The 115,343-nt window shown below is 36.6% G+C and carries 105 protein-coding genes (2 of these 105 cut by a window edge); 27 read left to right on the top strand and 78 right to left on the bottom strand.

Annotated features, from left to right (window positions below; all coding sequences use genetic code 11):
* The 4 genes from CDZ92_RS04645 to CDZ92_RS04630 form a co-directional block, all read right to left on the bottom strand.
* Positions 1 to 888, bottom strand: the 5' end (the start) of a protein-coding gene (locus tag CDZ92_RS04645) for an LTA synthase family protein (RefSeq protein ID WP_096153955.1). It extends 1,086 nt beyond the left edge of the window; the window shows 888 of its 1,974 coding nt (coding positions 1-888); its start codon is at positions 886 to 888; its stop codon lies beyond the left edge, outside the window.
* Between the two features lie 185 nt (positions 889 to 1,073).
* Positions 1,074 to 1,937, bottom strand: a complete 864-nt coding sequence (locus CDZ92_RS04640; protein WP_096153953.1) for a glycine betaine ABC transporter substrate-binding protein — start codon at positions 1,935 to 1,937, stop codon at positions 1,074 to 1,076.
* A gap of 7 nt (positions 1,938 to 1,944) precedes the next feature.
* The gene (locus CDZ92_RS04635; protein WP_096153951.1) at positions 1,945 to 2,787 is read right to left on the bottom strand and encodes an ABC transporter permease; all 843 of its coding nucleotides are present in this window, start codon (positions 2,785 to 2,787) and stop codon (positions 1,945 to 1,947) included.
* Positions 2,784 to 3,980 carry a quaternary amine ABC transporter ATP-binding protein gene (locus CDZ92_RS04630; protein WP_096153949.1) on the bottom strand — a complete coding sequence of 399 codons (1,197 nt, stop codon included), beginning with the start codon at positions 3,978 to 3,980 and terminating at the stop codon, positions 2,784 to 2,786. Before CDZ92_RS04630 ends, CDZ92_RS04635 begins: the two co-directional genes overlap by 4 nt.
* A gap of 347 nt (positions 3,981 to 4,327) precedes the next feature.
* Between CDZ92_RS04630 and CDZ92_RS04625 the strand changes: the two genes are divergently transcribed.
* A complete protein-coding gene (locus tag CDZ92_RS04625) occupies positions 4,328 to 4,903 on the top strand; it encodes a GbsR/MarR family transcriptional regulator (RefSeq protein ID WP_096153948.1) in 576 nt (191 codons plus the stop codon).
* 74 nt (positions 4,904 to 4,977) lie between these two features.
* Here CDZ92_RS04625 and CDZ92_RS04620 read toward each other — a convergent pair whose 3' ends face one another.
* Positions 4,978 to 5,478 (bottom strand): small multi-drug export protein, encoded by a 501-nt coding sequence (locus CDZ92_RS04620; RefSeq protein ID WP_096153946.1) that lies wholly within the window; start codon positions 5,476 to 5,478, stop codon positions 4,978 to 4,980.
* A gap of 378 nt (positions 5,479 to 5,856) precedes the next feature.
* Between CDZ92_RS04620 and CDZ92_RS04615 the strand changes: the two genes are divergently transcribed.
* Complete coding sequence (locus CDZ92_RS04615) at positions 5,857 to 6,477, top strand: serine/threonine protein kinase (RefSeq protein ID WP_096153945.1); 621 nt, start codon at positions 5,857 to 5,859, stop codon at positions 6,475 to 6,477.
* 90 nt (positions 6,478 to 6,567) lie between these two features.
* On the opposite strand, the gene CDZ92_RS04610 is transcribed toward CDZ92_RS04615, so the two are convergent.
* A complete protein-coding gene (locus CDZ92_RS04610) occupies positions 6,568 to 6,756 on the bottom strand; it encodes a hypothetical protein (protein ID WP_096153943.1) in 189 nt (62 codons plus the stop codon).
* Positions 6,757 to 7,059: 303 nt separating this feature from the next.
* Between CDZ92_RS04610 and CDZ92_RS04605 the strand changes: the two genes are divergently transcribed.
* Positions 7,060 to 9,054 (top strand): alpha/beta hydrolase family protein, encoded by a 1,995-nt coding sequence (locus CDZ92_RS04605; RefSeq protein WP_096153941.1) that lies wholly within the window; start codon positions 7,060 to 7,062, stop codon positions 9,052 to 9,054.
* Positions 9,055 to 9,646: 592 nt separating this feature from the next.
* Here CDZ92_RS04605 and CDZ92_RS04595 read toward each other — a convergent pair.
* The 6 genes from CDZ92_RS04595 to CDZ92_RS04570 all read right to left on the bottom strand — a co-directional run bounded on the left by CDZ92_RS04595 (position 9,647) and on the right by CDZ92_RS04570 (position 16,845).
* A complete protein-coding gene (locus CDZ92_RS04595) occupies positions 9,647 to 9,805 on the bottom strand; it encodes a DUF3934 domain-containing protein (RefSeq protein WP_096153937.1) in 159 nt (52 codons plus the stop codon).
* An 89-nt stretch (positions 9,806 to 9,894) separates the two neighbouring features.
* Positions 9,895 to 11,589, bottom strand: coding sequence for a ribonuclease J (locus tag CDZ92_RS04590; RefSeq protein ID WP_096153935.1), 1,695 nt, complete (start codon positions 11,587 to 11,589; stop codon positions 9,895 to 9,897).
* 81 nt (positions 11,590 to 11,670) lie between these two features.
* Positions 11,671 to 12,423, bottom strand: a complete 753-nt coding sequence (locus tag CDZ92_RS04585) for a YibE/F family protein (RefSeq protein ID WP_096153933.1) — start codon at positions 12,421 to 12,423, stop codon at positions 11,671 to 11,673.
* Positions 12,420 to 13,559: a YibE/F family protein gene (locus CDZ92_RS04580; protein ID WP_441296491.1), complete on the bottom strand. Its 1,140-nt coding sequence runs from the start codon at positions 13,557 to 13,559 to the stop codon at positions 12,420 to 12,422. The genes CDZ92_RS04585 and CDZ92_RS04580 overlap by 4 nt, the downstream gene beginning before the upstream one ends.
* A gap of 167 nt (positions 13,560 to 13,726) precedes the next feature.
* A complete protein-coding gene (locus tag CDZ92_RS04575; RefSeq protein ID WP_096153931.1) occupies positions 13,727 to 15,169 on the bottom strand; it encodes a DEAD/DEAH box helicase in 1,443 nt (480 codons plus the stop codon).
* Between the two features lie 143 nt (positions 15,170 to 15,312).
* The gene (locus CDZ92_RS04570) at positions 15,313 to 16,845 is read right to left on the bottom strand and encodes a malate:quinone oxidoreductase (RefSeq protein ID WP_096153929.1); all 1,533 of its coding nucleotides are present in this window, start codon (positions 16,843 to 16,845) and stop codon (positions 15,313 to 15,315) included.
* 300 nt (positions 16,846 to 17,145) lie between these two features.
* On the opposite strand from CDZ92_RS04570, the gene CDZ92_RS04565 reads away from it, so the two are divergent.
* Positions 17,146 to 17,451 (top strand): hypothetical protein, encoded by a 306-nt coding sequence (locus CDZ92_RS04565; RefSeq protein WP_096153927.1) that lies wholly within the window; start codon positions 17,146 to 17,148, stop codon positions 17,449 to 17,451.
* 147 nt (positions 17,452 to 17,598) lie between these two features.
* Entirely contained in the window at positions 17,599 to 19,326 is a 1,728-nt protein-coding gene (locus CDZ92_RS04560) for an ABC transporter ATP-binding protein (protein ID WP_096153925.1), read from the top strand.
* 162 nt (positions 19,327 to 19,488) lie between these two features.
* Here the strand turns inward: CDZ92_RS04560 and CDZ92_RS04555 are convergent, their stop codons facing one another.
* Complete coding sequence (locus CDZ92_RS04555; RefSeq protein ID WP_096153924.1) at positions 19,489 to 20,499, bottom strand: DUF3231 family protein; 1,011 nt, start codon at positions 20,497 to 20,499, stop codon at positions 19,489 to 19,491.
* 356 nt (positions 20,500 to 20,855) lie between these two features.
* On the opposite strand from CDZ92_RS04555, the gene CDZ92_RS19845 reads away from it, so the two are divergent.
* The 4 genes from CDZ92_RS19845 to CDZ92_RS04540 all read left to right on the top strand — a co-directional run bounded on the left by CDZ92_RS19845 (position 20,856) and on the right by CDZ92_RS04540 (position 24,980).
* Positions 20,856 to 21,005, top strand: coding sequence for a hypothetical protein (locus CDZ92_RS19845; RefSeq protein ID WP_176483712.1), 150 nt, complete (start codon positions 20,856 to 20,858; stop codon positions 21,003 to 21,005).
* Between the two features lie 308 nt (positions 21,006 to 21,313).
* On the top strand, positions 21,314 to 22,783 hold the full coding sequence (locus CDZ92_RS04550) for a spore germination protein (protein WP_176483711.1): 1,470 nt from the start codon (positions 21,314 to 21,316) through the stop codon (positions 22,781 to 22,783).
* A 5-nt stretch (positions 22,784 to 22,788) separates the two neighbouring features.
* Positions 22,789 to 23,889 carry a GerAB/ArcD/ProY family transporter gene (locus tag CDZ92_RS04545; protein WP_096153922.1) on the top strand — a complete coding sequence of 367 codons (1,101 nt, stop codon included), beginning with the start codon at positions 22,789 to 22,791 and terminating at the stop codon, positions 23,887 to 23,889.
* Positions 23,886 to 24,980, top strand: coding sequence for a Ger(x)C family spore germination protein (locus tag CDZ92_RS04540; RefSeq protein WP_176483710.1), 1,095 nt, complete (start codon positions 23,886 to 23,888; stop codon positions 24,978 to 24,980). Before CDZ92_RS04545 ends, CDZ92_RS04540 begins: the two co-directional genes overlap by 4 nt.
* A gap of 238 nt (positions 24,981 to 25,218) precedes the next feature.
* On the opposite strand, the gene CDZ92_RS04535 is transcribed toward CDZ92_RS04540, so the two are convergent.
* From CDZ92_RS04535 to CDZ92_RS04505, 7 genes are all read right to left on the bottom strand, one after another.
* On the bottom strand, positions 25,219 to 25,821 hold the full coding sequence (locus CDZ92_RS04535) for an SCO family protein (protein ID WP_096153919.1): 603 nt from the start codon (positions 25,819 to 25,821) through the stop codon (positions 25,219 to 25,221).
* Between the two features lie 18 nt (positions 25,822 to 25,839).
* Entirely contained in the window at positions 25,840 to 29,493 is a 3,654-nt protein-coding gene (locus CDZ92_RS04530; RefSeq protein ID WP_096153918.1) for a copper oxidase, read from the bottom strand.
* Between the two features lie 18 nt (positions 29,494 to 29,511).
* A complete protein-coding gene (locus CDZ92_RS04525) occupies positions 29,512 to 29,820 on the bottom strand; it encodes a hypothetical protein (protein WP_227521473.1) in 309 nt (102 codons plus the stop codon).
* A gap of 76 nt (positions 29,821 to 29,896) precedes the next feature.
* Positions 29,897 to 30,217, bottom strand: coding sequence for a hypothetical protein (locus CDZ92_RS04520; RefSeq protein ID WP_096153916.1), 321 nt, complete (start codon positions 30,215 to 30,217; stop codon positions 29,897 to 29,899).
* Positions 30,207 to 31,007, bottom strand: coding sequence for a hypothetical protein (locus tag CDZ92_RS04515; protein ID WP_096153914.1), 801 nt, complete (start codon positions 31,005 to 31,007; stop codon positions 30,207 to 30,209). The genes CDZ92_RS04520 and CDZ92_RS04515 overlap by 11 nt, the downstream gene beginning before the upstream one ends.
* Positions 31,008 to 31,208: 201 nt before the next feature.
* Positions 31,209 to 31,667, bottom strand: coding sequence for a hypothetical protein (locus CDZ92_RS04510; RefSeq protein WP_096153912.1), 459 nt, complete (start codon positions 31,665 to 31,667; stop codon positions 31,209 to 31,211).
* A 17-nt stretch (positions 31,668 to 31,684) separates the two neighbouring features.
* Positions 31,685 to 32,098, bottom strand: coding sequence for a hypothetical protein (locus CDZ92_RS04505; RefSeq protein WP_096153910.1), 414 nt, complete (start codon positions 32,096 to 32,098; stop codon positions 31,685 to 31,687).
* A 154-nt stretch (positions 32,099 to 32,252) separates the two neighbouring features.
* Between CDZ92_RS04505 and CDZ92_RS04500 the strand changes: the two genes are divergently transcribed.
* A complete protein-coding gene (locus tag CDZ92_RS04500; protein WP_096153909.1) occupies positions 32,253 to 33,062 on the top strand; it encodes a hypothetical protein in 810 nt (269 codons plus the stop codon).
* 53 nt (positions 33,063 to 33,115) lie between these two features.
* On the opposite strand, the gene CDZ92_RS04495 is transcribed toward CDZ92_RS04500, so the two are convergent.
* Positions 33,116 to 33,604 (bottom strand): hypothetical protein, encoded by a 489-nt coding sequence (locus CDZ92_RS04495; RefSeq protein WP_096153907.1) that lies wholly within the window; start codon positions 33,602 to 33,604, stop codon positions 33,116 to 33,118.
* A 149-nt stretch (positions 33,605 to 33,753) separates the two neighbouring features.
* Between CDZ92_RS04495 and CDZ92_RS04490 the strand changes: the two genes are divergently transcribed.
* Complete coding sequence (locus CDZ92_RS04490; RefSeq protein ID WP_096153905.1) at positions 33,754 to 34,383, top strand: ferric reductase-like transmembrane domain-containing protein; 630 nt, start codon at positions 33,754 to 33,756, stop codon at positions 34,381 to 34,383.
* A gap of 101 nt (positions 34,384 to 34,484) precedes the next feature.
* Here CDZ92_RS04490 and CDZ92_RS04485 read toward each other — a convergent pair whose 3' ends face one another.
* From CDZ92_RS04485 to CDZ92_RS04455, 8 genes are all read right to left on the bottom strand, one after another.
* Positions 34,485 to 35,903, bottom strand: a complete 1,419-nt coding sequence (locus CDZ92_RS04485; protein ID WP_096153903.1) for a tetratricopeptide repeat protein — start codon at positions 35,901 to 35,903, stop codon at positions 34,485 to 34,487.
* Positions 35,904 to 36,122: 219 nt separating this feature from the next.
* Positions 36,123 to 36,638: a hypothetical protein gene (locus CDZ92_RS04480; RefSeq protein ID WP_096153902.1), complete on the bottom strand. Its 516-nt coding sequence runs from the start codon at positions 36,636 to 36,638 to the stop codon at positions 36,123 to 36,125.
* Positions 36,639 to 36,913: 275 nt separating this feature from the next.
* Complete coding sequence (locus CDZ92_RS20220) at positions 36,914 to 36,997, bottom strand: putative holin-like toxin (protein ID WP_227521578.1); 84 nt, start codon at positions 36,995 to 36,997, stop codon at positions 36,914 to 36,916.
* Positions 36,998 to 37,222: 225 nt separating this feature from the next.
* Entirely contained in the window at positions 37,223 to 38,440 is a 1,218-nt protein-coding gene (locus CDZ92_RS04475; protein WP_096153900.1) for an MFS transporter, read from the bottom strand.
* 151 nt (positions 38,441 to 38,591) lie between these two features.
* Complete coding sequence (locus tag CDZ92_RS04470) at positions 38,592 to 39,431, bottom strand: SAM hydrolase/SAM-dependent halogenase family protein (RefSeq protein WP_096153899.1); 840 nt, start codon at positions 39,429 to 39,431, stop codon at positions 38,592 to 38,594.
* Positions 39,432 to 39,629: 198 nt separating this feature from the next.
* The gene (locus CDZ92_RS04465; protein WP_176483709.1) at positions 39,630 to 43,130 is read right to left on the bottom strand and encodes a M14 family metallopeptidase; all 3,501 of its coding nucleotides are present in this window, start codon (positions 43,128 to 43,130) and stop codon (positions 39,630 to 39,632) included.
* 214 nt (positions 43,131 to 43,344) lie between these two features.
* Positions 43,345 to 44,001 (bottom strand): VOC family protein, encoded by a 657-nt coding sequence (locus CDZ92_RS04460; RefSeq protein ID WP_096153897.1) that lies wholly within the window; start codon positions 43,999 to 44,001, stop codon positions 43,345 to 43,347.
* 180 nt (positions 44,002 to 44,181) lie between these two features.
* Positions 44,182 to 45,063: a proline iminopeptidase-family hydrolase gene (locus CDZ92_RS04455; protein WP_255249779.1), complete on the bottom strand. Its 882-nt coding sequence runs from the start codon at positions 45,061 to 45,063 to the stop codon at positions 44,182 to 44,184.
* Between the two features lie 233 nt (positions 45,064 to 45,296).
* On the opposite strand from CDZ92_RS04455, the gene CDZ92_RS04450 reads away from it, so the two are divergent.
* The gene (locus tag CDZ92_RS04450; protein WP_096153895.1) at positions 45,297 to 46,232 is read left to right on the top strand and encodes an acetamidase/formamidase family protein; all 936 of its coding nucleotides are present in this window, start codon (positions 45,297 to 45,299) and stop codon (positions 46,230 to 46,232) included.
* A gap of 386 nt (positions 46,233 to 46,618) precedes the next feature.
* On the opposite strand, the gene CDZ92_RS04445 is transcribed toward CDZ92_RS04450, so the two are convergent.
* Both CDZ92_RS04445 and CDZ92_RS04440 read right to left on the bottom strand, forming a co-directional pair.
* On the bottom strand, positions 46,619 to 47,578 hold the full coding sequence (locus CDZ92_RS04445; protein ID WP_227521469.1) for a TRM11 family SAM-dependent methyltransferase: 960 nt from the start codon (positions 47,576 to 47,578) through the stop codon (positions 46,619 to 46,621).
* Between the two features lie 111 nt (positions 47,579 to 47,689).
* The gene (locus CDZ92_RS04440; RefSeq protein ID WP_096153891.1) at positions 47,690 to 48,358 is read right to left on the bottom strand and encodes a BsuPI-related putative proteinase inhibitor; all 669 of its coding nucleotides are present in this window, start codon (positions 48,356 to 48,358) and stop codon (positions 47,690 to 47,692) included.
* Positions 48,359 to 48,764: 406 nt separating this feature from the next.
* Between CDZ92_RS04440 and CDZ92_RS04435 the strand changes: the two genes are divergently transcribed.
* Together CDZ92_RS04435 and CDZ92_RS04430 are read left to right on the top strand one after the other, a co-directional pair.
* Positions 48,765 to 49,823 (top strand): AbrB family transcriptional regulator, encoded by a 1,059-nt coding sequence (locus CDZ92_RS04435; protein ID WP_176483708.1) that lies wholly within the window; start codon positions 48,765 to 48,767, stop codon positions 49,821 to 49,823.
* 55 nt (positions 49,824 to 49,878) lie between these two features.
* Positions 49,879 to 50,604, top strand: a complete 726-nt coding sequence (locus CDZ92_RS04430; RefSeq protein ID WP_096153889.1) for a hypothetical protein — start codon at positions 49,879 to 49,881, stop codon at positions 50,602 to 50,604.
* A gap of 146 nt (positions 50,605 to 50,750) precedes the next feature.
* Here CDZ92_RS04430 and CDZ92_RS04425 read toward each other — a convergent pair whose 3' ends face one another.
* Entirely contained in the window at positions 50,751 to 51,683 is a 933-nt protein-coding gene (locus CDZ92_RS04425) for a D-2-hydroxyacid dehydrogenase (protein WP_096153887.1), read from the bottom strand.
* Between the two features lie 592 nt (positions 51,684 to 52,275).
* The gene (locus CDZ92_RS04415; RefSeq protein WP_096153884.1) at positions 52,276 to 53,028 is read right to left on the bottom strand and encodes an alpha/beta fold hydrolase; all 753 of its coding nucleotides are present in this window, start codon (positions 53,026 to 53,028) and stop codon (positions 52,276 to 52,278) included.
* A 624-nt stretch (positions 53,029 to 53,652) separates the two neighbouring features.
* Between CDZ92_RS04415 and CDZ92_RS04410 the strand changes: the two genes are divergently transcribed.
* From CDZ92_RS04410 to CDZ92_RS04385, 5 genes are all read left to right on the top strand, one after another.
* The gene (locus CDZ92_RS04410; protein WP_096153882.1) at positions 53,653 to 54,657 is read left to right on the top strand and encodes a 2-oxoacid:acceptor oxidoreductase family protein; all 1,005 of its coding nucleotides are present in this window, start codon (positions 53,653 to 53,655) and stop codon (positions 54,655 to 54,657) included.
* Between the two features lie 34 nt (positions 54,658 to 54,691).
* Positions 54,692 to 57,004 (top strand): thiamine pyrophosphate-dependent enzyme, encoded by a 2,313-nt coding sequence (locus tag CDZ92_RS04405; RefSeq protein ID WP_096153880.1) that lies wholly within the window; start codon positions 54,692 to 54,694, stop codon positions 57,002 to 57,004.
* A gap of 386 nt (positions 57,005 to 57,390) precedes the next feature.
* Positions 57,391 to 57,831, top strand: a complete 441-nt coding sequence (locus CDZ92_RS04395) for a cell wall hydrolase (RefSeq protein ID WP_096153876.1) — start codon at positions 57,391 to 57,393, stop codon at positions 57,829 to 57,831.
* A gap of 184 nt (positions 57,832 to 58,015) precedes the next feature.
* Positions 58,016 to 58,207, top strand: coding sequence for a hypothetical protein (locus CDZ92_RS04390; protein WP_096153875.1), 192 nt, complete (start codon positions 58,016 to 58,018; stop codon positions 58,205 to 58,207).
* Entirely contained in the window at positions 58,200 to 59,585 is a 1,386-nt protein-coding gene (locus CDZ92_RS04385) for an amidase (protein WP_096153873.1), read from the top strand. Before CDZ92_RS04390 ends, CDZ92_RS04385 begins: the two co-directional genes overlap by 8 nt.
* A 114-nt stretch (positions 59,586 to 59,699) precedes the next feature.
* Here CDZ92_RS04385 and CDZ92_RS04380 read toward each other — a convergent pair whose 3' ends face one another.
* Positions 59,700 to 60,986, bottom strand: coding sequence for an MFS transporter (locus CDZ92_RS04380; protein ID WP_096153871.1), 1,287 nt, complete (start codon positions 60,984 to 60,986; stop codon positions 59,700 to 59,702).
* A 230-nt stretch (positions 60,987 to 61,216) separates the two neighbouring features.
* On the opposite strand from CDZ92_RS04380, the gene pflB reads away from it, so the two are divergent.
* The 3 genes from pflB (at position 61,217) to CDZ92_RS04365 (ending at position 64,983) form a co-directional block, all read left to right on the top strand.
* On the top strand, positions 61,217 to 63,445 hold the full coding sequence (pflB, locus tag CDZ92_RS04375; protein WP_441296496.1) for a formate C-acetyltransferase: 2,229 nt from the start codon (positions 61,217 to 61,219) through the stop codon (positions 63,443 to 63,445).
* 79 nt (positions 63,446 to 63,524) lie between these two features.
* The gene (pflA, locus tag CDZ92_RS04370) at positions 63,525 to 64,253 is read left to right on the top strand and encodes a pyruvate formate-lyase-activating protein (protein WP_096153868.1); all 729 of its coding nucleotides are present in this window, start codon (positions 63,525 to 63,527) and stop codon (positions 64,251 to 64,253) included.
* 325 nt (positions 64,254 to 64,578) lie between these two features.
* Complete coding sequence (locus CDZ92_RS04365) at positions 64,579 to 64,983, top strand: SET domain-containing protein (RefSeq protein ID WP_096153866.1); 405 nt, start codon at positions 64,579 to 64,581, stop codon at positions 64,981 to 64,983.
* Positions 64,984 to 65,918: 935 nt separating this feature from the next.
* Here the strand turns inward: CDZ92_RS04365 and CDZ92_RS04360 are convergent.
* From CDZ92_RS04360 to CDZ92_RS04330, 7 genes are all read right to left on the bottom strand, one after another.
* On the bottom strand, positions 65,919 to 66,623 hold the full coding sequence (locus CDZ92_RS04360) for a DUF2161 domain-containing phosphodiesterase (RefSeq protein WP_096153864.1): 705 nt from the start codon (positions 66,621 to 66,623) through the stop codon (positions 65,919 to 65,921).
* A gap of 45 nt (positions 66,624 to 66,668) precedes the next feature.
* The gene (locus tag CDZ92_RS04355; RefSeq protein ID WP_096153862.1) at positions 66,669 to 69,806 is read right to left on the bottom strand and encodes a DEAD/DEAH box helicase; all 3,138 of its coding nucleotides are present in this window, start codon (positions 69,804 to 69,806) and stop codon (positions 66,669 to 66,671) included.
* 130 nt (positions 69,807 to 69,936) lie between these two features.
* Positions 69,937 to 70,923, bottom strand: coding sequence for a ring-cleaving dioxygenase (locus tag CDZ92_RS04350; RefSeq protein ID WP_096153859.1), 987 nt, complete (start codon positions 70,921 to 70,923; stop codon positions 69,937 to 69,939).
* Between the two features lie 211 nt (positions 70,924 to 71,134).
* Positions 71,135 to 73,177 (bottom strand): hypothetical protein, encoded by a 2,043-nt coding sequence (locus CDZ92_RS04345; protein WP_096153858.1) that lies wholly within the window; start codon positions 73,175 to 73,177, stop codon positions 71,135 to 71,137.
* A gap of 17 nt (positions 73,178 to 73,194) precedes the next feature.
* Positions 73,195 to 73,752: a GNAT family N-acetyltransferase gene (locus CDZ92_RS04340; protein ID WP_096156908.1), complete on the bottom strand. Its 558-nt coding sequence runs from the start codon at positions 73,750 to 73,752 to the stop codon at positions 73,195 to 73,197.
* 207 nt (positions 73,753 to 73,959) lie between these two features.
* Positions 73,960 to 75,564 (bottom strand): ABC transporter permease, encoded by a 1,605-nt coding sequence (locus CDZ92_RS04335; RefSeq protein ID WP_096153856.1) that lies wholly within the window; start codon positions 75,562 to 75,564, stop codon positions 73,960 to 73,962.
* Positions 75,564 to 76,487, bottom strand: coding sequence for an ABC transporter ATP-binding protein (locus CDZ92_RS04330; RefSeq protein ID WP_096153855.1), 924 nt, complete (start codon positions 76,485 to 76,487; stop codon positions 75,564 to 75,566). The genes CDZ92_RS04335 and CDZ92_RS04330 overlap by 1 nt, the downstream gene beginning before the upstream one ends.
* Positions 76,488 to 76,647: 160 nt before the next feature.
* On the opposite strand from CDZ92_RS04330, the gene CDZ92_RS04325 reads away from it, so the two are divergent.
* The gene (locus CDZ92_RS04325; RefSeq protein WP_096153853.1) at positions 76,648 to 77,235 is read left to right on the top strand and encodes a TetR/AcrR family transcriptional regulator; all 588 of its coding nucleotides are present in this window, start codon (positions 76,648 to 76,650) and stop codon (positions 77,233 to 77,235) included.
* 63 nt (positions 77,236 to 77,298) lie between these two features.
* On the opposite strand, the gene ltaE is transcribed toward CDZ92_RS04325, so the two are convergent.
* On the bottom strand, positions 77,299 to 78,324 hold the full coding sequence (gene ltaE, locus CDZ92_RS04320; protein WP_096153851.1) for a low-specificity L-threonine aldolase: 1,026 nt from the start codon (positions 78,322 to 78,324) through the stop codon (positions 77,299 to 77,301).
* Positions 78,325 to 78,502: 178 nt separating this feature from the next.
* Here ltaE and CDZ92_RS04315 point away from each other — a divergent pair, with 178 nt between their 5' ends.
* Positions 78,503 to 79,756, top strand: a complete 1,254-nt coding sequence (locus tag CDZ92_RS04315; protein WP_096153849.1) for an MFS transporter — start codon at positions 78,503 to 78,505, stop codon at positions 79,754 to 79,756.
* A 287-nt stretch (positions 79,757 to 80,043) separates the two neighbouring features.
* On the top strand, positions 80,044 to 80,532 hold the full coding sequence (locus CDZ92_RS04310; RefSeq protein ID WP_096153847.1) for a hypothetical protein: 489 nt from the start codon (positions 80,044 to 80,046) through the stop codon (positions 80,530 to 80,532).
* A gap of 54 nt (positions 80,533 to 80,586) precedes the next feature.
* On the opposite strand, the gene CDZ92_RS04305 is transcribed toward CDZ92_RS04310, so the two are convergent.
* Positions 80,587 to 81,798, bottom strand: coding sequence for a GTP-binding protein (locus CDZ92_RS04305; protein WP_096153845.1), 1,212 nt, complete (start codon positions 81,796 to 81,798; stop codon positions 80,587 to 80,589).
* A 138-nt stretch (positions 81,799 to 81,936) separates the two neighbouring features.
* Between CDZ92_RS04305 and CDZ92_RS04300 the strand changes: the two genes are divergently transcribed.
* The gene (locus tag CDZ92_RS04300) at positions 81,937 to 82,332 is read left to right on the top strand and encodes a secondary thiamine-phosphate synthase enzyme YjbQ (RefSeq protein WP_096153843.1); all 396 of its coding nucleotides are present in this window, start codon (positions 81,937 to 81,939) and stop codon (positions 82,330 to 82,332) included.
* Positions 82,333 to 82,344: 12 nt separating this feature from the next.
* Here the strand turns inward: CDZ92_RS04300 and CDZ92_RS04295 are convergent, their stop codons facing one another.
* From CDZ92_RS04295 to CDZ92_RS04180, 23 genes are all read right to left on the bottom strand, one after another.
* A complete protein-coding gene (locus tag CDZ92_RS04295; RefSeq protein WP_096153842.1) occupies positions 82,345 to 82,641 on the bottom strand; it encodes a hypothetical protein in 297 nt (98 codons plus the stop codon).
* Between the two features lie 39 nt (positions 82,642 to 82,680).
* Positions 82,681 to 83,379 carry a nucleotidyltransferase domain-containing protein gene (locus CDZ92_RS04290; RefSeq protein WP_096156907.1) on the bottom strand — a complete coding sequence of 233 codons (699 nt, stop codon included), beginning with the start codon at positions 83,377 to 83,379 and terminating at the stop codon, positions 82,681 to 82,683.
* A 33-nt stretch (positions 83,380 to 83,412) separates the two neighbouring features.
* A complete protein-coding gene (locus CDZ92_RS04285) occupies positions 83,413 to 84,018 on the bottom strand; it encodes a class I SAM-dependent methyltransferase (RefSeq protein WP_096153840.1) in 606 nt (201 codons plus the stop codon).
* A 190-nt stretch (positions 84,019 to 84,208) separates the two neighbouring features.
* A complete protein-coding gene (locus tag CDZ92_RS04280) occupies positions 84,209 to 85,504 on the bottom strand; it encodes an MFS transporter (protein ID WP_096153838.1) in 1,296 nt (431 codons plus the stop codon).
* Positions 85,505 to 85,985: 481 nt separating this feature from the next.
* A complete protein-coding gene (locus tag CDZ92_RS04275) occupies positions 85,986 to 86,501 on the bottom strand; it encodes a YpoC family protein (protein WP_096153837.1) in 516 nt (171 codons plus the stop codon).
* Positions 86,498 to 87,157 carry an endonuclease III gene (gene nth, locus CDZ92_RS04270; protein ID WP_096153835.1) on the bottom strand — a complete coding sequence of 220 codons (660 nt, stop codon included), beginning with the start codon at positions 87,155 to 87,157 and terminating at the stop codon, positions 86,498 to 86,500. The genes CDZ92_RS04275 and nth overlap by 4 nt, the downstream gene beginning before the upstream one ends.
* 71 nt (positions 87,158 to 87,228) lie before the next feature.
* Positions 87,229 to 87,936, bottom strand: coding sequence for a DnaD domain-containing protein (locus tag CDZ92_RS04265; RefSeq protein WP_096153833.1), 708 nt, complete (start codon positions 87,934 to 87,936; stop codon positions 87,229 to 87,231).
* Positions 87,937 to 88,116: 180 nt separating this feature from the next.
* Positions 88,117 to 89,409, bottom strand: coding sequence for an asparagine--tRNA ligase (gene asnS / locus CDZ92_RS04260; protein WP_096153832.1), 1,293 nt, complete (start codon positions 89,407 to 89,409; stop codon positions 88,117 to 88,119).
* 374 nt (positions 89,410 to 89,783) lie between these two features.
* Positions 89,784 to 90,971 (bottom strand): pyridoxal phosphate-dependent aminotransferase, encoded by a 1,188-nt coding sequence (locus CDZ92_RS04250; protein ID WP_096153828.1) that lies wholly within the window; start codon positions 90,969 to 90,971, stop codon positions 89,784 to 89,786.
* A 42-nt stretch (positions 90,972 to 91,013) separates the two neighbouring features.
* Positions 91,014 to 91,487 (bottom strand): cell wall elongation regulator TseB-like domain-containing protein, encoded by a 474-nt coding sequence (locus tag CDZ92_RS04245; RefSeq protein WP_096153826.1) that lies wholly within the window; start codon positions 91,485 to 91,487, stop codon positions 91,014 to 91,016.
* An 11-nt stretch (positions 91,488 to 91,498) separates the two neighbouring features.
* Positions 91,499 to 91,669: a YpmA family protein gene (locus tag CDZ92_RS04240; RefSeq protein WP_096153825.1), complete on the bottom strand. Its 171-nt coding sequence runs from the start codon at positions 91,667 to 91,669 to the stop codon at positions 91,499 to 91,501.
* A gap of 539 nt (positions 91,670 to 92,208) precedes the next feature.
* Positions 92,209 to 93,054, bottom strand: a complete 846-nt coding sequence (locus CDZ92_RS04235; RefSeq protein ID WP_096153823.1) for a ComEC/Rec2 family competence protein — start codon at positions 93,052 to 93,054, stop codon at positions 92,209 to 92,211.
* A 31-nt stretch (positions 93,055 to 93,085) separates the two neighbouring features.
* A complete protein-coding gene (locus CDZ92_RS04230) occupies positions 93,086 to 95,617 on the bottom strand; it encodes an exonuclease domain-containing protein (protein WP_096153821.1) in 2,532 nt (843 codons plus the stop codon).
* Positions 95,618 to 96,079: 462 nt separating this feature from the next.
* Positions 96,080 to 96,469, bottom strand: a complete 390-nt coding sequence (gene panD / locus CDZ92_RS04225) for an aspartate 1-decarboxylase (protein WP_096153820.1) — start codon at positions 96,467 to 96,469, stop codon at positions 96,080 to 96,082.
* 14 nt (positions 96,470 to 96,483) lie between these two features.
* The gene (gene panC / locus CDZ92_RS04220) at positions 96,484 to 97,323 is read right to left on the bottom strand and encodes a pantoate--beta-alanine ligase (protein WP_096153818.1); all 840 of its coding nucleotides are present in this window, start codon (positions 97,321 to 97,323) and stop codon (positions 96,484 to 96,486) included.
* Positions 97,310 to 98,158: a 3-methyl-2-oxobutanoate hydroxymethyltransferase gene (gene panB, locus CDZ92_RS04215; RefSeq protein ID WP_096153816.1), complete on the bottom strand. Its 849-nt coding sequence runs from the start codon at positions 98,156 to 98,158 to the stop codon at positions 97,310 to 97,312. The genes panC and panB overlap by 14 nt, the downstream gene beginning before the upstream one ends.
* Before the next feature lie 700 nt (positions 98,159 to 98,858).
* Positions 98,859 to 99,842 (bottom strand): biotin--[acetyl-CoA-carboxylase] ligase, encoded by a 984-nt coding sequence (locus CDZ92_RS04210; protein ID WP_227521468.1) that lies wholly within the window; start codon positions 99,840 to 99,842, stop codon positions 98,859 to 98,861.
* Positions 99,827 to 101,020: a CCA tRNA nucleotidyltransferase gene (locus CDZ92_RS04205; protein ID WP_157842701.1), complete on the bottom strand. Its 1,194-nt coding sequence runs from the start codon at positions 101,018 to 101,020 to the stop codon at positions 99,827 to 99,829. The genes CDZ92_RS04210 and CDZ92_RS04205 overlap by 16 nt, the downstream gene beginning before the upstream one ends.
* Positions 101,021 to 101,057: 37 nt before the next feature.
* Positions 101,058 to 102,185 (bottom strand): N-acetyl-alpha-D-glucosaminyl L-malate synthase BshA, encoded by a 1,128-nt coding sequence (bshA, locus tag CDZ92_RS04200; RefSeq protein WP_096153813.1) that lies wholly within the window; start codon positions 102,183 to 102,185, stop codon positions 101,058 to 101,060.
* A 3-nt stretch (positions 102,186 to 102,188) separates the two neighbouring features.
* Complete coding sequence (gene bshB1 / locus CDZ92_RS04195; RefSeq protein ID WP_096153811.1) at positions 102,189 to 102,896, bottom strand: bacillithiol biosynthesis deacetylase BshB1; 708 nt, start codon at positions 102,894 to 102,896, stop codon at positions 102,189 to 102,191.
* Complete coding sequence (gene mgsA, locus CDZ92_RS04190) at positions 102,893 to 103,306, bottom strand: methylglyoxal synthase (protein WP_096153809.1); 414 nt, start codon at positions 103,304 to 103,306, stop codon at positions 102,893 to 102,895. The genes bshB1 and mgsA overlap by 4 nt, the downstream gene beginning before the upstream one ends.
* A gap of 24 nt (positions 103,307 to 103,330) precedes the next feature.
* The gene (dapB, locus tag CDZ92_RS04185; RefSeq protein WP_096153807.1) at positions 103,331 to 104,137 is read right to left on the bottom strand and encodes a 4-hydroxy-tetrahydrodipicolinate reductase; all 807 of its coding nucleotides are present in this window, start codon (positions 104,135 to 104,137) and stop codon (positions 103,331 to 103,333) included.
* The gene (locus tag CDZ92_RS04180; protein WP_096153805.1) at positions 104,124 to 104,477 is read right to left on the bottom strand and encodes a nucleotide pyrophosphohydrolase; all 354 of its coding nucleotides are present in this window, start codon (positions 104,475 to 104,477) and stop codon (positions 104,124 to 104,126) included. Before CDZ92_RS04180 ends, dapB begins: the two co-directional genes overlap by 14 nt.
* Positions 104,478 to 104,849: 372 nt before the next feature.
* Between CDZ92_RS04180 and CDZ92_RS04175 the strand changes: the two genes are divergently transcribed.
* Entirely contained in the window at positions 104,850 to 105,728 is an 879-nt protein-coding gene (locus CDZ92_RS04175) for a YitT family protein (protein WP_096153803.1), read from the top strand.
* Between the two features lie 531 nt (positions 105,729 to 106,259).
* On the opposite strand, the gene CDZ92_RS19840 is transcribed toward CDZ92_RS04175, so the two are convergent.
* The 12 genes from CDZ92_RS19840 to aroA all read right to left on the bottom strand — a co-directional run.
* A complete protein-coding gene (locus tag CDZ92_RS19840; RefSeq protein ID WP_157842700.1) occupies positions 106,260 to 106,403 on the bottom strand; it encodes a hypothetical protein in 144 nt (47 codons plus the stop codon).
* 88 nt (positions 106,404 to 106,491) lie between these two features.
* Entirely contained in the window at positions 106,492 to 107,166 is a 675-nt protein-coding gene (locus CDZ92_RS04170; protein WP_096153801.1) for a zinc metallopeptidase, read from the bottom strand.
* Positions 107,167 to 107,234: 68 nt separating this feature from the next.
* The gene (locus tag CDZ92_RS04165; RefSeq protein WP_096153799.1) at positions 107,235 to 108,035 is read right to left on the bottom strand and encodes a sporulation protein YpjB; all 801 of its coding nucleotides are present in this window, start codon (positions 108,033 to 108,035) and stop codon (positions 107,235 to 107,237) included.
* Positions 108,036 to 108,093: 58 nt separating this feature from the next.
* Positions 108,094 to 108,690, bottom strand: coding sequence for a DUF1405 domain-containing protein (locus CDZ92_RS04160; protein WP_096153797.1), 597 nt, complete (start codon positions 108,688 to 108,690; stop codon positions 108,094 to 108,096).
* 100 nt (positions 108,691 to 108,790) lie between these two features.
* Positions 108,791 to 109,582, bottom strand: a complete 792-nt coding sequence (locus CDZ92_RS04155) for a menaquinol-cytochrome c reductase cytochrome b/c subunit (protein WP_096153796.1) — start codon at positions 109,580 to 109,582, stop codon at positions 108,791 to 108,793.
* Between the two features lie 34 nt (positions 109,583 to 109,616).
* A complete protein-coding gene (gene qcrB / locus CDZ92_RS04150) occupies positions 109,617 to 110,291 on the bottom strand; it encodes a menaquinol-cytochrome c reductase cytochrome b subunit (RefSeq protein ID WP_096153794.1) in 675 nt (224 codons plus the stop codon).
* Between the two features lie 15 nt (positions 110,292 to 110,306).
* On the bottom strand, positions 110,307 to 110,810 hold the full coding sequence (locus CDZ92_RS04145; RefSeq protein ID WP_096153792.1) for a ubiquinol-cytochrome c reductase iron-sulfur subunit: 504 nt from the start codon (positions 110,808 to 110,810) through the stop codon (positions 110,307 to 110,309).
* Between the two features lie 447 nt (positions 110,811 to 111,257).
* Complete coding sequence (locus CDZ92_RS04140) at positions 111,258 to 111,716, bottom strand: YpiF family protein (RefSeq protein ID WP_096153790.1); 459 nt, start codon at positions 111,714 to 111,716, stop codon at positions 111,258 to 111,260.
* 489 nt (positions 111,717 to 112,205) lie between these two features.
* Positions 112,206 to 112,745 carry a ReoY family proteolytic degradation factor gene (locus CDZ92_RS04135; protein WP_096153788.1) on the bottom strand — a complete coding sequence of 180 codons (540 nt, stop codon included), beginning with the start codon at positions 112,743 to 112,745 and terminating at the stop codon, positions 112,206 to 112,208.
* A 72-nt stretch (positions 112,746 to 112,817) separates the two neighbouring features.
* Positions 112,818 to 114,077 carry a tetratricopeptide repeat protein gene (locus CDZ92_RS04130; protein WP_096153787.1) on the bottom strand — a complete coding sequence of 420 codons (1,260 nt, stop codon included), beginning with the start codon at positions 114,075 to 114,077 and terminating at the stop codon, positions 112,818 to 112,820.
* Positions 114,078 to 114,101: 24 nt separating this feature from the next.
* Positions 114,102 to 115,001: a hypothetical protein gene (locus CDZ92_RS04125; RefSeq protein ID WP_096153785.1), complete on the bottom strand. Its 900-nt coding sequence runs from the start codon at positions 114,999 to 115,001 to the stop codon at positions 114,102 to 114,104.
* A gap of 84 nt (positions 115,002 to 115,085) precedes the next feature.
* Positions 115,086 to 115,343 carry the final stretch of a 3-phosphoshikimate 1-carboxyvinyltransferase gene (gene aroA, locus CDZ92_RS04120; RefSeq protein ID WP_176483707.1) on the bottom strand. The gene runs 1,041 nt beyond the window's last position, so 258 of the gene's 1,299 nt are visible here — the last part of the coding sequence; its start codon lies beyond the right edge, outside the window — the gene reads right to left on this strand; the stop codon is at positions 115,086 to 115,088.

Here is a 115,343-nt window from a genome sequence, read left to right as displayed (position 1 = left end):
AAAAATGAAATTGTACCCTTCAAATTTCCCAGTGTATTCATTCTTTTTTGAAGGTTGGCGTTGTTGGAAGTAGTAATGTAATTGTTTTATTCCCTCGTCTTGTTCTTTCTCTATTAATGTATCAAAATCAATTTCTAGTTCATTGTATTTTATCTCAACTTCTTTATTATTTGGGGGCTTTTTCTCCTCTTCTGTTTTCCCCCCAGCCTCAACAGGTGGTAATGGAATGTTTACACTAGGGCTCCATTTCGTCACGTGACGTTGAATATCTAATCTTAAAGTAGTCAACAGCCCTAAACGATCTACAGATAAAACAGGGGAACTACTTTTATAGTAAAGATCATAAGCAGAATTCGCCCGATGATCATCTCCAAATGAAATAAATAAAATACCAACAGAATGCATTAGGAAGAATAAGAAGAGATAAAGAAGAACTACTTGTTTCTTAAATGGATGGAATGTCATTTTATTTCGTATGAAAAGGAATGGAAGTAGGATCGCGGGTAAAAAGGTAAGTAAAATCCAATGGAAATTCAATTTAATTGTTCGAAACATTGTATCCTTAAACCCAAAAACTTGCCCAGCATTCCCAGCAGACGAAAAGTTATAGATGGTTTTGAATACATCGTGGTATATAAATTGACTGGTGTAAAGAATACCCATTATAAATAAAACAATTATGGTAAGAATCTTATTTAACGTAACCCACTTAGTAGATACTAAAACACATAGTAAGAATGCTAATGAAATAGAAAATAAGGTTGAATAAAATAGCCCTGTTGAAAAAAGTTCAATAGCATGGTTATCTGAAATGATACGAAATAGTATCTCCATAAACAGTAAGGAAGCAACAAAATAAGAAAGCAATAGAAAGCCGGACCTTTGCATCAAGAACAACCCCCTTTTCTGTATATTTTGAGTAGAATCAAATAATATTTATTCTAACCTCTGTTACAATATATGCAGCTATTTTTTTTATTTATATCCTTTCAAAAAGATTTTGTAAAGGTTTTCATAAAAAAAGGATGAATCAAAAGGCTTTTCCCTTTGATTCATCCTTACCAATTTAAAAATTAATTACCAGTCATCGCTTTCACTTCATCTTGGTGGTTATCAATCCACTCTTGAGCAACTTCTTCAGCATCGCGACCTTCGTCTTCGATTTGTACGATCATCGCTTCGATATCCGATACGTTCATACTCCAATTACTTAAGAATTCGTAAGCCTCTGGAGCTTTTTCTTTTAAATCATTATTCGTAATAACATGCACTTCAGAAGTATCAAAGAAGCCTTCCGGACTTGGTAAAACCTTTAAGTCATAATTCGCAAACATTGGATGTGGTCTCCATCCTAAAAATAGTACTGGTTCTTCATTTGCCATCATACGTTGTGCTTGTGCTATCATTCCACCTTCACTTGACGGAACAACTTCTAAGTCTAGTCCTAATTCTTCAATCATTTCACGAGATGTCATGGTCATACCTGCACCTTCTTCAATACTGTATAACTTTCCATCAAATAAGTCTTCATTACCAATCAGATCTTCAACAGAGTCAATTCCTTCTACATACGTTGGAATAACCCAACCTAATTCTCCATCAAGATAACTTACAGAAGTACTTGCTATATTGTCCCCAAATTGCTCCATATAATTCGCATGCATAACTGGTAACCATGAATCCATAAATACATCTAAATCTCCACGGGATAAGCCAGTATAAACTCCCCCTGCATCTGCGTTTGTTTCCTCCACTTTATACCCCATGTCTTCTAAAAGTAATTTTGCTACTTTTGTTGGAGGTACTGTACTAGTCCAAGGTGTCACACCAAACTTAATCGTTACATCCTTTGAATCTCCACCTGTACTTCCATCATTACTTGAACACCCTACTAATATAGTAAAAACTAAAATAAACAATACACTAATCTTCTTCATTCCCCACTCACCCTTTTCTCTTTTTTGTATTACCTAATCCTTGTGTAATGCGGTCTAGTATAATAGCTAACACTACAATACCTAGTCCCCCGACTAACCCTTTTCCTACGTTTACACTAGAAATTCCCGCTAAAACGGTCGAACCTAAACCTGGTGCACCAATCATAGAGGCAATAACAGCCATGGAAAGTGCTAGCATAATAGTTTGATTGACTCCAGCCATAATAGTTGGAATAGCAATCGGTAATTGTACCTTCGTCAGCATTTGCCAAGGTGTAGATCCAAAAGCCTTAGCTGCTTCTACCATATCTGTTGGTACTTGCTTAATACCTAAGCTTGTCATTCTTACTGCTGGAGGTGTAGCAAATACAAAGGTAGAAATAACTGCCGGTACTTCTCCCAAGCCAAATAGTAAGATAGCTGGAATTAAATATACAAAACTTGGTAAAGTTTGCATAAAGTCTAGGATTGGTCTCACTAATGCATCTAACGTTTTATTTTTCGCTGTTAAAATACCTAGTGGGATTCCAATAATAATAGAGAATAACGTAGCAACTACTACTACTGCTAATGTAAGCATTGCTGCATCCCACAAGTTAACAGACCCTAAATAAAGTGCACCGAAAACGGTAAATATAGCGATCCCTTTCCCTGCAAACTTCCAAGCTAAGATAACTAGAATAAGTGCCATAATCTCTGCTGGTATAAAAGTAAATAAATCTGCAACACCATTAATAAAGAAAGAAATAATGCCTCTGATGAAATCAAAGAAGCCACCAAATATGGGAATTAAATACGTATAAACGAAATGATTTGTCCAATCTTCTAATGGAAGTGTGAAGTAATTCATGTTGTCACCTCACCTTGCTCTTTACCTAAAACGAGACCAGATAAAATAGATACTCTCACGATAATTCCTAGTAATCTATCATCTTCTACTACCGCAATTGGATACTTCGATTCCGCCGCAACACCAATTAATTCACTCAACGGCGTATCAGGTGCAGTTGTGTGGTACCCTTGTTCTAATACATCTTCCACCCATTTAATTTCTTTATAAGCTTCAATTGCTGCATCAATCGTTAGTATACCTTTTAACTTTTTATCTTTATCCACAACAAAAATACTAGATATACCCGCTTCTTCCATCTTTTTCACCGCTACTCTTGGGCCGTCTTTCCAAACAGTCACGACATCTGGCTTCTTCATAATGTTGGAAGCAACTAAAACCTTTGAACGGTCTACATCTTCTACAAAGTTATAAACGTATTCATTTGCTGGATTTTCTAAAATTTCTTCTGCTGTGCCAATTTGGACAATTGAACCGTTTTTCATAATGGCAATTCTATCTCCTAGTTTTAATGCTTCATCTAGGTCATGCGTAATAAATAGAATTGTTTTGCCATACTTACTCTGCAAGGTTAATAGCTCATCTTGCATTTCTTTTCGAATGATAGGGTCTAACGCACTGAATGCTTCATCCATCAGTAGAATATCAGAGTCATTAGCAAGGGCACGAGCTAGTCCAACTCTTTGTTGCATTCCACCACTTAGCTCGTCTGGATAACTATTTTCATAGCCTTTTAGGCCTACATCATAGATAGACTTTAATGCTTTCTCTTCTCTTTCACTCTTTGAGACACCTTGAACCTCTAGACCAAATTCCACATTTTCCTTAACTGTTCGATGTGGAAATAAGGCGAACTTTTGAAAAACCATTGCAAGCTTTTTTCGTCTAATATCAATAAGTTCGTTTTTGTTCATCTTAGTAATGTTTTCTCCATCGATAAGTACTTCTCCATCTGTCGGTTCAATTAATCGATTAACAAGACGAATCAATGTAGACTTTCCACTACCAGAAAGACCCATAATAACAAAGAACTCACCAGCTTTTACTTCAAAAGAAGCTTTATTCACACCGACAGTAAGGCCAGTCTCTTCTAAAATCTGTTCTTTGTCTTGACCTAGGTTCAATCTATTAATTCCTTCCTTTGGATTTTTCCCAAAAACCTTTGTTAAATTATGTACTTCAATTTTATTCATTCGTATTTCTCCTTTGGCGAAAGCTTCTCACTGAATACACGGATTATTCCGTTAATCATTCTTGTTGCTAGTCATAAAAACAGGTGAAAAGTAATATATTCAATAATTTTGTCTATGTTTGTTCCCTTATTTGGTACTTTCTTATTATACAAAGTGCATATTTTTTCCACAAAGTCCATATACCTTGATATTTCTATCGTATAGTCCGTACAGTTTAAACTGTACGTATAAAACACACTGAATTCTTACAATTGCGACCAAATGCTCCATATTACAGTTATATTACAAATTTTATTTTATAATTAAATATGATACGCTAAAGGTAGAAATTTCAAGGAAGTGAAGTAATGGAAATCACTAATGAAAAGCTCTTAAAGGCTCGAGAGCGATTTATTGATAGCATGGCACAAAACATGAGTTTATATGGTATAACCCCTTCTGTCGGAAGGTTATATGGTCTACTCTACTTTAGTGAAAAACCGATGACGCTAGATGAAATGAAAGAAGAGCTAGGCATGAGCAAAACAAGTATGAGCACTTCAGTCAGACAGCTCCAGGAAATGCAAATGGTAGACAAGGTGTGGAAAAAAGGAGATCGTAAAGATTATTACGAAAGTAACGATGATTGGTTTAAATCGTTTGTTGGTCTTTTCTCTATTAAATGGCGCGCAGGTATTCATACTAATATAGCAATGATAGACAAATCATTAATAGAATTAGAAGAGATCATTCAGGACCCGTCTACACCTGATGATTTAAAAACAATGACTAAATTTGATATCGACAAACTCCATTATGCTTTAGAATATTATGATTGGTTAAACCGACTTGTCGATGATTTGGAATCAAACAAAATATTTGACTATATTCCGAAGAAAAAAGATCAAGAAGTTTCAAGTCTTATAAAAAAATCGTCTAGTTAAAAACTAGACGATTTTTTATGTGTAGGATACTCTTTCTCGATTAAAGACTCAATTAATTTCTACAACGTTAATCTTTATTCGTTTTCAATGATTTGCTTAAAAAATCCTCTGTCCCCATATCCTAAAAAATCTACCCCAAAATGAGTTAATACAGCAAAAACAATGCTCCAAACGATGATGCTTGTCGTCATCCAAATAGAGGTTCCTTTTTTCGTTCCTCCAAATGAAAGACTCATAAATGCGGCAAGATGACTACCTACAATAAGTGGGCCGATGAATGCAAGACCTGGCAAGCCATATTTCTGCCATAGCTTTTGAGCACGTAATGCTCTTTTGCTCGGCTCCCTTTCCTCTTCTTCACCTTTACGTTTCTTTCTCCATTCTTTAAGTTTATTGATAAAAATAATCAGCAAAATGACAGTCAATATGTTGCCAAGTATAGCTAGTATTACAACTGGTATTACTGGTAAGCCCGCGAAAATAGCTAGAGCAATTACTCCGTATCCTTCAAAAAATGGAATGGCTGCTAAAACGAATACTACTATGTACGCCCAAAGGAATTCTAAGTATCCCATCACTAGATCCCCCCTATGTATTTCAGTTTATATATATACTCCACTTTAACAAAAACGTCTAATAATATAAAGTCATAGTAGTAATTAGTTCTTGTCCAACCTATGGAAGTTTACAAGTATATAATATACATTGACAAAACTCCTTCCATATCTTATTCTTATTTTACAAATAAATATTCCTATTAAAGGGGAGTAGCTTTTACAATACATGTCGTCATGACAGAGCAATATTGCTCTCGGCAGTATTGGCAACATTACGTTGTTAGCAAGACCTTTACCAGATGGTAAGGCGCCTTTTAGATATTCTGTTAACCAACCTTTACCATATATGGTAAAGGTTTTTTGTTTTTCTAGCAGACTATCAGGAGGTAACGAACAATGAAAACATATGAAGAACTAGCTAATAGCGTTATATATAAAATATATGGATCTACTGTTAGATTGCTTGACAAGGCAAATGAGCTAGAGCTTGTTGGTAAAGGACGAAGTGCGTATGCATTCAAAATTAAATCTACAAACTTAGTTATAAAAGTGTACTTTCCTACACATAGAGAAATAGGAAAAGAAGAGACTACTGTTTACACCATGTTAAAAGAAAACCCGTTCTTCCCTACATTACATGCTTATGGAGAGAATTATATTGTGATAGATTATATTTCCGGTCAAACATTTTTCAATTGCCTTATAAAAGGTATTCCGATAAAGTATAAGCACATTTTAGAAGTTGATATGGCATTAAAGTTGGTCAGAGGTGTTGGATTAAATCCTTCTGATGTGCATCTACGTAACATCATTCTTACAAAAGATGGCCATGTGAAATTGATTGATGTGGCACGATTTCGCCAAAGAGGAGAATGTTCTCAATGGGAAGATTTAAAGAAGGCATACAAACTCTACAGAAGAAGATTCATACCTAAACAAATCCCCACTTTTCTTTTGAATAGCGTTGCTTTTATTTATAAAAAAAGATGGTTTAAAGCGTGGATAAAATACATTTAACTTAGGTGCCTGTTCCTCTACACGTTAAAATTTTTTATACGTTTCTGGGGCTGGCAATATTAATGAGAAATGAAACCCCGTTCCCATTTTTCACTTTCTAGTAGCTTGGTGTCTCTGATCTGCAGCAAGTAGTATAATTAACACCGCAACAAACAACGTTAAAGCTGAAATAATATTTAACCAAAAATTAGTAAAAGCTAGTAAACCACTAACTAAAACTAACGAGAAACCAACTGCAAATAACAGCTTATGTGGTACGTTTTTTAATTTATCAATCACTAATTTCACCTTTTTCTATTATTTACTGTTATTACTTCTACATATGTATTCTACATAAATATTACAATTCCTACTTTACACTACGATGTATCAAGGTGTCTGACCCCTCGACTCATTTTTAAAATGAGAAATGAACCCCGTCCTCATTTCTCACTGAAAATACTGAACTATCGAATAAATCATTTTTACTTCGCTCCTCGAAATGTTATGATAGATTTATAGATTTTACATTATGGGGTCAGACACCTAGATTCATCGATGCATCAAGGTGTCTGTCCCCTCTACTCAATGGAGGTATGGATGATGGCAAAACGACCTATTACGGCAGATGATTTGTGTAAATTTAAGTTTGTAGGAGATCCGCAAGTTTCCCCTACGAAAGATAAGGTAGCCTATGTGTTAACGCATGTAGATAAGGAAAAAGATGGGTACTATTCTTATATTTATTTAACAGACCTTAATGGAAACGGAAGACAATTCACTTCTCATTATTCTAAAGATCACTTAGTGAAAGATGTTACTCCAAAATGGTCTCCTGATGGAAGTACGCTTGCGTTTCGATCTAACCGTACTGGCAAAAATCAGGTTTGGCTTTTACATACGGATGGCGGTGAGGCTATCCAACTAACAGATGTGAAGCAAGGAATTGGTGAGTTTACTTGGTCACCTGATGGAAAGCAGCTTGCTGTGACTGTGCATGGTGCATTGGATAATTTTTCAGAAAAGGAAAAAGAAGATGAGAAAAAAAGTGATGTGAAAGTGATTACTAGACTTCGTTATAAAGGTGATGGGGTTGGGATTTATAATGAAGATCGTAAGCATGTGTACTTGTTTGATATCGAGACAAAAGCGTTTAAGAAGGTAACGGAAGGTGAGCATGATTTCGGTCAACCTCGTTTTTCTCCGGATGGCAAGAGCTTGATCTATGTTGGTACGAAGGCGGAAGATAAAGAGTGGGGTTACTTACCTGCGATTTGGAAATATGATTTGGATACGAAAGAAGAGTCTTTGGTTTACGATGGAAATGGATACATTATGGCACCATCCTTCTCGCCTGATGGGAAATGGCTAGCGTTTGCTGGACATACTCGCGGAGAAAGAAGCCAAGGTAACTCTAATGTTCTTCTTCTATCTTTAGAAACTGGTGAATGTAAGAATTTAACGGAGCATTTTGATTACACAGTTGGAAATCTTGTTGGGGTTGATGCAAAGTATGATACGGCCGAAACTCGTTTAATTTGGGATGATGCGAGTAAGAACATTTACTTCAACGCTACTGTTGGTGGCGATTGTCAGTTATTTAAGGTGAGTGTGGACGGCGAGGTTTCTTCTGCTCTATCACCGGCTGTGGCAAGTGTTACTTCGTATGATGTATTGAGTGATGACAAAGCAGTTCTTGTACTTGCTACTCCTCATTCTACTGGTGATTTAGTTGTGCAAGATTTGAGTGAAGTGGAAAATGTGGTAAAAGTTACGGATTGGAACGAGGAGCTTTATAAAGAAGTGCACTTAAGCACACCGGAAAACATCCATTATATCAGTACGGATGGTGTGGATGTGGAGGGTTGGATTTTGAAGCCTTTCGGTTATGAAGAAGGCAAAAAATATCCAATGATCCTGCAAATTCACGGTGGTCCCGCAACTGCGTATGGGAACGGGTTACATCATGAAATGCAGTTAATGGCTGCTAAAGGCTATGTAGTTCTATATACGAACCCGCGTGGAAGCCATGGATATGGTCATGAGTTCGTAAATGCTGTTATCGGTGATTACGGTGGAATGGATTATGAAGATATTATGGCTGGTGTGGATTATGCGTTGGCGACCTTTGATTATATTGATCAAGAGGAGTTATTTGTTACAGGAGGAAGTTACGGTGGGTACATGACGAACGTTATTGTTACTCGTACAGACCGTTTTAAAGCAGCTGTTACGCAACGAAGCATCTGTAACTGGCATAGCTTCTACGGAACGAGTGATATTGGTTTCTTCTTTACGGAATGGCAACACGGTAAGGCTGATCTGTGGGAGGATTATGAAAGATTGATTAAGCTGTCCCCTCTTCACTACGCTCGTAATGTTAAAACACCAACGTTAATTTTGCATAGTGAACAAGATTTACGTTGTCCGATGGAGCAAGCAGAGCAATGGTATGTGTCGTTGAAGCGTTTAGGTGTGGAGACAAAGTTAGTTCGCTTCCCTGATGAGAATCATGACTTGTCCCGTTCTGGTAAGCCAAAGCATCGTTTGGAAAGATTGGAGCATTTGATTGGATGGTTTGAGGATCGTCGTAAATAAGTAAGATAAAAAAGTGCCAGCCCCCCGCCTAGTTAATGTTTTATAAGGCTTGGGGGCCTGGCACTTTTTTAGCACTATTTTAATTGAGTCCGTTTCATAATGTATGACTACTAATTGAAAAAAGAATAATAGCAACGTATTCTGTATTTATACACCTTAATAAAAACATATTATTTTGTATATCACTAAACTATTCGTTTTTCAACGTAATTACGAAATTGATTCAATTATATAGATTGATAAAGTAGAATAAAATTGGTAATGCAACTAAGACTATAACCACACTTTGAACAAATGTAAGTATGATATCCTTTTTCCAGGAATTTCGATAAGGATAGCGATTGTTTACTCTTTGGAAAAATAGAAATACTACCCAACAAAATAGTATGGAATTAATTGCGGATAATACGCTTTCGTAATACATATTGTTTCCCCCTGACAATGCCTAGAATAGTACTTTAGGAGATAAGGTGCAAAAGTTTCATGACATGGTCTTCTCCCCCATTAAGTTGTTACTTTCTATACGTTGGTTGGAGAAGAAAAGTTTCATGTTTTTTGAATTTTCAATAATTTATTGCCTTATAATGCGATATTAAACCCCGTCCCCGTTTCTCTCATCAGTAGGGTTTTTCACGCCTTTACTTTTATAAGGTTTTGCACTCTTTTTCTTGTTTGCACTTGATTGCCAGCGGTTCCAGCCTTTTTTGCCTGTCCCTCTTCCAGTTCCACCTTTTGATTTAGCTTTACTCATCTCAACACCTCCTTGAATAATATGTTAAACAGTTAAGTTAGACCCACCAATAATGGTGAGTCTTATCGATGACCTCTGATTTTCTTCCGTTATAATTCAATAATTATAGGCACAATCATTGGTTTTTTCCTCGTTTGATTGAACACATATTGTTGGATGGATCTTTTTATTTCTTTTTTTAGTACATTTGCTTTTATTTTATTCGTTTCTTTAAGCTCACTAATCGTTGTTTTCGTGATTCGGTTGATGTTTTTTCGTAGTTGTGAGAAATCGCCATCGGTATATCCACGAGAGATTGTTTCGGGCTCAGAAAGTAGTTTTCCTTCTACTTTATTCATAGTAAATACAATGATGAGCATTCCATCCTCTGAAAACTGTTGACGGTCTCGTAATACAAATTCTCCAACATTTCCAACAGCTCCACCTTCTACGTATGCATTTCCAATAGGTACGGTTCGAGTTTGTCGGGCAATAGATTGTTCAATATCCACTACCTCCCCGTTTTTGAGAATAAACGTGTTTCCTTGCTCTACTCCTACTTGTTCTGCCAACTGACGGTGATGGTGTAACATTCTCAATTCCCCGTGAATCGGAATAAAATATTTCGGTTTCATTAATGTTATCATAAGTTTTAAGTCTTCTTGATAACCATGACCAGAAACATGCATTCCGGAAGAACTTCCTGATCCATAAATGACGTTTGCTCCAATCCCAATTAGGTTGTCTACAATACTCGTTACTTTACGTTCATTACCTGGGATAGGACCTGCCGCGAAAATTACCATATCATCACTTAAAATTTCGACACCGCGAAAGTTTCCAGTAGACAAGCGAGCAAGTGCGGCATTTGGTTCTCCTTGACTTCCTGTACATAAAATCGTTACTTTTTCAGGAGGTAGTTCATTGATTTCTTGTTGGTCTATCATCATACCATCTGGAACGGTTAAATACCCTCTTTCCATCGCAACATCTACTACATTCACCATACTGCGACCTAGTAACGCTAGTTTTCTGTTCGCTTTTTGTGCGGCATTCACGACTTGTTGAACCCTGCTAATATTAGATGCAAAAGTAGAAACGATAACTTTTCGTTTTGCTTTCATAAAAGCCGATTCCATATGTTCAGCGACCATCCGTTCGGAAGGAGTCAAGCCAGGACGTTCTGCATTTGTACTCTCCGACAGTAATAGTAATACTCCTCCATTACCGATTTCAGCCATTTTATGAATATCGGAATGTTGTTCATTTTCAGGGGTTAGATCAAACTTAAAGTCACCAGTATGCACAATATTTCCCTCTGGTGTTTGAAAAACGATTCCTAAACAATCTGGAATACTATGGGTCACTTTAAAAAAGCTTACGCTTATGTTTCCAAAACTCAAGTTTGAATCCGAATTAATTTCTATAAGTTCGCTTTCCCTTAATATTTTGTGTTCTTTTAATTTTAGTTCAATTAAGCCCAATGTAAATCGTGTAGCGTATACAGGTACATTGAATTTTTTCAAAAAGAACGGGACTCCACCGATATGATCTTCATGTCCATGCGTTATAAGTAAAGCCCTAACTTTCTCTTTATTTTCTTCTAAGTACGTCATATCCGGGATAATCAAATCAATTCCTAATAGACTTTCATCCGGAAACTTATTGCCACAATCGATTATAAGTATATCGTTTTCATATTCGATTGCATACATGTTTTTGCCAATCTCATTCAACCCACCTAGGGCGTAAATAGATAGTATGCTGTTATTTTGGTTCAAGATAATACCTCCCAATAAATACATATAGCCTTAGTATGCCCTTTAATGAGAAATAGGGTCAGGTGTTTCGACAAACCAATTTTTGGTTGGTTGCCCTCAAACCATCTATTTCCTTACCAACGCAAACGCCGTAATTATAGCCGTTATCGGTATAGTAAGCGCTACGCCGATTCCTGCAACGAGGATTGTTAGCATTTCTGCACTAAATACTTTGGAATTGACTATTTGCCCAAACGAGTAAGAAACGTCTTTAAACATGATAAGTAATGCCAAGTATCCACCAAAAAACGCGAAGAATAACGTATTTGTGCTTGTTCCTAAAATGTCCCTACCTATACTAATACCTGAATGGAATAATTCTTTCCTTCCCAACTTCGGATTGTGAAAAGCTATTTCGCGCATCGGAGAGGAGATTGAGATAGCAATGTCTACAATCGCACCAATCGTACTCGTAATGATTACCGCGACTGCCAGCTTCATAAAATCAATGCCAATAAAAAGAGAAAACGTGCTAAAGTCGTCAATTTCTTCTACTCCAAAGCCTTGAATCATGGTACTCTCCGTCACTAGTACGATAAAAAATAACAGTATAATGAACGTAACGATTGTGGAAATAAAAGCAGTTATTGTTTTTATATTTACTTCATTAATAAAGAACAAATTCACACAACTAATCAACGTACATGCAATTAAAATTAACACAATTGGATTGGCATTTGGGTCGGTCATAAAGAGAACCGCAAAAAAGAGCACAACAAAGTTGAAAAACAATGCAATAAACGACCTGGCCCCTTTTTTTCCGCCAATAAGCACCATTAATATAAATAAAATTAGCGATAATACGATTAACACATTCATTGTGTTGCCCTCATTCTATTAATAAAGAAAATCGTGATATACATACCAATTGGGATTGTAAGGACGATGCCAATTCCACCGGCTAGTGCTCTTGCTATATCCAGTGAGAGATTCATTGTAAACATGTAACTCCACATAATGTCATTTTTCATATACAATACAAGCGTTGGGATGGAACCACTTATGTATACAAAAAACAAAATATTAGACATCGTTCCCATAATATCTTTGCCAATATCCATCGCCGAAGCTTTCAACGCTTCTACCGAGATTTGGTTGTTTTTTTCATACAATCCAAAGATGGAAGAAGACATCGTAATGGCAACATCCATTACTGCTCCAAGTGATCCAACTAACACACCGGCGAGAAAAATCATTTCTGGATTTCGGGTTAAAAATTGCATTTCCTCATAACGTAGCCCTTGACTGTTACTTAACCAAATGACGAGATAGGCTATAACGATTAATACGAATGTTGCTACTAATGTCGCTATAATGGCTGCATACGTTTTTTCATTAAAGCCGTTTACGAACAAAAAGGAAATAACCGTAAAGAAGAGTACACTCACTCCAGCAATTAATACTAAGTTCCAATGTGGCCTACTTAAATAGACATCTAACGTGTAAGATAAAATTACAGCATTGATCCCTAAAGTTAAAATAGAATACAGTCCTTGTTTTTTCCCAACAATAAGTAGCATGAAAATAAATATCCAAGCAATAATCATAAGATGTTTATCACGTTTCAGGTCAGATATTGTACCAGTTAAGCCTGAATTCTCATCAACCTTCGAATCTATATTTACAAACACTTCATGACCAACCTTATACGGATTGTCATACGCACCAGATGTAGAATATTCATTAACGAACGTAATAAACTGACCTTTTTCCTCTCCGTTTAACACTTCCGCTATGATTCTTTGATTATGTAAAACATCCTCATTCCCAAACATGTCCATCGTTTCCTTCGTATCTTCTACTTCCACTTCTAGCACTTTTGCAATCGGTTGTTCATAAAACGAATGGTTATTGTAAACGAAAACAATAGACGCAACAAAGCAGACTGCTAAAAACGTGTACAACGTAATTTGTATGTATGTTATTTTTCTCATTTTATCTAACATCATGTTCAAGTATAAACCCCTCCAATTACCTGATTTCTATCTTAACAGAAATGCGAAATCGCGGACAGGTGTTAGTCCCTCCTCGAGAAGGATTTTTTATGAAGAGTAGCAAACAGAAAATGGGACCTGACCCACAGTGTATGAATAAACCGTAGGTCAGGTCCTAAAAAGTATTATTATTTAACTGCCTTGCTTACTTTCAGTTTCTTTCCTTTGACCGTTAAATCTTGCATTGCTTGAATGACTAGTGAACCTTTTCCGTTCAGGATGTCGACATATGTCATGGAGTCTTGAATGGTAATGATTCCGATGTCATCGGAATTAATACCAGGAATGTTTGTGATTGTTCCAACAAAGTCAACTGGTCGGAGTTTCTTCTTTTTCCCACCACTAAAATGTAGTTTTGTTATATCTTTGTTGATTCGTGCTGTTTTATTATTTTTCACCACACGGCGACCACTAATTTTTTCATCAAATGCAGCTTGTCCTTTTGAAACTTCTTGAGCTTCAGGTGCTTCCATTGTAGGGATTTCAAAGCCGATATATCGCTCGATTGCTTTGACAAATTTATTTTCGTAAGGTGTTGCAAAAGTAATTGCTTTTCCTTTATTACCAGCACGGCCAGTTCTCCCGGTACGGTGAACATAGCTTTCTTTTTCCATTGGAACGTCGTAGTTTATAACAATCGTTACATTATCAATGTCAATTCCTCTAGCTGCTACATCTGTTGCAACAAGATAGCGGAAATTCCCCATTTTAAAACCATTCATAACAGCAAATCTGTCCTCTTGCTCCAGTCCACCATGCAGTTTTTCACAAGAGTAATTCGCTTTTTCTAATTCCATAAAAACAGTATCGACGTTTTCTTTTGTTTTACAGAAAATGATACAACTGTCTGGATTTTCGACAACGGTAATGTCTTTTAAAAGCGCAATTTTATCGGCCTCTTTCACTTCTATTAAACGATGATCGATTGTGTTTGTTGTGATTCCGGTAGAAGCAATTTCAATGTGAATAGGATTTCTCATGAACTTACTGCATAATTTTTCTACGTCACTTGGTAAAGTTGCTGAAAACAACATGGAAACTCTGTTTGATGGGATTTTAGAAATAATAGCTTCCACATCATCAATAAAGCCCATGTTTAGCATTTCGTCTGCTTCGTCTATGATTAAATATTTGATTTCGTCTAAGACTAGTGTTTCTCGTTCAATATGATCCATTACCCGACCAGGTGTACCTACTACTACATGTGTTTTTTGTTTTAATTCTTCTTTTTGTTTGGCGAACGGTTCTTTACCATACACCGCCATCGCTTTTATTCGTTTGAACCTACCAATGTTTGTTACGTCTTCCCGCACTTGAACGGCAAGCTCACGAGTTGGGGTAAGAATTAATGCTTGTGGTTTTCTTTCTTCCCAATCAATTAATTCACAAACCGGAATACTAAACGCAGCTGTCTTTCCACTTCCTGTTTGTGATTTTACAACTAGGTCGTTCTTTTCCAATGCTTTTGGGATTACTTCAGATTGGACCTCTGTTGGTGTTGTATATTTCAGCACATTAAGTGCTCTGCTAATTTCTTCACTTAATCCATACATTTCAAAACTTTTGTTCATCTACTTACCTCATTTATTATAATTTATCCGACTTCTACATCATACTTCAAAATCTGACTATGTTTATTATACTTCAAATAAGAGAAACAATGTGTAAGAACCGGATGAAATCAAAAAAAAGCATAGACCGCCAGATTGGCAGTTTATGCTTCTTGTAACATTTTTGCTTTTCTTTTAAGTGTTGCAGACCTTTTGCCTGTGAATCCAAGCGTTTTTGAAGTTGTTGCATGAATTTCTTCAATGAGTGCAGGCTCATGCATTAATGACAAGCCATATGAAGGAATCATCTCTTTTATCTTTGGTTCCCAAGAATGGATATATTCCGGGAAACATTTTTCCATTAATTCTAACATTACAGATACGGCTGTTGAAGCTCCTGGAGAAGCTCCAAGTAATGCTGCAATCGAGCCATCTTCAGCAGTAATTACTTCTGTTCCAAACTGAAGTGTTCCCCTGCCGCCAGCTTCTGTATCTTTTATTACTTGTACACGTTGTCCGGCTACAATTAAATCCCAATCTTCACTTTTGGCGTTCGGGATAAATTCGCGAAGTTCTTCCATACGCTGTTCTTTCGATAACATCACTTGCTGAATCAAGTACTTCGTTAATGGCATTTCTTTTGCACCAGCTGCTAACATTGTTATCACATTGTTCGGCTTAACGGAAGTGATTAAATCAAACATAGAACCAGTTTTTAAGAACTTTGGTGTAAATCCAGCAAAAGGTCCGAATAGTAATGATTTTTTATTATCGATAAAGCGTGTGTCAAGATGCGGAACAGACATCGGTGGAGCACCAACTTTTGCTTTTCCGTATACTTTTGCATGATGCTGAGCGATAATTTCTGGATTTTTACATTCCATAAAAATACCGCTAACTGGGAATCCTCCAATACCTTTTCCTTCAGGGATACCTGATTTTTGAAGTAAATGGATGCTTCCTCCCCCGCCTCCGATAAAGACGAATTTTGCCGTATGACGTTCAACTGTACCAGTAGCAAGGTTCTTTACTTTTAACTCCCACCTGCCGTCGCTAGTACGATTTATACCAGTTACGCTATGGTTGTAATTTAATTCAACATTTTTTTTGTTTAAGTGGTCAAACAACATACGCGTTAATGCGCCGAAGTTGACGTCTGTACCTGTATCAATTTTAGTAGCCGCAATAGGTACTTTTTGTTTCCGATCTTGCATAATCAGCGGGACCCATTCCTCTAGCGTTTCTGGATTTTCGGTATATTCCATTCCAGCAAATAAAGGGTTACGTGAAAGCGCTTCAAATCGATTTTTCAAGAAAGAAACATTCAGCTCCCCTTGTACTAAACTCATATGAGGTAATTGTTTAATAAAATCTTGTGGATTTTTAATCAACTTGTTTTCAACAAGGTATGACCAAAATTGCATCGACACTTGAAATTGTTCATTTATTTTTATTGCTTTGCTAATATCAACCGTGCCGTCTGGCTTTACATTCGTGTAGTTCAGCTCACATAATGCAGCATGTCCAGTTCCTGCGTTGTTCCATTCATTAGAACTTTCCTCTCCTGCACGTTCAAGCTTTTCAAACACTTTTATGTTCCAGTCTGGTGCTAATTCTTTTAACATAGCCCCTAAAGTCGCACTCATGATACCAGCACCAATTAAGATAACGTCTGAATTTGTTTGTCTGCTACTCATTTCTACCTTCCTTATCCCCTAAGATGATTTACAAAAAGGATGTAGGCGTACCTACTATAACCCCTGTCGTCTGCCAAGCAGTACTTAGGCACACACCAATTTGAATTCATTTTAACCTATTCATAGTGTATCATTATTTTTAAAAAAATTAAAATACTTATTTATTAATATATCAGCCTTGCACGAAATCAACAGGCATTAGTATTAAATTATCTATATTTAGAATTATGGTGTAAACAGAAACAATCCACATGATATAATTATCTTGGAAAGTTATATATAAAGGAAGGTAAGAGAATTATGATTCAAAATGGAGATATTACGGAAAGATTAAACGGTTTAATTGGGAAAGAATTAACGGATGAACATTTACATGAAGCGCTTTTTTGTGAGAAAAAACATAAAAAACTACTTGTTCGTTTTCAATTAGGAAAGCAATCGTATGTAAAGTTTAGAACACGTTTTCTCGATCACCTTGAGATGACACCTCATGCTGAAATACATGTGTTAGGAAATCCAAATAAATTTAGTGTGAAAGTGGAGCGAAAAAACGATAAAGTCTTCATTATTTCTGAAGCAAGAGTTAATTATAATTATTTGTTATAACTTCATGTTAAAAGCTGTTGAAGCTAACTCAACAGCTTTTTTTATGAAAGCAAACCAACTCCCCCTTTTCATAATTTTAGAAATTTTTCTATTGTTAATTTTTCTCTTTTCAACTAAAATTTAATAGTTACTTTGGGGGTGCCTTTTATGATAAAACGTTTTTTTAGTTATTACAGGCCACATAAAAAGCTTTTTTACATTGATTTTGTGTGTGCGGTTTTTGTTGGTTTATTAGAGCTTGGTTTTCCTCTAGCAGTGTCCTGGTTTATTGACAGTCTACTTCCTGACGGAAATTGGAGTACGATACTTGCAGTTAGTGCTGGATTACTTACTCTTTATCTATTAAGCTCCAGTATGCAGTTTGTCGTCAACTATTGGGGACATAAGCTTGGGATTAATATTGAAACAGATATGAGAAGGGAATTATTTTATCACGTGCAGCGCCAAGGGTTTACCTTTTTTGATAATACAAAAACAGGCCACGTTATGAGTAGGGTTACGAACGACCTGATGGATATTGGCGAGCTTGCTCATCACGGACCTGAAGATTTGTTTATTGCTATTATGACCTTTATCGGTGCGTTTTGGATTATGCTAGTCATCAATACTAAACTTGCACTTGTTGCGATTATTATTGTTCCGTTTCTCGTATGGCTTATTTCTTACTCCAACATAAAAATGAATCAAGCATGGACGAAGATGTACGGAAATATTGCGGACGTGAATGCTAGAGTGGAAGATAGCGTTTCAGGCGCACGTGTTGTTCAATCTTTTACAAATGAAGAATATGAAAAGAAGCGCTTTGATGAAAACAATCTATTCTTCCGTGCTTCAAAATTAAAAGCTTATAAAGTGATGAGTGTGAATTTATCAGGAATTTACATCACGACTCGCCTCATGACTTTAGTTATATTAGTTTATGGAGCTTGGCTAAGCTTTTCGGGTGCATTGACTTACGGTGAATTAGTGGCGTTTATTCTATATATAAACGTGTTATTTAAGCCAATTGATAAAATTAGTGCATTACTAGAGTTATATCCAAAAGGAATGGCTGGTTTTAAGAGATTCACAGAGTTAATGGATCAACAACCAGATATTGAGAACCGTCCGGATGCTATAGAAGTTCCCGCATTAAATGGGAATATTGCATTTAATAATGTGAGCTTTGGCTATGATAAAAATAGAACTATCTTAAGTGAGTTAAGTTTTTCTATTAAAGCTGGCCAGACTGTTGCATTTGTCGGACCTTCTGGAGCTGGAAAAACGACGATTTGCTCGTTAATCCCTCGTTTCTATGACGTGGAAGAAGGTTCTATTACAATAGATGGAATGGACATTCGAGATATGACAAAAGAATCTCTTCGTTCTAATATCGGAATTGTACAGCAAGATGTGTTTCTATTTACAGGTACTTTAAGAGAAAATATCGCTTATGGAAAGTTGGACGCAACACAAGAGGAAATGGAAGAGGCATGTAGACGTGCCCACCTTACCGAATTGATTGCTTCCTTACCAGATGGGTATGATACTCAAATTGGTGAAAGAGGATTGAAGCTGTCTGGTGGACAAAAGCAGCGTTTGTCTATTGCTCGTATGTTCTTGAAAAATCCACGCATTCTCATTTTGGATGAAGCAACGTCTGCATTAGATACAGAAACAGAATCTATTATTCAGGAAGCATTGACAGAACTTGCTAAAAATCGTACGACACTAGTTATTGCACATCGATTGGCAACGATACGTAATGCCGACAGAATTCTAGTAGTGAACGAGAATGGTATCGTAGAAGATGGAACTCATGCGGAATTGCTTGCCAACAAAAATGGAATTTTCACCAAGTTACACTCCCATCAGCACGCATCCATCTATTCATAGGTTGATGGTTTCTCAAAATAGTGTTTGTCCCCGCACGAATAAAAGCATTGAATTGCATAGCAATTTAATGCTTTTTTCTTTGTTTACTGAGCGACAGATTGATAGTTCATAAGTACTTAGGGGTACTAAAATCCCTTCTTCTCCCTCTACATCCGCCTAATATTATTTCTTTTTTGCTAATTTTTCATGGTCAGTTGCCATTGGTGGTTGTTCCATCCATTCATTATCGATAAGAAGGTTCATACCATCTTCTGCCAATATTCCTATTTCAGCAATCATTTTAGCGTAGTGTGCCGATAAATCCAATCGTTGACACATAGACATCGCTTCTCCATAATACCCAATAGCTGAAGAAAGTAAGCTGGCAACTAAGTACAACATCAGTTTATCGGAAAAAGGAGCAATAGTAGAATCCGTAACTTCTGTATCGTAAGTACTCGGAATATGTAGATTGTCCTCTTTTAACATGGATGCTAGAACTTCAAAATGTTTATTACATAAATGCCTAGCTCTTTCCATATATTTGCGAACTTCTTTCGAATGAGCCACTTGACTAAAACCTAATTCTAAAACCGATTTTGACATTGTTTTTTTCATGTTAAGAAAAGCACCACTAACTTCTAATGCAGAGATTGGTCTACGTTTTCCAAACCAACCAGTTAAAAATTTTTGTTTACTTATAAATTCAACTGATTGATGGTTGTTAAAAGTTGGCGGTTTAGAAATAATTCCTTTATTTAAAAGGGTTTCAGTTGCCATATCATGCAGTTCCATTGTTTCGGAAATTACTTTCATAAAATATTTTCTTTGATCTGCTCTTACAGTGGAAGCTAAAGCACCGGCATATCTTGTTAATCCATGTATCGCCATAACGTGAATATACACAATTAAATAAGTATCAGTAAATAATGCCGGAGCATCTTCTTTAACATCCTCATCTGTAAAGCCCTTGGGGATTGGAAATTTTTCATTTGTTAAAATACTTTCTACTTTTTCAAGATGACTCTCCGATAACTTAAGCGCATACCTCAAGACAGCCGCTATATCTTTATCCTGAACATTGTGAATAAAATAGCGAAGCATGCATCGGGACAAACTATCGTTTATGTATTGTGACCAAAGATTAGCTAGTTCTGTGGAAGTAATTCTAGTACTATGGGTGAATTTATCCATCTTAAACCTCCCGTGAATTTTTGGGACAGTTCCATTGATCCATTTGAGCCAACATCCTGTTCCAAAATTTACCTTGTTTTGAAAAATCCTCTTTTAAAATATAGACTTTTTTATGATAGCCAACCAAATTATTTTCTATGTAAAGTTCTTCTAATTTCTAATGCATAAATTTTTTGAGTTTCTTTATACATATAAAGTTACGAAGACTAAGAATTTCCTATTGTATAATAATTTATTTGGAGTTTACTTAAGACCTAGGCACGTTTGGGTTAAATTCCCTATCCCCTAAGTTCATTTGTATATTTTTATAATTTCTGTATAATCTAACATTATTAAATTTATGGGGTGGTTTTTTTATGTTTGCAGACTATAAAGGAAAATTATTAATGGTTATTTGGATGGGAGTTGGAAGTGCCATTTTATCTAGTATATTTAGTTCCGTTATTATTGCATATGTTTTGAAGATTCATAAAAGAATTAATGAGCTTCCACACATAAAAAACTAGAACTACATACAAGTTAAAAATTAGTAGTATAGGAAATGAAAAGTTAGAAAAGCTTTCTGAAATCGTATCCCAAACAAGTTGATGATAGCACGAGGTGCGAGACTCCTGCGGGAGAAGTGCGTCAAGGGAGACCCCGCAGGCAAGAAAGCGCTGAGGAGTAGTTTTTTTCACGACAGTGAAAATAACCTTCCTTTTGACCACCCGCGGAAAGCGAGTTCCTCTTGCTATCATCAACATATAATACCGTTTCAATTTCTTTTCAGGGTAGCATCTATATTTTTAGTATGAAATGAAGGGAAGTTAGTATTTTGTCCGAGAAACTAACCTCTAATAAGAAGTGTAATGTATCATCGGATGAAGCGGTTACAAAAGAGTTATTACTTCTTCATTTGAAAGATATACATGACTTAGTTCAAAAGGAAATTTTTGTTGAAGATGAAACAATCACTCTATTTTATTTATCTACATTAGTTGATGTGATGAGAATTGATGACCTTCTAATTGACCCTTTGAACAAAGCCACTTTACTTAATGAAGTGCATATTACGTTAAATAAGTATAGATCGTTTTCTTCCGAAACAATCCAGGAACTATTACATGATATTGCAAGTGGTTCCACAGTTGTGTTTGCTGAAACAACTCAACAGATTTGGGTAGTCCCTACATTTAGTGTGACAGAACGTTCGATAACAGCTCCAGAAAATGAAACGACTATTTTAGGGCCTCAAGATGCTTTTATAGAATCGATTGAAACGAATATATCTCTTTTAAGAAGAAGAATTAGATCCACTCAACTTAAGTCAAAAACCATCTTCCTCGGAACGGAAACGAATAATTCCGTCACAATCATGTATATGGCAAATATTGCGAACGATGAAAATGTAGCAAGGGTAATGGAAAGACTGAACAACATAGAATATCAAGGTTTTATTGGTATGCCTGTCTTAAAGCAATTATTAGAGGACAAGCCTTTCTCTCCTTTTCCACAATTCGGCATAACAGTAAGAACAGATAACGCAATGAACGAATTGTTAAATGGGAAAATACTGGTGATGTTAAACGGGAGTCCTGAGGCGGCTATTTTACCGGCTACTTTTTTAGAAATGTTTATTTCTCCGGAAGATTCTTATAATCGATGGACAACTGCAACGTTGTTACGAACAATAAGAGTAGCTGGATTCTTTCTCTCTATCTTATTAACTTCCACTTATGTTTCCGTTTTAACTTTTCATCCATCTATGCTACCGCCTCAATTACTGACTATAATAGCAGATTCTCGAGCAAAAGTTCCTTTTCCACCCATTTTGGAAGTTTTAATTATTGAGTTGGTCATTGAAATTTTACGGGAAGCCGGTTCTAGAATGCCTACAAAAATCGGACAAACAATTGGTATCGTAGGTGGTATTGTCATTGGAACAGCTGCTGTAGAAGCCGGTTTAGCAAGTAATATTTTAATTGTATTAGTTGCAACATCTGCATTACTATCCTTTATTCCGCCTAACTTCTTAATGAGTAATGCGATTCGAGTTATTCGTTATTTATTTATCATTACAGCTGGATTATTCGGGATGTTTGGACAATTTGTAACTCTTGCCTGGCTTATGAATCATCTGCTAAGTTTAACTTCACTTGGTTCATCCTATTTTTCCCCGGTAATACCAAGAAAATGGTCGGATTTATTAAATAGTATCATACGCGTACCTGTAAATTACATTATTAAAAGACCTGGTATTTCGAGAGCAAAGAAAGACTTGATTAGACCATTAGATGAGGAGTAAGGGTTATGAACAAGGAGCGAATTGAGAAGCTCGATCAATATCATGTAATATTTTTAGTCCAAAATATCATGATTGGTATTGGTTTGCTTTCGTTGCCAAATGAGGTTAGTGTTTTAGGGTATAACTCTTGGCTTGTTCCAATTATCCTTGGAATTATCGCTAATATTCTTTTAGTGCCCATCATTATATTATGTAGTAAATTTCCACAAGATCATTTTTTGAAAATTGTGGAAAAAGTATGGGGGAAATGGTTAGGAAAACTTATTCAACTTATTATTTTACTCTACGGCGTAATCCAAGTGGCCACCGTTAGTCATACCTATTTGCGACTAGTACAATCCGTGATTCTACCTCATTTCACGTTATTTGTTACTTCTATTCTCTTGTTTATCCCACTCATCCTTATTGCTCAAGGTGGGATAGTAGGTATAGCTAGGTTTTGTATATTTTCCTTCTTTGCAACAATATGGATGGTCTTTTTCCTAAAGTGGGCATTCCAGACAGGTGATTTTGTACATCTTATTCCTACCTTTGAGGTTAGTTGGGCCGATTGGGGCCTAGGCATTCATCAAGGTTTCCAATCTTATTTCGGTTTTGGCCTCATTGCATTTTTTTATCCAAATATTATCAATAAACGAAAAGCATTACTTCATGCTTCCATTGGAATATGGATTACGGTCGCTACATATACGGTAATCGTAATAGCTAGTGTTGTATATTTCTCAAAATGGCAATTAAATAATCTACTTTTTCCTATTTTGAACTTGTTTCAGGCAGTAAAATTAGCATTTGTTGAGCGCATTGAAGTTTTTGGAACTTCACTATGGGTATTTCTAGTATTGTCTACTGCAGCGGCATATTTATGGGTAGCAAAGAAGTCGCTAGATTCCTTCATCTCTAATCATAAAAATAGAACTTGGCACTTATACGTTGTTGCGTTTGCTTCTTGGTTTTTGATGAATGGGCCCATTCCATTTCCGATGCAACTTCTTCTATTTGCCGAATGGAGCGTATTTTACGGCTATATTTTACTCTTACTACCGATTTTATTACTTATTACTTACTATCTAAGAAGTATGATGAAGAAAAGGAGCGGAAATCAGTGAGAAAATTTAAAATTCTAGCTGTTGTAGTTCTCATTTTTCCTCTTCTTTTTGGTTGTAATGACCCTTCTGTAGAATATCCTGTGATAGAAGATTTAGGGATGGTAGGAATTATGGGGTTTGATTATGTGGATGAAAAACATGCCAAAGTTACGGTTACTCTTTCTCCATCTAGAGAAGAAGAGTCTTCTCAAATGGGGACAGCAATCGTGGAAGTACCACATCAAGCAGTTTTAGAAGTTTCCACTCAATCGGATAAGCTTTTATCCCTAGCACAATTACGAGTGATTTTGTTTAGTGAAGAATACGCTACTAAAATAGGCATATTTGAAATGTTGGAACATCTTTATCGCGACCCTTTGGTAGGGTCTAACGTTTTAATTGCTGTTGTTAAAGGTTCGGTTGAAGATATACTCTCTCAACCTTACAATAATAATCCCGAAATAAATATATATTTCAATGAACTACTTACTCCTAGAACCATTGTTACCTTTAATCCATTCTCTACTGTTCATTCATTTATAAATAAATATACAGATCAAATTTCTGATCCTATTACCCCCTATCTAGAATTAATAGAGGACAGCGTAAAAATTACAAAAGTAGCACTATTCAAAGGAGATAAATTAATTAGAGCCATTACCCCTGAAGAAGCAAAACTGATTGAAGGACTAAAAAAAAGAAAGAAAATACCAGATATGAGTGTTAATTATCAGGATGATAAAATAGCAGTCCTACGGTTTGTAAATACTGACTTTAAGCTTGTAACTAATAGTGATTTAGAAAACTTAACCATACACTTAAACTTAAATGTAAAAGGAAGTCTTGTGGACTATGAGGGTACTATGAAATTCGATAAAGTTCAACATCAAATAGAAATTGAACAAAAAATAAATGAAGAGTTAAATAATAATCTAGAAACAGTAATCCAACTATTTCAAGAACTAGAAATTGACCCACTTAGTTTAGGAAAAAAAGTATACATTAAAAATGCGAAAAATTGGTCTAAAGAAGAATGGAATAAGGCTTTTAAAAATGCGAATGTAGTCGTTGATGTTCAAACTACTATAGTTTCACCAGGGACTATCCGGTGATGAGGTTGTTTGTTATTAGTTGAATTTTGTGTGTCGAAGCTAATTATCAGGTAGGGTTGCGTTTATATTATAATTATTTTCAATTTTCAAATGGAGTCTTGACTAAATTTGCTGCGGGATAGGTTTTATGGAGTTGGTGTAGCATACATTGGTCCACGTTTAACAAATAAATACATTGTAAAAAAAAAGTGCCCGCTCCCCAAGTTAAATTCATTAACACTATGGGGCGGGCATTTAGTTACTTAAACTCAGAACTCAAAAGCTCCATGTCTCTTATAATTCCTTCAAGATTCATCGGTTTCCCTACATTCGCCATAGTATAGATGGCACGTATCATATTTTCCTTATCTAGCAGATACATATTAACAGAATGGGCAATTACCTTTCCGTCTTGGATTTGGTATTGCATTTGGAATGCATTTGCTATTTTCCTCGTTTCTTCTTCGCTCCCCCTTAACCACTTCCACCCAGAAGGATTGGATTGAAAGATTTCCGCATAGTTTTGGATTACTTCCTCTGTATCATTAGTAGGATCTAATGTAATCGACACGAGTTCCACTTTATTTCCTAACAAATCATTTTCCTCTAACCGAACTTGTAACTGGGCTAAGTCAACCATCGTAGTTGGACAAATATCGGGACAATAGGTAAAGTAAAAAGCTACTAACTTTACTTTCTCATTATCAAACTTGTATATTTGTTCAGAAACAACTTCTTCTACTACAAACGGCTCCACATGCTTTAAACTTGGCAAAATTTCTTCATTCGGCCAAAGCCAACCAACTAGAAAAAAACCAACACCACTTAGGAGTAAAAGAATCCATTTTCCAATCTTATTCATGTTATGCACCCGTTTTCGTTACCTTCTTAAACGTCGCAACCATTTCTTTTTGTCTCGATGAACACGTAATATTCCCCACATCCCTTGTTCGATATCCCAGCGAATATTACCAGAGCGGTACATATAATCTCCAGGTAATCGCAAATACCCACCAGCACCATAGTGTATTTTTAAATTTGTAGCATACCCTGCCACTATTTCACCCTCAAATGATTTCGTTTGTGCCGTAAGATCTTTGTCATCTGTTTTCCAGTAGTGTCCATGAATATGGAATGTGTGTGCTCTTCTACGCTCTGATGGATTTACTAGCCTCACAATCATTGGATCTCCCGGATATGCTTCAAATAACGGAGTAGAAGGATCACCATGAACTTTTGAGCTGAATAAGTCCTTTAAAGAAGGAACTGCGTTTAATCGGTTTATTAGCCTTTCTGTTCGGTAGTTAAAGCCTCTTGATCCGTTATCATACGTATCTAATAAATCAGCCAATTCATCAGGGTCCACACCACCTAACACACCATCGACAGGATCAAATATTAACTTTCCATTTTTATCTAACAACCGTGCTCCGTCATACATCATTAGTACAAATTCCCTCATATCAGGTAAAAATGGATTCCTTAGTATAACGTTACTTCCTGTTCTTACTTCGGTTTCATCTTTTGGGTGTAGATAAGCGGTTCCTTTCGGTTCTGCGATAAATGTTCCAAACGTTCCTAATGATCGGTGGTTACGAATATCTGCCATGTCCCACATTCCACATGCTCCAACTTGTAAATCAACATACCACTTATACGTTATAGTCTCTCCAATTCCCACGGTTTGATCTGGGTTAAAGCCTACCGTTTCTCCAGCAGATGTTTTTACATCGTAATCTATTAATTGTGCATGTAAAGAAATTCGCAAAGATGGAGGATAAAAAGCTTGCTCTTTTACAGGTGGATACTTCCAAACTCCGTCTGGGTATGGAAATCGTCCTTTTTCTAATTTATTGGTTAACTTTATTACAACAACATCGCCTTGGTTTGCTCGAATTACTAATGGTTCTATAGGTTTTTTTCCTTTTTTAATTGATTCTACGTCTTCCGCTAACGAAAAAACTATACCAAACGGATCATGTTCTCCCCACTTGCTGTACGGAATTTTGACATGAAATGCTACAATATCAAACTTTTTAATAGGTGCATTAACTGGCCCAGGTGATGGTACTTCTTTTACAGGGGCTGGCGGTAAGCACGTGGGCTCTGGTAATGGAACTGTTCTCTTAGAAGGTGGTGCGCGATCTGGTAGCGGTATGAGACAATCTACTTCCTCTTTATGTGCCCTGATTAGCCCCCATAATCCGTTCCATAAATCTTCTTCTGTTTCAAAAGTCCATAAATAGTCGCCGTGTCGAGACGCGTACGTTTCAATAGTGAATGATTCGGATATTCCGATATGCTGTTGCGCTTTAAAACTTGTTTCTTGGTCAGGCCTCTCTGCTTTCCACCGTAATCCATGTATGTTAAAGCTATGAGATTCTTCCTGTGCGCCTTGTAGAAGCCTAATTCTTAATGAGTCCCCTTCATAACATTGCAAAATTGGTGTAATAGGGTCCCCCTTAACAAAAGAACTAAATGAATATGCTGGATCACACTCTTCCCCTAACCGGAATTGTAAAGGTTCATTTTTATAATTAACCGCAAAAACCCCCGGATCATCTTGTGAGTTCGGATATGGCGGCGGTGCAATTGGACATCCATCTTTATCAAAAAGAATGGTGAAATCTTGAACCATCAGCGCTAAGTCACGATAATCGGGAATGAAAGGATGTGTAACCGTTACCTGTGCTCCACTTTTCACTTCTTCTCCAGTCGAGGAGTCCATTACTTCGCTAAATCGTGCATGTACCACGCCAGAACCAAATACACCATGTTGTTGGTGAATTCCTGGAAATAAATGATCATGAAAGAACCATGCTTTTAATTCAACATCTGCAAAATATTCGTAACGAATTGTTTCACCTGGAAGAACACTAGAATTATAGTTCCAGCCTACGTTAGCTCCATCTGAAACGAGTACATCAAATTTTACAAAATGAACGTGAACAGCTGCTTCATACGTTCTACTTACTAATTGGAATGCATTACCTCCAAGTAACTCAGGAGTACGATTTGTAAAGTTGATTCGAATACATGTACCAGCCGTCATATGAATGATTAGCGGTTCTGGTTCTTTTCGCCCGTGTAATACGTCGTCTACATGTTCATCTAATACGTAAATTCTTCCTTCTGGATCATTCCAGCCTGCCTTATTGTACACAATTGTTAATTGGATAAGTGAAATGTTAAATTCTTTTACTACTGGATTTTCAACGATTACACACGGGTCAGTAAATACAGCTCCTGGACGTGCGTTTGGTACTGCAGCATTTTTTTCTAATTCAGTCATCCCTCTTCCACCGACAATGGAAAGTGGTGGCCTTGGGGCTTTACACCCAACTTTTCCTGGGATGAAGTTTGGAAATCCTGGTCTTTCTTTTGTAGGTTTAGGAGGGCAAGGTCGGTCTGGTAAAGGTTGTAACGGATCTATCTTTACACCGTTTGGGTAGCATTGACTTCCATCCTGTAACGTGTCAAATATTCTGTTCATCCCCCACATACCTACAGCAAAATGTGGATATAGATGACAATGAATAACTGCATCACCGATTGATCCTGATAAAGAACCTAGGCCGTAATGTGGTTCCACTGTATACCATGTTTGCGGGCTAATTGCCTGCGCGTCAATAATTTCTGATTCTGTATTGGAAGGGTCTTTATACCATTGATGAACATGATAGTGAAAGACATGTGTTTCTTTTACTCCACAATGAACAAGTCGTATTTTTGCAGGATCACCCCGATATCCTTTAAGGATCGGAGTGGCCGGATCACCGAAAACCCACGAATCGTGATGCACTTCCTCTCCATCACAATCTGGACATACTACCCCTTCTTCTATTAGCATTACTCTGTTTTGCAAAGGTTCGTAACGGTAATTTATAGCATGAACTGAATCGCGATCTTGGTTTGTCGCAGGATCTAATGGCGAGTTACCTGTGATGTCTTTCCCTGGCATTTCATCGTGAAAAATCCATGTATACTCTCGAAAAGAAGGTAAGAATGGATGGTGTACATCTGCATCTACACCACATGTCAATTCACATCCTGTTTTTGGATCTGTCCACCACGAACCTCGTTTTTCTGCGATTAAACAGCCGAACAAACCATTTATATTAGATCCTTTTTCGTTAGAAGAAGGGTTACCTAAATCCGAAAAAATGCAAATCCCTTCATGACCTACATGAAACTTGTACATGATCTTCTTTCCAGGTTCTGCCAAACTACTTGGATTATAACCAACATGCGCTCCATCTGAATCTAGAACATTATAATCTAGTTCCTGAAAATGCATACCTGTTGCGTAATGAATTTGATTTTCAAAAAGAACTTCTACTTCGTCTCCCACATTTGCTCTTAAACATAAAGGTTGAACTAAATCTACTGGGGTGAATGGTTTCTTTTTCACTAACTCTTTTACTTTTTTTTCATTTTCTTTTAGCACATACATCATACCGTCCCGATTATAGTCACCAAAATTATTCAGTACGATATTAATCGGAATTGCTACAACATGAAAATGACGTTTCATATACATCCCCCTCCCACTCTAGAATTTGTCTCTAAGTTCTGGTATTGGAGGCATTCCTTTTTGTTGAATATAAAACAGTTCGATATTATGAATATGAATATACCAATCTCTGTTTTCTAGTTCTGATATAGAGGTTACCGATACGTTCACGACAGCATAATCTTCAATAACATCTGTTAGTTTTCCAATAAAAACAAATGGAAAGGATGGAGTGATAACGATTATTTTTTTACCAATTCCTTTTATGAATTGTTCTACAAGCGCTTGGTCATGTATCGGGTTAATGGAAGTTTCCGCTAGTTTTTGTAAGTGCATAGGATTACTCATAAAACGTAACAAGCCCCCTTTTTAGGTGAGTCAGTATCATAATGTGACGAAAAACGAACCCTAATGATTAATTGATTTATGTTAATGGAAAACGTGTATCGCAGTCGAATTCAGGTGAAAATTGAGCTATTTTTTCGAGAGGAATCGTTAGTGGTGTAGGGAATTGGAATTGTGGCGCATTTATTATTTTTATATTGATAGGAAAGAGCGTGACACTTCCTAAATTCACTTCAACAATCGTTCCGCAAAAGATAGGTCTGAATGTTTGACCAAACAAGTTCAGTTGGTCTGATTCTGTTACGATAAGTATTTCTTCCCCTTTTAAAAAGGTAAGTTGCCTAACTAAATCATCTTGTGCCGGGTTTGATGGATTTTGATTCGGCTCATTATTTGACATGGAACCCCTCCTTTATTTTTTGCACCGAAAACCTTAGCAGTGTTAATAAACGAACTGTTTCAACGAGCTTTATGTTTTTTAAATGTACCGTTGTACTTCCCATGAAAAATGAAAGCTTTACTGTTTTTTCATCAATATGCTCTAATTTCCCAACATGCTTTTTTGTATCGCTTTCATAAATCGTTACCCACGTTTGACTCCAACTTTCTAGGTTTGTTCTTAATGATTCTTCAAAAAACTGCTGTTTTAAAGCATCTCTCCTTCTAACTGTGTCTCCGAATTGGTGAATTAGTTTTTCTCGCAAGTTGTTGTCATATAAGTAATGTTGGTGTGCGTTGGAGTAGGTGGGAACTCCGTAAACAATGTTTGTTGATTGGATCACATAATATGGAATCCATATGCGGTTTTTCAAATTCGTTAATATAAAAAAATCTCTGCCAACTGTATCTATTTTCCCTTCTTTACGAATTGATTCTTTCCCTAATTTAAAATAAACCTCTACTTGTTGGTTTCTTTTACTTTTTAAAAACTTTTTTAAGTTGAGGATCCTTCCCCTTTCTTCATTTATCCTAGTTAACTGTTGAATGTTCGTATGTTCAATATATTCCATTAATAAACGTGCTCTTTCTTTTGAGTGTATGGATGTTGGAGAAGTTAGACCTTTCCCTGTTTTTTCATTTAATTCATTCTCGTAATCTTCTACTTTCTCTTCCTTTTGAATCTTTTCATTTAACGCTCGAATATAATCGTTTAAATAGATAACAGATTTAGATTGTTCTTTCTTTTCCATTGCATCACTTCCTTTAACTTTGGCTCTGTTAAGACCACAGTTGATTTCCGCGCAAGTCTCCGCTTTCCGCGGGCGTGGCTGGAGCCTCCTCGGCTTCGCCTGCGGGTCTCCAGTCCCCCGCTACTCCCGCAGGAGTCTACGACTAGCGCGGAAATCAACTGCTGGATAGGTATCAAAAATCAATACAAACCTTAACAGCGCCTACACTTTGAGTGAATAGAACATGACACCAAAAGTGGTCACACTAATACAAAGTCCAAATGTACTTATCACCAGCAAATTTTGCTCGACGGTTGTTGCATAGTTAATTGGTAAACTGCAAATGGAAGGATCTAAAATGACGGCTGCTAGTGAGGCACCCATCATTGCACCTATCACACCATGTGAGAATCCTGCAATCAGTGAATGAAATTTAGACATGGAACCAAAAATGGTTCCAATTGACGCTCCAAGTAGTACAACTATACCCCATAACGTTGGTGTGTTTTTAAAACTAATCATAAAAAGGAGCAATGAAAGTTGTAAACTCCACACACTACTAAACGTGATGGACATAATCATACTAAATCGATTCGTAAATAATTTTCTTTTTTTATAAAACATCCGGATACTAATCACTAGTAATGTAAGTTGAACGAAGAAAAACAAAACGAGCGTCATATATCTTTACCTCGCCTCTATGTGTGCTTTGTAGATAGAAACGCCAGTAAAATGGTCGTCACAAAAACACCTTCTAATAATAATAAAAAGAGAAAACTATCATTTACAGATGCTCCAATCATAGGAGCCATAATTCCCGTCATTAGACCTGCAGTATAGCCTGTTATCATCGTCTGATAATCAAACAATAACCCGAATAATGCCCCAACCACTAATCCAATTAAAGTAGAAGCGATGGTTACGAAGATAAAATGAAGAGGAAACTGGAAAATTAGAATGACTCCGAATACGAGCGCAACAAAGCTACTTATAAGCATAGATAGACTCATACCTAGCTGAAACCCTATTCGTTTTCTCACTTTAAGTAAGTACACATATAATAATCCCGTTAATAATACATTTCCATAAAGGATATAACCTAGATTCAACATAGCCTAACCTCTCCTCACTATATAGGATTATGATGAAGAGAGGTTGGCCTATACTTATTTACAAAAGTTTCAATAAGCAAGTTGTAACATTCCTCCTTTTGCCCAACAACAAATGGTAATTCACCCATACATTATCAATAAGGAAAGAAAGAGGGTGATTAATATCTCTTATTATAAAACTTTGTTTAAACGGTTTTATCCTAATAATACAGAAGCTTGTAATGATGAAATGGAAGATATCCGGCTAACTACGTTTTGTTGTCCAGAATCTGTACCTGCTACTAAAACGGACGAAGATTTTTGTATTCCTTGCGATTGTCCTGAATCTATTCCACAACCAAAATTCCCTTCCCCCACTAGTTCCTTATCACGGAGGGAATTGGAGGAATTAGAAGCTTGTATCGAAGAGGCAAATGAATTACTTTTAGCTATTGCATTGGGAGATGACGTGACAGATCGAGCACTACAACTAAGTTTGCGCCCTTTGCGTGAAGAACGAGTTTCTGTTACGGCTTGCTGCCACGAAAATAACAATAAAGTAAACGGCATACTACGAGATGCGGGGCTAGATTTTATCATTTTAGAGGAAAAAGAAAGCTTAAGTATTATTCCAATGGAGAGAATCGTTTCGATAGAAAAAGAGGAATGTGAGCAGCCTCTTCACGAACCTGAGCTGCTGACCATTGACCCTTGTTTGAGAAGAGAATTGACGTTTCATTTTAGTGAAGTGGTTTCGAGAAGTCCATATTTACTAAATATATTTATTGGCATTAGTCTTCCGTTATTGATGGAGAGCTTTGTTTGTTGTTATGCTTATGTTCAAAAGGAGAATTCTGCTTTTGAAGTGTATGGTCGAATTGTAGAAGTAAATGATCGATCCATTATTCTGGAAGAATTCGGTGAAAAATTTGCAGTTGATTTTGATGAGATATGTATTTTAAACATTGTTTGTACTAAAAACTAACGTTTAACTAAAGAAAGGTAGTTCACAGATTGGTGTAAACTACCTTTCTTTTTTTAATCACAATCTATCTCTAGTCTAACTTTACATCCTAATACTCTTAGCAAATCATAACTTATCGTATCCGTTAAACCGGAAAGCCTAAGTTGTAGCCTATCATCACAAAAAGGAATGACAAAATCTTTTATCTTACTTTTTTTCAATTGTTTTTGTGCACAGCGACAATTGTGATAATGGTGTCTGCATTTGTTACATTGCGATTTAGGACTATTATGGCAGGAACAACTGTCTGAACTCTTTCTGTAGTTGGAGCAACTACAATCTGCAACATTATTAAAACAATCGTTCACACAATTTCCATCGAACTTTTTAAAGTCTTTTATTTTTGAAACTAGTACTCTTTGAACATTTGTGTTACTCAATTGAATATCTACATATCCAACACCAACATGACACACTATTCCAGTAATGTTGTGCTTTTCATCTTTATAATTATTGTCACATTTTATTCTATATTCATGTTGCATCTTCCATCTATCTTCCATATTCCCCCTCCTTTGTTTTACAATATGAAGGTTTTTGTTATGGAGTTCTAGAAATAGGCTATGTAGTTTTGAATATTGTATATTATTGAGTTAGATACAGATTGTTGTGTAGGACCTTAACTAGTAGATATGGAAAAGGAGGACGGAACATGAAAAAGCATGCAGTTTTAGTATTTATCTCCAGTGTTTTAATGTCCTTGTTCGTATTTAGCAGGTCCGATATGCAACCGATGCATGCTTGGAACAGGGCGTTTGCGGATGTTTCACTTTTATATTTGGCGGTGATTATCCTCTTAGGTCCACTTTCAAGAATATTTACATCTATAAGGAAACTGATACCTTGGAGAAGGACCGTTGGTATTTGGGCTGCATTAACTGCAATTGCACATGTTCTTATCATTTTTAATGGTTGGATCGAATGGAAGTTTGAGAGGTTGTTTTTTATATTCACGCCGGTTGGAGGAGATTGGATCATCCACCCTGGTTTTGCACTAGCTAATTTGATAGGTATTATTGGATTAGTTTATTTTCTATTATTACTTGCTACTTCTAACAATAAGAGCAAGATATTATTAGGCAAAAAAGCTTGGAAATATGTTCAAAGTAAAGCTACGACATTGTATTTATTAGTGGTCCTGCATACTGTTTATTTTTTATTTCTACATTTTACAGATCACTCTAACTGGTTACGAATTCCTTTTATTGTCTTAGTATCATTCATTTTACTTTTTCAGATAGTTGGCTTTATTTTTTCTGTTAAAAGAGACAAAAGAAAATAAGAGATGTACACCGCCTCTTATTTTCTATACTTACTATTCGATTTTAATAACTTATTATTGTAGGTGTCCTTGAACCAGTTAAGTCCTAATCCTATTGCTAGTTATGCGCCTGTATTTTTTTGTAAATTCATATAATGTTGTTGGTAGGCTTTGTATTCGTACATTTTACCGGTTTCGCGATAGATTTTTGCCAACCACTGTACTGGTTTTGGATCTCTTTCCTTCAGTTCCATGTCCCAACTAAAACACTCTATGGCTTGATCTATTTGTTTTAATTGATAATACATTTCTCCTAGTAATAGTTGATTATCTGGATCATTTTTTAATTTATACATTTTGTTTAATTTATTTATTATCGGTAATTTTCCCTTTAATGGCTGGAAAGGTTCTATGAATTTCATCACAAAGGAAAGGTCATGTTTCTTAAGCAAAACTACAACAAATTTTAAAATATATTGTTCTAACTTTTCAGAATTTGATTTAAATAGAGTCAAAATTAACTTTGCAAAATCTTCAAAAGGTATAGAGCTATGTTCCAAATCCAGATCATCTAACAGAGTTACTAACTGATTTAATTGTGAATCTTTTATACTTGTTGGATAATTCCTTAATAGTTGTAACGATTTTTCTAAATGTTGAAGATGAAGATACATATTCAATAGATCCATCTTTATTACATCAAAATTCGGTACTTCTTTCATCATATCTTCAAGAATAACCATAACTTCCTCTAGTTCATACCGGTTTTTCAATTTACTAAAAAGAATCTTATATTGGTCTGCTGTAGGTTGTTTCTTCACTTGTTCGATGGATAAAGCTATTACCTCACACCATCTATTTTCAGATTCGTATAGAGAGATGAGTTGGAGAAAACTTTCTATGCTGCTATCTTTTTCAGCATACCATTGTGTCTCTGCACATATTACATCTTTTCTTAAAAGTTCTTTTGATGGATTTTCATATTGGGATTTATATTTGTAGTATTCTCTCTTACTAGAGAACTCCTTTATCCAGGTGTCTTTGTGCGATAATGATAAAAGCAACCGAATAATTTGGTAGCATGCGAACAAATTTCCATCACGAGCATATTTGTAATAATTGGATTGAATAAGTTTCAGTAAAGGTTTATGAGGAATAAACGACTCGAAAAAAGTTGCAATTAGCGCAATTTCGATTGGGGAATTTTTGGAATCAAGTTGTTTAAAGAGCTCTTTAAACGTATGGCTATGTAATCTTCTGTTTTCTGGTAGTATCTCATTTATTATTGGGTGAGGAGAATAAAAGGTTATTCCTTTTGTAAGAGCCTTGTGGATATGGGAGTTTAGTCGAACTTTCGAAGTCTTTTTTGTGGTAAGGTAATTATTTTTATAATAAAATATATAGTACACTTCATCGTTTAAACTGTTAGCTTCAATTATTGTACTTTGTAAGTAAATGGTCATTTTGGTTGGTTGTAACGTGATTGGTTGCTTTCCACCTGTTAATATAATTGGTGTATGAGTCAATTTTATCGCCTCCATTATTAAAATCACCTTGGATACTTGCCTTACATTATCATGTACTACTCACTTGTGAAAATGGAATAAACTTGGGTTGTGTTTAAAAATCCCCTATTTGGTATATTATTCATACTACCAGTTTATTACCATAGATGAAGTGTTACCCACATTATATCATAAATCAATCGAGGGGATGGCGTTGGTTATAACCCTCCCCCGTTTCGAATACAGACTCACCACTTAATTCCCGTACTTAGCATTCCATTGTAATAACCATTTCTGATAATCTCCTTGTACTTCTTCTGCTGATAATCCTTCTAAAGAGGATACACTTCCCATTACGTCATTGTCTTCAGAAATTGGATATGACCACCCTCCGAATACTTCTCCATCCAACATATATACAGAAACTTTTGTTTTTCCCATGTTAAATATTTCGTCTAATGGGTGATTTTTTATCGTGAAGTAGTATGTATCTAGCTTTTTGTTTAAAAAGTTTGTAGGATCCACGTTCTGAACGGACCAAAAATCTTGATTTGGTTTTATAGATAATCTATTTTCTTTAAATTCTTCCCACCCTTCTTTATCGAATGAGAGTACTTCATATCCCATGTCTTCTAAGTGCTTTTTTGCTTGTATTGTTTGTTCATTTAAATCTTCTTCCTTAAGTAAAGTTTCTTCAGGTTGACTGTTACAACTAGTAAGTAAAAGAATAAATGAGAAGAAAACGAAAACAGACAGAAATCGTTTTATCAAGAAAATTCCCCCTTTATTTAATATTAGACGAATGCTATTTAGAATAGTTTCATTCTAGTTTTGAAGCTATTATGTTCATTATTGTTTTCAAATCTAGTTACAACTGTTATAATATTAGTATACACATATGCATATAATAAAAAAGACCGCTGGTGCGTCAACACCAAACGGTCCATACAATAGCAGGTTCCCTTCAAGGGAGTCAGCAACCCTTCAAGGGAGTCAGCAATTTGGAGTATAGTCCACCCTATTTTGCTTCCAGGCTCAAGGGTGGGTTATTTTTTGTCTCTATAAGATACGATAGACAACACTAAACTAGCAAACGCTATCATAAGCATTAGTGTTTGAAACGTTGTCATCATAAGCATCACCCCCTTTCACACCGGGGAAATGCTGACCACCCTTGAGTTAACCAAACTATTATAAATATATTATACCATAAATAAAGAACGAATGTTCTGTTTTAGTCACTTTCCAAGTTAAATAGCTTTCCTAAATAATCTCTAGATTATACCCTCTTTCAGCAGATTCGAACATTGCTTCCACCGCTTTCTACGATACTATCCCATCTTCCTTATATTATATTAAATTACTTTCTTCTCCATAGCGACTAACTTCTTCTGCTTTGCCTGTAAAGGTATTAAAGTTCCTATCAACGCTACGAAACTACTAGCAAGTAATATTCCACTTACTCCACTAAACGCGAAGACGGCTAATAAGCCAAAGATTAAAAGATCAAATGCCGAGTCTAATACAGAAATTAATGAAAGGGTTGTTGCCCGGATATTTGATGGGATGAGGTCATTTTTTAACTGCGAATAGATTGGATCTCGTATTGCTTGTCCAAGTCTTAGGACGAAAAACGCACCAATAATAACCCAAAGCATTTCTCCAAAAACTGCTGATAAAAATAGACCTGCCGCGGCCAAACCACCAGTTACACCCATCAAGAGTTTTCTAGAAAATTGGCTTGTAAACCAGCCTACAGATTGTGAAATGACAAATCCGCCAACTGCCGCAATTGCATATATTACTCCTATCATCACGACTGGTAAGCCAGCGTTTGTAAATATTGGTTGATTGAAAGCTTCATAGACAGAATCTGCTGCAATAAACACAAGTGTGAAGTTCATAAATAAAAGCAATAATGTAGGTGCTTTTTTAATCGCTTTTATTCCAGACACTACTTGCGTAAACGGGTTATCACGATAGAATGCACTGTTTTTTGGACTTTTTACGTGAAAGATTAATAGTAACTCGAATAAATGGAATATTAATCCTAAGCAGAGTAAAATGACAAACTGTTCGTTGTGCAAATCTCTCGCTAAATAAGCACCAAACAGGACTGCTAGAATCATAGAGACAAATCCAGCCGATTGTATTTTCCCCATCGCCCTGTCCATTCGGTGATGATCGTTATCTTCTTTCAACGACTCATATATTAGTGCTTCATCTGCTCCTGAGAAAAAAGTAACCGCAAATCCGTTTATCGCACTAAATAGAAAGAACATCCATGGGTCATATGCGAAAATAAGCAAAATAATACTACTTATCTTCAAGAGAACTCCAATAAGGAAGGATACTTTTGCACCGAATCTATCGGCCACAACCCCACCAGGCACTTCTCCCAGTAAAACAGCTCCACTCCAAAATAGTTGAAGAAAGAGAATATGTACAGGTTCTAACCCTCTTGCAAAATAAAACAACGTCAAAACTGGCGCAATAAAATTAATCGTGCCAAAAAAGCGTACCCAAAACATGACGCGAATGTTGTGTGATGAGATGGTTCTTCTTTTTTTCATGGTTTCTCCTAATCTTTCCTTTACACTTACTTTCAATTAAAATAGCGATTCAATATGTATATTCTACATTAATTGCCAAATACCCTCAAAAAAAGTGCTAGAGTATCAGAAGAAACTCTTAGCACTTTCTATATTAACTATAATTTGGAATTTAATACTTTTGTAATGTAATAGTCCAATTTGATCCAGTTCCAATGTTATATGCTTTCGCAAAAGAACCTTGATTAATAGCAATTGCCATATTATCTAGCGAATTTACGTATACAAGTGGTTGGCCAATTCTCGTATCTGCAAAAGATTTGCCATATGTCATTTGGTTCGAATATATTTTTCTATTACCATGCTTAATCATTACTTCTACAATGTCTCCATAGGAGATCCCTTGAGTTTCAAAAAGTTCACGGCTTATATTACTCCAGAGGTTTCCGAAACGAATATCTAGTATGTCTATTATTCCTATTATTTTATCATCCTTTATTTCCGCATCATTACAGCAAAGGCTTACCACTGATTGGACTGGAATAGTTGGTCCGACTTCTTGGTAGGATATTTTGTTAGCTGCTAACCTTGCCGCTGTATACGCATAAACATCTCTACCATGAAAAGTATGAGAAGCACCTGATTTAGGTAGGCGATTTACTTTTTCATCAATTTCTCGTACTTCTTCAATACCAATACTACGATGGATATGTGTCAATGTTCCATTATCTGGTGTAACAATATATTGACCACTAATTGTTTTCACCACTACACTTTTCCGGTCAGACCCAACGCCTGGATCTACAACTGATACGAATACAGTACCTTCTGGCCAATAACTAACTGTTTGGAACAATCGATAGGAAGCTTCCCATATGTTGAATGGAGGAATATCATGAGTAAGATCAAAAATAGTCAAGGTTGAATCCACCGACTGGGCCACCCCATACATGGCGTTTACAGCCCCATCACTTAAACCAAAATCTGATTGTAAAACCAATGCACCACTCATCCTGTTGTAGCTCCTTTCTATTAAAACAACTCACTTTGTCCATATTATGCGCTTGAACATAAACAAATTCCTAATTGGGACTGGCCAGCTTCTATCATGACACACGTAACCGTTTACTTTTACTAACAAAAAAACCGATCATGTTTAAAACACAATCGGTTCATCTGACCATTGTTCATAATGGACACTTTATTTCTATTAAGCTAGTTTTCTCTTTCTTTTAAACAAGATAAACATCACACCTACTAGTAGTAATCCTAACCCTATTAGTATCGTGTTATAGATTGTTGTTGCTGTACCAGGAAGTTTTTTACCGTCTTTTGCTGGAGTTGAACCATCCTTTGTTTTATCTTTCTTAGTTTCCTCTTTTGTTTTTGGTGCTTTAGTCTCTTCTGGTTGTTTTCCAGTTGTTGGTGGCTCTTCACCTGTAGCTGGATTTTCTTCATTTACCGGTGGTTCTTCACCTGTTACTGGTTCCTCTTCTTCAACAACTTCAAAAACACCATAAATACTAAAATGGTTTACTGATGCAGAAACTTCATAGTAACCATTATCTAAATCTGTAATAGTAGTCGCTTTCACTTCACGATTACCCTGGCTGTCTACATATATAACTTTTAATAATTTTTTATCTGTCACTTTAGATGCTTCTACTAGGAAAGATACATTTACTGTTCCGGTTAAGTTGGAAATTTCAATATCATACACTTTACTTTTTGCATCTGTAAATTGGGCTGTCACATCTTCTACCGTGTAAACAAAGTCTTCCTCTAATTTTAATGCAGAAAGCGGAATGTTTATTTTTTGCCCATCTAATTCAATTAATAACTTCGCGTTTTCTAGTTCTTGAGATAGAATTTGTAATGCTGCAGATGTGATAGATTCTCCGTTACTTACAACAAGTGTGTTACCTTGTTCTTTTATTAAATCCATATTAAGGTCTTCTACTGTGATTACTTTTGAATCATTTTCTACGTTTTCTACTTCTTCTCCTACTGCAGCATAAATACTGTTTGCAAGTAGGCGGTAACTATGTTCTGTGTGAGCACGGAATGCTAAGGAATTGGCGAATAACGTAATCGTTGTGTTTTCTAATTCTTTTGTAAAGGCCATTATTTTCCCTTTTGCACCGTCGTGTTTTGGCCACCAACCAGATACATAAAAATCATCTTGATCGCTAAATGAAGCTAATACTTCCGCTCCTTCTGGAACAGAATTAATCCATGATCCAGATGTAACGTATAATAATTCATTTTCGTTGTAACCAGCAGTTAATAAGTGATTATTTACTTTAGCATGAACTAACCCTTCATGTGTACCATTTGTAAATCCGTAAGAATAACCAGGAAGTAAACCGTTCTTTTGAACTGCTAGTAAAGCTGAACGGCCAATACCAATATACGATTTTCCAGCGATGTTGTTAACATTGAATGAGTTGTTATCACTTACAACGACATCTGAAGAAGCGACATCTACAACGTTAAATCCAAGCTCTTTAACCGAATATAAAAGTTGTGCAGAACCCGTTACTGCAACATTTGGTTTTGATAGTTTGTTCGTTTTCATATTTTTGGTGTTTACTAGAGATGTTGCTTCAAAATAAAACACATTTACATATGGTAGTAAGTCTGCAGAGTTCACAATGAAATCGCCTTTATTAACCCCACTATTCGTTTTTAATGCTACTTGCACTTCTTTACCATTTTTCAGTAGTTCATTAACTAATTTAATTGTATCGTTGTTTGAATTTTTTAACGCTTGTTTTGGTGTATTTCCTACAATTGTACCTTTCGTTAATTCAACTTTTGCTAATTCTACTGTTTTTGTAAAAGCACCAGAAGTTCTAATTTCATGAATATCAAAACCTCTTAAAGCAGGGAAGTTTACGACAATCGGATCATACATAGCTCCCCAATCAGATACATCATCGCCTTTATAAAGAACTGCGTTTGCTAATCCGCGTTTTGCTTGCTTCATAGGGACTACAAACGTTCCTTTTGGATATGTAGTTCCATTTACTGTAGTAGATTCTGTCGTTTTTTCTACTTTCACACCGTTACGAAGTAAGTATTGAACCATTTTTTCTGCTTCTAATACATTCTTTTGGTTTTTCCCAGTAGGAATTACGTAATAATCTGGGAAGAAGCTTTCGTTCTCTCCTCGTACACGTCCGATTGATTCGCCTTTAGCGTTAACATAATATGGATCAACGGCACGATTGTCCTCTCCATTAACCCCACGTTTAAATACTTCTAATTGCTTCTTATATAGTTCGTCTTTGTTTTCTGTTACAAATAATGTTGCTCCGTAACCTGTACCAACCATCGCATGTAGGGAATCTTGGCTTAAAGTTGGCACTTCAATCGTATGTCCAAGGGATCCGTGTAACATAGAGAATACAGCTGTATAGGCTGGTGTCATGTCATCCCAACCATCTTCCCAACTTAGCTTAGGAATGAAATAAGAAGTTAAGTTTGAGTTACCTACACCCGCTTTACCCATCGCATGTGCTTGAGAAATCATGCTTCCATGTAACAAATCATATTCAAAGTTCGGATTATGAGGTGGAGTAGTTGGTTCAATTAAGAAACCATTTACATAACCATGCATATCAAGGAACGATAACGGTGTCCATTTTGCAATAACTTCATTTACTGCTTGAGTTTCTACTTGTGTTTGATAAGCATTGTCACGGTTTAAATCGAAACCATTAACATTTGCTCTCGTATTTGCCACTCTTCCATCTGGATTGCTTGTGAATAAATAAAGCATAATCACATCTTCTAACACTTCATCTACATTTAATGTAACTTGTTTTTCTTTATTTTCTTCATCAGATGTTGTAAACGTTACTTCTTTTTCTAATGCAAATTTCTTGAACAATGCAACTTGCGCATCTACCCCTTCTACTTCATCAGGGTGGATGTTGTTAAACCAGATCGGAACTTGGTAATCTTTCATTGTTCCATTTTGTAGCTTTTCTATTAAACTTGCAGGATTCTCTAGTGCTGTTGGTAATGTTTCATTTAAATATTTGTCTACTGCTGCTTTGTCTTTTGCTAATACTACGAAATGTATGTCACGACCTTCAACAGATTTACCTACTGATTCATATTCTATGTAGCGACTGTTTTCTACATCTGCACTCGCTTTTGCAAATACTTCATCAATTGCTGGCTTTATTTCTTCGTTGAATAAAAATTCATCATATACATTCCATTTAACTGTTGTTGCTACTTTTTCATTTGTATCTTTGTTAATTAGAGCTAACTCATAATCTCCAATTAATTGAGGATATTGTACACGAATCGTTCTATTAGATAGATTTGTCGTGTTAAATGGTAAGCCAAATTCTAATGTTGCTTTTACTACCGTAGTGTCTTCAACAAAATGCGGTGCTTCTACTACCGTAATGATTGGTGCACCGTTAAAGTTTGTGCCACTAGTCCACTTTTTCCATTCTGAAAGATCTTTTCCTCCGAATGTGAACTTCAGTTGGCTTAAATCTACATTCTCACCAAAGTCAGCTTGTACTTCTACCGTTCTTACTTCAGTAAAAGAAAAAATCGACTTACTTACTTCTAATTCTATAGCTTGTGTAACTTCTTGTGTGTAGTTTGCTTGTACTGTCGGTGTAATAGGTACGTACAGAGATACAAGCAATACAATTGCGGTAAATAATGAAACTATTCTTTTCATCTTTTTCTACAACTCCTATTTTTTAAGATTACTAGAAAAGAATAGCAGATTACTTCGAGTTTGGAAAGAATAAATATACATTTTTATTAATAAATATTTAAACACTACTTTTTACCCATACTCTTTATTAAATGTGAACTCAAAAAAAGTCGAGGTAACTAGTACCTCGACTCTTTCCACTAATTATTAATCTAGATTCCACTCGAATGACAGATCACCACCATTCAGGCTTTTTAATTTTGATTGTGTAAGGATATTTAGGATGCTGTAAGGTTTTTTCTATATCCCCTTCTACCTCTATCATAAGTGGGTCTATTTGTGATTCCTTACTAGTCGGATACCAGTGTCGACCTTTTATCACTAATACGCATACGCCTAATTCATCACCAAAAAAACGGAACGTATCACTTTCAGAGTTAATTAAACTAGGGATACTATTTAAATATTGACTCATTTCTTCCACTGAATGTGAAGGAATGCCTATTTCACAAATATCATAAAAGCCATCGATTTGATGGTCATATGGATTTTCCCTCTCTAAAATTTCAAATACATTTCCACTAGGATCTAGAAAGTATAATTGTTTTCCTTTCCAAAACATGCTCGTATTTCCATCTTCATTTTGCAACAATGCCCCTAAATTGTTTAATTTATTATACATTGCATCAAAGTGCATAGAGTTTGTTCTGAAAGCTACGTGATAATATGTTTTACTTCCACCTTCTTGTAAAAAAGTTAAATGAGACTTACCGACTTGAAATGTTACACCACTTTCCCATTTACGTACTATGGGAAGCTCTAAAACGTTGTTGTAAAAAGCAATTGTGTTGTGTAACTCAGATGTTTTTAATGTTATTTTCAATATTTTCATTTCGTTCACCCCTTACAAATACTTTAACAGGAAAAACAAAGTTAGTATTGCAGCTTTAGAATGTATTACTTCTACTACTTTAGTTGTAAGGGGTTTGATCGTTCGTTTGAAAAAGAAATCCCCCATCACAAGTAAGATTACTTACGACAGGGTATCGTTTAGTTTGCACAGTACGTTTAATTAATGATTTTCTCCGACTTCAAGTAAAAATTTGTTTACCACTTGTAAGAATTCATTAGTTTCTTCTATGTATGGCATATGGGCACTTTTTTCAAACACATGGAACTTGCCATTTGGCGTTAATGAGCTAAAGTATTCCGTTGATTTCGGTGTTGCTTCATCATAACAACCACATGTGTAAAGAGTAGGAACTTGAATATTTTTTAATTCAGACGTACAATCAAAATCTTTTAGATTGCCTGTTACATGAAATTCCGATGGGCCCCACATCGTATTGTATACTTCTGGATTTCTATACTGTTGGCCCTTTTTTAGAAACTCAGGAATTGGATCCAGTCTACATACAAAATGCTGATTAAATATTTTCGTTGCTTCTTTGTATTCTTCTGAATCGGTAGTTCCATTTTCCTCACACTTCTTTAATGTTTGTTGCACTTCAACAGGTAACAATTTTCTATTTTCCTCTTGGTCTTCCGCCCATAATGGTGCACTTAGGCACGGGCTAGAAAAGATAATACTCTTCACTCCATCTGGTTTTTTTAAATAATACGCTGCTGCAAGCGTTGTCCCCCAAGAGTGACCTAAAATATGAAATTCTTCTAGTGAAAGTGCCTCTTTTATTTGTTCTAATTCCTCTACAAATCTTTCTAGATTCCATAAGGATTTGTCTGATGGACGATCCGAATTCCCACAACCTAGTTGATCATATAAAATGACTGTACGATTTTCAGATAGTACTTTTAAACCTTGTAATGAGTAATGCGACGAACCTGGACCACCATGTAACACAATGACTGGTGTTGTATTTTTTTCACTCTCATGTTTTTGATACCAAACTTTCCCACCAGTAACTTCAATGAATCCTTCTTTTATAGTTGTCAAATTAATTCTCTCCTTTAATGTCTATACGTTATTTTTATATTCTAACTATAAATTTACTAAATGGCTATTCATTACATTTCTACCTATATCTAAATTGTACAACCTATTGTTAATTCCCTTTATATTTCAATTCTTTATATTCTTTAAAATATAGAACCTACTTTCCAAAAAAGTGTTGTATACTATTTCGTAGTACGAAATTTAAATAAATCTTATCTTAGGAGACGGTGAATATGATACATAAGATTGAGATAGATGAAAGAAATATACACGGTTCATTTAGTAAAGACTATGAACCTATTTTAACGGTTCAGTCTGGAGACTCGATACAATTACAAACTCTAGATATTCAATGGGGCTATTCGGGTTCAGAGGGAACCGAAAGAAAAATATATCAGTCAAGGGAAAAAGAAGAAAAGCCAGGACATCCTATCTTTGGTCCGATTGCAGTAGAAGGTGCTAAGGCTGGTATGGTGTTGGAAGTTAGAACAAATGACCTTAAACCAGGTTGGTATGGTGTGAATTGGGCTGGTGGAGGGAAAAGTTGGCAAAATGAAAAGTTAGGTTTAGTTGACTGTGAGGGTATTCAGTTAGACTGGAAACTTGATGCAAAAACAATGACAGGTTGTTGTGATATTGATGGACGTGAGTTTCGTGTTGGGCTTTCTCCATTTATGGGATTAATGGGCGTAGCGCCTGCAGAGCCTGGCGTTCATAGGACCTCACCTCCTCGTTATTGTGGTGGAAATATTGATTGTAAAGAATTAGTAAAGGGTAGCAGCTTATTCTTACCAATTGCTGTTGATGGAGCTCTTTTTTCTATTGGAGATGGGCATGCCCTACAAGGTGATGGAGAAAGTTCTGGTACAGCAATAGAATGCCCGATGGATTTTGTAGATGTCACACTTATTTTGCATGAGGATATGGACTTGAATCTTCCGAGAGCGAAAACTCCCTCAGGATGGATTACGTTTGGATTTCATGAAAATTTAAATGAAGCAGCAGGCGTAGCATTAGATGAAATGGTTAAGCTAATGCAAGATTTGTATGGTATTAGTAAAGAAAATGCCACTGGTTTAGCCAGTGTCGCGGTAGATTTACGCATTACGCAAGTGGTGAATGGGGTAAAAGGCGTACATGCGGTTTTACCTTATGGGGCAATACGATAAATACGAGGCTGGAACTAATAAGCCTACGTGACGTTCTTCTTCTCTTAAATGTTTGTTTTAGTTCTACTTCATAAAGACTATGAAGTTCATCTGGCTTTAAAAATTTGTTCCACTTGAACTTCATATGGCCTATGAAATTCATCTGGCCTGAAAAATTTGTTCCACTTGAACTTCATCTGGCCTATGAAGTTCAATCGGCCTTAAAAATTTGTTCCACTTGAACTTCATGAAGGTGATGATGTTCTTTTGGAGAGAGTAATCTCGAACAATCTTTCGTATTGGCTTAAACCTTTGTTCCATCAGTAAGTAGAGACCCGAAAGAACAAAAAAATGTTCTTTCGAGCCTCTTTCATTTCATTCACCTGGATTTGTCCCAGCCTTGTTTACTATATTTTCCCTACCGCTACAATAATCTCCCTTGTAAACGAACCTTTTTTCACTTCTCCTCTATCCACAATCCTAAAGCCTGCTTCTTGCAAAATTTCATCGATCGGTTCAACAGTTATAATAACGAGTTTTGGAGCAAAGCTATATGTACTTTGTAGCATTTCTAATTGTTCCTGTGGAGTTATAACCGAACAAAGGTTATAAGGTAAGTCTATTATTGCAACATCATATTTTTCTGTAATGTCACGAATGTCTTTTACTATGACGGAAGTATGGTAACCGAAATGGGCAATATTTTCTCTCGCACTCGGAAGGATCAAATGATTCACATCGCTTCCAACCATATTAATATTCATAGATAATGCTTCCACTAATACAGTACCTACTCCACAACAAGGATCAATCGCTTTTATAGAAGTTGGGTTAGGTTGTGGAACTGCGATGTTTACTACCGACCTTGCCACTCTCGTGTTCAATGCAACGGAGTAGCTGTTCGGTTTGTTTTGATGATGAAGCCATACAGCCTCACTTTTATGGTAGTATCCTAAATACCAATGATCGTTATGTTGGATTAACCCGTATGTTACATCCGGATTTAATAAATCTGGCTCTCCAGGTACTTGCATTCCTACTACTCTTTCTAAGTCACGTCTTTTTTTGAAAGAAGCCTTTTCTGCTTCTGTATGGTCTACATTATGAACATACTTCACTTTATACGTTTGTTCAGTTTCTGTTAGAGCTTTCGCTTTTTCGATTAACTCTTGAAAATGTGTTGCTTTAATTAGTACATCTATTCGCTCCCGAATAAAGGGACTTCTACTCGGGTTAAATTCTATTGTGCTTTCAAAACATCTTTCTTCAGATTGCATTCCGAAAATGGTTCGTTTTTCTAAGTCACACAGAGAACTTTCATTTGGTTCACACGTGTAGTTGTATACGTAATTTAAGATTGTATTCAAAATATATAGTCCTTCCATCTTCCGTATTCTAGTTCATTATACAGTAGATTTATGCAGCAGGTACAATAGAAAAGAGAGTTATCGCCTCTTTCTCGATAGCTCTCTTCTTAATTAGTTTATATTTAGGAACGTCGTTATTGTTCTTACATCTTGTTCCCCGTCTGTGTAGTAAAACTCTACTTCGTCCTTCTCATTAATAGACTCTACTTGTTCCTTTGCTAAATCTGATAATTGATAAGCAATTGGGTTACCATCTACGATAATTTCTACTGTATGGCTGTCAGCTAAACCTACTAATACCCCTTCAGCTCTAACTAATGTGGAGTTTTCCACTTTAACATCCATAGAAACTTTTGTTTGCTCTTTATCCGCTGTTAAAAATACTTCGACTACATATTCGCCATTTACAAGATTCTCGATAATAAACTCAAAGAATAGCTCTTCACCTTTTGCCAAAGTTACTTCTTTTATTGCTTGAGTAGCCATTATGTCGTCAGATAGTTGGATTATTTTGTTTCCGCTTTTGTCAAATAAAATGTAATCCGCTTCTAAGCTACTTGGGAAAGTTAGTTTTTGTTCTGTTTCGGAAGTGTTTTTCACTTTATAGCGAACTATTACCTTTCCGTTCTCTTCATTTGTTTCAATCGTTGTATGGAATGGATTTTTTTCTTTGTCTGATCCATTGCTACTTCCAGATGAATTTGTACTTAACCCACAGCCTACTAGTAAACTAAATGTGAGTAAAAACGATAGGAATAAACATAATTTTCGTGTAATCATTTTTATGACCCCTTTTATTTATTTTTGTTTTTCTTTTTCAAATCTATAGACGTAGGGGTTGGAGAAATAGTTACTTGTTTTAAAAAACTTTTTTTGCTTTAGGAAAGACCGCTGTTGATTAAGATGAAGATTTAAAAATAGCATTAATATTCCAACGTGAATAAGTTGATTTCAGCTGTAGGTGTGAGACTCCTGCGGGAAAGCGCGTCAAAGGAGATCCCACAGGCGCAAAAGCGCCGAGGAGTAGGTTTTTTTCACGATAGTGAAAATAACCTTCCTTTTTACCGCTCGCGGAAAACGAACACCTACAGCTGAAATCAACGTTTAATATACAATTCGTACTATTTAAGTTAATTTTCCTGTATAATATTTCGTAATACGAAAAAGTTTAGGTGGGTTTGTTTTTATGAAATTAAATAACTTGTTGCGTTTAATTGAGACCATGGCGATAGGCGTTATTGGTGGGTATATATTTTTCTTGCTTAACTTACCTCTTCCGTGGGTTCTTGGTGCTTTGTCTTTTATTTTAGTATGGCAAGGTGTAACAAAGAGAGAGGTTTATTGGCCGAATATATTAAAAAACTCCGGATTTATGATTCTTGGAATCTATTTTGGATTATATTTTACAATGGATACGTTCTACACGATTGGGCCATATATTTTTCCATATTTATTATCAACAATCGTTCTTATTGCCTGTAGTATCGCAGTTGCTATTTACGTAACGAAATGGATACAAGTAGACAAAGTTACTAGTGTGTTTGGATCCATACCAGGTGGTTTATCGGAAATGGTGATTGCAAGCGAAGCTCTTAACGCAAAGACTTCGTATGTAGTCATTTTTCAAACAGTAAGATTAATGACTGTTTTATTTACTGTTCCTGCTTTTATTATGTATTTTTTTAGCGTACAACAAACAAGTACCGCCGCACTTACTAATCAAGCTGGAACATCTTCTCCATATACCTATTTCCTATATTTGATTCCTGTCATAGTTGGGGTTTTAGTTCGGGATAGGTTGCCAGCAGGGATAGTTGTTGGTCCATTAGCTGTTGTAGCTTTTTTAAATATTGGTGTTGTGGAAATGGCATCCATTCCTTCTATTCTATTAATTTGTGCACAAGTATCAGTTGGGGTTGGATTAGGAAAAAATATATCTTTTGAAGATCTAAAGTTAGGTGGGAAATATAGTTTCGTCTATTTTGGTGTTTCCTTGTTATTGATCCTTATTTCTTTTGCTTTAGGAGGTTTGTTAGCGTATTTCACTAGTTTAAATTTAGCTACCGCTATCTTAAGTATAGCGCCAGGTGGTTTAATTGAGATGGTTTTAACAGCCTCATTTGTTGGAGGAGATCCTGCGGTTGTAAGTGCCCTTCAACTAATTCGCATCTTAATTATTATTCTATTTGTGCCGACCGTTTTAAAATGGTATTTTAGGAAGGAAGTTATTCGACGTGTGGCATAGGTTTTAAAGGCGTGCCATATTATTTCATAAAAGCAGTATGTGATGGAGGTTTTTTATGACGCTAGATGCCTTTTTGATGGGGATTGCTTTTATATTAATACATCTACTTGCGAATAAATTCATTCCCTCTAATCGTATACACCGTTTGAAATGGTTTTCTTTCTCTGGCGGGTTAGCCGTTTCTTATGTTTTTGTGTATGTGTTACCCACTCTACATAAGGAGCAAATTCTAGTAAAGCAATATTATGATCATTTAACGATGCCATCTGAATTATATTTTGTTGGCTTGGTTGGAGTTTTAATGTTCTACGGAGTTCAAAAAGTTGTTAGAAAAGCTCAAATGGATAACAAGACGGAAAAAGCGAGATCTCTTTTTTGGCTTCAAATATTGTTTTTTGGAATCTACAATATGTTAGTTTCTTATACGGTTATTTCTCATAATGTTGCTGGAATACAAGCTATTTTTTACGGGCTAGCAGTGGGGATGCATTTTATTGCTGTAGCTCACGACTTATGGAGAGAATATGCGGATATCTATAATAAGGTTGGAAGATATGTACTAACTTTAGGGATTGTTTTAGGTTGGGGCATGGGGATGTTGTTAAATTTGTCTCCTGTTATGGAATCTATCATTTTTGCCTTTATTGCTGGAGCGATGATATTAAACGTCCTTAAGTACGAATTGCCACCTGATAATGAAGCGCATTTTTTTACTTTTTTAATTGGGGTTGTATCTTATACTACGATTACGATGTCATTAAAGCTATTTTTTCAATGGTAAAAATAAAGAACTGGCCGAGGCACCATTTTGCCTCGGCTTTGTTATTTTAATACACTTGCTGCAAAAACACATTGGCGTTACATTCCGCTGCATTCCACTTTAGGTTTTAAACATAGTTACAGCAATAATCATTACGAAAATGATATTTAATATCCTCTACTAAAGTCCACACTGTTAATTAAATCTAAATTGTTTTCTATTCTTTCAAGCGTGTCTAAAAAGCATGCTATTGCTTCTCCTATTTCTGTTACCGCCGAAATGTGTGGGGTGATTGTTACATCTTCTCTACTCCAAAGTTCCGATTGTTCAGGTAATGGTTCTGTGGTTAACACGTCAAGAACGGCGTGTGCTACATTTCCATTGTTAAGAGCTTCTATTAAAGCAAGTTCGTCCACAGTCGCTCCTCTACCAACGTTAATAAAAGATGCTCCATTCATATTTTCAAAGAACCTCTTATTAAAAAGTTCTTTCGTGTCTTTTGTTAGCGGCAGTGTACTTATAATCCAATCTGCTTTCTCGACAAAGGAAGAAGCTTCTTCTACTTTCACAATTTTTCTGAAATGTTCTTTTTGCTTGCCACTTTGGGAAACCCCGTGTACTTCAGCACCGAAATAGCTGAAAGTTCTCGCTACTTCTTGTCCGATTTCACCTGTTCCGTAAACAAGGATGGACATATCTTTTATCATTTTAGGCGTTTTTGGTATCCATTTTTTGTAATGTTGATTTTCAGCAAAAAAGGTATGAAGCTGAAGGTCTTTTAAAATGTAACTTAAACAATATTCACTTATTCTTTGACCGAAAGAAGAAACTGTTCTTGTTAGGAGGATTTTGTTTTGTTCCCACCCTCGAATTTCTAAGAAGTTGTTAACTCCGGCGTTAAATGTATGTACCCAATTGAGATGTTTTAGATTAAAATTTTCACATGGTTTTGAACCAACATAGACATCTGCCCATTTTAGGTCTTCAATCGTAATCTTTTCTAAAGGGATAAATCGATAGTTATGATTCGTTTCGTTTGGTAACTGTCTATTAAATTGTTCTTCATAGATTCCAGCAACAAGAATGTTTTCGATGACCATTTCTCCTCCACCTTTGTATGTATATGCTTTTATTATAATTTATTTAAGGCTAGAGTGTCATTTATTAACCTGGATTTTTGCAATAACGCTTACCTCTAAACTTGTTCATTTTGGACTCTGCTTCGGTCACTTTGCACCCGACTTCGGTCACTTTGTACCCGGCTTCGGTCACTTTGCACTCCGCTTCGGTCACTTTGTACCCGGCTTCGGTCACTTTGCACTCCGCTTCGGTCACTTTGACTCTCGCTTCGGTCACTTTGCACCACGCTTCGGTCACTTTGACTCTTACTTCGGCACTTTGACTCTTACTTCGGCACTTTGCATCAAGCTTCGATCACTTTGCACTCCGCTTCAGTCACTTTGCACCCGGCTTCGGTCACTTTGACTCTTACTTCGGCACTTTGCATCAAGCTTCGGTCACTTTGCACTCCGCTTCGGTCACTTATGTTGTAATTATTCGTTTCTCATATAGTAGAAAAAACAAAGTGAAACGGAATCAATTAATAAAACGAAATTAGCTATTGAATAAGCGGAACGCCATCTTGAAGTTAACTCACACAAAAAACCAATTACTCAATGAATAGTAATTGGTTCAACTGTTACCCTTTGTATTTAACCACTTGTTGATTACATCCAAAAACTCATTAGGATTATCTAACATTCCCATATGAGATGTTTCTGTATCTCTAATTGTTACATAATTAGAAGGGTTTGATGTTTTGAATTCTCCATCCCAATTATCTCGGGTACCACGGATAATTAAAAATGGAATATCCAATGTATCAAGAAGTATCGTTTGATTCGGTCGATCTCTCATCGCAATTAGCGCTCTAATAGCACCCTCTTTGGATGTTTGTTTTGCTAATTGAATTGCTGTTTGAATGTCATTTATATTACCTTGTTCACAAAAGTAACTCTGTATTCTTGCTTCTGCAAAGGAAGGAATACCTTCAATTTTTATAACCTTTATATTCAGTTCTCGAGTTTTTTTCGTTTCTGTATCATCAGATGCTGGGGTAGAATATACAGCGGCAGCTCTAAATAAATGTTGTTTATACTTATCTGCTGCAGCATAAGTGATATACCCGCCAAATGACTGACCTATCCATGTTGCTTTTGGAATGTTTAAATGGTGAAGAAGTTTTAAGATTTCTTCCGCATAATTATATACAGTGTGAACTGTGTCTGGCAGCTTCGATTTCCCATGCCCTGGCAAATCTATCGCGATAACATCATTCGTTTCTGCTAGTTTGTCAATAACTTTATTATAATCTTCATGCGTTCCAAGAAAACCATGAATTAACACTAAGGGTTCTCCACTACCTTTTCTTATATAATGTAACATATCTTTCACCTCATACTTTATTAGCTATTATAGTATAGCTATTTAATTACTTTTTTAAGCAAAAGGAGTTTAATTTTTCAGACAAAATAGACAATCTAGAAGAAGGGCAAAACAAACATAAAAACATGTTCAAGTACAATACCATGTTACATACAAATGTAAGAACATATCTACTAATACTGAAAACGAATTTTGCGGAAGAAATGGATCTACTATAAAAAACTATCTATTAAATGAGATAGGTTTTTTTAATTTACCATCTGTTACAACACAATAAACTCATGTACTAATACAGAGTGTCGAAATTTAGGGAGCAAACATTCTTAAAAGCTATAATACTCTTAAAATATATATTTTGTACATAAATCTGTTGTATTTCCAATCTCCTCCTGTTACAATTTAGTTGTAAAATTGTTTGAATTATCTAAATTTTACAACAACGAAGTTTCATAATGTATTTCTAGTAACCGAAAAACGAATATTAACTAGTTAATGCTTGGTAAATATAAACATAATAAGGACAAATCACAGTATTAACAATTGATATTCTTTTTTCAGTAAACGAAATACAATGATGAACTCAACTGAACTAAAAATTACTACATAAGATTGGAGGAATCTTTTTTGACACAGTTACCTAAAGTAAATGACTTAGGTTTTTTTGAAATTCGTCTTGAGTCGATTGGTGGATTAGGAGCCAACTTAGCTGGGAAAATGTTATCAGAAGATGGCGTTGTTGGAAACGGTCTAAATGGCATTGGCTTTTCTTCCTATGGTTCAGAAAAAAAGGGATCACCAGTTAAAGCGCATATTCGTTTTTGTGATCCTGACACTACTATTCGCGACACCACACCTATTGAACGTCCTCATGTAGTCGGAATATTCCATGATGCACTTTTTAAAACAATTAATTGTACAAGCGGTATTTATCCAGACAGCACCATCTTAGTAAACTCAAAAAAATCCCCAGAACAACTGAAAGAATTAATGAACATTCAAGGTGGAGTAATTGCCGTTGTTGATGCGACGGAAATCGCCTTAGAAGAACAAACGAAAGTGAATACAGCGATGTTAGGTGCACTATACAGAGTTTTAAATTTTTTAGATCCTGAATCGATGCGCAATACGATTCGCCGTACATTTGAAACAAAGTATCCTCACCTAGTAGAACCAAACATCCGAACGTTTGACAGAGGTTATCATGAAGTGGAGTTTAAAACATATGATGCTCCAGAAGGTTTAGATGTTGCTCCTTTCTTACGACCTGAGCCTATACTTGGTTACAAAACACAACCAATAGGTGGCATGGTCACAAACCCTGGAAATAGTATTTTAAAAGATTTAAGTATTTCTCGAGCTGGTATGCTCCCACATTTTCATGACGATAAATGCATTAATTGTGCTGCTTGCGATACAGTTTGTCCTGATTTTTGTTTTGTATGGGAAGAAAAACCGGATAAGCGTGGTCGCCCACAAATGTTTTTACAAGGTATTGACTATCAATATTGTAAAGGCTGTTTGAAGTGTGTACACGCCTGTCCTGTGGAAGCGCTTACAGAAGAGCGTGAACTTGATGATGGGTACGCTGAAGAAAACCGAGTTCCCCATTTGTTTCAATTAGTCAAATGAGAGAGTGATTAAATAATAGAAAGGTGGATTTCCGTTGAGCATAGATGTAAAAAGTGAAAATAAAAGTCTTCCTACTGGCACTGTGGAACAAAGTGTCGTTTTTGAATCAGGTAATGAAATGGCGGCTTATGCTGCGCATCAAATTAACTATCATGTAATGGGTTATTATCCAATCTCCCCTTCTACTGAGGTTGCGCAATTTTTAGATGGGATGAAAGCTAAAGGAGAACATGATATCGTATTAATTCCTGCCGATGGAGAGCATGGTTCTGCTGGTATTTGTTACGGTGCTTCTACTGGTGGTGGACGAGTATTTAATGCCACTAGTGCAAACGGCTTTTTATTTATGCTTGAGCAATTACCAGTTCAATCTGGCACGCGCTTTCCGATGGTACTTAATCTAGTAAACCGTTCTGTCTCTGGGCCGTTAAATATTCATGGAGACCATTCCGATCTTTATTTTGCCTTAAATACAGGATGGCCAATTTTAATGGCAAGAGACCCTCAGATTGTATATGATATGAACATTTTAGCTATTAAACTAGCAGAAGATCCAGAAGTTCGCTTACCAGTTATTGTTTCGTTTGACGGTTATTTTACTTCACATCAAAAACGTCGTGTAAAAGTGCTGAAAGATAAAAAGGATGTTCAATCCTTTATTGGACCAGTCAGAACGGACTTCCCTCACACATTGGATAGAGAAAACCCTGTTACTGTTGGCCCTTACATGAATGAACCGGATTACATTAATAACTGTTATCAGCAGTCAGAGGCAATGTATAATGCGGAACGGGTTTTTGAGCGTATTTCTAAAGAATACGCGGAGCTAACAGGTCGTGAATATCCAGTTCTTGATTTGTATCGAATGGAAGATGCTGAGGTTGCCGTGTTTATGCTGAACTCGGCTGCTGAAGTTTGTAAGGATGTTGCAGATCGCATCCGTGAGCAAGGGGTAAAAGCTGGGGTCATCTCTCCAAATATGATCCGACCTTTCCCACAAAAGCAATTAGCGGAAGTGTTGAAAAATGTAAAAGCTGTAACCGTTGGAGATCGTGCTGACTCTTATGGAGCACATGGCGGTAACATGGCACTTGAAGTTCGTGCAACTCTTCAAACGTATGGAAACATAAATACGAAAGTAATTAATCGAGTTTACGGTTTAGGTGGCAAAGATTTTTATGCCGATGATGCGGAGAAGTTTTTTGAATTAGCTCTTGATGCTGTTGAAGTCGATATGGTGGAAAAGCAATTTGATTATTATGGGCATACTCCAGGTAATCCTGAACTAGCTCCAAAACGAGTGGTTGAACCTTTGAAAAAAGAAGATTTGAAAACTGGGTTAATTACCGTTACGCCTGATCAAGATACCGGTGAGTTGAAAGTTAAAATTCCACCGTTACGAAGTTTAACGAAAAAACCTAAACGTATCGCTTCTGGTCATGGCGCATGTCCTGGCTGTGGAATTTTCTCTGGGTTAGAATTGTTCTTTAAAGGAATCGAAGGTGACATTGTTGCCCTTTTCCACACTGGTTGTGCGATGGTTGTTACGACGGGTTATCCTTATAGCTCTCATAAAGCTACGTACATTCATAACCTTTTCCAAAATGGTTCAGCTACTTTATCAGGACTTGTGGAAATGTTCCATGAACGAAAACGTCGTGGCGAGTTTGAAGAGCTCGGATTGAGCGATGACTTTACTTTCGTGATGGTAACTGGTGACGGCGGTATGGATATCGGAATGGGGCCAGCAATTGGGACTGCTTTACGAAACCATAAAATGATCATTTTAGAATATGATAACGAGGGATACATGAATACAGGAAGTCAACTCTCCTACTCTACACCGATGGGACATATGACGAGTACTTCTAATGTTGGTAGTTTCCAAAATGGTAAACCGTTCCATCATAAAGACACTGCCCAAATTATGGCTGCTACTCATATTTCCTATGTTTTCACTGGCACAGAAGCTTTTGATCGTGACTTATTGAAAAAAGCAGCGAAAGCACAATGGTACGCACAAAATGTCGGTCTCGTGTATGGGAAAATATTAATCACTTGTCCTTTAAACTGGAAGTCAAAAGACCAACTTGGTCAGTCGATTGTGGAAGCTGCGGTTAACTCTTGCTTCTTCCCTCTTTATGAAGTGGAACGTGGCATTACAACGGTAACGTATAATCCGGAAGAAAAGAACAAGCGAATTGACGTAACTGGTTGGTTAGAGATGATGGGGAAAACCAAACATTTACTAAAGGAAGAAAGCAAAGAAATGCTTCAAATGTTTAACGATGAAGTGGAACGCCGCTGGCAGCAATTGAAAGCGAAGCATGAGAGTCCCTATTTGTAGGACTAAGAATAATCCACTAGAGTTTTTTCTTGAAAGCCTCTTAGAATAAAAAGCGTGCCGGTTGTATGACCGCTTTACGCGGGGGAGGCGATGCCTGCTGGGGCACAAGGGCTACGTGGGGTCTCACCCTCCTGCCCTCTCCCGCAGGATAAGAAAGGCTTCGAGAGCGATGCATCGCACGAAGAAAATACGTATGCATTTACGAGGAGTCAACCATACAACCGGCACTTTGATATAATAATCTCTATTTTTAGTCTAAACAAACACACTTAGTCAGCTTCACCTTCTTCCTATTACCTCCCATCCCCCTTTTGAATGATAAATTGTTTATTTAGAATGCAATTTTTGCTATCTTTCTTCATACACTTCTTGTAGAGGTGATTAAAATGACTAGAGTAAAATATACTGACAAAGACATTGATTTAATGGCAAGGATGATGAGGGCTGAAGCCGAGGGCGAAGGGCAACTTGGGATGCTTATGGTTGGGAATGTCATTGTGAATCGATTAAAAGCCGATTGTTTAGATTTTTTAGATTTAAAGTCTGTAAACGATGTGATATTCCAAATACAAGGAGGGAATTATTCGTTTGAAGCAGTACAAAAAGGAAATGTCTTTTATAATAGAGCGAGAGAGCAAGAGAAAAGATTAGCGAAACGAACGTTAGATTATTGGAGAGAGCAGCCTTCTAAGTTTGCTCTTTGGTATTTTAATCCGTATGCTCCATGTCCCCCTACATGGTACAATCAACCATTTGCAGGACAATATAAGCAACATTGTTATTACGAACCAATTGCTGATACATGTGAAGGTGCTTATAGATGGTAGGTTAGGACTTCTAGGAGACTGTTATTTTGAAAATGTTGAGACGACTCACAACTTGTGTATTCGTCTTTTTTTTGTTCATTCCTTCTTCTTTCATCCTTGTCTTCCCTACTTCATCGTGTCAGATGACTTGTTTCATACATAGGTTAATAACGGAGCACAAGTAGAATAGGAGGCTTCCCTCTAGATGAAAGCAGAAAACTATATTAAGCAAATCTTACACCTGCACAATATTCCTGTTATTGAGAACGATTTACCGTATATTTTCGATGTTTTAACTACTATTTATAAAGAACAGACCAACCTTACCATTTTTCCAAATCTAAATGAAGAAGTACCGGTTGTCGTTGTGGATCCTGGAGTGATAAAACATGACTAACTTATATAATTTAACGGCAACCGAACTTTCACCTTTAATACAATCAAAACAAGTTTCTCCTGTAGAATTAATGAAGTCTATCTTAACTAGAATCGAAGAAATGGAACCACGGATAAATGCGTATATAACATTAACTCCTGAACTAGCATTGCAACAGGCTAAAAATGCAGAAAATCTCATTATGAAAGGTTTTAATCAAGGGCCTTTACATGGGATTCCAATTGGAATGAAAGATAATCTATATACTAAAGGAATTCGCACTACGGGTGGCTCTGCAACACTAGAAAAATTTAAACCTGACTATAATGCAACGGTAGTTAAAAAGTTACTAGGTGCTGGAGGTGTGATGACTGGGAAACTTAATATGCATGAATTTGGGGGAGGTCTAACAAATACGAATCTGGCTTTTGGAAATACAAGAAATCCGTGGAATGAAAACTTTATGCCAGGTGGGTCTAGTGGCGGAAGTGCCGCAGCAATAAAAGCAGGTTTGACAACACTTGCTACAGGGTCTGATACATTTGGTTCCATTAGAGTTCCTGCATCGATGTGTGGTATTTACGGATTAAAACCGACTTACGGACTTGTTAGCTCTTACGGTGTTGCTCCTCTTGCATGGAGTTTAGACCACGTAGGTCCAATGGCGCGATCCGTTAGCGATTTAGCTTTAATGCTTAATGAAATGGCAGGTTACGACCCTAAAGATCCTGGAAGTATGAAAACACCTAATCACGACTATACAAAAACAATAGGAAAAGGAATAAAGGGAGTGAAAATTGGAGTACCTTCTTTCTTCATGAAAGGTCTTGAACCAGATGTAGATAAATTGTTCAAAGCCGCTGTATTAAAGCTTGAACAATTAGGAGCTAAAATGGTAGAAATAGAAATTCCTGAATTGTCTATGTCTTCGTATGCTAACTATGTTATTACGACAGGTGAAGCTTCTAGCTATCATTATGAAAGACTTCAAGAACAGTCAGAGAAATTCGCAGATGATGTTCGTATTTTTTTCCAAACAGGAGTCATAACAAATACACCACAATACGTTAGAGCTCAACAAGTGAGACGAAAGTTAACCGACGCATTTAATAAGGTTTTTGAAAAGATTGATATTCTTGTAGGACCTACGATTCCTATTGTGCCAAAGCCATTTGCTGAGAATTTCGTTGAGCAAAACCTTTCCGTTACGGAAAAGTGCATGCCATTTACTTCTCCAGCAAACAATACCGGGACACCAAGTTTATCCGTTCCAATAGGTTTAGCTTCGAATGGGCTGCCAGTTGGAATGCAGTTGATTGGTGCTCACTTTTCTGAAAAACTTTTATTACAAGTTGGAGCCCGTTGGGAAAAAACAAATCCTTTAGTTGAAAAACGATAGAATATTTTTTACTTTTTAGAACAAGAAGGTCCCCAATTTTACTTTGGGGACTTTTACATTTATCTCAATATTATTACTGGTTCATTACAAGTGCCAGGCACTTGTAATACTAACTTAACACTTCACTTCTGCATTTTTTCTATGATAATAGTAAATGTTTAGTACGATAGAAACTGCATAGAATGCGATGAAGAAATATAATGCTGTAATTGGTGTACCTGTATTCCCCATGGACCAACCGAATAGTTTAGGGATAAAGAATGAGCCATATGCTGCAAACGCGGCTGTAAAGCCTAGTACTGGTGCCGCTTCTTTTACGGAGAAAATAACCGGAATCATTTGGAAGGTAGAACCTGATCCTATTCCTGCTGCAATAAATAAGATTAAGAAAGAAGCAAGAAAACCTGCAAAATTATTAAGTCCAATAAAATAAATAACTGATAGTGCGCCAAACGACATTACGACTAATACATATGTTGTCACTCTTGCTCCACCAAATTTATCTGATAACCATCCACCAACCGGACGGAACGCTGCTGCTAAAAAGGCTCCTAAGAAGGCTAACCCGACAAACTCTGGAAACGATGTTCTTAGTAATAATGGAAATGCTGCTGCGTATCCGATAAAAGAACCGAATGTCGCTACATATAAAATCGTCATGATCCACGTATGCTTTCTTTTTACAATAACGAATTGTTCCGCAACAGATTGCTTTGCTGTTGGTAAGTTATCCATTCCAAAATACGCTACAATGGTCATGATAATAATAGGTAGTACCCAAACAAATGCTGCATTTTGTAACCATACTTCCGATCCGTCAGGTAACACTTGCCCTTTTCCTCCTATAAAAGAAAATGTACCGATTGTGATAACTAACGGAGTTACGAACTGAACAACTGATACCCCCATGTTCCCTAACCCACCGTTAATTCCTAACGCAGTTCCTTTTTCTTTTTTTGGATAAAAATAGCTAATGTTTGCTAATGCAGAAGAAAAATTTCCTCCACCAAGACCACAAAGAGCCGCGAGTATTAACATGACACTATATGGTGTGTCAGGATTTTGTACCGCAAAGCCTATACCAATTGTCGGAATCACTAATATACCTGTTGAAAAAACAACCCAGTTACGTCCGCCAAACTTTCCAACTGCAAATGTATAAATAAATCGTAAAGATGCTCCAACTAAACCTGGCACCGCTGCTAATGTGAAAAGTTGTTCTGCTGTATATGCAAAGCCGATATCATTTAATCTAACGGCAACAACGGACCACATTTGCCATACGATGAAAGCTAGCATTAATGTTGGTACGCTGATCCATAAGTTACGACGAGCGTGCCTCTTCCCTTCTCTTTCCCAAAATTCACTGTTTTCTGGATTCCATTCTTTAATTCGTCCCATTGTTTATTCCTCCAATAACTACTTTGCCTTACCTTTATGGGCAAAGCATACACTGACTAACAAAAAAATAAATGTGAGCTTTATCACATTTTCAAATTTTAGTCTAAAAGTTTTTACAGAATTGTGTCATGTGATATTTATCACATTGATGAAAGCCTTTACTTGCTATAGTTAAAGCATAATCTAGTGTGTTTTATCACAATATTAACTCTCAGTAAGGAGTGTAAATGATGAACTTTCCAAATTTTTTACGAAAAGGCAATTGGAACAAGGAGATCGATGTGCGAGATTTTATTCAATTAAACTATGATCCTTATAAAGGAGATGAATCATTTTTAGCACAGGCTACTTCACGTACACAATCGCTTTGGTCTAACGTAATGGAGTTAACGAAACAAGAGCGTGAGAACGGTGGCGTTTATGATTTAGATACAGAAATTGTTTCATCTATTACGTCTCACGGTGCTGCCTATTTAGATAAAGATAGTGAGACAGTTGTTGGGTTTCAAACAGACAAACCATTCAAGCGTTCGCTTCAACCTTATGGTGGCATTCGAATGGCGGCAACTGCTCTTGAATCTTACGGATATGAAATTAACGAGGAAGTAAATGATTTCTTCACGAAGTATCGTAAAACACATAACCAAGGTGTGTTCGATGCCTACACAAATGAAATGAAATTAGCACGAAAAGTTGGGATTATTACTGGTTTACCAGATGCATATGGCCGTGGGCGAATAATTGGGGACTATCGCCGAGTGGCGCTGTATGGCGTAGATTTTCTCATAAATGAAAGAAAAAAAGACTTAATAGATGCTGGGACTAGAATGACGGAGGACGTGATTCGTCTTCGTGAAGAGTTGTCGGAACAAATTCGTTCCCTTCAAGAGTTAAAGCAATTGGCAAGCGTATACGGCTTTGACTTAAGCGGCCCTGCACAAAATGCAAAAGAAGCGTTTCAATGGTTATATTTCGGCTATTTAGCAGCGATTAAAGAGCAAAATGGAGCGGCGATGAGTCTTGGAAGAGTTTCTACTTTTTTAGATATTTATATCGAAAATGATTTAAAGGAAGGTAGATTGACAGAAGAAGAGGCGCAAGAGTTAGTCGATCATTTTGTTATGAAGCTTCGTCTTGTGAAGTTTGCTAGAACGCCAGAATATAATGACTTATTCAGCGGAGATCCTACTTGGGTGACAGAGTCGATTGGCGGTATTGGTTTGGATGGTAGACCGTTAGTTACTAAGACTTCATTCCGCTTTATTCATACGTTGACGAATTTAGGTCCGGCGCCGGAGCCGAATTTAACGATTCTTTGGAGCACGATGTTACCGGAGAACTTTAAAAAGTATTGTGCGAAAATGTCGATACAATCGAGTTCTATTCAATATGAAAATGATGATTTAATGCGCGTTGATTATGGAGATGACTACGGGATTGCTTGCTGTGTATCGGCGATGAAAATTGGAAAGCAGATGCAGTTTTTCGGTGCTCGTGCGAACTTAGCGAAAGCGCTACTTTACGCGATTAATGGTGGTGTCGATGAGAAGGAAAAAGTGCAAGTTACTCCCCTGTTTGAAAAAATAACGAGCGAGTATTTAGACTACAATGAAGTGATGGAGAAATTTGATCAAGTGTTAGATTGGTTAGCGGATCTTTACATTAACACGTTGAATGTTATTCATTACATGCATGATAAATACAATTATGAGCGTATCGAAATGGCACTTCACGACAAAGATGTTGTTCGCACGATGGCGACTGGAATTGCTGGTTTATCGGTTGTGGCAGATTCGTTAAGTGCGATTAAACATTCTAAAGTAAGGGTAATTCGTGATGAAAATGGGGTTGCGGTAGATTACGAGATGGAGGGCGAGTACCCTCAATTCGGTAACAACGATGATCGAGTAGATACTATTGCGCAAGAAATTGTAACTTCTTTTATGAAAAAATTGAAGAAATTAGATACGTACCGTAATTCTACAACGACGATGTCAATCTTGACGATTACTTCCAACGTTGTTTATGGGAAAAAGACTGGCAACACGCCAGACGGACGTAAAGATGGCGAGCCATTTGCGCCTGGTGCAAATCCGCTGCACGGTCGAGATAAAAAAGGTGCCCTTGCATCGTTAAACTCTGTTGCGAAATTACCGTATCAGCATGCGATGGACGGGATTTCGAATACGTTCTCGATTGTACCGAAAGCGCTTGGTAAAGAAGCGGATACGAGAGTTTGTAACTTAGTGGCTATTTTAGATGGATATGCAGAAAAGAAAGGCCACCATTTAAATATTAATGTGTTCGATCGTTATACGTTGTTAGATGCGATGGAACATCCAGAGCTCTACCCACAATTAACGATTCGTGTTTCTGGTTATGCGGTAAACTTTATTAAATTAACAAGAGAACAACAATTGGATGTTATAAATCGTACGTTCCATGCATCTTTAGGCTAAGGATTAGGCCACTTTTTACAGAGTGGCCTAATCCTTTAAGTTGTTTTCTAGTTTTCTAATAGGAAAGAAGGTTTTTGATATGAAAGGTTATATTCACTCTGTAGAAACGTCAGGTATGGTCGATGGGCCTGGAATCCGTTATGTTATTTTTACTCAAGGCTGTTTGTTGCGTTGTCAATTTTGTCATAACCCTGATACGTGGGAGCAGAAAAAAAGAAATGAAATGTCGGTGGATGAGTTAGTTGCAGATATTGAGACGTACATTCCTTATTTAAAGCAATCTGGCGGTGGCGTAACGGTTAGCGGAGGCGAGCCTTTATTGCAAATTGATTTTTTGATCGCGTTATTTAAACGTTGTAAAAAGCTTGGGCTTCACACTACGGTTGATACGTCTGCTGGTTGTTTCAATCAATCTAGTAAGTTTTTGCAATCTCTTGATGAACTGTTACAATATACGGATTTGTTTTTACTAGATATAAAGCAAATAAATGATGAAAAACATAAGGATCTAACTTCTGTTGGCAACTCTCATATTCTTGAATTCGCTCGCCTTTTATCAGACAGAAAAGTTCCTGTTTGGATTCGACATGTACTTGTGCCTGGTAAAACAGATAGCGAGGAAGATTTAACTGCTTTAGCTAGTTTCGTAGGTCAGTTAGTTAATGTAGAAAAAGTGGAAGTGCTCCCTTATCATCAATTAGGTGTTTATAAGTGGGAACAGTTAGGCATTCCGTATCCACTTGCGAACGTCTCTCCCCCTACCGAAGAAAGCGTGAAAAAAGCGCAGCATATTTTAGGGTGTAATTAAACCATAGATATGAGGATGTTATTTTTCACATTATATAAAAATTAGAGTGGAGTGTAGCGGAAACCACTGGACTCCTGCGGGAAGAAGAGCGAAGCGTGAGACCCCACAGGCGGGACGCCGAGGAGTAGGTTTTTTCACGATAGTGAAAATAACCTTCCCCTGCGCTCCCCGCGGAAAGCCAGTGCCTGCAGCGGAAAGAAACGAATAAGATATTATTTCTAAATTTATATAAAAATTAAAATCGAAAACCTCTTACTTGTTTTGCATCGTTATGAATGGTAAAGTCATATAGAAAAATAACTTTGTACGTAAGTGAGTGTGGAATATGACAGCAGAAAAAATTGAAGTAAAAAGATCACCTGTTAGTGATGGTGAATTTCAACGTGGCGTTTTTGCAACACATGATATAAAAAAAGGCGATATCATACATGTAGCTCCTGTTATACCTTACCCGAATGAACAGCATATGCTAATTGAGCATACAGTTTTAGCGGATTATGTTTATGAGTATGGGATAAATCATAGTGCGATTGTTTTAGGGTATGGGATGTTGTTTAATCATTCGTATGATCCGAATGCGTATTATGAGATTAGTTTTGAGACGCATACGTTTACTTATATTGCCCATAAGGATATAAAGGCTGGCGATGAGATTTTCATCAATTATAACGGTGATGTGGATATTGATGATCCGCTTTGGTTTAATGAAGAAAAGAGTGAAGAGGAATAATACTATTCTTCTTCACTCTTTTTCATGGAAAATGGTCGTGGCGTGAGTTTCACGGCCATTTTGCTCTGTTTTTTTATCAAAAATGATCCAGATGACTGCTCTCATGACCGGTTTCCTCTGTTTTTTTATCGAAAGCGGTCTTGATGACTGCTCTCATGACCAGTTCCCTCTGTTTTTTGATCGAAAGTGGTCTTGATGACTGCTCTCAAGACCGGTTTCCTCTGTTTTTTGATCGAAAGTGGTCTTGATGAACACTCTCACGACCGGTTTCCTCTGTTTTTTTATCGAAAATAATCCAGATGACTGCTCTCATGACCGGTTTCCTCTGTTTTTTTATCGAAAGCGGTCTTGGTGACTGCACTCATGACCGGTTTCCTCTGTTTTTTGATCGAAAATGGGCTTGATGACTGCTCTCATGACCAGTTCCCTCTGTTTTTTTATCGAAAGTGGGCTTGATGACTGCTCTCAAGACCGGTTTCCTCTGTTTTTTGATCGAAAGTGGGCTTGATGACTGCTCTCATGACCAGTTCCCTCTGTTTTTTGATCGAAAGTGGGCTTGATGATTACTCTCAAGACCGGTTTCCTCTGTTTTTTGATCGAAAGTGGGCTTGATGACTGCTCTCAAGACCGGTTTCCTCTGTTTTTTGATTGAAAGTGGGCTTGATGATTACTCTCAAGACCGGTTTCCTCTGTTTTTTGATCGAAAGTGGGCTTGATGACTGCTCTCAAGACCGGTTTCCTCTGTTTTTTGATTGAAAGTGGGCTTGATGACTGCTCTCAAGACCGGTTTCCTTTGTTTTTTGATCGAAAGTGGTCTTGATGACTGCTCTCAAGACCGGTTTCCTCTGTTTTTTTAACGAAAGTGGGCTTGACGGCTAATTCCCCTACCTTCAAATTGAGAAATCAACTTTTCAAATCTATCTTAAACGTAACCGCTAATCACCAACATAATAATCAACAAGCTCTATATGCTCTTTTATTTCCTTTATCCCCTTTTCGTTAACAACGTACGTTCCCCTCTTCACCCTATCAAACCAGTCGTAATAGTTTTTGGTTAGGATGGATGGGGTTTTTTCTCCTGTGCCTAGTTCTTTTAGTTTCTTTGGTGACAATGGCCCGTGTTTTTCTAGTAAGCTAGCAATTTGAATGCAGTTTTCTTTGTATGCTGTCATGATTTTTGTTTTGCTACTTCCACCGAGGTTGTAATCTCCACTTCTTCCGTTTACTTCTTTTAAAATGGCGTCACGCTTTTGGTTGTTTTTTCTCACTTTACCAGGATAGGTGGTTGGTTCAAATACAACTTCAGCTCGTTTCCGGCTTGCAGTGAACGCAACAACGATCAGTCCGAGTTCTAGTCTTTTTACAAGCTGGCAAAGTTCCTTCCATCGCTTCGTGCGAAGGTTTTTGGGGCGTGGAATCGCGATATAAACAGAATCTGTGAGCTTCTGACGTTTCGTCGCTTGCAAAAGAAGGTCTATATTTAAGTTTAATTTTAATTCTACTATAACGAGGCTGTCCCCTTTTACTGCTGCAATGTCACAATCTTTTACTTCGCCGCGTACTTCATAGCCTTGCTTTTTGAAATAGGTTTGGATTGGTTTATATAAATCTACTTCTAATAGTTTTTTCTTTTCTGTCATATAGCACACCGTCCATTTTAAAACTAGAGCCATCCTATATCGGCTCTAGTTTTGTCCATCAATCATTAATATTTCACGAATATCCTCTTCTGTAAGCGAAGTAGATGTTCTTTCGTCTGGGTCTAAAATTTGTTGAATGACGTTTCGTTTTTTCTCTTGAAGTTCGTTCATTTTTTCTTCAATGGTACCACGAGCAATCAACTTAATTACTTGAACTACTTCTGTTTGTCCCATTCGATGGGCTCTGTCTGCAGCTTGTTCTTCCACGGCTGGATTCCACCAAATGTCGTAAAGAATAACGGTATCTGCTCCAGTTAAGTTAAGACCTGTTCCACCAGCTTTTAACGAGATAAGAAAAAAGTCTCTCTCCCCTTCGTTAAATCGGTGACAACGTTCCACCCTTTCTTCCGAAGGTGTTTTTCCATCTAAATAAAAATAAGGCATTCCTTGATAGGCTAGTTCTTTTCCAATTAAATCTAGCATTTTTGTAAATTGTGAGAAGATGAGTACCCTTCTCCCTGCTTGTTTAGACTCTTCAATAATTTGTAAAAGTTGCTCCATTTTCGCTGAGCTTCCGTTGTATTCTTGGACGAACAGTTTTGGATGACAACATATTTGTCGTAATCGTGTTAATCCAGCTAGTATTTTGATACGATTTTTGCGAAACGTATCTTTGTCTAAATGTTTCAATGTGTCTTCACGTAGCTTTGCTAAGTATGCTGCATAGAGCTTTTTTTGTTCTGGCAAAAGTTCCGCTGAATCTACTTGTTCGATTTTCCCTGGAAGTTCTCCTAGTACGTCTTCTTTTAAACGTCTCAACAGGAAAGGTCGAACTCTACGAGAAATTGTTTTATTCGGCAAAAAGCTAAACTCTCTTAACCCTTGGAAAAGTTCTGGAAAGACAACATGAAAAATCGACCATAGCTCTTCGATTGAGTTTTCTATTGGTGTACCTGTTAAAGCAAAACGGTGTTCTGCTTTTAGTTGTTTCACCGCGCGAGCTGTTTGTGTAATCGGATTTTTGAAGTTTTGAGCTTCATCAAAAAAGATAGTGTGAAACTCGATCTGTTCCCACTGCTTTATATCCATTCGAAGTAACGGATAGGATGTAATCACACAGTCAAAATCAGTACATTTCGTTATTCCAACTGTTCTTTGTTGTTTGCTTCCATCTATTAGGCCAGCGCTTATTTCTGGTGCGAATTTTTGTATTTCTTGTAGCCAGTTATAGGTTAAGGAAGATGGACAGACAATTAAAATAGGTTGCTTCCTTCTTCTAATTTCATCAAGTTCGCTTGCGATGTATGTGATGCTTTGCAATGTTTTACCGAGTCCCATATCGTCCGCAAGAATCCCGCCAAAACTGTAGCTCGCAAGTGTTTTTAGCCATTGATACCCTTGTTTTTGATAGTCTCTTAAAATCGGCTCTAACGTTGCAGGTACGATAAAGCCCCCATTTTCTGGGTTCTGCAGTTTTTCTAAAACAGATTTAAAAGAGTCTTCTAACGTTAAAGTGTCGTCGTTTTCGATAGTTTCTAGAAGCTTTAATCCTTTTACGATTGGCATATTTAAGCCTGACTCTAGGTCTTCCATTTGTTCAGGTACTGCTTGAAGAAAACGTTGAATTTCTTCATATTCTTTTGCTTCAAGTGACAAGAGTGTACCATTTTTTAAGCGGTAATATTTACGCTTTTCTTCTAGGGCTTGCATTAGATCTCGAATGTGTATGTCTTTAATTCCGTCTAATTCGAACTTGAATTCGAGCCAATTTGTCCGCTCTTTTTGTATTTTGACACGAATTTTCGGTTTGACATTTTCCCTAGAAACACGATTTCTCACCGTTGTCGTTGCGTAAATTTGTGTTAGATGTTGAAGTTTTGGCACTACATGATAAAGAAACTCATATTCTAGGTCTTCATTTTGCAAAAAATAGCCACTCTCTGTTTGTGTCAGTTGACTTTCTTCTAAAAGCTCTAATATTTGTTCTTCTTTTTCAACGTTTCGAAGGAAGAACGGGATGTTGGGTGCTTTATCTTCCACTGGATTAATGATGATGTTATCGTAATGAAACTCCAATCCAACAAGTAATTTGTTTTTCAGGCGATCTAAGTAAAGTTTTGCTACTAAAGGTGTTTGGTTTAGATTATTTTTTACAGATTCAGGTAGTTTTATCTCCCCGAATTTTTTCAAACCAGGAACTACTTTTTCTAGGAATAGACCAATTTGATTTGGTGGGATGGTAATGACGTTCGAATTTTTGTTCGTTAATCGTTTTAATTCGGCTAATCTTTTCATGTCTTCTTGCTCTAGCGGTTTTAATTTGTTTTGGTCGATGACGACTTCGTATTTTTCCATTAATGTGAGATTTTCTAGACCGTCTATTTTTAACTCGTACGTTTTGCTAGCCCCTTCTAGAAAGGTAAAACGAAGGTCGAGTGGCTCTGCCGACATATGGACGTGCGGGTAGCTTTTTCTGTTATGAGTGAATGGTAGAGCGTGCATTTTTTTCAATAATGGAAAAAGAACTTTGAATGTAGCTGGCGTTACTATTATTGTGTTGTTTTTTTCGTGTAATGAGCCATCTAGTAATTGTTGTATTATTTCATTCGTTTCTGGTGGGAAGCAGTGTTTAGTTTGGTCGAATGTGAAAGATGGCGAGACTCTTGAAGAGTTGCCATCGGCTATTTTTCGTAAAAATTCAAAAGCATTCGGTATGTTCGTGTTTGCGATAACGAGTTGTAGGCCGAAAGATTGCCCGATTGTTGTTAGGATGATCTCTGGTGTAATAATTTCTCTAGTTTCAAAATGACGTTGTTTGCCGAGTGTGCGTTTTGGTTTTTCGTTGAAAATAGAGAAAATATCTTGTTGATTGTTTGTTTTTATGTAGTTTAGTAGAAAAATTAAGGCACCAGCGATATGTTGACAATCCTTTTGAAACGACGAAAGCTTTGGACAGCTACAAGTTGGTTGGACGTGTCCATCTTCTGTGATGTTGAGATTTACTATAAAGGATTGCTTCGATGTTGCTAATACGGTTGCTACGTACTGTTGTTCGTTAATTTGTTCCATTGTAATTTTGCCTGTACGATGGAACGTTTCGCCACGTTTAAAGGAAGTAGGCCCACACATGTCCTGGATGATTTTGTTGTTGAGTATGATTTTTTGATTTTGTGTTTGGCTCATGTGTGTTGTGTCCTTTCTACTACGGCTGGTTTCGATTTTGGATAATGGTATTGTACCATATTTTTATAGATCGAATGGGAGTAGACAGAAAAAGACTGAGTCCAAATTGGCTCAGTCTTTTGGTTTGTTTTTATGATTCATATTCTTTCTTTATTTCTTTCGTACTTCTAACCGTGTCAATTGGTCGAACTAATTTTTCGATTTGTTCGCGTTTTTGTTCTAAGAATGGTGGGAGGGATAGTTTTTCTCCAAGTGTTTCGTATGGTTCGTCTCCCATAAAGCCTGGGCCGTCTGTTGCGAATTCGAATAATATGTTTGGAGCTAGTCTTGCGTATAACGATTCAAAGAAGTAACGGTCGACATGTCCTGATGTTTGGAAACTGAAGCTTCTTAATCGGTTGTCCCATTCGTCTATGACGGATCGGTCTTCAACACGGAATGCTGCATGATGGACTGTACCGAAACCTTGTTGTCCTTGAGGTAGCGAGTCGTTATGTTCCGCGATGATACTTGCTCCATTTCCTCCATCGCCTACTTCAAAAAGGTAAAGATTCTCTTCTTGACCAATTTCTTTGAATTGAAGTACCTTTACAACCATTTCTTTAAAATAGTCAAAGTTAGCGATTCTAATGTGTAATGGTCCTAGTCCAGTAATGGCATATTCAAGTGGGATTGGGCCGTTTTGCCACGGTGTACCGGATACGACACCTTTGTTGTTTTCGTCTGATACTAGTTGGTATTGTTGGTCATCAAAGTCAACGAAAGAGATTGTTTTCTTTCCGAATTGTTCTTGGATACCTCTATGTTTTACGTTAAGACGTTCAAATCGCTTTTCCCAGTATTCGATTGCTGCGTCTGTTGGTACGCGGAAACCAGTTTTGGAAATTTCATTAGTTCCGTGCGTGCCTTTTTGTATGCCTGGGAAATCGAAAAAAGTCATATCTGTTCCTGCACTTCCTGTGTCGTCAGCGAAAAATAAGTGGTATGTTTGAATGTCGTCTTGGTTGACTGTTTTTTTCACTAAACGCATACCTAATACATATGTGAAAAACTCGTAGTTTTTTTCGGCGCTACTTGTGATAGCGGTTACGTGATGAATACCTTTTAGTCCGTTCATTATAGTTACCTCCTAGAATGTAAACTTTGCGATTTAATATAGCTTATTAAATTAATTTAAATAAAATTATCTTGAATTCGAGATAAATATAACATTTCAGTCTGCACCATGTCAACTTATAACCATCCCTTAGCATTTACCACGTTACAATCTTTACTCATAAATTACAAAAGCGTAACAGGTGCCAGGCACTTGTTACGCTTTTGTAATGTTAGTGTTTGTTTAGTGGGATGCGGTGTTGTGGGCCAGGTTTGTATGTGTGTGAGATAAAGTCTACTTTGTATGTAACTTTTTGATTTGGTGCTGTTGGTGCTGGTAAGATCGTAAATAAAATAGTGTCTTTCGAAAGCTCTTCTTGTAACTGATTATACCTACTCATGTGATCATCCCCGTAAAAACCAGAGTGATAACCTTCATAGTAATTGTCCGCAAAGTACCAAGAGAATCTCTTTTCTACGTTCTCATCTTTATGAAAGCCTGTAATGTATATCAGGAGTCCTTCGGAAAAGTGTTCTGTTGCCTCTAGTTTTCTAATGGTTAGATGCTCTAGGACCGTATCATCTATCTCAATGTTTAATGGTTTTTCATTTACTTCTTCTAATACGAATTCTATTTCCTCATCGACAATTTGATTATAATTAATTTCATCTACTTGGAAATATAATGCCTCTCCTTCATCTAATCTCCTTTTTATCGTTGGGACTTCCTGTTCATCGTAATTAGTAAGAATATAAGGAGTAAAGGTTTGCATTTTCATTGTATCTGATTCGTTTGGGTAATTGTAATAATCATAAGAGATATTGTATAGATAGTTATATGGAAATTGCAGAAGCCTTTCCCCGTTTTCTGTTATAACACTATAATTAAAATAAAATGCTTGATAATCCATATTGAATTTGTTTGCATACAAGTCATTCATCCTATCAAACTTTCCCTGCTCTTCTTCATTAAAAACTATCTTAAATTCCAGGTCACTTCCTAAGTCATTTTGACTAAATTTGTCTATATGCACGACAAATGTATTGAACAAGTTTAATTCCTTTCCTTCCACAAACGTGTCCGCTTGTTTTAACCCATTCGTATATTCTAATGGAATTTCTACATTCCAGTCGCCAAAAACCCCACCAATTCTAACTACTCGAAAAGCAAGCGTCATGTTATCTTGTAGTAATTTTTGTTCTATTTCATTCATGTTTATATAGAATGAGCCTTCTAATAAATCCTCACTCGTTGTTACGATTGCAGCGTCATGAAGAGGATATGTTTCTTCTCCTATTTTAATGGTAAACATACCATGTGCTTTAGAAGTCAGAAGATGTTCTCCAAAATTATCATATGTTTCAATGAACTCTCTGTCTGACCTAATACGGAAATCTATCTTTGTTAATGTGTCCGATAGATCAATCGATAAAAGTTCTATGGATATGTCTTTGTCCGTCGCTACATGTGTCCCTTCTGCCCAAACGTTATAAAAATCTCCATATTTGATGTAATTACTAGCAAGCGTACTCCATCTATCTACGTTTGGCATGATATAAATAATAGATGAGAACAGTGTGATAATGGTGATGGCTACGACCAACTGTTTCAAAAAGGAAAATTTCGTTTTTTGTCGTTTTAATTTAGGGAGAATTTTTTCTGCAAGAGAATGTTCTAGTGTTTCTGCTTTTATGTATTGAGACAACTTCTTTAATTGATGATTCATCTTGTTGATTGTCTGCCTACAATCTGGGCAAAATTCTAAATGGTCTTCTACATCTGTTACAAATTCTTTTGGTCCATTTTGCATGTTGTATGTAAATAATGTCTCGTTAGATAAACAATCTGGCTTAAGACTCCCGTGTTGCGTAGGTTGGATGATTTTCCATTTTATTTCGTTTGCTTCATCCCCTGTTATGTTGAAAAGCACATCTAAAAAAACTAGCTTTTTTTGTTCGATGCTTAAATTTTGTAGGGATGAGGCTAATTTATCTGTATCTGCTTTATGTATAGTAATCGTGTTTACTTTTTCTAGCATATAATCTAGTGATGTATAAATGATCCACTCGTGGATTGGTTTTGTTTCTTGTTGTTTAGAGAGTTCGTTGTATAGGTGAACGAATGTTTCAACGACTACCTCTTCCGACCTCTCTATTGGAACTTGGAGTGAAGATAACATTTGGAAGAACTCATTTTCATAGGTCTCTATAATCGGAGTATATGCATCTTTTTTACCTACGCGTATAAAGTTTATTTCAGTTTGCCAATCTCTCATTTGTTTCACCTATTCTACTATTGAGTTGTATTTATAAAGTAAATGGCGTTATCCGTCCATTTACCGTCTTCAAGGATAAAGGCTTTTCTTGTACATTCGTACTTTAGTCCGCAACTTTCTGCAAGTTTAATAGACGGGCCGTTATCTACGTTAATATGTGCTTCGATTCGATGGTAACCAAGATTTGTTGCGCCTAATTCTAGTGCACGAATTACTGCTTCTTTTCCGTAGCCGTTTCGCCAAAATTGGTTGTGAATACCGTAGCCGAAGCGTGCCCATTGGAAATTAAGACGTAGTAACGTTGAAAAATCTAGTGCGCCAATGTGCTTTTTGTCTTTTTTGCAAAAAATACCGTACATATAAAGCTCATCTTTTTGTGCAAGATGTTGATGTTTATATACCATGTCGTAAAACCATTGTTCCGAGCATTGAGATAAGTCTACTCTACCTTGGTCGTATTTATGTTGTGAAGGTAGTCGGTTATCGTGCCCAGTGTACCAGTTCCAATAATCATGTATCGTGTATGGACGAATGATTAATCTGTCTGTTTCTGATACGATGTTAAATTTGTACAATGTAACACCACTTTCTGTTAATTTGAAGTTATAAGTAACTTTCGATATTTTCAATTTATTTCCTTCTTTTTAGACGAATGTAATTCTGGTTTCGTTTCACTTTTATACAAAAAAACTGTAGAGAGAGCGAATTGCTCTTATCTCTACAGTAATTATTTCAGGAATGTAACAGGTGCCAGGCACTTGTTACATTCTTGTAATCTTTATTTATCCTTCTAGGTCTCTTTTTCTAAAGCCTGTTATGCCTAGGAGAGAGACAACTAATGCAATGACTAGTAAACTTATTATTTGTAACCAGTTCATGTCTGCGATTGGGATTTGTGTTACGTTTCCGAATGGGGAGATTTTGCCCATCCATTCCGGTGCTTGAAGCATCCCACCTAGATATACAACGAAGAATGAATAGCCTAAGTATAACCAGATTAAATTCGTCCACCTTGGTGCCCATCCTACTAGAAATGCAGCAATCGCGACCATTACCCACATCGCTGGCACGTAAGCAATGGCAGCTTGGAACATGGTTCTTAAACTAATCGGATCTTCCATCACCGAAACTACCGCCGTCCATAACCCTAACATGGCTAATAACTGCATCACAACCGCTCCGACAAGTCCAATAACTAAGTAGCTTCCAATAATACGTGTTCGAGAAACGGCTCGTGCTGTCACATGTTCAAGACGTCCTTTCTTCTCTTCCCCACGTAATTTCAAAAACATTAATAATGGAGCTATAGTACAAAGCATTGAAATGATCGACATTAATAAAGCTAGGAACTGCTCGGTTAACGAAAAACCTTCCACTGGATTTAGTAGTTCTTCCATCATTTCGGTACTTTCAAAAAACGTGTCTAAGTCCCCGAACACCGACCCATAAGATACACCTAACACAAACATCCCAATGGCCCAGCTAATGATTAATGTTTTTAAAAGGTGAAGAGGTAACCCGAGCGTCGACAACAACCCGCTAGTTGCATATTCCTTCCCTGGCTTCGCTTGTATAAAACCAGAGCCAACATCTCGAATACTGTTTAAATAAAACGCAACCACCATAATGACTGCGGATACAAAAGCAGTCAACACAATCGGCCACCAGTAGTTATTTACGTAAGTTTCCGTGCCTAAAATCCAACCTAATGGTGAAAACCATGATAACGTTTCATTTGAAACATCACCAACAGCTCTTAGTAAATAAGCTCCTCCAAGAAAGGCAAACGAATAGCCAATCGTACCTCGTGAAGTTTCGGAAAGCTGTGCCATTAGTGCTGTTATTGCTGTGAAAAAAATGCCAGTCGCCCCGAGTGCTGCCCCGTATAAGAGCGAGCCTTGAAACGTTAAGCTCTCTTCTTGCAAGGCATATAAACTTATTCCAACAGCAACTGCTAATACCAAGTACGTTACACACATTACGAATATCGTAGAACTTAAGTTAGCTAGTCTACCTGTTGGTAACGACCGAATAAGCTCGAGCCTACCATCTTCCTCATCTGCTCTTGTATGACGTGTAACTAGTAATATACTCATTATCGCAACCATAATGGCTGTAAAAAGTAACATTTGATGAGCCATCATAGCTCCAGTATGGTAGTCATCGAAACCATAACCGGGACCAACCATCGCAATCATTGCTGGATTTTTCATCGTTTCTGCTATTGCTTGACGCTCTTGATCTGTTTTATATAAATCATTAAACGCCCCAGCCGTTACAATCGTTAGTAGAACGATAGATATAATCCAGATTGGCAATCTAAAGCGATCTTTTTTTAATATAAATGCGGAAAGGGTGCCTGTTTGGTAAAACAAATGCTTTTTCATTAGGAAGCACCTCCCGCTCCTGTTTCCGTTGATTGTGCATGATTTGTCGTGTCATAATGACGCATAAATAAATCTTCTAACGTCGGTGGGGAACTTTCTAATTTCATAATGCCAAACTCACTTATATGCCTCATGATGTCATCTAGCTTTTCTGTGTCGACTTGGAAACGAACGGTTGCTCCGTTCACCTCTACATCATGGACACCATTTATAGATTGGATAGAAGTTATCGGTTGTTTTGTCTCTACAACTATACTAGTTCTCGTTAAGTGTCTTAATTCTTGTAGTGTACCCGATTCAATCATTTCTCCTTGACGAATAATTCCAACTCTATCACACAATCTTTCTACTTCTGATAAAATATGGCTTGACAATAGGACGCTTTTTCCCGCTGCTTTTGCTTCCATCACATACTCTTGGAATATTCTCTCCATTAACGGATCCAGTCCTGAGGTCGGTTCATCCAAAATATATAAATCTGCTTCTTGTGCAAATGCGGCAACTAGTGCTACTTTTTGTCTGTTACCTTTAGAGTAAGTCCGGCATTTTTTTGACGGATCAAGTTGAAATCGTTCAATCAGCTCGTCTCGACGATTATTTTTTGTACCACCTCGTAATTTGATGAAGAGATCAATAACTTCTCCTCCAGTTAAGTTCGGCCATAGTGTAACATCACCAGGTACGTATGCGAGACGTTTATGAATATCTACTGCATCTTTCCAAGCATCTTGCCCAAAGATTTTCACTTCGCCTTCACTTGCTTTTAAAATGCCCAGCAGGACGCGGATTGTCGTTGATTTACCAGCACCGTTAGGGCCAATAAAGCCAAACACTTCACCTTTTTGTACTTCTAAGTTCACTTTGTTTAAAGCTGTAAACTTTCCAAATTGCTTTGATAGATTAGTAATTTTTAGAACGGTCATTGTAGGACCTCCTTTTTACTTTGAGCGAATTAAAGTTTTGAAATATTTTTATCTATATAGTTCATAATATAAAACAACTATCCCTTTGACAATATATTTATGAAATATATTTATTGTTTTATTACATAATTTTTAATACACTAAAAAGGAGGTGAACGAAATGGACGGGTTTCAAAAACGTCGTGAACAGAAGAAAGTGAATATTTTAGAAGGTGCTTTAGATTTATTTATGGAATTTGGCATTCAAAAAGTGTCTATTGCCGAAATTGCTAAGCAAGCTAACGTGTCGCAAGTTACCATTTATAACTATTTTAAAAGTAAACATAATTTAGTACGTGAAGTGTTTATTTATTACATAAATAAAGTGTCTGATGAGTTTGAGCAGTTAATGAGAAGTGACATTCCTTTTCCAGATAAAGTGAAGACGATCATCTTTAATAAAAAAGAAGCAGCGAGTTCGATTCATGAAGAGTTGTACCAATATTTTATGAAAGAATATAAACAAGATGTAAACTATATTGAACAAATTTATGTTCAGCGCATTTTCCCCCACATCGTTCAATTACTAGATGAAGGAAAAGAACAAGGATATGTAGACCCCACTCTCTCTACCGAGGCAGTTATGTTTTACTTCCAAATGATGAAAGAATATATGCAAAGAGAAGACATATATACAAAAGTTCTCCCTCTTACAGAAGACATAACGAAAATATTATTTTACGGAATCTCAGGTAAAGGAGAACAGTAACAAAAATAACAGCCATATTAAAAAAGCGTTACAGGTGCCAGGCACTTGTAACGCTTTTGAAAATTATTTTTGTATAGTGTTAGTGATGATGTCTACTGCTTGTTGTATGTCTTGTTTTGTTACATCGTAGTGTGTCGTGAATCTTACGAGTGTTGGGCCGAATGTTACGGATCTTACTCCTTTGGACTCTAATAATGCTACAAATTGTTCCGAGTTGTACCCTGTTTTTTCTACATTCACTACGACGATGTTAGTATCTACACCATTTACCACTTCTAGCGTTTCCATTTCGCGAAGGCGACTTGCTAACCACTTTGCATTCTCATGGTCTTCTACTAACCTATCCGTCATTTTCGTTAGTGCGACTAATCCAGGTGCAGCAATTACCCCTACTTGGCGCAATCCCCCACCTAAACGTTTTCTCCATTTTCTTGCTCGCGTAATAAAGTCTTTTGGTCCAGCAATAATAGAGCCAATCGGAGCTCCTAATCCTTTTGAAAGGCAAATTTGTACCGTATCACAATACTGCGTAAATTCTGTTATCGAACAACCTACACTTGCTGCTGCATTGAAAAGCCTCGCTCCATCGACATGTACGGGAATATTCGCCTCTTGTGCCACTTCATAAATAGCTTTCATATTTTCAGCTGGGACTACAGCTCCACCTGCGCGATTATGTGTATTTTCTATACAAATTAAACCTGTTTCAGGGAAATGTTGATCTTCTCCTCTTATCGCAGCCTTTACAGCTAATGGGTCCATCTGGCCATTTATTCCTTGAATCGTTCTCGTTTGCACACCTGCCAAGGCTGCTACAGCACCAGATTCATAGTAAAAAATGTGTGATTCAGATTCTAGTAAAATCTCATTACCAGGTCGACAATGAGTTAACACTGCGATTTGGTTTCCTTGTGTACCACTTGTAACAAAAAGTGCTGCTTCTTTTCCTAAAATATCAGCAGCTATTTCTTCCAATTTATTTACGGTAGGATCTTCTTTATAAACATCATCCCCTACTTCTGCTTCAAATGCAGCTCTTCGCATTTCTTCGGTTGGCTTTGTAACAGTGTCACTTCTTAAATCAATCATGGAAAACTCTCCTTATAAAAAACTATTCTTATTTATCAACTAGTCTATCTTATTTTCCAATACAAAAACAATATAAAATATTTAGGAAAACGTAATTTATAATAACCGTAATAAATAAAACCATGCTATATTATACTTTAGCAATACAACATTCACTCTTAAAAAAGGAGTTTTCTATATGCAAGCTCAAGCACAAAAACTTAGCACAACACACGCACAACCTGAAAATAAAACGATATATTCTATCCTTTTTATTATTGGTTTCGTTCATCTACTAAATGATGCTCTACAATCTGTAGTACCAGCCATGTTTCCTATTTTACAACAATCCATGGGCTTAACATTTACACAATTAGGTATTATAGGTTTTGCATTAAATTTCACTTCCTCTTTAATTCAACCAGTTGTTGGTATGTATACAGATAAAAAACCTTCTCCTTATGCATTGCCAATTGGCCTTTGTTTTTCTTTTGTTGGAATAGTTGGTCTTGCGTTAGCCCCAACATTTTGGATGATTGTTATTTCTGTACTCTTCATTGGACTAGGCTCAGCCACTTTTCATCCAGAAGGTTCACGCGTTGCATACATGGCTGCAGGTTCAAGACGAGGTCTGGCACAATCCATTTATCAAGTAGGTGGTAACTCAGGCCAAGCACTGGCTCCTTTAATTGCAGCATTTTTATTAATACCTTTTGGTCAAAAAGGCGCATTATGGTTTACATTAGTTGCAGGATTAGCCATTGTTCTCCTTATGTATATTGCTCGTTGGTACAGTGATAAAGTGAAGGAATTGCAAGAACTACGAAAATCTCAAAGTAAAAAACAATTAAAGAAACAAAATACATCTAAATCGAAAAAACATCGGCAACTAATTTTACTATCTATTAGCTTATTAATTTTCTTAGTATTTGCAAGATCATGGTTTCATGCTGGGATAACGAACTTCTATGCTTTTTATATTATTCAAGAGTATGGTTTCAGCATTAAACAGTCCCAAATTTACATCTTTATTTTTCTTGCAACAGGAGCTCTTGGAACATTTTTCGGCGGTCCCCTTGCTGACCGATACGGGAAAAGAAATATGATTTCTCTTTCTATGTTAGGTTCTGCTCCACTTGCTGTACTTCTACCGTTTGTTGGTCCAAATTTAGCTTACGTATTAGTTGGAGTTATTGGATTTATTATTTTATCAAGCTTTTCCGTAACTGTTGTGTATGCGCAAGAATTAGTACCAGGAAAAATCGGAACTGTTTCTGGATTAATAGTTGGATTAGCATTTGGTATGGGTGCTATTGGATCTGTAGCCTTAGGTTGGTTAGCTGACATGATTGGTCTTGGTAATACAATCATCTTCGCTGCTACTCTACCATTCATCGGATTGTTATCCTTTTTACTTCCTTCTGATGAGAAGTTGAGGGAGATGAATAGTTGAGTCCGTTTCATATTGTATGAATACTATACGAAAAATGAATGATAGAAACGTATTCTGTATTTATACACCTAATTAAACGAACCGTAATTATGCCATTGATTGAACTAATAAAAGGTTGATTAAAAAAGACAATAGAGCAGAAACATAAGCTCTTTGTCTTTTTTTAGGAGGAAATATATTTTTTGAATTTTTTGTATTTTAAAATATGGAAATTAGTGTTAAAATTATACAAGAGTTTGTTTAGGTACTTTTTCGCACAGACTATCTGTTCATTGGAGGATGATAGGTTGAGAAAACATTCTGGTTACCTCGGAGTTTTAGCATGTGTGTTTTTAATTATATCTGCTTGTTCCATCACGACATCGGGAAAAATCACAGTATCTGCAATGAACAAAGTCGAAATCGAAAAATACTTAAATGAAATGGTGATGAACCCTAATTTTGATGGCATCGTGTTTTGTGCTTTTGAAATATTGGAATCAGATGCTTCCGCAGGAGAAATATATTTATGGGCATTAATGGAAGAGTATTATCATGAAGGGTCCCTTGTTCAGTTAGGTTCTGGTATGTCTGTTCCAATAGTATTAAAAGTTTCAACGGAACAGCAATCTTTTAAAATTCAGGAGCATTATATTCCAGGCGACGGAAGCTATTATGCGGATGATGTTCGAAGACTCTTTCCGCGAAATGTACATACAAAAATATTTGAATACTCCTCTAAACATATTAGTAAACTGATCGATGAAGTCGAAACAAAAGTAAAAGCTGCCTTTTAGCATACAATAATCTAAAAAAAGCATTCTTCTAAAATAGGAAGAATGCTTTTACATTTATACAACCTCTGAACTTCTTTCAATAGTCCACTCAAACGGATCTTCAAGTGTAGACCAATCTGAATTGTATTCAGAGTCTGTAAGTAAGCATTGATCTAGCTCTTTCATTATTTCTTCTTTATCTAATTCTGTGCCAATAAAGACAAGCTTCGTATGGCGGTCTCCGTGTTCAACATCCCATTCATCTAATAACTGTGGATTTTGGCGTAGAACATTTTTACGCTCTATTTCTGGTAAACTACCGACCCAATAAGAGATAGGCTCTAATGATACAGATGGTCCAGCCTGAGACATCATTAATGCTAAGTTATTTCTTGAAGCACACCAGGCAATTCCCTTCGCTCTTACAATATTTGAAGGCATATTATGAATCCAGTTATCAAATCTTACGGAATGAAATGGCTCTCTTCTGGAATACACAAACGAGGAGATACCATATTCTTCTGTTTCCGGTGTGTGATTAGCATGGCCATTCGTTAATTCTTGTAACCAGCCTGCTGAATTACTTGCTACATCAAAATTAAATAATCCAGTGTTTAACACTTCTGATAAATCAACTTCAGAGTTAGTTGTTCTGATTATCTTAGCAGAAGGTTGTAGCGTGCGTAGTACTTTTTCTAGCTTTTCCAGATTTTCTTCATCAACTAAATCGCATTTATTTAATAATAAAACATCACAAAACTCAATTTGATCGATGAGTAAATCCGCTATTTCTCGTGTATCTTCATCACCTAGTGCTTCTTTACGGTCTAGTAAACTATCTCCTGACTCAAAATCATGCCAAAAACGGTTTGCATCGACAACTGTAACCATTGTATCTAGTTTGCAAAATTTAGTTAGGTCAATATTTAGTTCTTCGTCTATGTATGAAAAAGTTTGAGCAACAGGTACTGGTTCGCTAATTCCTGTAGATTCAATGACGATGTAATCAATGTTTCCCGAAAGAGCTAATTTTTCTACTTCAATCAGTAAATCTTCTCTTAAAGTACAGCAAATACAACCATTGCTTAATTCCACTAATTTTTCTTCTGTTCTCGTTAACTCACCTGTCTGTTTCACAAGTTCTGCGTCTATATTAACTTCACTCATGTCGTTCACAATAACTGCAACCTTTAATCCATCTCTATTTTTCAGAATATGGTTTAACAAAGTTGTTTTACCAGAGCCAAGGTATCCACTTAAAACCGTAACAGGAATAATGTTATTCATAATTTGTCTCCTTTTTATAAATCGTAATGATTACTATTTAGGATTATACGGACTCTATTCCATTTTGTCAAAACAAATCTATATGTAGAACAATAGTTCATATGGTAAAATGCAGGAAAAGTATGAAAGGTTGGTTGTATGCTTAAGAAATTCTCACTTCAAACGAAAAGTCGAGACGTGATGTTGGATATAACTCATAATGTAGAACAATTTATAAGGGAGCAGAATGTTTCTGAAGGAACAGTTATCGTCTATTGTCCACACACTACTGCCGGTATTACAATAAATGAAAATGCTGATCCGGATGTGAAAATGGATATGATTCGTCGGTTTGATGAAGTCTATCCATGGCACCATGAACAAGATTTACATATGGAAGGCAACACTGCAGCACATATGAAAGCAAGTACGGTTGGTGCTTCTCAGCATATCATTGTTACAAACGGCAAACTCCTACTTGGTACATGGCAAGGGATTTACTTTTGTGAGTTTGATGGACCAAGAACAAGAAACTTTTATGTGAAAATAGTATAAAAAAACAGCTTCTCAAATATGTGAGAAGCTGTTTACACTAACTAATTTTTCCCGTTGACGCAAATATTTTGCAAAGAAGATACCAATTATACCAAAGATTATACTTATTATTACTGTAAAACTAGTAGGGTACTTTGTTGCGATAACCCATAATGGTTGTTGGTCCCATCCTTTTATTGGATCTGCCATTAGTTGTATTCCGGTTGTTAAAAAAGCAATAGCCCATGTTTGATACACCTTTGCAACTAAATAACCAACAAGTAATCCGGAAAATCCACCCCATACATAATCGAACGTATTATCTTGCATTCTCCACCAACTCCCCTTTTCCCCTGTTATAATAGATTGCTATTTTCCAATTGAGAAACCTTCAAAGAGCCTACCACCAAATGGCTTTAAAACATCATCAACCAAATGCATAATCTTTTCTTTTTCTCCAGTCTTATAAAATACATCAAATGCTTGAACAAATTGTTCAGTAAATGATTCATCGTATTTTCTCAATGCTCTTACAACCCATTTAGAGTTACCAATCCATTGACCGTTTGTTCTTAGGTAAAACTCATTCACAAGTTCCGCAAGGTTATTCGCGATAAAGATCTCTTCTTCTCGAAGCTGTGTACCTTCAAAATCGTCCAATGCATCTGTTATAAAATAACGTTTAATATTAATAGTTTTCTCTGACCACTTTTCTGGACCTGCGTTCAACAGTTGTTGTGCCTCTGTTTTCACTAGTTTAATAAATTCGTCACCTTTTAACACAATTCCTTCTGTTACCATGTTCGGTAAAGAAGGTCTTCCCCTTTTACAATCATCTTGAAAAAATGGTTTGTAGGAAGTTAGGTTATGAACGAATAGTTCTACTGGCCAACCATTTGCAAAAAAGGACTCTCGATATGAATTTTCAATGGCCACATCAAAAACGATTATGTCTAAATCGGATTTGTGCGTCGCATCCCCCCTTACGATACTTCCTGCTAACAGTGCTCCTTGGCACGTTGGAAAAAGCTTCTGAACTATTTCTATTGCGGCTTCCACTGGCTCCATTTTTAATTTATTCATTTCAATAATCTCCTTGCACTAATCTATTGTAAAGATAATAAATCTTTCCCGAATGTCTTTTTTATATCTTGGTAGTTCGATTTCTTTTACAAATTTAAGCGGAGTACTAGTTTGTAAAAAATACACATACTCATCATCTGGATAATACAGTATGACATCTATTTTCCTTGAATTCATCTCCCAAGAAAGTAGAATCTTTTGTACAAATGAACGGAATATTTGAACAGAAAATGGATTAAAAAAGTAAAAGCAGTTGTCATCGCTTTGAATTGGATACGCTTCTGCTAAACCATGAAAAAATTGTATTTTCTCTGACGAAGAGTTTGTATGCTTCTTCATATAACTTTGCGAATTTTCTTCTGCTTTACGAATAAACTCTTCATTCTGTTCAATTCCAGTGACAGGGATTTGATAGTGATGGTGTAAATAAAAATTCAACTTACCTTTACCACATCCAACATCAATCACTTTATGACTACTTGTAATTTCATAATTTGACGTTAATATAGCAAGATGATTATAAGGTGTCGCTTCATAACGATGATAATGAACACTATCGTTGAACCCTTTTTGTTCCTCTATTGTTTGGATATTTAATAACTTATCATATTCAACCTCGTTCAATAGCCTGTACTCCTTACCTTCAACATATGAATAATTCTAATGCAAGTATACTTACAAAATCTACTAATATCTATTTATTTCAAGAAAATTACAGGTGCCTGGCACCTGTAATTTTCTTGAAATAAAAAACCTTCCTGTAGGATGGAAGGTTTTGATTTTTAGATCTAATGTAAATATTGCTGCTTATAAATTAGTTGTGAATAGTACTGTTTGTATTTCCATCAATGGCATTTGCTGCTACTTTTTTACTTCCAGCTCTTAAGAAGAAGTACGCAATGAAGAAACTAGCTGATGCTCCGTAAAAAAGGGCTGGATGTGTAAATAGATCCATAAGTAAGCCTAACATTGCAGGTGCCACAATTGCAGATGACATAGAAAACAAATAATATAAACCTGTGAAAAATCCGATTTTATTTTTCCCACCTAAGTCCGCAACTAATGGATATGCTTGCACGTTAATTAATGCCCAAGCAATTCCTCCTATAAACAACACAAGCTGTAATGTAAGTACTAGGTTGATAGTTGGGAAAATATTTTCTAAAAGTGGTAAAAATGGTATGGATAAAAAGATAAATGGTATGGTAATTAATCCGAGTAACATCATTGGTGCTTTTCCTAACTTGCTTCCTAACAGCCCTGCTGGAATTGCAAAGATAACAAAAGAAAGGCTAAAAAATCCTAACGTTAAACCAGCGGCACTTTCCTCAAATCCTAAATGCTCCACTGCATATACGGTAAATAAAGCTTCTACACCCGTAAAGCCAATAAAATAAAGGAAGATTGCAATTAAAATTAATAAATGCCCGCGAAATTCAGGTTTTTTCAATACTGCCAACCCTTTGAAGAATGACCTTGATGCATGCACTTCTTCTAACTCATTTTCTACCTTTTCAAAATATGGGGGTTTTCGGTCCACTGTATAGTATAGTAGTAAAAATGCTAGCATTAATAATAATCCTGCCACAATAAACGGATAAGATCTGTCTATTCCATACAACGTTGATAAACCAAACAAGGCCACAATTGCCCCAATACCACCCATAAAGTTTATAATCCCATTCGCCATTGATCTTTTTTCCTTAGGAGTATGGTCTGGCATTAATGCAATAACAGGTGCTCGGTAGATGGTCATTGCAAACAAGAAAATAATATCTACCACTAATAAAACCCAAAGTGCCGTTGCGGCTCCAAATGGAATTAAGATAAAAAGAATAGCTGCTAGTGGCATCCCAATGACGATAAATGGCAAACGATTACCTAGTTTTGTGTCTACTTTATCGGACCATGCTCCGATAATTGGAATCAGTAGTACTGCTAGAAGATTATCTAGACCCATAATAGCTCCTCTTATAGCTCTACTCTCGATGTAATCTCCTAAAATTAACGGCATGTATGCGTTGTAAAAGGTCCAAATTAACGTTAATGCAAAAAATCCACTTCCAATGACAAAAATCTTACTATACGAAAAAGGATTACTACTCTTCATCTGTACCAGCTCCCTAACAGATACTTTTTTTGGCTGTGGATCTTTGTGTATTTCTAAGGAGAAAACAAATTATTACTACTAGCATATTCTCTTTCATGTAGTCGCTTTCCTTTTTCATATAGAATATTTACAAAATCTTAACTGTTAAGAAGTAGCTATTTCCGAGTAATCATTTCCTGGGCAAGCGCAAAATCAGACAATATATTCACTTAAAAACAACGTGTTGCGACAAAAAGTAGCATTCTATTTAAGTTACGTTAACAACAAAAAAAGCCCTAGCATTCATGCTAGAACTAAGAAAACACGCTCCAAATTCATCAAATTTTGTCGAATAAATCTTTATTTATCGCCAATAATACGAGAAAATGAGGATGAGTAATAGGAATTAGATATATTCTTTTCTACTTGTTTTTGTAGTAAAAATTATCTCCCGTATCACTTTGATATTTTGTAAAAATAAATATAATAAAACTATTTCAAGTTAAAGCTTCTCCTTGATTTTTACCTTTTCAAACATTTTTTCCATTTCAGTAAATAGTTCACTTAGTTGCACAAAACTATGGTATAGATAAGGTCTTTTCATGATAAAGGATAGCCTTTCTGCAAGATTAACTGGTTTCCAAGTTAATTCCTCAAGGTCAGATTTAAGATTAACTAAACTTGTAACAGGCTGTCCGTTGACCCAGAATAATAAATTAATATAAAGCGCAATGGCACTAGGCATTTCTTTCATTATTTTCTCTTTATTTCTTTGTTTATGTAAAATACTGATTTCTTCCCTTTTAACCGTCCACACTAAAATGATTTGCTTTACCGATTCTCTTCTACTTTCCCAAGGTTTTATTTCGAGCGATATTCCATGGCTGTGGACGATATCAAAAAGGAACGGAACGGAGGAAACATCTTCTATAGATAATTCCTCCTTTATTTTTATTACATCACTTTCTTTATAAAATAGGTGGTTGGCGAATGCGGCTGAGACTTGAATGTTTCTCATTTTTTGGACATTCTCACTTTCATTCGCTTTTTCCCTTCCCTACAAATATCAAGCAGTGGACACACTTCACATTGTGGTGACTGTGCTTTGCAATGATATCTCCCGAAAAAGATCATACGGTGGTGCGTGTCTGACCATTCTTCTGCAGGAATTTTTCTCATCAATGTTTTCTCCACTTCTAATACACTATCTTTCCACTTACAGATGCCTAAACGCTTACTAACTCTTTCTACATGTGTATCTACCGCAATGGCTGGTACACCGAACGCTACGGATACTACAACATTCGCTGTTTTCCTACCTACACCAGGTAACTTGACTAACTCTGAATGTTCACGTGGTACTTCGCCATGGTAATGTTCTAGTATCATCTCACATAACTTCTGTATGTTTTTCGCCTTATTTCGATACAGCCCAATCGAGCGAATATCGTTTTGTAATTCTTCTAACGATACGCTTAAGTAATCTTCAGGTGTTTCATATTTTTGAAATAAGTTTTTTGTTACTTTATTTACGAGTACATCTGTACATTGCGCAGATAATGCAACAGCGATCACTAATTCTAAAGGATTTTTATGAACAAGCTCACAATGAGCCTCTGGGAACATATCAGCAAATGTATCTAAACAACGTCTAATTTCTATTAGATTTAACATAAAACATCATCCTTTATAAAATAAAAATAAAACTCTGACAAAGCCAGAGTATCGTAACGTACCTATTTATATTAATCTAACCAGTTATAAAATGGTACTGTATTGCTTGAAGGTTCATTCTTTTGTGGTGTTTGTTGCGCATTTTTAGCTGGGGCTTTACGAAACTTTTTACTATACTCTCGTGCTTGGACGATAGTCTTCACACCGTTTTTCTTCCATTCAAAAAGAATTCGGTCTATATAACGGAAGTTAAGCTTTCCACTTAATACAGCTTCACGTAAGGCAGCTTTTATAATTTCTGCATCATAATGATCTTGATCAATCCAAATCGCTAACGTTTCACACTCTAACGGAGAAAGCGGGCGGCCAAACTCTTTCTCAAATATGTTGTAAAGCGACTTCTCATTAACTTCTAATTCCACTTTTTGTTGTTGATTACTTTCGTTCATCATAAAATAAATCATTTTTTCCCAAAGTGGCCTTAAAGAATAGCACTCATACTTGATTATGTTTTCATCCATCTGGTCTGTAATGGCTAAATAACCTTTTTTCAATAATTGTCGTAAATGCTCCATACATTGAGTTTCGTTAATTGTCATTTTTTCAGCAATTTCTTCAGGTGTAGGGAAAACAACACCCGCTTCAACATATGCATGTACATGAATAATAATCATTAATTCGGTTTCATTCAATCCGAGCTGTACGTAGTTGTTCAATAAATAATTCGGTATAGATAGGTTCCCTTCTTCTAGGAACTCGATAAAATGGTCTTTTTTCATTAACGGATAACACCTCTGAAGTAAGTATAGCAGAAATATGAGAGTGGTTGTAAGGAAAGTTTCTTCTGAAAATTCGCTAGGAAGAGTGGATGGCTGTGATGCAGTACCTTGGCTACGCTTTCTTCTTTTTTTAGAAAAAAACACCAGCCACTCATCCGTTTGTAAGTGGCCGGCAATTTATTAAGGATATAAACGATTTAATAGTCTTGGGAATGGAATAGATTCACGAACGTGTTCAATGCCGCTAATCCAAGCAACCGTACGTTCTAATCCTAATCCGAAACCAGAGTGTGGTACAGAACCATATTTACGAAGCTCTAAGTACCATCCATATGCATCTAGAGATAAACCATGCTTCTCTAAGTTCTCTTCTAATAGTTTATAGTCATGAATCCGCTCAGAACCACCAATAATTTCACCATAACCTTCAGGCGCAATTAAGTCTGCACATAACACAACATCATCACGATCTGGATGTGGCTGCATGTAGAAAGGTTTTAAGTCTTTAGGGTAGTGCGTAATAAATACTGGCTTATCATAGCTTTCCGCTATTGCCGTTTCATGTGGAGCACCGAAGTCGTCTCCCCATTTGATATCATCGTATCCTTTTTCGTTTAAGAACTTAATTGCATCATCGTATGAGATACGAGGGAATGGAGCTTGAATTTTCTCTAATTTAGAAACATCACGTTCTAATATACCTAGTTCTAATTTGCAATTTTTCACTACAGATTGAACGATATAAGAAACGTATTGTTCTTGTACTTCTAAGCTTTCTTCATGCTCATAAAACGCCATCTCTGGTTCAATCATCCAAAACTCAATTAAGTGACGACGAGTTTTCGATTTTTCCGCACGGAATGTTGGACCAAATGAGAATACTTTTCCTAGTGCCATAGCTGCCGCTTCCATGTAAAGCTGACCACTTTGGGATAAATATGCATCTTCATCAAAGTATTTCGTCGCAAATAGTTCCGTTGTTCCTTCAGGAGCACTTCCTGTTAAAATTGGCGGATCTACTTTTGTGAAGCCATTTGTATTGAAGAACTCATATGTAGCACGAATGATTTCGTTACGAATTTTCATTACAGCATGTTGCTTTTTAGAACGTAACCATAAGTGACGGTTGTCCATAAGGAATTCTGTTCCGTGATTTTTCGGTGTGATCGGATAATCAACCGCTTCATGAATTACTTTAACTCCTGTTACACCCATTTCGTATCCGAATGGAGATCTTTCGTCTTCACGGATAACTCCCGTTACGTAAATAGAAGATTCTTGTGTTACGGATTTTGCTGCTTGGAAAACTTCTTCTTCTACTTCTGCTTTTACTACAACCCCTTGGATGAAGCCTGTCCCATCTCTTAGTTGTAAGAAGGCAATTTTGCCGCTTGAACGTTTGTTGGCAATCCAAGCACCGATGGTAATTTCTTCTCCAACATGTTTATGTACTTCTGAAATTGTTGTTTTCACTTTATTGTTCCCTCCAACTATGTAAACATATCCATTATTATACTAGTGTAGTGGGTTGGACGCAATTCTTTTAAAGAAAGTACTTTGTTGTTTAATTAATTTTGCAAGTAAATTTTGCCCGTTTCTTTCCGCTGCAGGCAATTGCTTTCCGCGGGGAGCGCAGGGGAAGGTTATTTTCACTATCGTGAAAAAACCTACTCCTCGGCGTCCCGCCTGTGGGGTCTCACGTTTCGCTCTTCTTCCCGCAGGAGTCAATTGCCTTCCGCTCCAATCCACTCTAAATTTCAAATAATTCTAGCAATTACTCTAATAAAATAAACCATTAAAAGATATAAAACCCGCTAAACAGTGTTGGCGGGTTTAGTAAGGAGGTATTATCTTGTTGTCACTTTATTCATGTAAGCAGCAATTCGCTCTACTGCTTTTTCTAGTTGGTCTAATGATGTTGCGTATGAAAGTCTTACGTAGTCAGGAGTTCCGAAGCCTGAACCAGGAATTAAAGCCACTTTTTCTTCTTCTAACAATGCTTTTGCGAAAGTATCGACATCTTCAAAGCCAGCTATCTTTGCCGCTTCTAACGCGTGTGGATAAAGGTAAAATGCACCTTGTGGTTTTAGACAACGGAAGCCTGGAATTTGATTTAACTTTTCAAAAATAATGTTTAAACGTTGCTCAAATGCTTGGCGCATTTCTTCTACTGCATCTTGAGGCCCATCATATGCTGCAATAGTTGCGTATTGAGCAATAGATGTTGGGTTGGATGTACTGTGGCTTGCAAGGTTCGTCATTGCTTTAATAATAGTAGCATTTCCTGCAGCATAACCAATTCTCCATCCTGTCATTGAATGCGATTTTGATACCCCATTAATGATGATTGTTTGTTGACGTAAGTGTTCAGAAATTTGAGCAATCGATACATGTGTATTGCCATCATATAAAAGCTTTTCGTAAATTTCATCTGAAATAATTAAAATGTTATGCTCTAAACAAATTTGACCTAACGCTTCCAGCTCAACCTTCGAGTAAATCATACCAGTAGGATTACTTGGTGAGTTAATAATAACTGCCTTCGTTTTAGAAGTTATTGTCTGCTTTAGTTGTTCTGGTGTAATTTTAAACTCGTTCTCTTCCTTACCTTCTACATATACAGGCACACCTTCTGCTAGTTTCACTTGTTCAGGATAGCTAACCCAGTATGGCGTAGGGATGATTACTTCATCGCCTTCATCTAAAATAACTTGGAACAACGTATATAAAGCATGTTTTGCTCCAGAACATACGATAATTTCTGATGGCTTATACGTGATCCCTTGGTCCGTATTTAATTTTGAAATAATTGATTTCTTTAATGCTGGTAATCCACCTGATGGCGTATATTTTGTTAATCCTTCATCCATTGCTTTTTTGGCAGCATCTAAAATATGTTCTGGCGTATTAAAGTCAGGCTCCCCTGCTCCTAAACCGATTACGTCATGACCAGCATCTTTTAATTCTTTTGCTTTAGCCGTTATTTCTAAAGTTGTTGAAGGTGTTAACGTTGACACTCGCTTTGCTAAATTCATTACTAATCCTCCCTAAAAAGTTCATGAAATTACCGTTAGGTATTAAAAAGAAATCCTTTGGAAAAATTCCCCATCATCAAACTTAATATAATAAAAATGATATCGATCATCGGTATCTGTGAATTTCACTTCCCATAACGGAATGTTTTTTTCCATTGCAAGTGTGATGGATATTATTTTTTTAGGTGTTCGATTTGTATTTAAAAATTGAAGTACTTCTTCTTTTTTAATACCTTCATCGGCCTTTTTCATAAGAACTACTTCGTCTTCTTCGTTAAGCCATGCAATGAGTTGTTCATTGTCAGCGTTCGTCCCACTTACAATGTGGTATACATTCGTTCCATTATATACGTCTACAGCTTGTATTGTTTGGATTTCCGTCTTATTTTTTACAATCTCTCCAGCATATTCTTTTTCACTTTTCAAAGGTGAAATGGTGGATTGATAAATAGAAATAACTTGCCATAAAAAAATTATAAGAGCTACTACAAGTATTATGATTATCCATTTTTTCATATTATCACTTCTTATGTACGGTATATTGTAAATACAGCTTTTTCTTTATTTTTTTCGTCTAGAGCGAGTCCAAACATTAAGTCTTGTCTTTTTAATGATTTATTTAATGCGTCCACGATCTTGTATAAGTCTGGAGAGTTTTGTACTGTGACGGTCGAAATAACTTCAATCTTACTTTCCATAATATCCTCCCAGGCATGATGTAATTATTGTAATTCATAAAGTGACATGAATCAGACCACAATATAATTACTGAATGACAAATAGCTTTCCAAAATCATTATACAGCTACTATTCAGTTTCGTACAATGTTCTTTGTAAAAGGTGCTTTTTTAGGCATCTAGAGCTCCTCTGTTTAGAACAACCTTAAATTCTGTAAAATTAATTTCCATAAAGGCATGAAGTTTCCAAAACAAATTTTGTCTCTTATCCCACACCTTTTTTGGCTTGCTACATACGTAGAGCAAGCCCTTTTTTTATTTTATTCTATTAACACCGCTGTTGATTTCCGCGCAAGTCTCCGCTTTTCGCGGGCGGGCCGGGAGCCTCCTCGGCTTCGCCTGTGGGGTCTCTTGCTCCCCGCTACTCCCGCAGGACAAGGAAGGCTTCCAAGCGATGCATCCACGAAGGAAATGCGTATGCATTTTGAGGAGTCTACGACATGCGCTCCAATCAACAGCTGAATAGAATTCAAAACAAAAAAATATTCTTTTGTAAATTGTTATGAACTTGTGTGTAATCTTTTTAGGCTTTCAATGGTAAGAGTGATGACTTGGTAGTCGTGTTCTTTAAGTTTGATGGATATGTTACCGGTTAATTTTGTTTGAATGATTTCAATCCATGTTTCGTGAAGTCTTTCTAATACATCAATCATGGATTCTTTACTTTCTTTTTTAAACAGAATTGCAATTTGTGGGTCTGATTCATTAAGAAAAGGTTGGGTTGTCCCATTTTTATTACCGAAATCCCCGACTTTTAAAATGTCGACCTCTTCTAAATGGTAATCAGCTACAATCTGATCTTCGACTTTTTTGTTCGCAGAAGTCATATAAAGTATAGATGTATCAAAATAAGAAAACAACAAATCCATTCCTTCATCACTTTCTGGCTCTACTTTTTCGTGTAAAACAGTTACCGAAAGACCTTTGGAAATTTCATACGTTTTTCCCGACTCCCACGTTTCAATTGGAGTATTAAGGGTTTTCACTGCGGACTCCATGCTGATTGGAGAGACAATTTTCCCCACTACCACTTCATCCAAAAGAGAAGAGACATTACTAACGTATTCTGGCTCCGTACTCGTCAAAATTAATGTACTAATATTATCGACACCATATAATTCAAGGTAATAATCTAATTCCTCTTTTGCCGCTTCAGAGCCAGTATTTATTAATATCGTTTCACCTTCATATGTTTGAATTAACGTACTTTCACCGTCCACTAAATCCAAAAATGTGAATGCAACTTCGTTTTGTTGTAACTTTAAATCGATTCTATTCACTTCAGCTGGAATTCCTGGGTTTGGAAAAAAACTAAAAGCTAAAAGAACTATGAAGAAAATGTTCATGAAATATCATCCATTCCTATATTGTAAACCGTTAGGATAGCATATCTAATAACGTGAAAAAGTTATTTTTCTCTATTTTTTCTTCGTTCATACATGCTAAAAACTTTTCCCCATATTTTTTCTCGATAATTCTTCTGTCTAAGATTATTAGTTGTTGTTGCTTACCTTCTTGGTAAAACGAATGCAACATCGTTTTAAATCGTAGCACAGCTATTGGCAGTGATACTTCTAAAAATGAGTTTTCGCCTTTTTGTTCTGATTCTTCGATTTTTGTCGCCATTAATGGTTCTTGAATAGCTTTAAAAGGAAGTCTAACAATCACTAATGTGTTCACATTTTCTTCTGAAAGTGTGATTTCTTCTATAAGTTGATTTGTCACGAGAATTATTGCTTTATCAAATCCGCTCGCTGCCTTCAATAATTTGTGTTTGGACCCAGTAAAACTACTTTGACTTAACATGACGATGTCGTCCATTTGAAAGGAGGTTTTCATGTACTCATAAACCGCTTGTAGCATTTCTAAAGACGAAAACGACACGATCATTTTTCCGCTTGTCACCCAGGCAATTTCTCTTAAGTAAATCGCAACTGTTTCTTGAAATTCCTCTAACGTAACTTCCTGAATTAGTGGCATATCATCTGGAATAAACACTTCTAATTTTTTTGCTCCATCATTTACAGATAAGGTCGTTGGGAAAAAATCAGATAAACCTAGTTCTTCCATCACCATATTATAGTTTCCGTCCATGTGAAAGGCCGGCGATAACAGTACAACAGAGCTTTTTTGTTGGAAAAAGTTCGTTGCCAAAGTTTCAGAAATGGAAACTGGCATACGAATGAGTGCCGATGCATTTTTTGCCCCTTTTACTTCTACTTCCATCCAAGTTTGTTCACCCTGTTGTTCGCTAAATAATAAAGATTCCAAATCATCTTTACAATTCTTTAGCTGTAGAGCTAATAAATGCGCATTCTTGTCTTTTTCCACTTGAACATAGTGAATAACATCCAACAATCTCATTAGCAGTCTTTTCGCAGCTTCTAAAATAGAGTCCCATTCTTTCACAGGTTCGTTTTCGTATTGCAACTTGTAAATTAGCTTACTAGAATTCGATGTTTTCGTCGTTGTTCTTTTAAGCGCATAGTTTCTTAACATCGTAAATAGTTCATCTAGTTCTAATTTTGCTTCTTCTGTTACTTTAGAGCCTACCACTTTAGAAAGAAGATAACTTATTTGTACATAAGTTATCTGAATTCCTTTCATTTTTCTCAAGACATTCACAAATAAGTGTGATTCATCAATAATGTAATAATCGCTTGTTGCATTCATTGAATCTAGATGTATTTGTTTTGCCAATGATTCATGGTTTGTTATGATCATCAAAGAGTCTTCTTGTCGCTTTTGTGCCCGAACATAGAAAGACTCTTCGACTGTTTTATCTTTTTTGGTTTCATACTCACAGTTAATACTACCCCACAATAGTCTGCCACCTGAAGTAAGCGTTAATTCTTCCACATCTCCTGTCTCTGTTTCCGTTAACCAGACGAGCAGTTGAGCTTTTGTCAGGAGTGTATCGTAGTTACTGTCTCTTTCATGTAACAGCTTTGCAAATCTGCTTATATGTAAATAGTAACTCGATTCTTTTTTAGAGCAGTAAGGTACATATGGTATATCATTCATTAATTTGGATAATCGTTTTTCTTTATCATAGGAAGATACACTTATGGTTACTTGTTTTTGGTTTTCTAACGCAAAACGTAACCCACTATGAACGTAGTCTTCCATACTTTTAAGTTTACTTGGCATTTCTATTAATGCGTGTTCTCGGTTAGAGAATAACGTGTCTATTGGTATATTATTTTGCTCTTTTTCAATAAAAGTATAATCTGATCGAATGGATTGGATTGGCGAAAGTTTCTTTATCGGTATATTATGTATTTCAATCCAGTCTCCAAATTGTATTCCCCTTTGTTCATGATCGAAAACAGCATACACATCACTTTTTAATTTTTTCGTTAATTTTCTAAGTTTTTGAATGGTCTTCTTTGGTAAATCATCTATTTTATCTAGTAATTTTAATAATATATGAGCTGTTACTTCCGCATCGCTATCAGCTCGGTGTGGATTTTCGTGCTGGACGTTAAATAACTCAGCTAAATCATTTAGTTTATAGCTAGGAGAAGTTGGTAGCAATATTCTCGCTAACTCAACAGTGTCAATAGCTTTCCCTTCAAATGGAGCTATGCCATTCTCTTCAAATTCATGTTGTAAAAAAGACAAGTCAAACGGAACATTGTGCGCAACAAAGGTAGCCCCTTCTAACATTTCGTTTACCATTGGAGCAATTTGGCTAAATGTTGGGGCATTGCTTACTATTTCATTGGATATGCCTGTTAATTGTTCAATAAAAGGTGGGATGGAACAGTTTGGGTTAACAAAGCTTGCGAACCGTTCTGTTATTTCACCATTTTCTATTAAAACAGCGCCAATTTGTATTATTTTATCATTTCTTTTTGGTGCGTTTCCTGTCGTTTCTAGATCGACGACTAAGTATCGCTGTTTCATTCAAACACCTCATAACTACCGCGCTAAACTATCTATATAGGATTACAGCTGTTGATGTTCGCTACAGGTACTCGCTTTCCGCGGGCCTGTCTAGGTCTTACGGCTAGCTCCTCGAGTCATAAGCCATGGTCTCGGGAGCCTCCTCGGCGCACGGCGCCTGCGGGGTCTCCCTTGTCACACTTCTCCCACGGGAGTCTCGTACCTGTAGCGAACATCAACATTAGTTCAAATACTAATCAAATAGTGTATATGTATTTAAAGACAATCTACACTGGCTCTATTACATTTATTATCAAAAAGCATTTATTTAAAAGTATCATACACACCGTGAGATTAAAAGCAGAATGAATAATTCGTCCTCTTCTTTAGGACTTTGTGAACTGATTCTATTCTATGCATATAGTATAGGTATTTCTTTTTGTATGCATACAAAAGCCCCCTTAGTATAGGGGGCGATTTTTGTTATGGGGTCATGACTGTTGCTCTTGGTTCTGTACCAATCATTTCGACGATTTCGTTATACTCATTCATAACGGCTACTTTTGGCTCATGTGTTAGTACTTTTTCTTCCGCCATCATTGCATAAGAGATAACAATAATAACGTCGCCTTTTTGTACTAGTCTTGCTGCTGCACCGTTTACACAAAACTCGCCGCTTCCACGAACACCAGGGATGATGTACGTTTCAAAGCGTTGACCATTGTTGTTGTTTACAATTTGGACTTTCTCGTTTGGAACCATTCCAACCGCATCTAGGATGTCCGAATCTATTGTAATACTTCCTACGTAATCTAAATTGGATTCCGTCACTCTTGCTCTATGAATTTTTGCATTCATCATTGTACGAAACATATAGATACCTCCTCTTATGTTGAAAAAACGATATTATCTATTAAACGAGCTTTTGAAAACTTTACGGCAATTGCCATTATCGCTGTTGAGTTGTTGTTTACATCTTGTAATTCTGGATAAGATAAAACCTCTATATATTCTAATGCACCTGACGTTTCTTTTTCAATCTTTTCTTTTATAAATTGTTTCACATTTTGGGTACTGTTACCATTTAGTACTAACTCTTTACCTTCTTGTAGCGTTTTATAGATAATTGGTGCTTCCAATCTTTCTTTTTCCGATAGGTATACATTTCGAGAACTTTTAGCAAGACCATCCTCTTCTCTTACCGTTGTCACCCTAACTATTTCAACAGGTACATTAAAATCTTCCACAAGTCCTTCGATTACAGCGACTTGTTGTGCATCTTTCATTCCAAAATAAGCCCTGTCTGCCATTACGATGTTAAATAGTTTTAACACTACTGTTACAACACCGTCGAAATGACCCGGTCTGTATTTTCCACAAAGTACGTCTGTTCTCTTTTCTACTAGGAGCTTTGTTGTACGTTCTTTCGGATACATTTCTTCTTTGGTAGGATAAAATAAATAGTCCACATGTTGTTCTTTGGCTAAGTTTTCATCTCTCTCCATGTCACGTGGATAAGCATCAAAGTCTTCATTAGGTCCAAATTGCAATGGATTTACAAAAATACTTAAGATGACAATATCATTTTCTTTTCTTGCTTGTTGTAACAGCTGAAGATGCCCTTCATGTAAAAATCCCATTGTAGGAACAAATCCAATTGTTTTTCCTTCTTTTTTAAAGTTTTGGCATTGCTCTTGTAACTCTTTGATATGATTAATGATCTTCATTAGTTCCTCCACCATATAAAGCTTTTACTGTTTCTTCTCTCATTGTAAAAGAGTGTTCTACCTGTGGGAAGTTTTCTTCTTTTACTTCTTTTACGTATTGAGTAAGGCCTTCTAATGCAGGATTTTGGATATTAGAAAACTGTTTTACAAATTTCGGAACACGATCAACACCATATGTTACTAAGTCATGAAACACTAGTACTTGACCATCTGTATTTGGTCCAGCTCCAATTCCTATAGTAGGTATCTTTAATTCTTTAGAAATTTGCTCTGCAAGTTGCATTGGAATGCATTCTAACACTACAGCAAGTGCACCTGCTTCTTCTACTTTTTTCGCATCAAGCATAATTTGCTTCGCACTTTCCATATCTTTTCCTTGTACTTTATATCCTCCAAGCACACCAACTGCTTGTGGTAATAAACCTAAGTGAGCGACAACCGGAACGCCAGCTTTTGTTAGCGCTTTAATATGAGGGATGACTTCGTCGCCACCTTCTAATTTAACGGCATTTGCTCCGCTTTCTTGGATAATTCTTTTTGCGTTGCGTAATGTATCTTCTATCGATAGGTGGTATGTCATGAATGGCATGTCTGTTACGACAAATGTAGATGTTGCGCCTCTTTTGACTGCTTTTGTATGGTGTATCATGTCTTCTATTGTTACGGGTACGGTTGATTCATAGCCTAAAACGACCATTCCTAAGGAGTCACCGACTAGGATAATGTCGACTTCTGCTTGTTGTGAAAGTTTTGCAGATGGGTAGTCGTATGCCGTTACCATGGCGATTTTTTCGTTGCTTTGTTTCATTTTGATTAGTTGTGTTGAGGTTTTCATTTGGTTTTCCTCCCCTTTGAGCCAACCACCGATTAGTTGAGAACGACTTTTTTATAAAGGTGTTTCGCGAATAATTTAGATTGGTTTTTCAATCCGTTGACTTCCGCTCCAGGCACTCGCTTTCCGCGGGGAGGGATGCGAGCCTCCTCGGCTTCGCCTGTGGGGTCTCGCACTTCCCTCTACTTCACGCAGGAGTCGAGTGCCTTACGCTTCAGTCAACTAAGATTGTATAAAACTACATCCTCTACAATCATCCATCGTTCAAAAACACCTAATCCTAAATATAAAAACCCTTCTTTCTGCCAATGGAGAAAGAAGGGTGTTAGTTAACGATAAGAATGAAAGTGGTGCGTATTCATTTCTTACTGTCCCCGTCGCCATCGGATCAAGGCAGAACTCTTTTAGTTTTTTTGTTTCTAGTGTTCGTGGTGCAGTTCAGAATGATACCGCCCGTTTACCATTATTATAAGAAATATTTGAAAAAGAATCCATTCTTTTTTCTTATTGGTATAAAACTGTTGATGTTCACTGCAGGTACTCGCTTTCCGCGGGCGGTCTCGTGAGCCTCCTCAGCGCTGTCGCGCCTGCGGGGTCTCACTTAACACGCATTCCCGCAGGAGTCTCGTACCTGCAGTGAACATCAACGGACTTGTACAATAGGATGCATAGATTTATTTCTCGTACAGAATAAATGAATGAATTATTTACTCAATTCAATATCTGCAGAGTGTATATACGTTATATTTCCATCTTCTTGTTCTAGTATTAGCACGCCGTCGTCGGTTATTCCTTGTGCAGTTCCTTCTAATGTTCCAGTAATCGTTCGTGCAATTATCTTTTTTCCGATACTTACTGCATAGGATTCCCATAATAGTTTGATTGGTAAGAAACCATGTTTTAAGTAGTTAAGGTATAGTTGTTCCATTTTCGTTAAAAATACTTGTATTAGTTCTGCTCGGTTAACGTCTTCTCCGCTTTCCATTTTTAGCGATGTAGCAATAGACTGTAATTCTTCAGGATAGTGTTCTTTTTCTTGATTCACATTTATCCCTATACCGATAATAACAGAATTAATTTTATCTGTTTCTGCTTGCATTTCCGTTAAAATTCCTACAAGCTTTTTGCCGTTAACTAATATATCGTTTGGCCACTTGATAGAAGGCTGAACAGTTGTTACCTCTTCGATTGCTTGAACAATCGCTACAGCCGTTAATAAAGTTAGTTGAGGTGCTCTTGGTGGTGGTAAATTCGGACGTAAAATTAAACTCATCCATACCCCAGTATATTTAGGAGAATGCCAGCCACGATTTAGCCTTCCTCGTCCTTCTGTTTGTTCTTCTGCGACAACTAACGTTCCTTCTTCCGCTCCATTATATGCAAGTTGATGCGCAATTTTTTGTGTGCTTGTCACAGATTCTTCAAAATGTATGGTAGATCCTAGCGTTGTTGTTTTTAAACCTAGTTGTATTTCATTGCTACTAATTTTATTTGGGATTTTCATGATGCGATATCCTTTTCTTCTAACAGCTTCTAGTTCGTAACCTTCGTGACGCAAATCTTCTACATGCTTCCACACCGCGGTTCTTGAACAACCTAATTCTTCACTAATTTTTTGACCTGAAACAAATTCTCCATCAGCATCCGTAAACATCATAAGTAATTTTTTTCTTATATCTGTTTGCAATTTTCTACCCACTCCTTGAGTGTTTCAGAACGATTCTCTAATTCACCTATAATAATTTTTCTTTCTAATTCCTCTAAAACTTCTTTCACCCAACTCCCACGTTTTTTATGAACGATTTGAAGTATATCATTACCATTTAGAGCTAAGTCGTGCTTACTCTTTATCGGTAGTAGGCTGTACATTTCTAATAGGTCCTTAGAAAGACTTGATTGATTACGCATGATGGAATATATTCTCTCGCTTTCTAGTGCCGTATCGATCCCTGCTTTATATAATAAAAGGTTTGTCCAATTACTTTTTTCAAGCTCATTCAAACAGTTCGTATTATTAACTACTTGTTGAATAATTTTACTAGGCAGCTTCCATGACGATAAAAATGCTTTCACATCTTGTACCTTTAATGAAACTACCACCGCTGTCCAGATTACAGAATCAGACGTTAGTTCATGTAAAGGTAACCTAGACATCTCTAAAATTTCCTTATCTACTTTCTCCAAATGAGGTAAAAACAAATAAAGTTTTGTCTCTATCATATATTGAAGAGCCTTTTCGGAATTTTTTCCTCTTAGTAATTTAAGAAATTCGATTGTTTTTCTCTCCACCGAAACGGAGGCCAATCTTTCGGCATACTCCTTCATTGCCTGTAATGTAGCAGGAGCAATGTCAAACCCGAGCTGACTCGAGAACCGGACTGCCCTCATCATTCTAAGTGCATCTTCATTAAATCGTTCTTTCGCCTCACCGACAGTTCTTATCAGCTTGTTTTCTATATCCACTTGGCCACCGAAAGGATCAACAATTTCACCATCTATAGACATCGCCATTGCGTTTATCGTAAAATCACGTCTCCGCAAGTCTTCTTCTAATGAGGTTACAAATACTACTTCATCCGGTCTACGATTATCCGAATACGTTCCCTCTGTACGATAAGTAGTGATTTCGTACATTTCAGCCCCATTTGTTACAACGATAATCGTACCATGTTGTGCACCAACATCTACTGTTTTTGGAAAAATAGAGATAATCTCGTCAGGTGTAGCCGATGTGGCAATGTCAATATCATGGATATGTCTATTCATTACGGTGTCTCGTACAGATCCACCAACAAAATAAGCTTCAAACCCATGATTATGTAATTGTTTCATAATTGGCGTTGCTTTAAAAAACAATGGATCCATCGTATTCACCTCTAACATGATACAGGATTGCGTACAGTTATTTTTGTATTAGCTTTGCATAAAGCGATTCATAATGCTCCACCACTATATGGGAACTAAAATGACTTTTCACTCTTTGAATGGCATTATCAGAAAAACTTCTATGTAACGCTTCATTTGATAATAGTTGTATTGCTTTATCTGCGATATCTTCCACGTTCCCTAAACTACAAAGATAACCTGTTTCACCATGTTCAATTACTTCAGGTATTCCCCCGATAGTAGTACCGATACATGGCACACCACAAGCCATCGCTTCTAGTAAGACAAGCCCAAAACTTTCTTTTTCAGAAAGTAATAACTTTAGATCGCTTATAGAATAAAGCTCCTCTACACCATCTTGTTTACCTAAAAATAAAACATGCTTTTCTAATCCTAAGCTTTTTACTAGCTTACAAACGACGGAAATTTCTGGACCATCTCCAACAAGAAGGAGTTTACTTTTCACCTTCTTTTGAATTCGTTCAAAACTTTTGATTACATCTTCGACACGTTTTACTTTACGGAAGTTGGAAACGTGAATAATGACTTTTTCATCTTCTTCAATTCCATATTGTTGCTTTAACTCTAAGTTGTCATGTTTATAGTAAACCCGCTCATCAATAAAGTTGTATACTGTTTCGATTTCTTTTTCTGGTTGAAGTAATTCGTACGTTTCTTCCACTAAAGAATGAGATACAGCTGTTACGATGTCTGAGCCTTCTATTCCGAATTTAACCATATTACTTAAGGAAGGGTCGTAACCTAAAACGGTTATGTCGGTTCCATGTAGGGTTGTTACTATTTTCAATTGATCGTTTGTCATTTTTTTCGCTAAATAAGCAGAAATGGCATGCGGGATTGCATAATGAACGTGGAGAATATCCAATTGTTCTCTTTGAGCGATTTCGGCCATTTTACTAGCAAGTGCTAAGTCATATGGTGGGTATTGAAACACCGAATATTGATTCACTTGTACTTCATGATAATAAATGTTGCTATATACTCTGTTCAGGCGAAATGGCATGCTCGATGATATAAAGTGAATCTCGTGTCCTTTTTCCGCTAACAGTTTTCCTAACTCCGTTGCAATAACACCTGATCCGCCAACCGACGGATAACATGTTATACCTATCTTTAGTTTCAAGTGTTATGCACCTCCTAATAAATCGTCCTCTAGTATGAGTGGCTCTTTTGCAAAAAAACCTTCTGCATAGTCACAGCCACATTCCGTACCGAACAACTTTTCTCTATCGATTACTCTTTGTATGTAGTTATTTGTTAGAGGTGTAGCTACACTACCCTCCGTTAGGATAAATTGACTCTCATATGCTTGTAGTGCTTCTTTTTTGATATGTATAAACTCGCTTATGTTTATGTAAAAATCAGGTTTATGAAGACCGTTAATCATGTAAAAATAAAGCTTGGAAACGTTATGTGGCTGCATGTTACTTTCTTCATCGAACTTTCGTATTTTTGCAGAAAATAATACCTCTTCCACGAGTTTTGCGCAATTTCCATGGTCAGGGTGTCTGTCAATTGAATAGGGAACGAATACTACTTTCGGTTTATATGTACGAATAACTCGACTTATCACCTTTATGTTTTCATCCGATATGTATAATCCTCTGTCTGGTAAGGATAATTGAATCAGTTCGTGAACATTTAACGTTTGTGCTGCTTTTTTCGCTTCTAGTTGACGATTTTCTTTCGTGCCATTGGAAGAGAGTTCTGCATACGTCAAATTACATATGCCTATTTTGTTGCCTTTTTGCACATATTTCGCAATGGTCCCACCCATACCGATTTCTACGTCGTCTGGGTGGGCACCAAATGCTAGAATATCTAAACTTGTCATTGCTGTTCCTCTTTTTCGTGGACAATCGTTCTCCATGTAAAATCACCGCGCTTTAATCCACGAATTAAGATTTCCGCAGTTCCCATATTCGTAGCAAGCGGGATAGCGTAAACGTCACATAAACGAAGCAATGCCGTTACATCTGGCTCGTGCGGTTGAGCTGTTAACGGGTCACGGAAGAAAATAACCAAATCCATTTTATTTTGTGCAATAAGCGCACCGATTTCTTGATCTCCACCTAATGGACCTGAACGAAAGCGATGAAGATGTAAGCCTGTTGCTTCAGCAATTTTCATGCCTGTTGTGCCAGTTGCGAAAAGTTCATGCTCTTCTAAAATAGTGCTATATGCTGTGGCAAATTGAATCATATCTGTTTTTTTTTGATCATGAGCGATTAAGGCAATTTTCATACTAATCTCTCCCCCTTTAATATTCTACTCGATAATATTTTCTAATCCGTAAACCAATATATCTAGGTCCATAATTTTTTCTACACACAATTTAACTCCTGACATGAATGAAGCTCTATTGTAAGAGTCATGTCGGATTGTAAGGGACTGACCTTCCCCTCCAAACATTACTTCTTGGTGTGCTACTAAGCCTGGTAAGCGCACACTATGGATGTGTATTCCATCTTTCGTAGAAGCTCCGCGTGCTCCCTGCATCGTTTCCACTTCTTCAGGATGGCCTTGTTTTTTCGGCTCGCGCGTTTTCGAAATTAGTTCTGCTGTTTTGATTGCTGTTCCTGATGGTGCATCTAGTTTTCGATCGTGATGTAATTCCATGATTTCCACATCAGAAAAATGTTTTGCTGCCATTTGCGCAAATTTCATCATTAAAATGGCTCCAACGGCAAAGTTAGGTGCAATGATAACGCCTAGTTGCTTTTCTTCCGCTGTTTTTGCTAACTCATCTAGTTCTTCTTCATTAAATCCAGTCGTACCTACCACTGGACGAACTCCGTATTGTAAGGCAAGCTCTGTATGAAAGCGACCAATTTCAGGGGTTGTTAAATCAATTAATACGTCCGCATTTGTAGATTGAAAACATTCATGTGCATCTGTGTAGATAGTTCCATTTAGTGAGTCGTGGAAACCGTCTAGTTCTGATAATTTTTTTCCGTTATGTACTCGATCGATACAACCTACTAATTCAAAATGTTCTGTATTGGCAATTAAGTTGGCAGCTTCTTTTCCCATTCTGCCTCGTGGTCCTGCAAGGATAATTTTAATTGTTTTCATTAAGTTTGTTCCCTCCATCAATTCTTGTCCAACGATCTTTATCTCTTGTATTGAATTTATGCATCACACGGTCATGCGCTTCTTGTAAATCTATATTTAATGAGTTGGCAAAACAAATTAAGACAAATAATAAGTCTCCCATCTCTTCTTCTATTGTATTTTCTTTTTCTGTTGCTTTTTTCGGTTTCTCTCCGTGGTAGTGGTTCACTTCACGCGCAAGTTCGCCTAGTTCTTCCGTCATTCTTGCCATCATGGCTAGTGGAGAAAAGTATCCTTCTTTAAATTGAGATATGTATTGATCAACTTCTTGTTGCATCTGTTCCATCGTTTTCTTTTCCAAAAAGACTCACCTCTTTTTCATGTTAGCTAAGATTGACCGATTTGACAAATATTTAATACGAAAATAGCCCATTTACTTCTTAATTGGAGATACTTTATAATGGAGAAGTTGTTTTAATTAAAGGCTCATTTTAAGACCGCTGTTGATTTTTGCGCAAGTCTCTGCTTTCCGCAGGCGTGGCTGGAGCCTCCTCGGCTTCGCCTGTGGGGTCTCCAGTCCCCCGCTACTCCCGCAGGAGTCTCCGACTTGCGCAAAAATCAACCGCTAGATAGTTATCAAAAAACAATACTAACCTTAAAAGAGCCAAATTAAATTTAAAATTGGATATAGTATGGATCTGGCTTATTTTAGTCATTTAATTAGGAGGAAATTATGTTTAATGGGTTAAAGTTAGTTAATATTTTTTACATTCTTTTAGGGTCGGCAATTTTTGCATATGGACTAGTAAACTTTAATATGCAAAATAATCTAGCAGAAGGTGGCTTTACTGGAATCACTTTATTGTTATATTTTATGTTTGATTTAGACCCTTCTTATACGAACTTAATTTTAAACATTCCAATCTTCTTTATCGGTTGGAAGTTGTTAGGGAAGAACACATTTATTTATACCATTATTGGTACTGTCAGCTTGTCGGTATTTTTATGGATCATTCAACGTTTACCAATGATTATGTTCCCTCCGCTTATGGATGATTTAACATTGGCTGCATTGTTCGCAGGTGTTTCTATCGGTGTAGGGCTTGGAATTATATTTAGATACGGTGGTACAACTGGTGGCGTAGATATTATTGCCCGACTTGCACATAAATACATTGGTTGGAGCATGGGAAAAACGATGTTTATGTTCGATGCGGTTGTCATTGCATTTTCTATCTTAATGTATTTGTCTTATCGTGAAGGGATGTATACATTGGTTGCTGTGTTTGTTGCTGCTAGGGTTATTGATTTTATGCAAGAAGGTGCTTATGCTGCAAAAGGTGCAACGATTATTTCGGATAAGAATGAAGAAATTGCCGGTAAGATTTTGAAAGAAATGGACCGTGGGGCAACTATATTACGTGGACAAGGTACGTTTACGAAAGAAGATAGGAATGTCTTGTATTGTGTAGTGGCGAAAAATGAGATTGTAAAGTTAAAAAATGTCATTACGTCTGTTGATCCTCATGCGTTTGTAGCAGTTAGTGATGTGCATGATGTGTTAGGTGAAGGTTTTACGCTGGATGAGAATAAGAATCCAGTGGAGAGGTAATTTATATGGAGCTGGTTGCCTTTTATGGGTGAGCGGTTCCTTTTTTATAGTTTTAGGCCTGGCTATCGGTACTTTTTGATTGGCTATGGATACTTTTTCTATTCTAATAGGTACTTTTTTACTTTCTATAGATACTTTTTGGACCTCTATCTATACTTTTTACTTCTATCGGTACTTTTGGATTGGCTATGGATACTTTTTCTACTCTAATAGGTACTTTTTTACTTTCTATAGATACTTTTTGGACCTCTATCTATACTTTTTACTTCTATCGGTACTTTTTGATTGGCTATGGATACTTTTTCTACTCTAATAGATACTTTTTTACTTTCTATAGATACTTTTTGGACCTCTATCTATACTTTTTACTTCTATCGGTACTTTGGGTTGGGCTATGGATACTTTTTTCTACTCCAATGGATACTTTTTTACTTTCTATAGATACTTTTTGGACCTCTATCTATACTTTTTACTTCTATCGGTACTTTTGGATTGGCTATGGATACTTTTTCTACTCTAATAGGTACTTTTTTACTTTCTATAGATACTTTTTGGACCTCTATCTATACTTTTTACTTCTATCGGTACTTTTTGATTGGCTATGGATACTTTTTCTACTCTAATAGGTACTTTTTTACTTTCTATAGATACTTTTTGAACATCCAATCTATCCATTCTTTCCTATTAGATGAGCCATCAGACTTTATTATAATACAAAAATTAAAAACCACCCCTTAGATCTCATCTAAAGAGTGGTTCCCCATTAATTCCTATTATTCAAATACATTAAAATAAATCTCGTTAACTCCAGTACCGCTACTGCGGCAGCTGCAACGTACGTTAGTGCTGCTGCGTTCAACACTTTCTTTGTATGTCGTTCCTCGTTATTTGCAATCATTCCTAGTGACACCATTTGATTCATCGCTCGATTTGAAGCGTTGAATTCAACTGGTAATGTAACGACTTGAAACAACACTGCTGCGGCCATGAACAAGATTCCTAAGAAAACGAAGTTCATGGAGCCAAGTAAAAATCCACCGATAATTAAAAAGTAACTAAAATTCGAACCTAAACTAGCTACTGGTACTAGTGCATGTCGAATCCTTAAAAATGAGTAATTTTCTGCATCTTGAATAGCATGACCTACTTCATGAGCTGCAACCGCTGCACCTGCAACGGAATTACCATGATAATTGTGTGATGACAAGCGAACCACTTTTGAACGCGGGTCATAGTGATCTGTTAGGACCCCTTTTGTTTCTTCAATTCGAACATCATGAAGTCCATTATCATTTAAAATTCTTCTTGCAACTTCTGCTCCAGACATTCCAGATGAAGTAGCTACTTTGGAATATTTGTTATACGCTCCCTTTACTCTTGATTGAGCCCACATTGGTACGATAAGGAGAATGGCAAAGTAAATGAGATACATCGTCATGGAATCATCTCCTTTAAAAGAATGACATGTTTTCTTATGAAAATATTACTTCGTCCTTTTTAGTGTTGTCAATCTTTAAGCTTTTTACGCTCTGGACTTTTTTTACGATCCGCTGCGTACTTTCTAATCGCAACATATGCTAATGTCACGATGATAAAACTGCCAGTACTTAACATTACCCAAATTAAATTAGGATCTGTATCATCTTCTTTTAAGTTTTCAAATAATTTTCTAAAATCTTGTTCCACACTTTCAAGGTACGTTGAATTATAAGAGCGGAACAGTTCATCCCTATTTTCATCTAAAAATTGTATATGTGCATCCACTGTCATGACGTTTTCATACTTTGCATCTATAATTAAACTAGGTTGAATGAGGTGAAGTGAGTCACGCAATTTGGACAATGAGTCGCGATATAAATCACTATCTTTCAGTTCAATGGAATCTTTTAAATGTTGAAAAGTAGAAATAATCGGCTGTTGCATTTCTACCCATAACGGCTGGTGATTTGAAGTCATTGCATCTACAACAAGTCGTAATCGAATCATGCTCTTTACCTTCTCATCATGTGAAAGCTCCACATTGTTTACAGCAACAAGTGCATCTTGGTGCACCATTGTAATCGTACGTACTTGATCCATTGGAACGGTTCGCTGATGGATCACTGCTGTTGTAAATTCATCAGAAAAAATCTCTAATAAATTGTTTGCCTCGAGGTAACGTTCTTGACGGGTAAGTTGTAATATATTTTCTGTTAACTCGTTTAATTGAAGTTGGTGTGTTGACTGTTTTATTGTTTGTTGTGCAAAAATAATGGTTGGTATCGTAAAAATACATAGTATAAAAATAATAGCTATTCTAGACTTCATCCTTGTCCCTCCTAAGCAATCTAATAAAGCATATGATTGGTGGGACAAGGATAGAACATTATTTGATAGACAACTTTAACCTGTCATCTCTTAATACAAAGTAATAGGCAATCGCAATACAAAAGATACTTAACCAAAAAGTAAAGTAGCCGATTTCTGCCATGTATTTCGTTAAACTACCATACCACGGCATCATTTTAAATACGTAATCGATCACATCATTATGTAGAGTCCACACACCCGCAACAATTAGGTGCCACTTATTAAAACGGTAATAAGGACTATAGAGTACACCTTGTACAGCCATTGCGCCATGAGAAAAAATCAACATGTATCCTTCAATAGGTAGATAGCCAGTCTCCATTAGCGTCAGTATGTTCATAACAACTGCCCAAACACCATATTTCACTAATGTAACAATGGCTAAAGCCTCGAATAATTTAAAACTACGCCCTAAAATAAAGCCAAGCAATACAATACAAAAGAAAAGACTGGCTGTTGGACTGTCTGGAACAAATATTAAGAAAATTGGTGGTGTTTCTATTAATTGAACTTTATACCAAATGTACCCATATATCGTTCCGAGCAAATTTATAAGAAACACAATCCAAAGCATTGTTTTTGTTTTTAATAAATGAAGAAACCACAATAGCATAATATATCCTCTCTTCTAAAAAGGGTTACCTTTTCATTATGGCTGTTTTAATTTTCTGATAAACAATAATAAGAAAAAAACTGGCTAAAAAATAGCCAGTTTACTCTAATTCTGCAGCAAGTTCGTTCATTTCTACTAAATATTCAGCAAGGATTTCAAGTTCTTCATCTGTACCTTGGAATAATCCAGCAGCCATGGTTTTGATACCGTTTAACGCGATATCTTTATAGTCTTCTGCAGTATATTGAGGATTGTCAAGTAACGAAGGTGCAAGACCTGGGTTACCTTGAAGGTTGTTAGCGTGACAACCTAAGCATGATGCAGCGTAGATTTGATATCCTTCTGCTTCTTCATCAATCTCGATTGCTACCTCTTCACGGATGGCACCTTGTTCTTTAGCAGCTTCCCAGTCGTGGCTTACTACTGATTGCCATGTTAAGAAGAAGATAGATGCGATAGCTAATAACATCAAACCAGTTGCAATTGGACGTTTTGAAGGTCGGCGCTCCGGCCCACGATCTAAGAATGGAGCAAATAGTAATGCACCAAATGCTAATCCAGGCATTACAATAGCACCAATAATTGTATAAGGTCCAGCCGCATACTGATATTTTAGTAGTTCATATAAGAATAAGAAGTACCAGTCAGGCACAGGAATATAAGCTGTATCTGTTGGGTCTGCTATACGCTGTAGTGGCGGTTCGTGAGCGATTGTTAAACTTAAGAAACCGATTAAGAATACTGCTCCTACCATCCACTCTTTTAATAGGAAGTTAGGCCAAAACGCTTCTGTTTTGCCTGGATACTCCGAGTAATCTTTCGGAATATTCGGCTTTCTCTCTGCAGGAACTCGAGAGTCACCGACGAATTTCATACCTTTCCCTCTATGCATACATATCCCCCTCCTTTTTTGTATGATTTATTTCTTATAGTGGACCTGAAATTCCTTGTTTACGGATCATAACAAAGTGAGCTCCCATTAGTCCGAAAAGAGCTGCTGGTAAGAAGAATACGTGAATTGCGAAGAAACGAGTTAACGTTTGAGCACCAACAATGTCAGGGTGTCCTGCAAGCAATGTTTTAGCCGCAGTACCGATAATTGGAGTTGCCTCTGCAATTTGTAAACCTACCTTTGTTGCGAATAATGCTTTCATATCCCAAGGTAATAAGTAACCTGTGAAACCTAAACCTAACATTACGAAGAAGATAAGTACTCCAACTACCCAGTTAAGTTCACGCGGCTTTTTATAAGCACCTTGGAAGAACACGCGTAGTGTATGTAGAAACATCATTACGATAACTAAACTAGCTCCCCAGTGGTGCATACCGCGTACGATTTGACCGAACGCTACTTCGTTTTGTAAGTAATATACAGATTCCCAAGCGTTTTTAATATCTGGAACGTAGTACATTGTTAGGAACATACCAGATAAAACTTGGATTACTGTTACGAAGAATGTTAATCCACCGAAACAGTATACAAATGCTGAAAAATGATGTGCTGGGTTAACATGTTCTGGAACCTCATGGTCAGCAATATCACGCCACATTGGCGTAATATCTAAACGTTCATCAACCCAATCATAAATTTTATTTAGCAAAGATTACGCCTCCCTTCAGTTTCGTGGTCTTGCTTTACCTAAGTAAAGTGTTCCATCTTGTACTTCATGCTCATATACATCTAGAGGTGCGATTGGGGCAGTGCCCGGCACGTTAACACCATCTTTGTAATATAAACCGTAGTGACATGGACAGAAGAACATTTCAGGGTTAGATGGGTCCGAGTTCCAGTTGACCGTACAACCTAAATGTTTACATACAGGTGATAATGCAATGATGTTTCCGTTATCATCTTTATACACCCAAGCAGCTAATGGTACTTCTGATTCATACCAAGCGTCAACTTGGTTTACTTTAAAGTCAAAGCGTTGTGGTTCATTCGTGATTTCGTCTACGCTAACAACTGGTACCATGTCTGATTCGCCACCAGCTTTTAATACTGGGTCGATTGCAAAACGTACCATCGGTATTAACATACCCGCAGCCATGAATCCACCTACACCAGTTAAAGTATAGTTCAAGAATTGACGTCTAGATACTCGATGATTTTTCTCGCTCATTTGTTTTTCCCCCCTCTATAGAAAAAACTACGTCCAAACGGACAGTCAGTTAGATAACACATAGAAAACTAGGACATACTCATGATATATCAATCTTCGTTGAAGGTCAATAATTCATTGCATAGAAAAGATGACTTTGATGTGACTCTTTTAACTTCTTATTATTAAAATCTAATAATTGTTGAAAAGTATTCATAATTTGTTCATATTTATATTTTTTCTTTGTAATTTACCGCTGATGATTGTAGCGCAAGTCTTCGCTTTCCGCGGGCGTAAAAAGGAAGGTTATTTTCACTATCGTGAAAAAACCTACTCCTCATTGCTATGCGCCTGCGGGGTCTCACTTGACGCACTTTTCCCGCTGGAGTCTCGTGCCTCGTGCTATCATCAACTATATTAGTATTAATTATTTAATGAGTATTACTAACAGATAAAAACACAAATATTTCACTGCCATTTTTGAATGAAGATTGGTAGGAGTTGGTTCATTTGGTCTGTTATTATTTTTTGTTTGTATTTTTCTTCCATGTCTTCTAGTGGAATGGATGGAAGCCACATTAGTTTTGCTTCGGTTATCTCTGATGCTACTTGTTGCCAGAAGTTGTCTGATGTAAGTAGGAAGACGTGCTTGATGTCGCTCTCTAGTAAATGTGTCACATATTCATTAATTGCTGCGACGTTTTTTTGTTGGTCGGTGGCTGATAAGTATGTATACGATGGCAAGAGAATTATTCTGCCTTTAAATTGACGCTCGAGTTCGTTACTTAAGATGTTTATGTATTCTCCTAGTGCAGCCGTTTGTTTTACATTAGTTGAAAAATTAATTGGGATTAATGGAATGACAACTGTGTCTATGTATTCTTTTGATTGCTCGAAAACGGTTATGTCTTTACTAGTCCATTTCATGTTGAATCAGTCCTTTCTGAGGTTCACCTCTCATAGATGAGTATATGAAAACATAAAGGGAATGGCAAGGGTGAAGCATATGGTATATAGGTTAGTTCTTCTCTCTGAGGACTGGAGAAATTCTAATTTCTATTATGAGGACCACCATTTACTCTTGACGACTTCGAGTTGTTCCTCATTCGTCTGGTGACGGCCATCTTCAGTTCTCGTCAGCTTCGAGTTGGTCCTCATTCGCCTTAAAAATATAGCTATGTTAAAGCTTAGTGTTGATAATTTAGTACTTATACCTGTTGATTTGCGTGCAAGGCTTCGCTTTCCGCGGGCGGGCCGGGAGCCTCCTCGGCGCATGTGCCTGTGGGGTCTCCCGCTCCCCGCTTCTCCCGCAGGAGTCTCAGCCTTGCACGCAAATCAACAACGAACTTTAACACAGCCAAAAAAATAAAAGAACCCTACGCTTCCCATCACGTAAGGTTCTTACCTATCAAAAAGTTAATTTAATCTTCGCAAGTGCTCTGTTAGAGATTTAAATGCCGTTTTATCTTGTTTGTCTAACGCCTCATCGATCATTTTCATTAGTTTTTCTTTTTGGAAAGTGAAGATGGATTGCTCTAAAAACTTTTCTGCCAGAATACGGTCTTTTTCGTTACTTTGATTATTTTTTGGCATGAAAGGATTATCTTCTAATACAGCCGCATATTGCGGGGAGTGATAAACAGATTTGAAGTTAAGTTGAATGTAGATATCTTCATCTCTATTAAGGCGAATATCATGGAATGATTTCTCTGCATCTGTCGTCATGACATTTTGTTTATAAAAGCGAAACGGAACTTCTTCGACACAATGAGTAGACATGACAATCCCTCTAGGACAAAATTGCGCCTGTTCGACGAAATGCACTTTTTTCATTAATTGATCATGACTCATTAAATAATTTAAAATCCATACACATTCTCTTCTTTTTAGCTGATAATTGCCTAAAAACCACCGAATGAAGTCCTTCTTCTCGTTGACAGAAACAGGGGTAGCCATTTAGATTGTCCCTCCTCTGCGATTTTAGTTAGCTTTACCCTGGAAATGGACAACCATTTAATCGAATAAAGCCTAATCGTTCATCCTTGCATAAATGTCTAATAGTTCTGTATTTGTAGGGTCGTGTTGTAATAACGTTTCAAATAAAGGCTTTGCTTCTTGTAATCTACCTTCTTCATAAAGGAAAAATGCATAATCATGAAGGAAGCTTATGTCATCTTTATAAGAAGTATATGCTTGACGGTAGTGATTTAATGCATCAGAATATTGCTCTAATCCTTCTTTTGCACGTGCTAAATCCCAATCAAATCGAGGGTCATATTCTCCAAACTTTTCAAGCTCTTGAATACACTCTACAACATCTTCAAATCTTTCTACTTGTAAAAACAATTTAGTAAGTGTGGTTGCTGCTTCGACGTAGCCAGGATCTAAGGCAATTGCTTCTCGTAAAAGTCGTTCCGCTTCTTCCACATGATTTAATTTTAATGCCATTTTCGCAGCATAAAGTTGTAGTTCTTTATTATATTCGTTAACCCCTAACCCTTCTTTTGCCGTACGTAAGCTATCTTCTAATGCGCCTTCATGTTCATAAGCTTTTGCTAAGTAAAGGTATAACGAAGCATATTCAAAATCAATTTGTTTTACCTCGTTTAGTTTTTCGATAGCCGTTTTATAATATCCTGCTTGAAAGGCCGTAAAGCCATACTGAAACAGTGTGTCAATGTTCAACTCTTTTTGCAGTGCTTTGTCGTAAAAAGGCAGTGCTTCTTCAAAGTTTCCAGTACCACTATAACACTCCGCAATCCTTACATCTAAAGGAAATTCTACGATTTCAGAAGAGTCTTTTGCCCCTTGGAACAATGGCAATGCTCGTCTATAATCTCCTTGCGATAAGTACAATTCACCGAGAGCGATGTCGATAATCGGTTCATTTTGTAGTATTGTTTTTGCTTCTAAAAGTTTTCTTTCACTAACTTCAAACAACCCTTGTGACTGATAAAGGTCTGCAAGTAACATTAAGCTTTGTGGGTATGCCTCATCTTTTGCATCCAAATTTTCTAGTAATTCAATGGCATCATCTTCTTCATCAAGGTCGATGTGAACCTCTGCAAGTGACACGATTAGCTCACTTTCATTTGGATAGAGGTAAAGCAGCTCCATTAAAACACTTTTCGCTTCGTTCACAAGTCCAAGCTGCATGTAATACTGGGCAATATTATATTTTTCATCATCTGTAAAAGATGATTGATTTTCTTTAATTAATGCAAGGCCTTCTTCGCTATTCCCTTCCATAATTAGATGGATAGCTTTATCTAACACTTTGTTTGTCACAATCAACCTTCTCCTTTGATCTATTCACTCTAATTGAAAATGTCCTGGTACGGTAACCTTACATTCATTACCAAAACCAGGTCGAAAATAAACATCTTGACTTACTTTCACTATTTTCCCTCGGTGAACAGTAATTTCTGGGCTATGAATATGATAATCCAAGTCAGAAGCAGTTTCAATTATACTGCCTTCTGGACAGATATATAGATTATAACTAACTTCGCCACCGATGCGGATATCTCCTTTACTTGGATAAATTCCTAATTTCATTAATAAGTCTAATTTTAATGGGAAGTTAGTAGGGGGACAATGAGGTAAATGTACTAGCTTTGATTCGGTCATTGTCACACTCCATATCTTTTGTGCGAGCTTCTTTTCCTTTTTTTCTTCTGGAAAAATTGGTACAAACGTAATCGGAAATTGATAAAGAGCATCTTTTATCCAGCTCCACGCCTTCGTTTCCATCAAAGAAGGGTCATCCATCGTTAAAAAGATAGCTGGGATTTTATGTTTTTTGCATAAACGTACAAGCGAGGGTGTTAATTTACCGAGAGGCACTTGAATCGCAAAATAATAGTCAACTGGACTATTTAATAGCTTTGTTCTGGCGCGTTTCAACTGAGGTAAAAGGTCCATTTCATTGGAAATAGAAAAAACTGCTACTATCGCTGTACACCCTTTAAGCAAATAATTTTCTTTTACGTATAACTTATAGTCTGCAAAATCCATTGTTTTGCCGATAAAGTCTAACATAACATGGCCAGGTGTTAAGATGTAATGTGACAGATCCATTTTGATTAAGTTTTTTGTCTCCAGTGCTTCTTCTCTCATCCATGAAAATTTGTCGTTTTTGACAATGATGGAAACATTGCTAACTTGATTGCCTATCTTTAATACATTAGCTTTTTCCAAAATGTAAGACAAAAAAACACCCCCATGACTTGTCTTAGACAATTATTCGTCTTAAGACAAGCTATGAAGGGAATGGCAGTTGTATGAATTTTAAATTTAGTTTTTTTCCATCAACAAGGATAAGTGTTCAAAAAATGTAGGGTAGGAAACATTAATGGCTTCGCTGTTTTCTAAGTGTACTTCCCCGTCTGCGATTAGTGATGCAATTGCAAGCATCATTCCGATACGATGGTCGCCATAGCTGGAAACGGTTGCGCCGTGTAGTGTTGTTTTCCCTGTAATAATCATTCCATCCACGGTTGCTTCAATGTTTGCACCCATTTTGCTTAATTCTTGAACAACCGTATCGATTCT

The organism is Bacillus sp. FJAT-45066 (genome assembly GCF_002335755.1).
Classification (GTDB): Bacteria; Bacillota; Bacilli; order Bacillales; family Bacillaceae_I; genus Bacillus_CD; species Bacillus_CD alkalisoli.
The sequence above is the reverse complement of the archived record's forward strand: the minus strand, read 5'-3'. Positions and strand labels throughout refer to the sequence as shown.

What these genes read in the sequence shown, in the direction of transcription:
- CDZ92_RS04495 (WP_096153907.1), bottom strand. Translation starts at nt 33,604, where the DNA reads ATGGAAGATAGATGGAAGATGCAACATGAATATAGAATAAAATGTGAC.
- CDZ92_RS04175 (WP_096153803.1), top strand. Translation starts at nt 104,850, where the DNA reads ATGTTTAATGGGTTAAAGTTAGTTAATATTTTTTACATTCTTTTAGGG.
- dapB (WP_096153807.1), bottom strand. Translation starts at nt 104,137, where the DNA reads ATGAAAACAATTAAAATTATCCTTGCAGGACCACGAGGCAGAATGGGA.
- CDZ92_RS04575 (WP_096153931.1), bottom strand. Translation starts at nt 15,169, where the DNA reads ATGAACAAAAGTTTTGAAATGTATGGATTAAGTGAAGAAATTAGCAGA.
- CDZ92_RS04450 (WP_096153895.1), top strand. Translation starts at nt 45,297, where the DNA reads ATGATACATAAGATTGAGATAGATGAAAGAAATATACACGGTTCATTT.
- CDZ92_RS04460 (WP_096153897.1), bottom strand. Translation starts at nt 44,001, where the DNA reads ATGAAAATATTGAAAATAACATTAAAAACATCTGAGTTACACAACACA.
- CDZ92_RS04335 (WP_096153856.1), bottom strand. Translation starts at nt 75,564, where the DNA reads ATGAAAAAGCATTTGTTTTACCAAACAGGCACCCTTTCCGCATTTATA.
- CDZ92_RS04630 (WP_096153949.1), bottom strand. Translation starts at nt 3,980, where the DNA reads ATGAATAAAATTGAAGTACATAATTTAACAAAGGTTTTTGGGAAAAAT.
- CDZ92_RS04585 (WP_096153933.1), bottom strand. Translation starts at nt 12,423, where the DNA reads ATGAATGTGTTAATCGTATTATCGCTAATTTTATTTATATTAATGGTG.
- CDZ92_RS04520 (WP_096153916.1), bottom strand. Translation starts at nt 30,217, where the DNA reads ATGTCAAATAATGAGCCGAATCAAAATCCATCAAACCCGGCACAAGAT.
- CDZ92_RS04365 (WP_096153866.1), top strand. Translation starts at nt 64,579, where the DNA reads ATGACAGCAGAAAAAATTGAAGTAAAAAGATCACCTGTTAGTGATGGT.
- CDZ92_RS04640 (WP_096153953.1), bottom strand. Translation starts at nt 1,937, where the DNA reads ATGAAGAAGATTAGTGTATTGTTTATTTTAGTTTTTACTATATTAGTA.
- CDZ92_RS04135 (WP_096153788.1), bottom strand. Translation starts at nt 112,745, where the DNA reads ATGGCTACCCCTGTTTCTGTCAACGAGAAGAAGGACTTCATTCGGTGG.
- CDZ92_RS04360 (WP_096153864.1), bottom strand. Translation starts at nt 66,623, where the DNA reads ATGACAGAAAAGAAAAAACTATTAGAAGTAGATTTATATAAACCAATC.
- panC (WP_096153818.1), bottom strand. Translation starts at nt 97,323, where the DNA reads ATGAAGATCATTAATCATATCAAAGAGTTACAAGAGCAATGCCAAAAC.
- CDZ92_RS04440 (WP_096153891.1), bottom strand. Translation starts at nt 48,358, where the DNA reads ATGATTACACGAAAATTATGTTTATTCCTATCGTTTTTACTCACATTT.
- CDZ92_RS04555 (WP_096153924.1), bottom strand. Translation starts at nt 20,499, where the DNA reads ATGGATAAATTCACCCATAGTACTAGAATTACTTCCACAGAACTAGCT.
- CDZ92_RS04545 (WP_096153922.1), top strand. Translation starts at nt 22,789, where the DNA reads ATGAACAAGGAGCGAATTGAGAAGCTCGATCAATATCATGTAATATTT.
- CDZ92_RS04245 (WP_096153826.1), bottom strand. Translation starts at nt 91,487, where the DNA reads ATGAAAAAATGGATAATCATAATACTTGTAGTAGCTCTTATAATTTTT.
- CDZ92_RS04230 (WP_096153821.1), bottom strand. Translation starts at nt 95,617, where the DNA reads ATGAAACAGCGATACTTAGTCGTCGATCTAGAAACGACAGGAAACGCA.
- CDZ92_RS04615 (WP_096153945.1), top strand. Translation starts at nt 5,857, where the DNA reads ATGAAAACATATGAAGAACTAGCTAATAGCGTTATATATAAAATATAT.
- mgsA (WP_096153809.1), bottom strand. Translation starts at nt 103,306, where the DNA reads ATGAAAATTGCCTTAATCGCTCATGATCAAAAAAAAACAGATATGATT.
- CDZ92_RS04635 (WP_096153951.1), bottom strand. Translation starts at nt 2,787, where the DNA reads ATGAATTACTTCACACTTCCATTAGAAGATTGGACAAATCATTTCGTT.
- CDZ92_RS04315 (WP_096153849.1), top strand. Translation starts at nt 78,503, where the DNA reads ATGCAAGCTCAAGCACAAAAACTTAGCACAACACACGCACAACCTGAA.
- CDZ92_RS04490 (WP_096153905.1), top strand. Translation starts at nt 33,754, where the DNA reads ATGAAAAAGCATGCAGTTTTAGTATTTATCTCCAGTGTTTTAATGTCC.
- CDZ92_RS04415 (WP_096153884.1), bottom strand. Translation starts at nt 53,028, where the DNA reads ATGTTACATTATATAAGAAAAGGTAGTGGAGAACCCTTAGTGTTAATT.
- CDZ92_RS04265 (WP_096153833.1), bottom strand. Translation starts at nt 87,936, where the DNA reads ATGAAAAAAGACCATTTTATCGAGTTCCTAGAAGAAGGGAACCTATCT.
- bshB1 (WP_096153811.1), bottom strand. Translation starts at nt 102,896, where the DNA reads ATGACAAGTTTAGATATTCTAGCATTTGGTGCCCACCCAGACGACGTA.
- CDZ92_RS04435 (WP_176483708.1), top strand. Translation starts at nt 48,765, where the DNA reads ATGAAATTAAATAACTTGTTGCGTTTAATTGAGACCATGGCGATAGGC.
- CDZ92_RS04385 (WP_096153873.1), top strand. Translation starts at nt 58,200, where the DNA reads ATGACTAACTTATATAATTTAACGGCAACCGAACTTTCACCTTTAATA.
- CDZ92_RS04290 (WP_096156907.1), bottom strand. Translation starts at nt 83,379, where the DNA reads ATGGAGCCAGTGGAAGCCGCAATAGAAATAGTTCAGAAGCTTTTTCCA.
- panB (WP_096153816.1), bottom strand. Translation starts at nt 98,158, where the DNA reads ATGAAAACCTCAACACAACTAATCAAAATGAAACAAAGCAACGAAAAA.
- CDZ92_RS04525 (WP_227521473.1), bottom strand. Translation starts at nt 29,820, where the DNA reads ATGAGTAATCCTATGCACTTACAAAAACTAGCGGAAACTTCCATTAAC.
- CDZ92_RS04530 (WP_096153918.1), bottom strand. Translation starts at nt 29,493, where the DNA reads ATGAAACGTCATTTTCATGTTGTAGCAATTCCGATTAATATCGTACTG.
- CDZ92_RS04235 (WP_096153823.1), bottom strand. Translation starts at nt 93,054, where the DNA reads ATGAACATTTTCTTCATAGTTCTTTTAGCTTTTAGTTTTTTTCCAAAC.
- CDZ92_RS04350 (WP_096153859.1), bottom strand. Translation starts at nt 70,923, where the DNA reads ATGAACGGACTAAAAGGTATTCATCACGTAACCGCTATCACAAGTAGC.
- CDZ92_RS04355 (WP_096153862.1), bottom strand. Translation starts at nt 69,806, where the DNA reads ATGAGCCAAACACAAAATCAAAAAATCATACTCAACAACAAAATCATC.
- CDZ92_RS04590 (WP_096153935.1), bottom strand. Translation starts at nt 11,589, where the DNA reads ATGTATTTATTGGGAGGTATTATCTTGAACCAAAATAACAGCATACTA.
- CDZ92_RS04205 (WP_157842701.1), bottom strand. Translation starts at nt 101,020, where the DNA reads ATGGATCCATTGTTTTTTAAAGCAACGCCAATTATGAAACAATTACAT.
- CDZ92_RS19845 (WP_176483712.1), top strand. Translation starts at nt 20,856, where the DNA reads ATGTTTGCAGACTATAAAGGAAAATTATTAATGGTTATTTGGATGGGA.
- nth (WP_096153835.1), bottom strand. Translation starts at nt 87,157, where the DNA reads ATGTTAAATCTAATAGAAATTAGACGTTGTTTAGATACATTTGCTGAT.
- CDZ92_RS04170 (WP_096153801.1), bottom strand. Translation starts at nt 107,166, where the DNA reads ATGACGATGTATCTCATTTACTTTGCCATTCTCCTTATCGTACCAATG.
- CDZ92_RS04625 (WP_096153948.1), top strand. Translation starts at nt 4,328, where the DNA reads ATGGAAATCACTAATGAAAAGCTCTTAAAGGCTCGAGAGCGATTTATT.
- CDZ92_RS04390 (WP_096153875.1), top strand. Translation starts at nt 58,016, where the DNA reads ATGAAAGCAGAAAACTATATTAAGCAAATCTTACACCTGCACAATATT.
- CDZ92_RS04330 (WP_096153855.1), bottom strand. Translation starts at nt 76,487, where the DNA reads ATGACCGTTCTAAAAATTACTAATCTATCAAAGCAATTTGGAAAGTTT.
- CDZ92_RS04475 (WP_096153900.1), bottom strand. Translation starts at nt 38,440, where the DNA reads ATGAAAAAAAGAAGAACCATCTCATCACACAACATTCGCGTCATGTTT.
- pflB (WP_441296496.1), top strand. Translation starts at nt 61,217, where the DNA reads ATGAACTTTCCAAATTTTTTACGAAAAGGCAATTGGAACAAGGAGATC.
- CDZ92_RS04425 (WP_096153887.1), bottom strand. Translation starts at nt 51,683, where the DNA reads ATGGTCATCGAAAACATTCTTGTTGCTGGAATCTATGAAGAACAATTT.
- CDZ92_RS04140 (WP_096153790.1), bottom strand. Translation starts at nt 111,716, where the DNA reads ATGAAATGGACTAGTAAAGACATAACCGTTTTCGAGCAATCAAAAGAA.
- CDZ92_RS04595 (WP_096153937.1), bottom strand. Translation starts at nt 9,805, where the DNA reads ATGAGTAAAGCTAAATCAAAAGGTGGAACTGGAAGAGGGACAGGCAAA.
- ltaE (WP_096153851.1), bottom strand. Translation starts at nt 78,324, where the DNA reads ATGATTGATTTAAGAAGTGACACTGTTACAAAGCCAACCGAAGAAATG.
- CDZ92_RS04275 (WP_096153837.1), bottom strand. Translation starts at nt 86,501, where the DNA reads ATGAGAAACATTCAAGTCTCAGCCGCATTCGCCAACCACCTATTTTAT.
- CDZ92_RS04470 (WP_096153899.1), bottom strand. Translation starts at nt 39,431, where the DNA reads ATGAGTGGTGCATTGGTTTTACAATCAGATTTTGGTTTAAGTGATGGG.
- CDZ92_RS04535 (WP_096153919.1), bottom strand. Translation starts at nt 25,821, where the DNA reads ATGAATAAGATTGGAAAATGGATTCTTTTACTCCTAAGTGGTGTTGGT.
- CDZ92_RS04250 (WP_096153828.1), bottom strand. Translation starts at nt 90,971, where the DNA reads ATGAATTTAGCAAAGCGAGTGTCAACGTTAACACCTTCAACAACTTTA.
- CDZ92_RS19840 (WP_157842700.1), bottom strand. Translation starts at nt 106,403, where the DNA reads ATGGATAGATTGGATGTTCAAAAAGTATCTATAGAAAGTAAAAAAGTA.
- CDZ92_RS04145 (WP_096153792.1), bottom strand. Translation starts at nt 110,810, where the DNA reads ATGAGCGAGAAAAATCATCGAGTATCTAGACGTCAATTCTTGAACTAT.
- CDZ92_RS20220 (WP_227521578.1), bottom strand. Translation starts at nt 36,997, where the DNA reads ATGACAACGTTTCAAACACTAATGCTTATGATAGCGTTTGCTAGTTTA.
- CDZ92_RS04280 (WP_096153838.1), bottom strand. Translation starts at nt 85,504, where the DNA reads ATGAAGAGTAGTAATCCTTTTTCGTATAGTAAGATTTTTGTCATTGGA.
- CDZ92_RS04325 (WP_096153853.1), top strand. Translation starts at nt 76,648, where the DNA reads ATGGACGGGTTTCAAAAACGTCGTGAACAGAAGAAAGTGAATATTTTA.
- pflA (WP_096153868.1), top strand. Translation starts at nt 63,525, where the DNA reads ATGAAAGGTTATATTCACTCTGTAGAAACGTCAGGTATGGTCGATGGG.
- CDZ92_RS04305 (WP_096153845.1), bottom strand. Translation starts at nt 81,798, where the DNA reads ATGAATAACATTATTCCTGTTACGGTTTTAAGTGGATACCTTGGCTCT.
- CDZ92_RS04345 (WP_096153858.1), bottom strand. Translation starts at nt 73,177, where the DNA reads ATGAGAGATTGGCAAACTGAAATAAACTTTATACGCGTAGGTAAAAAA.
- CDZ92_RS04295 (WP_096153842.1), bottom strand. Translation starts at nt 82,641, where the DNA reads ATGCAAGATAATACGTTCGATTATGTATGGGGTGGATTTTCCGGATTA.
- CDZ92_RS04165 (WP_096153799.1), bottom strand. Translation starts at nt 108,035, where the DNA reads ATGAAGTCTAGAATAGCTATTATTTTTATACTATGTATTTTTACGATA.
- CDZ92_RS04505 (WP_096153910.1), bottom strand. Translation starts at nt 32,098, where the DNA reads ATGTTGAATCTAGGTTATATCCTTTATGGAAATGTATTATTAACGGGA.
- CDZ92_RS04565 (WP_096153927.1), top strand. Translation starts at nt 17,146, where the DNA reads ATGATTCAAAATGGAGATATTACGGAAAGATTAAACGGTTTAATTGGG.
- CDZ92_RS04510 (WP_096153912.1), bottom strand. Translation starts at nt 31,667, where the DNA reads ATGACGCTCGTTTTGTTTTTCTTCGTTCAACTTACATTACTAGTGATT.
- CDZ92_RS04300 (WP_096153843.1), top strand. Translation starts at nt 81,937, where the DNA reads ATGCTTAAGAAATTCTCACTTCAAACGAAAAGTCGAGACGTGATGTTG.
- CDZ92_RS04560 (WP_096153925.1), top strand. Translation starts at nt 17,599, where the DNA reads ATGATAAAACGTTTTTTTAGTTATTACAGGCCACATAAAAAGCTTTTT.
- CDZ92_RS04155 (WP_096153796.1), bottom strand. Translation starts at nt 109,582, where the DNA reads ATGCATAGAGGGAAAGGTATGAAATTCGTCGGTGACTCTCGAGTTCCT.
- CDZ92_RS04515 (WP_096153914.1), bottom strand. Translation starts at nt 31,007, where the DNA reads ATGGAAAAGAAAGAACAATCTAAATCTGTTATCTATTTAAACGATTAT.
- panD (WP_096153820.1), bottom strand. Translation starts at nt 96,469, where the DNA reads ATGTTTCGTACAATGATGAATGCAAAAATTCATAGAGCAAGAGTGACG.
- CDZ92_RS04620 (WP_096153946.1), bottom strand. Translation starts at nt 5,478, where the DNA reads ATGGGATACTTAGAATTCCTTTGGGCGTACATAGTAGTATTCGTTTTA.
- CDZ92_RS04570 (WP_096153929.1), bottom strand. Translation starts at nt 16,845, where the DNA reads ATGAGTAGCAGACAAACAAATTCAGACGTTATCTTAATTGGTGCTGGT.
- CDZ92_RS04465 (WP_176483709.1), bottom strand. Translation starts at nt 43,130, where the DNA reads ATGAAAAGAATAGTTTCATTATTTACCGCAATTGTATTGCTTGTATCT.
- CDZ92_RS04430 (WP_096153889.1), top strand. Translation starts at nt 49,879, where the DNA reads ATGACGCTAGATGCCTTTTTGATGGGGATTGCTTTTATATTAATACAT.
- CDZ92_RS04380 (WP_096153871.1), bottom strand. Translation starts at nt 60,986, where the DNA reads ATGGGACGAATTAAAGAATGGAATCCAGAAAACAGTGAATTTTGGGAA.
- CDZ92_RS04160 (WP_096153797.1), bottom strand. Translation starts at nt 108,690, where the DNA reads ATGCTATTGTGGTTTCTTCATTTATTAAAAACAAAAACAATGCTTTGG.
- CDZ92_RS04395 (WP_096153876.1), top strand. Translation starts at nt 57,391, where the DNA reads ATGACTAGAGTAAAATATACTGACAAAGACATTGATTTAATGGCAAGG.
- CDZ92_RS04240 (WP_096153825.1), bottom strand. Translation starts at nt 91,669, where the DNA reads ATGGAAAGTAAGATTGAAGTTATTTCGACCGTCACAGTACAAAACTCT.
- CDZ92_RS04605 (WP_096153941.1), top strand. Translation starts at nt 7,060, where the DNA reads ATGGCAAAACGACCTATTACGGCAGATGATTTGTGTAAATTTAAGTTT.
- CDZ92_RS04485 (WP_096153903.1), bottom strand. Translation starts at nt 35,903, where the DNA reads ATGGAGGCGATAAAATTGACTCATACACCAATTATATTAACAGGTGGA.